A 110,775-nucleotide genomic window follows, 5' to 3' on the forward strand; every position below is an offset into this window, starting at 1 on the left:
TCCGCTTTCTCGGCGTCCGCGAAAATTGGTGTCAAATCTCCACCGAAAACGCCCACGATTTCGGTCGCTTGTTTTCCGGGGATGGCAGGTGCCGCCGCGCCTTCGCTATAAACTACGATCAGTTCCACCATCGGCAGCTCCCGGTCAACCGAGTTTGGCGCGAAGGACACATCCCTGCAGTCGTGGCTGGATCGCGGCGACGCGCAGTTGAACCTCGTCGATCTGGTCGGCATCAGCCAATCTCGCGAGCGTGCGCACGGGCCGAAGCTTGGCGTCGGCAGCCCTCATGTCCTCGATCGTCTTGGCGATCTCCGCTTGCAACCCACCCGCGTCATACTTGCCCATCGATTTGAGGCGCGCGGCAAGCACGCGCTCGATCGAGAGTAAAGCGCCGGATACCATCTCAAAATATTGCTCGTGCGCACTTACTACAACCGGTCCGTCAGTCACGCCCGCTATTCCAAGCGGTGCTGCGGCAGCAATACGGGTGGCGGGATCGACGATCAACGCGAGCGCACTTTCCAGCTTCGTCAGCTCGTCGACCGTCGCCCTGATCGCGGCTTCGGTCGTGGTGAGTTCGGCTATCAGCGCCGTGCGCGCCGGCGATGACGCGTCGACCGTTGATGCAAGTGCTTTGAGCTGGCCAACGGCCGTCGCGCGTTTTGCCTCAAGTGCCGCAAGCGTTAGCTTCATGCCTGTGATCTGCTGCTGTGTTTGGGTCACCGCCGCGCGCACTGACTCGGCATCGCCCTGACGGGTGTCGAAGAAGGCGACACCCACCGTCTCCGTCTTGACGCACAATACGGCATCAAGTGCTGCATCTAGAGCGGGAGCTTCTCCCGTGGAGCATAATAGCTATTTGCGCGACCTAGGACAGCTGCAGAGGCTACGGCGGCGATGCGCCCATCATCACGTAGGCCGAACGTCGGCCCGAGCGCCGCTGTTATCAGCGCAAGGAACGAAGGCACCTCAAAGATCTGGCGGCCATCTGCCGCTTCGGCAACACTGCACCGATAGGCGGTGGTGAAATTGTCGATCAGGTTGCGTGCGCCTCTGAAATCATGCGTAATCTCGTCGGTCGACGCAGCCTGGGGTGCACATACGGCCTGAGATTTATTGACTTTATAGTCTGTCTGCACCGTAGGTGGCGCGAAACTAAAGGTGGTGCAGCCGCTCAGCAGCAGCAGAGAAATGGTCGACGATGCGAAGGCACGTCGCGTCCCGAATTTCATGGTTTATCCCCCGGACAAAGCGGCTCAACCTAGGCGCTTGGAAAAATTATTGCAATTACGATAATGATCTGCGCCGCATTGGATTGATAGCCTCCACCACGAGAATGTGCTTAAGGCAAGCTCACGATGCACATTCGGACTAAATGGTATAACTCTCCTACCCTATTCCGGTTTTTTGTGCGCCGAATCTCGTCAGCTTAACGTTCGCGATGGACGGTCATTTTACATCCAAAGCGGACTATTTCAAACCACGCTTGCGTTACCCTGGAGTTGGGCGTGTCTTCCGGCTTGCCGAATCACCGTTCTTGTGGTTGATTCGATATCCGAATGTGTTGTTTCCGTTCGCTTAGCCCCGTGCCGCCTGGTCCGTGCCTGTAAACTTTTGTTTCAGGATGGTGCGTATGGTGAAGCTCGGAATTCGTCGATCCAACCTGTATGTGATCCTGCAGTTCGCAGCGTTGTCTGCGCTTGTAGCGGCCATGACAGCTCCAGCGGCGGCGCGGGCTCAAAGCGGAACAGTCCTCCTTCGGCCAGAATACGCGCCCGGGCACCAATGGCCGATCGTCGACTCGCGTTGGGGCTTTGTAGCTCGATTCAACGTCGCACTTGCTGACCGGCTCGACGCTTGTGGCAAGGAAGACGAGATGCGGAACGACGATGACGGGAGTTTTGACGGGGCCCAACGGCACGATCCGAACGACGGTGGCAAATACCACTACGGGCTCGGTGACAAGCGTCACCGACGCCTTGAACCGGCAAACCGTGTACCAGCCGGACAGCTTCGGTCGAGTGACGCAGGTCACCTATCCGGAGGGTAATTACGACATTTTCACCTACGATGGCCGCGGGAACGTCACGCAGAAGACATCGGTTGCCAAGCCGGGCAGCGGTCTCGCGAATATCGTGACATCCGCCGGATGTGACGCGACCTGTACGAACGCGGTCACCTGCAATCAGCCAAACTGGACGCGGGACGCGAAGAACAATGAGACGAATTTCGCCTACGACGCGACCCATGGAGGATTGCTGACGGTCACTGCGCCAGCGGCCAGCTCAGGAGCGATACGTCCACAGACGCGCTTCAGCTACACTTCATTGCAAGCATATTACAAGGATAGCACTGGTTCGATCGTGGCCTCAGGAACGCCGATCTACCTGCAGACAGGTAGCTCGACCTGCCAGACGCTCGCGAGTTGCACCAGCACCGCCGACGAGATCAGGACAGCGGTCGATTACGGCCCTCAAACGGCCGGCGTTGCCAACAACCTGCTCCCGGTCTCGAAAACAAAGAGCGCAGGTGACAACTCGCTGAGCGCCACGGTCGCATATTCCCATGATCCGGTTGGCAATCAGATAACCGTCGATGGCCCACTCCCGGAGCGGCCGATACGACGCGCATGCGCTATGACGCCGCGCGACGCGTTGTCGGCGTCGTCAGCCCCGATCCCGATGGTTCCGGCGGACTCCTTCCTAGAGCTCAGAGGACAACATATGACGGCGACGGCAAGGTCACGGTGACTGAAGTCGGTACGGTGACCGATCAATCCGACGGCGCCTGGACCGGCTTCTCCTCGTTGCAACAATCCGTCACCACCTATGATGCCAATGCTCGCGTCGTGCAGCAGGAAGCGAAGTCGGGCGGCACGACCTATTCGCTGACCCAGACGAGCTACGACACGCTTGGCCGCGTGGATTGCGTCGCGGAACGGATGGATCCGGCGCAATGGATCTCGCAGACTGCAGCGTGCGTACCACAAACGACGGCGGCCAATGGGCCGGACCGCATTACCAAAATAACCTATGATGCCGTGGATCAGGTCACCAAGGTACAGACCGCTTATGGCACTGCGGACCAGTCGTAAAGCTCAGGCAGTTTCCAAGTCAGTCGAGGGCGCGGGCCGCCGGGCAGTCGCGATCCAGGCCGACAGCGCCGATCCGGACGCCATAACCCGCGCGGTGGAGCAAGCAGTTGCGGCGCTCGGGGGCGTCGACATCCTGGTCAACAGCGCCGCGATCGCGCTGGCCGGACTGATCGCCGATATCGACCTGGACGACTATCAGAGGCTGATGGACGTCAACGTTCGCGCGCCAGTGCTTTTCGCAAAAGCTGTGATCCCTCATCTCTCCGAGGGAGGCCGCATCGTCTCCATCGGATCGGGTCTAGGGGAGAGGGTGCCGTTCCCGGGCGCGACCGCTTACGCGATGTCCAAAGCGGCACTAACCTCCCTCACCCGAGGCCTCTCTCGCGAGCTCGGGCCGAACGGAATCACCGTGAACCTCGTTCAGCCGGGATCGACCGATACGGACGCGAACCCTGCAGATGGTGAGGGTGCCGATTTTCAGAGAGCGCTCACTTCGCTGGGTCGATTTGGTGAGCCGCGCGAAGTCGCTGCCGCCGTGGTCTTCCTGGCTAGCCCGGCGGCGAGCCTGATCACCGGCGCCGTCCTCAATGTCGATGGAGGTGCGCTCGCCTGAGCGCCCGCCACCTCAGAAAGTGGGTCTGTCGGCTGCTCAACCTGCGGCCGACAGTACGGCGAAAAGGTTAGAACCGGGCGAGGCTGCCAGGATAAGAGGCAGGATCTGGAGCTGGCGGAGGACGCGCTTCGCCCGGATGCTACTCCACATGATCGTGTGTCCCGATCTGCCGGCTGCGCTTAATGGCGTGGACAGTTCGATGGCGGGCCGACCTGGCGGGCTTTCAAGGGAAAATTGGATTGATGGCTCTGTGCGAGATCCGCTGCCTTAGGAGGGGGTCGTGGCGGAAGCGGGTAGACGATGAAATCGGCGTGCCGATCGACCATCGGCGCCGAACCCATCTTTGCAACCGCGTGCTGGAGTTCCCCGATCGCCGAGGGCGGGAGCGGGAGCGGATGCTCCGAGGGATGCGTCGCTGCCTTCATCGGATAGTCCTGCCCGGGCGTGGCGGTCATCTCGATATGTGCCCCGAGCAGCGCGCGAGATCGGATGGGTGGCCGCGAAGGCGGCGAGCCGGTCGGCGCTCGCGCGGAACTCGCCGAACTTGTCGCGCGGTACGTAGAGCCTTCCCGGGTAGAGCATGTCGCCCGAGAACAGCAGTTGCGTGCGCGCATCATAGACCATGATGTGCGCCGGCTGGTGGCCGGGGTCGGGATGATGTCGAGAACGCGCCCGCCGAGATCGAAGCGGGCGATACCGTCCGGCCAGTTCGTGATGTGAAAGAAGGCTGCGACGTCTTCCGATGCGACGCCCACGACGTCGGTGTCGGGTCGATCACGAAACTCATTGTCACCCGCATGATGATCGCCATGGCCGTGCGAGTGCGCAACGACGAGGTGAAGCGGGTGGTCGCCGTGCTTCGCCCGCCATTCGTCAATTATCCGGTCGATGGTGGGGCGGATCTTGAGTCCCCCTGCGCCGGTGTCGATCAACAGAGCGCGATCCTTGCCGAACAGTAAATAGAGGAAGGGTGCCTCGAAGTTGGTTTCGACCGACTGGCGAATGACGAACGTGTCCGCATCGACCATCTGGACCTGCATCTCGGGTTCGTTCGCCGTCACGCCGTCGATCCAGTGCGCAAACCGGGGTACCTCGAGCGCGGGAGGCGCAGCGCCAGGCAGAAATGCCGCACCGATCAGAGCAATGGAACGACGCCTGGCGGCCAGGCGGCGGGCGGTGTGAAACGAGGCGAACAGGTCCATAGGCTTGGCATATGGGGTATTACCTATTTCGGCAAACGTAACATCATGCCAATCGCCGCAGTCTCAGCAGGGTAGCGGGCCAACAGGTCGATCGCGCCCTTGGCCGCGTGCATCTTGTGCGAGCGACACTGACGGAGCTCGCCGGTCGCTTCGCGCCGCCGGGATACGAACGCTTGCAAGACAGCGCCCGAATTGACAGGCAAGGCTGGCGACGCGTCGCAGGCTGGGCCGGACGCTGATGTCGCTTTGCTCCAGTACCGGGGGACCTCGATGGCTCGCACCGCCGCTCACTTCATCGCCGAAACCCTCGAAGCGGCCGGCGTCAAGCGCGTCTACGGCGTGGCGGGCGACTCGCTCAATGGCTTCACCGATGCGCTACGCGCGCGCGACCGGATTGCGTGGACGCATGTCCGCCACGAAGAAGCTGCGGCTTTCGCTGCCGGCGCCGAAGCGCAGCTGACCGGCGCGCTCGCAGTGTGCGCGGGAAGCTGCGGTCCGGGCAACCTGCACCTGATCAACGGACTGTTCGACGCCCAGCGCAGCGGAGCGCCGGTCCTTGCGATCGCCGCCCACATTCCCAGCAGCGAGATCGGCATCGATTATTTCCAGGCCACCCATCCCGAGAGCCTGTTTCGCGACTGCAGCCATTATGTCGAGCTGGTCTCGCATGCAGCGATGCTGCCGCAGGTGCTGGAGCGGGCCATGCGGGTGGCGATCGCGCGGCGGGGCGTGGCCGTGGTCGTCATCTCGGGCGATGTCGCGCTGGAGCCGCTCGACGCGAAGCCCCCGATCTGGATTGCGCCGGCAGCCGCACGCCTGATCCCGCCGGCGAGCGAAATCGCCACGCTCGCCACCCTGCTGAACGAGATCGAGGCGCGTGACCCTGCTTTGCGGCATCGGCTGTGCGGAGGCGCGCGACGAGGTGCTGGCGCTGGCCGAGGCCCTAAAGGCGCCCATCGTCCATGCCCTGCGCGGCAAGGAATCGATCGAGCATGACAATCCCTATGACGTCGGCATGACCGGCTTTATCGGCTTTTCCTCCGGCTATGCGGCGATGAAGGACTGCGACACGCTGGTGATCCTCGGCTCGGGCTTTCCCTACCGGCAATTCTATCCCGACAAGGCGAAGGTGGTGCAGATCGACATCAGCCCCGAGGCGCTGGGCAACCGCCACCGGATCGCGCTGGGTCTGCTGGGCGATGTCGGCGAGACCCTGCGGGCACTGTTGCCGCGGCTGACTTCCAGGACCGATCGACGCTTCCTCGATGCAGCCCTGGCGCATTACGCCAAAGCGCGCGAGGGCCTGGATCAACTGGCGGCGATCCCGGACAAGAGCAGCCAGATCCATCCCCAGCAGGTTACCCGCGTCGTCAGCGAGCTGGCGTCGCCGGACGCGATCTTCACCTGCGACGTCGGCACGCCCACGGTGTGGGCGGCCCGCTACCTGCGATTGGGCGGCCGGCGCCGGTTACTGGGCTCGTTCAACCACGGCTCGATGGCCAATGCGATGTTGCAGGCGATCGGCGCGCAAGCCGCTTTTCCCGAGCGGCAGGTCGTGTCGCTCTCGGGCGATGGCGGGTTTTCGATGATGATGGGCGACTTCATCAGCCTGTCGCAGCTGGGGCTGCCGGTGAAGGTCGTCGTGCTGAACAACGGCACGCTCGGTTTCGTCGAGATGGAGATGAAGGCCAGCGGCTTTCTCGACACTGCCGTCGATCTCGCCAATCCGAACTTCGCGGCCATGGCGCAGGCGATGGGCATCAAGGGCGTCCGGGTTGAGCGCGCGCAGGATTTGCAGGCGGGCATCTCGGAAGCGTTCGCTCATGACGGACCCGCGCTGATCGACGTGGTCAGCGCGCGTCAGGAACTGGTCATTCCACCCAGGACCACGTTGGACCAGGCCCACAAGTTCGGCCTTTTCGCGCTGAAAGCGGTACTCGACGGCCGCGCGGCCGAACTGATCGACCTGGCCAGGGTCAACCTTGGCCGCTGACGGGCAGTGCCTCGTACACCCCGGCCTGATAGGCGCCCCGTGCGCCGCCACCTTGCAGCAGGGCCACGCTCTGGAAGGCGGTCGCGCTGGGCTTGAGCCTTTCCCGCGGGGCGGCTGCCTTGCGCGCAGGGCTATTCACGTTCCGGAACCGGCACGTTGAAACCGTTGAGAGTGACCGACACCAGGGCATAGAGGCCGACCAGGTAAATGAGTTCGTTGGCGCCGTGCTGACCGAAGGTCCTGACCGCCAGGGCATATAGCGGCTCGGGCAGGACGCCGCCGCCGCTGAGCGCATAGGCGACGTCGAAGGCGACGCTCTCCTCCGGGGCCAGGTCGTTGGGCTTGAGGCCGGCGACCAGGGTGGCCAGGCGCTCGGCCGGCATACCCTCGCGTTCGGCCACCGCGATGTGGGCGTAGATCTCATAGGCGGCGTCATAACGGGCGCCCACCACCAGGATGGCGATCTGCCGGGCATTGTCCGGGAGCACGGCGTTGGCGGTCATCGCCAGGGTAAAATCCCAGATCGCCTTGCCGATGGCGGGCTCGTGCAGCCAGGGGTTCCAGGGGCCCATCAGGGCGCCGTCCTCACGCTCGACCTTGAAGGCGTTGAAGTGGCCGGCAATCCCTTGTCGCATATCCTCGTAGAGGGGCTTCTGTTCAGGAGTAAGGTCTGCGGGCGAGATCAGGGGAGGCGCATCTGGATTCCTTCGACAGACGAGGAGAGACCGAAGGCCGGGCAGGCGATTACCAATTACCGGCATTGGTGCAGTGCAGCATTCATATGGCCGGATCATGTCGGTCATTCGCGCAGCAAATCGAGTTGTAGGGCGCAAACGAGCCTCACCAGGGCTATTTGCGAATGAACGCCCGTCTTCGTCCGACCGATCTTGCTGCAGTCGCGGTTCAGCCGAACCAGCCTGCATCGCGCAGCTCGGGATAGGCCGAACGGCTGACCGGGGCGATCACGCCGCCGGGAAGCGTCAACTCGGCGCGCCCGTCCCTGCGGGCGATGTCGCGGATCGCGCCGCGCGCGACCCACCAGCTGCGATGCGTGCGGGCACCCTCCTGCCCCTCCAGCTCGGGGATCGCGTCGCCCATGCGCATCAGGACCAGCTCCGAGCCCGCTTCGGTGTGGATGCGCAGATAATGGTCTTCGGCCTGCAACGCGAAGATCGGCGCGTCGCGCAGATGGCGCGGCAGGCGATCGGCTAGGCGCGGTCGTCGTTGACTGGAATCGGGGACGGGCGGCGCGGCGGGCGCGACCGGCAGCGCAGGCCGGGCAGTGGCATAGTTGATCGCAGTGACCACGCCGGTGACCGCAAGCACCATGCCGAACATCGAGGCGATTCCGGCGATGTCCGGCGCGCGGGCGCCGAAAAAGGCGGCAGTGGTCCCGAGCACGACGAGCGTGAGCGGCGCGGCGATCAACAGGCTGATCGCCGCGCCTTCGATCCAGGGGCGATGCGCGAGCCCGCCCCAGCCGCGCATACCGGTGGTGGTGCCGATACCGATCATCGCGCCGGCTTCCATGATCACCAGCCAATAGCCAAGGCGCGGCAGCAGGCCGAGCGCATCGGTGCCGAACGCGCCGGCGAGCGTCATCACGAATGCGGCGACAGTGACGACGACAAAGCCGCGGCGATGGCTGGTCGGGACGGGGGCCGCCGCTCGCGCTTCGCGAATGGCATTTCCCGGCAGCTCACGCATCCACATCCCCCGCGCACGCAAATGGCAATGACGGAGCGACCTTAGCCGGATCATCTGGCGTCAGTCGAACCGAAACCTTCCGAAACGGAGATCACCATGATCAAGTCCTCTTCGCCGCCGCGTTGCTCGTCGCATCCCTACCCGCTTTGGCCGGACCGGAGCAGGCGATGCTGACGATCCGCTTCGACCATGTGACCACGCATCAGGGCATGGTGATGATCGCGATCTATGACGAAGCCGGGTGGAGCGGCGGCAGGCCGGTGCGCGTGGCGACTGCCAGCGCCGCGGGCGACGCGGTGGAGGCGAGCCTGACCGGACTGGCGCCGGGGCGTTACGGCATCAAGGTGTTCCAGGACGTGGACGGCGATGGCAAGATGAGCGCCAATCCCTTCGGCATTCCGATCGAGCCGTTCGGCTTCTCGCGCGACGCGATGGGCGCGGGCGGACCGCCAGCCTGGGCCGATGCCGCGTTCGAGATGAGAGCCGCCGGCTCCGTCCAGACGATCACGCTGCGCTGAAGGACGGGCACCATGACGATGCAGATGAGCCGCCGCCAGCTTCTGGGAGTCGGGATCACGACGGCAGCCGCGATGCTGTTGCCACCCGAACGCGCCTTCGCCGCGATGCTGCCAACCGACTGGACGCTGGGCGTGGCCGATGTCGAGGCGGATATCGCTCCGACGGCGATGCGGCGCGTGCATGGCCGCGCACCCGCGGACCTGAAGGGCGTGCTCTATCGCAATGGGCCGGCCAAGTTCCGACGGGCGGGCGGCAACGCCACGCACTGGTTCGACGGCGACGGACTGGTGCGGCGCTTCGGCATCGAGGGCGGCCAGGCGCGCATCGCCGCGCGCTTCGTCGATACCGACAAGAGGCGGCAGGAGGCCAAGGCCGGTTCGATGCTGCTGCCCGGCTTCGGCACGCCGGCGCGATCCGGCGCAGTGGTGACGGGTCCGGATTCGGCCAATGCCGCCAATACCAGCGTGATGCTGGCCGGCGGCGAGCTCTGGGCGCTGTGGGAAGCCGGATCGGCCTATCGACTCGATCCGGACACGCTCGCGACGATCGGCCCGAAGACCTTCCGGCCAGACCTGGCGCAGATGCCGTTCCTGGCGCATCCGCGCGTCGAGCCCGACGGGACGGTGTGGAATCTGGGGCTGGCGGGCAGCCGCGCGATGGTATGGAAGCTCAACCCCGACGGTGGCCTAGCCGCGGCGACCCCGCTCAAGCTGCCGCGCGCAAGCTATATCCATGATTTCACCGCGACCGCGCGGCACCTGGTGATCGTGCTCCAGCCCTGGACACAGGGCGGCGGTCCTCCACCCTATCTCAACCTGCTCCAATGGCAGCCCGAGACAGGGACGCAGATCCTCGTCGTCGACAAGGGCGACCTTTCAAGCACGCGGCTGTTCGAAGTGCCGGCGTTCAGCTTCTTCCACCTGGGCGACGCCTGGGAGGAGAGCGACGGGACGATCCGCTTCGACGGGTGCTTCTCGGCAAATCCGAGCTTCGCGGTGGACGAGGCGCGGGACCTGCTGATCGGCAAGGTCTCGCCGATGCCCGCACCGCATCTGACGATGGTGGCGCTGCACGCCGATGGCCGGGCGGAGCTGGTGCCCACGGGCATCAAGGCCGAGTTTCCGCAGAGCGACCGGCGGCGCTCGGGCGCGAAGCGGCGGTTCACGGCGTTTACGGGACTCTATGGTGCCGGCCGGCCGCTGGCGCGGGGCGTAGGGCTGTTCGACTGGCAATCGGGCACGGCGCGAACCTATGCGTTCGGCGATCGGCAGCTGGTAGAGGAATTCCTCTTCGTGCCGCGTGGCGACGCCGAGGATGCAGGCTGGCTGATCGGCACCACGGTCAATCTCGACGCGCGGGCGACCGAGCTGCACGTGCTGGATGCACGCAATATCGAGGCGGGACCGGTGGCGAGCTGGCGCGCCGATGTGGCGCTGCCGGTGGGCTTTCATGGGACCTTCCGGCGGATGTGATGCCCACTGCCCTCAAGTCGCGAAGTTTCCCCGCGGCGGTTTGCCGTACAGCATCCAGTTCGCGGCAAGCAAACCTCCCGGCGAAGCTGCGCGCGTGTGTCGCAGGACCATCCTGGCGACGGCGGTACCTTGTCGCGATTCGGCGGCGTGCACGGTTCGAGATATCAAGAGATGTTGCCAGCCAAGGACCTTGCCGAGATCTTGGGCAAGAGGCCCAGCGCGCCACGCCAGGCTCACGGCACATTCGCGTGATCTTATGACGGACAGGCTGCGCCAGAATCGGACCCCACTTACAAGGGATCGAAAGTCCGAAGGCGTCCGCCGATCGGATGACGACAGGAGCGTCCGCTTTATCCAGGAGGGGTGCGACTTTGTGACCGGCATATGGAGGATCGGATGGATTTGGGCGCGAAGGATATCGCCGCGGCTCAGGCAAGTCATATGCTGACCCATCCCGGCGATCTCGCAATGTGGTGCGGCTGGTGGTGGGCGGGATACGATAGCCTCGCGCGGGACCCCGCCGGCTACTGGACCGCAATCGCGGAGATTAACGGCAGAATGCTCGAATCCTGTCTGCAAACCTGGGGACGGAAAACCTAGCCGGGCGACGGCGGCTTCGATCTCATTGCCCTGTGCCGGCCCCGGATTCCAGGTCAGCGTTTGGAATGGCGCAAACCAGCCTCGCCAGGGCTACTTGCGAATGAACGCCGGTCTTGTCGAAGCAACGCGAGAGCTGCGTGCGAACGGTGTTGACCGACACGCCCAGCATCAATGCCACCGCCGGATTGGTCAGGCCCGACGCAATCAGCGCCGCGATCCTCGCCTCGGCCGGGGTCAAGCCATAGGCGTCGCGGAGCGCCTCGATGCGATCGTCCAACCGCTCGGCCGGGTCGATAATCTGGATCAGCAATCGATGTTCCTCGTCAGAGGTGTCCTGCCAGGGGTTCGGTGCGCGCCTTAAAGGCGTCAGGATGAGGAGTAGCGCCGGTAAGCCCGACGGCCGCTGGAGGCTGAGGGCACGCGACAGCTTCGCTGCCCGGTCATCCGCAACCGCCAGGGCTTCCGAAATCCTCCGGGAAAGGCGCGAGACTTCGCCGGGCATGGTGGCCCGAAGCGCCGTTCCTGCCCATCCTGTCAGACCGTCGCGGCTTTTCAGCAAGACGTCAGCCGAGATGTTCGTGGCGAGCACTCGGCCGGAGCGGTCGAGCACCACGGAAGCCATTGGGAGGGCGACGAGGACAAGCCGAAGCGATTGCGCCTCGTCGCGGTGGCGCAAGGCAGTCATCGCCAGCCGGAGACTTCGCCAGAACGAAGGGCCCGGCCTGACGGGCAATTGCTGCGGGTCGAACACAGGGGCAGACGGGCGGGTTGCTGCAGCATCCACCGGAGCTGCGTTCAGCCGCATATCCGGATTCCAGGCCGGCGGTTCCGGCGATCCGCGCGCACGGCCGATCCCAAAATGCCCGGGGTTTTCCTTCACGGCAGGGAGACACTGCCTTTCGGCGCCAAAGTACGGCTGACGGCCGCAGCAAGCCGGCGTCGTGCGCGTTGCGCACTTTCGAGCACGCCGAAGGAGAGAAAAGCGTGGATGGTCTCCTCGACCCTCTCGAGATGGGCGTCCACGCCCGCTGCCTTCAATCGCTCGTAATAGGCGATTCCCTCGTCGCGGAGCGGATCGTGGCCGGCGACCATGACGTGCGTGGGTGGGAGCTTTCGCAGATCCTCGGCATAAATCGGAGAGACGCGCGGATCGTCGGCGCGGTCTCCGGATCCGAGATACCAGTCGCGCGTCGCATCGATCGCCTCGCGAGCGAGCAAATAGTCGCCGCCGCCGAATGCGATACGCGACGGATAGCTCTCATGGGGCCGGCTGACGTCGATCACCGGATAGATCAGGAACTGTGCGGCGATCTGCGGAAAGCCGAGCTCCCCGGTCGCGTAATTGGTCACGCAGGCCGCGAGATTGCCTCCGGCGCTGTCTCCCATCACCGCCAGCCGGTCCGGATCGATGCCAAGGTCGGATCCCTGGGCCGCGATCCAGCGCGTCGCCGAGATCGCATCCTCAAGGCCGGCGGGAAAGGGATTCTCTGGCGCCAGTCGGTAATCGACGCTGATGAATTGCACGCCGCTGAGCGCCACGAGCGTCCGAACCAGTTCGTCATAGCAGTCCAGATCCCCGACCGACCAGCCGCCGCCATGGAAGAAGACAACGACCGGCAGCAGCGCGTCGCCTGCTTGGGCGGGGCGATAGCTGCGCGCGGATCGCCTGCCGGCAGCGCCCTCCACTTCGATCGAAGTGCAGGTTACCGCCGCGTCGTCCACTGGTCCGGCAAAGGCCGCGAACACCGTCGCCGAATACGCACGTGCCGCTTCCATGCCCGTGAAGCGCTGGTCGGCGAGCATTTCCTCGTTGATCGACTGCAGCCGGTCGAGAAGAGCGATGGTTTCCTGGTCGAGCATCGAGCGCTTCCTCAATAGCGGTAGGTCAGGCGCAGATCGTAGGTACGCGTCGCCGAGAAGAAATTGACCTGCACGCCGGGGAAGTCGGCGAGGTTGAAGCCCTGGGTGCGGACGGCATGGTCTGTGAGATTCTGGACGCTCGCCCGCAACTCCCATCGATTGTTCGCGCTCTTGACGCCGACAAAGGCGTTGAGCAGCGCGTAGTCACCTTGGGTCAAGGCGGGCGAGGCGGTTATCTCGGTCGCGGTGCGGCTGCGATAGACGCCATCGAGATGGACCACGCCATTGAGAGTATCGCTGATCGGCACCGTATAGGTTGCGCCGAGGCTGGCATTCCATTCGGGCGAATTGACCAGCGGCCGATCGCTGACGTCCGAGGCGACGGTGCCGATCAGGATGTTGAATTCGTCATATCGAGCATGAAGCCAGCCGACCGAAGCGTTCAGCGACACCCGCTTCGTCGGCTGCGCGGCAAGCTCGAGCTCGGCGCCGTAGCTGTGTGCCGCGGCGGCATTGGTGAACAGGCTGACGAACACCCCGCTGACCGGGTCGGCGCCGAACGATGTCACCTGGATGTCGGTGTAGTTGTTGTAGAAGAAGGCGGCGTTGGCGACGAGGCGGCCATCGAACCAGCTGGTCTTGGCGCCGCCTTCGTAGCTCCAGACATATTCGGGGCGGAACGGCTGGAAGCCGAAGTCGGTGGTCGCGCGCCCGTCGAACCCGCCGCTCTTGAAGCCGCGGGCGACCGACGCATAGAGCAGCGCGTGTTCCGCCGGCTTGTACGATAGCGATACCTTGGGGGTGAACGCGTCGAAGCTCGCGTCACCGCGCACTGGAACGCCGGGCACGCCGGCCCCATCAAGGAACGGCGGCGTGTCGCGAATGACCGAGACGGATGGATCGAAGAAATTCTCGAACTGGCGGCCCGACCGGCGCTTCTCCCGAGTGTAGCGCAAACCCGCGCTGACGCTGAGCCTGGGCGAGAGCGTGAGCGTCGCATCGCCATAGGCCGCGTAGGAATCGGTCGTCTGGAGGGTATCGGCGAGGCTCGAGGTCGCGAACCCGAAATCGGTGACGGGGAATCCGAAGATCGTCGCGGCGCCATTGTCGACGCCGGAGAATGAATCGTCCCGATCGTGGAAATAATAGAGACCGGCGGTAACCGCGAGCAACCGCTTGTCGTCATAAGTGAGGCGCAGTTCCTGGCTGAACTGATGCTCCTTCTGTTTCAGCAGGATGTCGAGGATCGGCAGCGGCGAACCGTCGGTGTCGAGGTTGAGGTTGAACTCCATCGAGCGGTAAGCGGTGATCGATTCGAGCGTCAGCGCGTCGCTCGCGTACCACCGCGCGGTCAGCGAAGTGCCGAACGCGGTCAGGTCGGACAGACCGTTGGCGTTGGTATCGACCCGATACTCGTCCAAGCTCGCCGGATAGGTGACCAGGACCGGCGTCGCGCCGGTGATGGCGGTCTGCAGAACGGGGCTGCGCGACGTATCGGGCCGGTCGATCTTGCCGTCGACGCTCAGCAGCAACTCGAACCGATCGGAGGGCTCGAACGCGAGCGCGCCGCGCCCGGCGAAGGAGCGGACGTCGCCATCGTCACGGCCATCGAAGCCGTTGTGGTTGTAGCCCTCGCGCCGGGTGAAGGTGAATGCGGCCTTGGCGCGCAGCGCATCGCCGGCGATCGGCCCGCCGATCCGACCCTGCAGATTGTAATAGCCGTAATTGCCGATTCCCGCTTCGGCATAAGCCTCGAAGTCCCTGGGCGGCGGTGTCGACACGAACTTGACCGCGCCACCGATCGTGTTGCGGCCATAGAGCGTACCCTGCGGGCCCCGCAGCACCTCGACCCGATCGACATCGAACAGGTCGAGAAAGGCCGCCTGGGTGCGCGCTATGAAGACGTCGTCGACATAGACACCGACCCCGGGATCCGCGAATGCGAGCGAGTCATTCTGCCCGACGCCGCGGATGAAGATCACCGCGTTCGAGGCATCGCCCTTGTCGAGATAAAGATTGGGGACCGAATATTGCAGTCCGGACAGGTCCCTGGCCTGGAGATCGGAGATGCGATCGGCTTTGAACGCGCTGACGGCGACGGGCACGTCCTGCAGCGCTTCCTCGCGCCGCCGCGCAGTGACCAGGATCTCATCAAGGCGCCCATCGTCCTCGCTCGCCTGGCCCGTGGCGGTATGGGCCACCGTGCCATCCTGCTGCGCGAATGCGGGAGATGCGATCAGCAGCGCCGGCGGGCAGCAGACGATGGCCAGAGCCCTGCGTGCAAATGTCGGCACCTGCCTGATTGCGCGCGCCACCGATTCTCCCCCTGTTCATCGTTCAGGCCAGTCGCGGAACAATAGAGTGGCGCTCCGGGAGGAGTCGACGACAGGACGAATCAATCTGGCAGGACAAATTCGCTCAAGCGATTGGCTCTTCCGGCCGGGGATCTTGTTCGATCGCGGCGATGAACGCGGTAGGTGTGACACCCTTCCACGCCTTGAACGCGCGCGAGAAGCTTCGGGAATCGGCAAATCCCAGTGCGTCGGCGACGTCGGCGACCGGCCTGCGCTCGGCAAGAAGCGCGCATGCCGTCTCGTCGAGCACGCGCGCACGAATCGCGCGGAACGAGAGATCGCTGTCGGCGAGTCGGCGGCGCAGCGTCGCGGTGCTGACGCCGAGCTTCTGCGCGACCTCGGACTGGGCCTGCGCTCCCCGGCAATGGCCGTGCCGACCCTTGCCGGAAACCCGTTGGGCCGTAGCGAGTGTTCGCGTGCCGCGATCATCGCCACGGCATTGTCGTAAATGTCGGCCGCGCGCACGGTGACGGCAGCGTCTCCGCGCACGGGGAAGGAGGCCATCGGCAGGGCATATTCAAGCACATAGGTAGGGCTGCCGTACCGGACCGGCACGGTCCAGAAGGCGAGCAGGCCATTGGAAGGCTGCCGCGCTCTTCGCCGGGTACGAACCGTGCGCAGCGAGTCCGAGATGTCGGTACCGGCGGCGAGTGAGAGAAGCGCGTGAAGGAAGATGAGGACTCCTTCCATGAGGGCGTGCACGACGTCGGAATCGGCGTCGAACACATAGGGGAAATCGCGATCGTCGATCACATAGGCGATCCGGTCGCGACGCCGCTCGACGCGATTATAGTGGCCGCCATGCATGAGGTTGTAGGCCCGGGCGGCATGGCGCATCGCCTCTTCCAGGCTCTCCGCCGTCACCAGCGTGTCCATGACGAAATCGGTTGCGCCTGCGGCCAACGGACGTTTCGAGAAACGACAGCTCTCGTCGCGCAGTTTGACCGACACCTGCTGGACCAGCTGGAAATATTCGTCGAGCGGCATGTCGCCGCGGACCGCGTCTTCTTTGCCGTCGTCGACGACGCAGCCGGCATCCACGGCGAGACGCCACAGGGGAGCGACTTCGGAGGCGCGAACGGCGAGACGCATGAGGCGATAATGCCAGAATAAGCGAGCGATGCGCTACACTGGAGTTTCGAGCGGAAAGGCAACCGAAAGTCCGTGAGCACAGCGCGATCTTCGTCGTGCTTTCGGCAGGCCTCCCGGCACTCGGAGCCGCGATCTTCGGCATCAGGATGCAAGGCGGCTTCGGGGGTAGTGCCGAGCGCTCGAATGCGACGGCCCGGGATCTCGCGCGCATCGTCGCGGCTCTGGAGCCTTCTGACCTTGGCCTCGCACGCCAGGCGGATCCGGTCGAGGGAGCGGCCGCGGCCATGCTGCAGGACCTGCGCGAATGGCGGCTCGCCTATCAGCAGCAGCGGCGGCTCGAACTTCCTGCCTGACGAAGCATATGGCAGGTAAAGGGCTGTCATACGATCGAGTGATGCGGCGGCCGGGAGGGATGCGATAGTCTCCACCCCTGCTTCGGGAGGCACTTCGGATGATCAGGCCCTTTGCGTTTCTTTTCGCCGCGGGACTTCCGCTTCTCTTTGGCGCGTGTTCGGTGGCAGCGGAGCACGGTGGCACGGCGGAAGCGGCGAACGATACCGGCCAGGCCGCTGCAGCTTCGTCCAAAGCCCGGGACGTGTCGCCGCAAGGCGCGGTGGCATGCGCGCCGGCCGAGGCCACACGTGTCGCGGTCGCCATGGATCACGCGGCAGCCTTGGGGGTCAGGATCGCGAGCACCGGTAGCACCGAAGGCTTTGCCGAGCTCTTTCGGGAGACGCAGGATCTGAACCGGACTCTTTCGCCTTCGTGCAACGCATTCCTGACGCGACTGGGCGAGGATCTGAAGGCGGAGCAGGCCGCGGGACGAGTGACGAGCGACCGCTATGCGCCTCTCAGGAACCAGCGCATTTATCATGACCCGGCGACCGATACCTATACGGCGCCGGGTGTCGCTTCCTGCACACCGACGAGCTGCTTCGTGAACTAGCGGATCCAGGGCAGCCGCGTGCTCGCCGAGCGGACCTGCATCGAACGCCGCATCGAGGACAGTCTTGTCAAACCGCGTCGTCCCGAATGCCAGGCCGGGCGGACGGACCGTGCAACCGGGAACACCGGGGCCGAGGCGAGAAGCTGATCTCGGGGCTCATCCAATCGAGTGACGCGCAGCGTCCGACGAGCCTCCATGATGCACTCGAATTTAAAGGATGAACCATGGTGTTGAGAGCAGTTTTCCTGGGTCTCGGGGCGTTGGCGACGGCGGCCCCCGCGGCCGCGCAGCAACCGTCGCAGGCCGAGATCGGCCAAATGGCCGTCGCGCTGCTGCGGTGTAACGGTACGCTTGGCAGCTTGCCCAAGATCGCCAATCGGCAAATGAACGAGCAGACGGCCGCCTACGCGGAGTTCGCCGGCGGCATCGGCGGCATGATCGCCGACGAGGCCAAGCTGACCAAGGATCAGCGCGCCAGGGCCGTGGCGGACGGTGCGGCGATGATCCGGCCGCCGCACAGCGAGACTGAAATTCAGGCGGCGATTAAGGACTGCCTGACGCTCGTCGAGGGTCTGCGCACACAGATGAACGACGCCCGGGCGAAAAAGAAATGAAACCCTCGGACGCGTCCGGACGATCGATCTCCCCGGCGGGGCGTGAGCACCTCAGGGCCATGGCCCTCGGCTGCGCCGTGAGCGTCGCCGTCATGGCCGGGCCCGCCGACGCCCAGACGTCGAAGTCGAAGGCCGCGACGGTGACGCCGGCCGGGCGCGCGGGGTCAGCGCCGCTGCGCGCGCGGTCGCCATGGGTCGCCGGCTGCAAGAAGGACCTCGTGATGGTGATCGCCGAACGGAGGCGCGCCGGGCATAGCTACAACCTCACCGACGCCGCCCTCAACGACCTTTGCGAGAAACTCTACACGCAGGCGGGAGCGGTCGGTGACGCCGACCGTCTGCAATTGCTTCGTATGGTGTTTGAAGAAAGCGACAAGGCCAATCCCACGCCGCAAGAGCGGGCCAGCGCCGCCCCGCTCGCCGATCGACGATTCAACGGATGGCTCCCGCAGTGCCGCACGGACACCAACAGGATCGTCGCCGAAAGGCGGAAGGCGGGCTACGGCTACACGATCGGCGCCGGAGGCGTGGATCAAATCTGTGGGCAGGTTTATGGCGACGGCGCCAGGCCGGTGACGGGCGCGGCGCTCGACGGGGCCATTCGCGCCGTCTTCACCAGGATGGAGCGGGAGGCCGATCGGAAGCTGGCCACCGCCGATCCGCTTCGAGATCCCCGCTATGTCGCCTGGGCGCCTGAGTGCCGCAGCGGCGCCAACGCCATTGTCGCCGAGCGCGTCGCCAAGGGTTACAACTATCGGGTGAGCGCCTCGGCCATCGACAGGCTCTGTCTCGGAATTTTCAGCGACGGCAAGCAGCCGGCGTCCGGCGGTGGCCTGGAACGCGCCATCCGCACGCGTTTCAAGCAGATGGAAAAGGCGGCCGACAGGCAGGTCAAGGCCGATGCGAGGAGCACCGACGCCGACGTCGCCGGCGGGGGCGGTTGCTGCTGCGCCGCCAACCGGATCGTTTCCGAGCCCGCCTGGGACATGGACGGCGGCTTCGGCGCCCGGCTGTTCGTCCCCGCCTGACGTGGCGGACGAGGATGCGCCCCGGCCGTTGAAGCTGCTTGGGGTGCACGCGGCGGAGATCGCCACCGACCGGCTGCTGATCGTGCGCGGCCGAACCCGCCTGACTTTCGAGGCGCCCGAGGCCGTGGCCGCCTGGGCGCAGCTGCAGGCCCTGACCGCGAAGGGCGGGGCCGCGCTCGAGGACATCGTCACCCGCCTCGATCGGCCGCAGGACGGGGCGGCGCTCGCGCTGGCCGAACTGCTGGTCAGCCGCGGCCTGCTGGTCCAGGCGGACGCGGCAGAACGGATCGAGGGCGTCGGGCTGGACGCCGCGGAGTCGGTGTTCTGGTGGGATCAGGGGCGGCACGCCCAGGCGGCGCGCGACGGCGTTTCGACCTTTCGGGCGACAGTGCTGGGCGTCAATGCGATCGGCGAAGCGCTGTGGGCGGGCTTGCGGCGGGCGGGCTTCTCGGCGGCGAGATGGATCGATCATCCGGCGCTGCGCAATCTGCAAGGCACCGCCGAGGCGGAGGATTTCGAAGCCTTTGCCGACGCCCCCGGCGACATTGATCTGCTGGTCGTCTGCTCCGACGCGGGCGCCGTCGAGGCGTTGCGCGGCTGGAACGCCTTCTGCATCTCCGAAGCGCTGCCGTTCCTGCCGGTGCTGTTCGACGACAACCATGGTCTGGTCGGGCCCTGGGTGCAGCCTGGCCGCAGCGCCTGTTTCGAGTGCCTGTGGCGGCGGTGGTCCTCGGTCGAGGGGCCGCCGCCGCCGACGGCCGAGCGCCAGAGCCAGGCCGGTCCCTATGCCGCCGGCCACCTGCCCGCCATGGCCGGCTTGCTCGGTCAGGCCGCCGCGATCGACGTCAACCGCGCAGCCGGCGGCCTCGCCCCGCGCACGCTCAATGGCGTACTGCATTACGACCTGCACGAGACCAGCCTCGCGCGCCGGCCGCTGCTCAAGGCGCCGTTCTGCCCGGTCTGCGGTCCGGGGCGGCTGGCCCCAACCCTGCGCCAGGACGGGGACGGCTTGCCGTGAGCGACGCCCTGACCGATCCTCGCCTCGGCATCGTGCCAGGCGTCCGAGACGAGGCGCTTGCCCCGAGCGAACCGCGCTTTGTCCACATCATCGCTCCGGCCTGCGACACCCGGGCCTTTTCGGCACCCGCCAACTTCCGGTTCTGCGGCGGCGCCTCGGTCAGCCGCGAGCGGGCGCGGGCCAAGGCGATCGGCGAGGCGGTCGAGCGCTACGCCTCGGCCCTCTATGATCCGCTCGCCCTGCCAGTGACGCCTGCGGCGGCGGCGTCGTTTCCCGTCGCGAATCCGGCCGACTTCGCCCTCTTCATTCCGGCGCAGCACGCCGAACCCGATTTCCCGTTCCGGCCTTTCGACGCCGGCACGCCGATTGCCTGGACGGCTGCCGTCGATCTGGCCACCGGCGAGCCGAGTTGGCTGCCCGCGGCCTCAATATGGGCCCCTATCACGCCCAGGTAGAGCGCGGCGAAGTCCAGGTGATCCAGTCGATTTCGACCGGTCTGGCCAGTCATCGCAGCCGCGAGGCAGCCCTGGTCAACGCCCTGTGCGAGGTGATCGAGCGCGACGCTTTCATGCTCGCCTGGCTCACCCAGTGCGCACCGCCGCGCCTCGACCCTCGGCGCCTGCCGCCATCGGTGGTCGACCTGATCAGGCGCTTCGAGGCGGCGGGTTACGAAGCGAGCCTGTTCGACCTGACCCAGGACAATCATGTGCCCTGCGTCATGGCCGTCATCGAAGGCCAGGCGCCGCGACCGGTGCTGACCTTCGCCGCAGCGTCCGAGCCGCGCACCGAGCGGGCGATGGTCAAGGCGCTGGAGGAGGCGGCCCACACCCAGCGCTATCAGGCCATCTTGCTGGAGGCGCGCGGGCCGGCGCCGGCGGACTTCGATCCTCACGCCGTCTACACCCAGGCCGACCATGTCTGGCTGGCCGCCTCGCCGGCCTGGCGCCGGGTCTGCGCGCCGTTTCTCGACGGCGCGCCACAGGCCGATCCGCCACTCGACCTGATCGCGGATGCCGGGTCAGCCGGCGACGGCGACCTAGCCGAGGCGTTGGGAGCGGCGATCCGCGCCACGGGCCATGTGACCTATGCCGCCGACCTCACCCCACCTGATCTCGCCTCCCTCGGCTATTACGTGTGTCGCGCCGTCGCCCCCGGCTACCAGCCCCTGACCATCGGCGGCCAGCTGCGCCCTCTGGGCGGCGTCCGCCTGGCGCGGGCGCTTGGAGGCGGCGAGGCTTATGCACCGCCGCATCCCTTCCCATGAGCGACGAGGAGGAGGATCCGAGCGCCTGGCGGCTGTTCCATGAGAACGCCAAGCTCGAGCGTTTCACACCGCGCCCGGACGACGCCACCGTGACCGCACGTATGTCGGCCGAGCGCCCGGGCTTGCGCTTCTCGGCCTGTCCGCAACTGGATCTGCCGCCCGCGACGGCGCTGCCGGCGGCGTTGCAGGCCGTGGTGGCGCGCCGCCGCACCGCACGCGCCTTCGGGTCCGAAGCGCTCGACCTGGCCGATCTTGCGGCGCTGTTGTCGGCGTCCGCGGCCGTGACCTTGCCGGCGCAGCGGCGCCCATTACGGGCGATTCCCTCGGCGGGGGCGCTGTTTCCGCTGGAGCTGTTCATCGCCCTGCCGGCATCGGAAACGGCACCGGCACGCCTGCTGCACTTTGATCCGATCGACAGCCGGCTGGCGGTGCTCAAAGCGGGCGACGCGGCCAAAGGCCTCGCCACCTGCTTCGTCGATCCGACCCTGATTACGCAGGCAAGGGCCGTGTTCCTGATCGCCGGCATATTCGAGCGGTCGACGTTCAAATATGGCGAGCGCGGCTATCGCTTCGTTCTCCTGGAGGCGGGCCATCTGGCCCAGGCCCTGATCATCGCCGCTGAAGCGCTGGGCCTTGCCGCAGCTCCGCTCGGGGGCTTCTTCGATCGCGATCTCGACGACTGGCTCGGTCTCGACGGTCTTCAGGCGGGCGCCGTCTACGCCGTCGCCGTCGGTCGCGGCTCAACCTGCGGCGGTTAGATAGACAATCTTACAGACCACGAAAGCCGATGCGATCACGCCGGCGACCGCCCTGTTCGGCGGATACGGAGGAATCGACGATCATCGCGTTCTGGCCGCCGGTCCGCGATCAACGGGATCGGCTTGCCGTCGGCGGACAGGCGCCCGGCAAGCAGCTTCCGGATCAGGCCGGCACTGCGACCGATTTGGGCCCATGGAGCCGGCTGGCGGAGGCCGCTTCAGCCGGCTTCGCCGGATTCGTGGCATCCCGATGGCGCGTGACGTCGCTGTTCCTTTTTGCGATTTCTCCCGCGGGCATCAGCCGCACGACCAGCTCGGGCTTCCTTCTCGACCCGTACATCGCCGCCGGCTCGCGGATCGCGCGCTCCAGCCCGCGCCCGTCGAGGTTGGGAACATAATATTGGCGGCTGTTGATGACGTCGCTCACGCGGGGAACTGCGCGCAGTCGCCCAGGAAGTCCGACCATATGGCGACGATCACGGCGACCCTCACATTGCATCATATCTTGTGCATTATCGCGGTTAGTGCGTCAGCTATGATGCATAGAAAGATTCCAGGAGACTTGTCGAATTATATGTTTGCACTATAAGTTGAGCACTAAATCTGCTAATGCACGAGTTATGGTGCGACCATGAGAAGCTCCCAGTCCCAAAATGCCCTGCCGCTTGCGGTACGAAAGGCGCTGCGCAAGCTCGGCGGCGACATCCAGGTTGCGCGCAAACGCCGGCGCCTGACGATGACGATCGTCGCAGAGCGCGCCTTTATCAGCCGCAACACGCTCACCCGCGTGGAGCGAGGAGATCCCGCGGTCGCCCTCGGCATCTATGCCACCGTCCTCTTCGTGCTCGGACTGGCAGAGCGCCTCGGCGACCTGGCCGACCCACTCAGCGACGCCGTCGGGCTGTCCCTCGAGGCCGAGCGGCTGCCCCAGCGCGCGCGTAGCAGGTCCTGAGGCTGCGATGGAACGCACACTCGACGTCCATATCGACTGGCAGGGGAAACCCTGCACGTCGGCCGCCTGTGGGCGCGCTCCAGGGGCAACAAGGAAACCTCCAGCTTCGAATATGCGGATAGCTGGCGGGGACATCCTCACGCCTTCGCGCTCGATCCGATGCTGCCGCTCACGGCAGGCACCTTTCATATCGAGGCCCTGTTCAACGCCTTCACCGATCCGGCGCCCGACCGCTGGGGCCGCAACCTTTGCTGCGCCGCGAGCGCAAGCGGGCCAAGGCGGAAAGCCGGCCCGCCAGGACGCTGCTGGATATCGACTATCTCACACTGGTCGAGGACAGGAACCGCCTGGGCGCTTTGCGCTTCTCCGAAGCCGGTGAGCATTTCCTCGCGGAATCCGGGCAGGCCATCCCGCCGATCATCAATCTCGGCAGGCTCCTCTCCGCCACGACCCGCATCCTCAACGACAAGGAGAGCGACGACGATCTTCGTCTCGTCCTGGCGCCCGGAGCGTCGCTCGGCGGCGCCCGCCCCAAGGCGGCGGTGATCGACGCGGGCGGGCATTTGACGATCGCAAAGTTCCCGAGCCCGACCGACGATTGGCCGGTGCCGCGCTGGGAGGCGACGGCGATGACCCTGGCGCGAGCCGCCGGCATCGACGTGCCCGATTTCGCGCTCCACAAGGTCCAGAACCGTCCCGTCTTCGTCATGCGCCGATTCGATCGGGACGATGCCGGCCGGCGCATTCCCTTCATCTCGGCGCTGACCGCGCTTGGGGCATCCGACGGCGACGTGCGCAGCTATCTGGAACTGCTCGACGTGCTCCGCACCGATGGCGCGGCGCCCGAGCGCGACGCAGCGCAGCTCTGGCGCCGTATGGTCTTCAACGTGCTGATCTCCAACACCGACGATCACCTGCGCAACCATGGATATCTGCGCGACGCAGGCGGATGGCTCTTGGCGCCGGCCTATGATCTCAACCCGATGCCGGTCGACGTGAAGCCGCGCCATCATGCGCTGACGCTGGACGAAGCGGATGATGCGAGCTCGATCGACACCGCCATGGCGGTCGCCGGGCAGTTCGGTCTGAAGCCGGGCGCGGCACGTACCATCGCCGCCGAAGTCGGGGTGGCGGTGCTCGCCTGGCGCGACGTGGCTGCCGACAATGGCCTCACCGGCGAGCAGGTCGAGCGGATGGCCAGCGCCTTCGAGCATGAGGATTTGGCGAAGGCGATCGCCTGACCCGGCGGATGGCGAGCGGCGCGCTCGTGACCCACACCCTCTCCTTGCGGTGCGACAGCTATCTTTCAACCAACGATCGGGGGCGGTGCCCGGCATCGATCCCGTTCGCGACCAGATCGACCGCGCAATTCTCCTGCCGCAGCGCGTGCGCGATGGCGGGCCCCAGATCGGGATCGTCCTCTACGAGCAGAATGCGCATGCCGGTCGGCTACCTCTTCCGCTTAAACCGAAACTGAACACACGGGTTCAGCGGGCTGTGGGTGATGCCTCAGTAGAGATTTCTCCATCGACACGCGAAGGAGAAGATGACGATCTTGAAGGACAGAATGTCGCAGTTTTCGCAGCGCAGTAAGTTGGGTATCGGATCCGCTCTGTTGCTGACGCTGGGCGCGGCCGGTGGCGCGGGCGCAGTTTCGTCGACCCGGCCGGCGATCGAGATGGCGCCGACTGTCGCTACGGCGGTCGCCAAGCTGCCAGTCAGCAGCGGCATCGTGACGGTGCGGGGCCGGGTTGTGGAAGTCTATGGAGACAGCTTTGTGCTTCAGGATCAGACTGGACGGACGATGATCGATGCGGGCCGAGGGGCCGATGCAAGCTCCGGCGTCGGTCAGGACGTCACCGTTCAGGGACGCTTCGAGAATGGCCAGCTCCACGCGTCTTATCTGGTTGGACCGGAGGGGCGGGTGAGTGCGACGGGCCTGGTCGGCGGACCGCCGCGTGGTTCGGGTGGTCCCGGTCGGCCGCACCCCGACGGTCCACCGCCGGCCGTCGGCAGACTGGATCGCGTGGGCGCCGCGGGTTAATTGCGACATTGCAGGTGCGCATGACGAGCAAAATGCGTCGCCTCCGCCCGACGTTCCTTTGCCTAAACCGCCTGCCGAATGAGCTGCCCCGGGCCACGGCAATGCTGTGGCCCGGTTCACAAATCGACGAGCGAGTAAGCCGGGACGCGCCAGTTCGACAAACGACAGGCCACAACTTTCGACGACTGGTTTTGAGGAAAGAGACGCAGGCCTGAATGTCACAAATTGGGCGCATAGCTGCCATTCAAGGTGAGGCTTGCGAAACGGTGATTATCTCGTGATTACTTTCCAGAAAAATCGCACATTTTCTTGATATTTTATGCGTTTAAATCAAGCGTTTAATCACTTTTGCTGTTGAGGTCTGGTATTTCCGCTATTTGCGGGTCTGACGCCTATAAATCCAGTTCCACCCAGACCGGCGCGTGATCGCTGGTCTTCTCCCAGCCGCGGACATGGGCGTCGACATCCGCGGCCCTCAATTTCCTCGCGGCCGGGGCATTGAGCAGCAGATGATCGATGCGCAGCCCGGCGTTGCGCGAATAGGCGTTCCGGAAATAGTCCCAAAAGGTGTAGATCGTCTCGTCGGGGTGCCGCGTGCGCAACGCATCGGTCCAGCCTTGATCGAGCAGCCGGAAAAAGGCTGCGCGAACCTCGTGGGCGAACAGCGCGTCATCGAGCCAGCGCTCGGGTTTGTATACGTCGCGGTCGGTGGGCATGACGTTGTAGTCGCCCGCGATCACCACCGGCGCCTCCATGTCGATCAGCGTCGCGGCATGCGCGATCAGCCGCTCGAACCATCTGAGCTTATAGTCGAATTTGGGTCCCGGCTGCGGATTGCCGTTGGGCAGATAGAGTCCGCCCACCAGCACGCCGCCGATCGCCGCCTCGATATAGCGGCTGTGGCTGTCGTCGGGATCGCCGGGCAGCCCGCGTCGCGTCTCGACCGGATCGCAGCCTCGCGCGAGGATCGCCACGCCGTTCCAGCTCTTCTGCCCATGCCAGATCGCGCCATAGCCGGCGTCGCGGATCGCGCTTTCCGGGAATTTCTCGTCAGGCGCCTTGAGTTCCTGGAGACACACGATGTCGGGGGCGGTCTCCGCCAGCCAGCGCAGCAGCACGGGTAGCCGACCGTTGACGCCGTTCACATTGTAGGTCGCTATCCGCACGCCGCGTCCTCCTCGCCTCGACAAAGGCACGCGGCGTGCAAAGGGTTCCCATTACCTCGGTTGACCCGTCCGGCACCCGCGCCTAGGGGCGGCAATGTGGGTCCGTAGCTCAGTTGGTAGAGCAAGCGACTTTTAATCGAGAGGTCCCGGGTTCGAATCCCGGCGGACCCACCACTCGAAAACCGCCACTAGCCCAAGCTGGCATTGTCATTATTGGGCAAGGAGTGTCATCGACGGGAGAGTTGCTCTCGCGAATCGCCTTGGTTCAAGGTCCGCATTTTGGCACCATTGCAGTAGGCAACCGCGCTTCTCCACCGCAGGCGTCTGCACTTGGCCGTTTGCGGAACGGCCGCTTTGGAGGCGAAGGGAGCGATAGCCGCCGTTCGGAGCGCTCGGTGTGGCCGCCACATGACCAAACCGCTAACGCCCTTTACGCGTCAGGGAGCACGCCGACACTCCGGCACCAACCTTCCAGACTGCGCGCGACGGCATCCTCAACCCGGGTGCCGCGCGTGAACGCCCACCAGATGAGCGCACCCTGCCAGATGCTGGCCATTTGCCATCCCAGCCGCTGCGCCTCGGCATGTTCATTGGCAAGGCGTCGCCCGAGCGCCGTCGCGAGCGATACCCCCAAGCCGCCCCCGCGCGCGCAGCACCGTGTTGCGGAGGTCCTCGCGCAACAGCATCAGCCCGTCGCCAACCGCATAGTCCGCCTCGTCTCCGGGGAGCAGTCGCAGCAGCAGTTCGATAGCTCCCTGCGGGGTCGGCGGCAGCTCCGCATCGAGCGTCGCCGTCGTCGCGGTCAGGCTATCCCATGCATGCGACAGCACCGCGGCGATCATCGCATCGCGCGTTCCAAACCGCTGGACGAGACTTGCGGGCGACAGCCCCGCCGCGTTCGATGCCTTCGAAAAGGTCAGCCCGGCCGGCCCATCGCCCCGCAACGCCGGCAGCAACAGGTCGAGCAGTGCGACGTCCGAAACGGTCTTGCTTCTTCCCATGTCAAATTTATAAATGATCGTTCGTTTATGTGCAAGGAGATGTTGGGTGGCGAGTATCCTGGGTTATATAGCGACCAGCCTCGATGGATATATTGCGACCGCGGATGATCGCCTTGACTGGCTGTTCGCGCATGAAGGGCTGGACCTCGGCGAGCACGACTATCGCGTCTTTCTTCAGCGTATCAGGACCGTGGTCATGGGGCGCGGTACCTACGACTTCCTCGAGAATGACGATGCGCCATGGGCGTATGGAGACCAGCGTGTCCTCGTGGTTACCTCGCAACCCATCGTCACCCCGAAGGGCCCGCTCGCAGTTCGAACCGACGTGGATGCGCTTGTCGAAGAACTCCGGGCACTGAGCGACGGTGACGTCTGGATCCTCGGTGGCGGGCAGTTGCAGATGGCTTTTATCGAGCGAGGCGCGCTGGACGAGATCGAGATCTACGTCATGCCGGACCTGATCGGCGGCGGACGCCCTTTATTCCCCGCAACCGGGGTCCGCGCGCACCCGCGGCTGCTGTCCGCCGAGGCTCTCGATCGCGGCTGTGTGCGCCTCCATTATGCCTTTGATCGAAACATCGCTCCTGCGCCTCTCTGAAGGCGATGCCAAAACCTTGGGCCGTGAGCGCGATCCGCCGCGCGTCTTGGCCAAAAGCTCTCGACACGATCGTCAAGGTCGGGCGGGCGGCTCTTCAGGCTCCTTCCCGGTGGCACCGAGCGCGCGCATCACGAACAGCGCTGCCAACGCAAAGGCGATCACGACCAGGCTGAATAACCCGCTCAGGATCAGCCGTCGGTTGATCAGCTCGCTGCGCGGCCAGATCAGGCTGGTCTGGCCAGCAAAATCCTGGATGAGAGTGCTACAGTCCATGCCGGGATTCTGAGCGACGTAGCGCGCCGCGTCGGGCAACAACGTAAAGCCGATCACCATCGGATCATCGCTGTCATAGCGGCAGGTCCAATGGTCGCCGAGATACGAATATGCGCCGAACAGGACGATTGCGAGAAGCAGGAAGCTGCCGCTCGCGATTGCATAGAACCGGCGGTTTTCCCTGCTTGGCCGGCCGCTGGAGAGCGCGAAGACGACGCCGATGATAATCGCCAGCGCAAACTCGACGAACCTGCCGATCGTTGGCGGCGGCTCGCCGACCGCGAGGCGTGGCGGCGACACCACGAAGATGACGATCAGCCCGACAAGCCAAGTCGCGGCCTGTGCCGGCCATGCCCAGATTTTCTTCAATTTGGAGCGGTCCCAGAAGGCACGACCAGATCGAGGTCGATTGCATCGCTCGAGGCGATGCCGATATCGGCACGCTGCCGCGAGACGACGACATTGTCGTAGAGCAGCAGGAACTCGTAGCGCCCAGGCGGCAAGGCGCGCGAAGTCGGGCTGCTGAGCTTGGCGAAGCGGAACATGGGATTGGCCGCCCCGGCCAGCGCGACCGGGTTTGCGCCTACCACCAATCCGCGCACTTCACCGCTGGCGCGTTTGGTGTGGACGGTCACCTGGACATAGCCGCGGAGCGCATTCGCCGCCCCCAATTGCCGCGCCTGCACCTTGAGCATCAAATCGGCGTTCACATCGCGGACGATTTCGAGCGATCTTGTGTCGGATGCAGTCCTGGCGGTGGCCAGCAAATCGGCCTGCGCGATGAGCGACTTCGCATAATCGCGCCGCTCGGCCTGCGGGATGCTGGCGACGCCGCCGTCGAGCTGCTCGATCCGCGCACGAAGCTCGGATAATTCGACGACCGGGATCTTCGATCCCGAAGTCGCATCGGCTGCGAGTGAATCCGCAGTGGTCTGGAGCGAGTCGATTGCGGTACCGACCGATTGCGCGCGCGCCGCCGGCGCAGTCAACAATGCTGCAGCGAGAAAGCCAGTCGCGAATCGCATCGTCTTGTATCTCCAGCGAGCGTACAATTGGGTGGGCGATATTTGCCCTGAACCACTATGCAGCAAGCTACACGAGCATAGAATGGGCGTCGATGCTGTTGTTCATCTTGGCTTTGGGGGAACGGCATGCGCATGTTTTTCGACCCGCCTCGCAAGCGCCTTCGCACTTCCCGTCTTATTGTTACCGGCGGAGTTGCCCTTGCGGCGCTTTGTGCTTCGCCACTTCGCGCCCAATCGAGCGACGCTCAGGCCGAACCCCCGCAGCTTCGCAACTATGCGTTCGCCGACGCGGAACTGCCGGCCGCACCACTTTTTCGATCGCCGATCTCATCCTTGCGATAGATGGCTTGCAAGGCACGGCGACGGTGAAGCGCGGCCAGCCCGAAGCGGTCTGCCCAAAAGCGGTGAGCGCGCGCAGCGAGCGCTTGCGGTGCGAACTGCTCGGCCGCGCCGGCGAGCTGCTGACGGCGGCCGGTTCCAGCGCGATCCCGGGCAAGCTCGACGCGCTCGACAGTTGGATCCTTGCCGGTCGCTACGACATGGGCGGGCGGTTCTACTCGCTTGCCGAAGAGTATGGCGGAAGGCACGTCGAGGATATCCGCAAGCAGCTGGGGCTCGGTTCGATCGATTTCGTGCAGGAGGCCTTCAAGGAGCTCGATCGAGCGCGGCTAAAGGCGCCGAACAGCAAGGTCAGCTTCGTCTCGGGCGGCGGTAGCTTCACCTTCGCGCAGGGCGCGATCACGATCGACACGCTCGGCATCAAGCGCCTGATCGTCGCCGATTTCCTGTTCGTCCGTAAAGGTTTCGTGCGGCTGTCGGATTGCCTCGCGCGCCGCTGGGTCGATGCGCGGGCGGAGGTGTTTTGCAACAATGTGCTCGAGCGCACACGCGTCCTTGAGGGGATGGACAAAGCGAGCTTCAAGCCGGCCAAGCCCGGCGTCGATCTGGTCATCGGTCCTGGAGGAACGGTCGGTGACCTGATCGCAAACTGGCGCGACTGGTACGGGCTCAGTTATGCCGAAGCCTATTTCGACGAGGCCTGGAGTTATCTCTTTGCGCTATCTCGCGAAGCGACGACCCGCAGCGGGGCAAGCAGGTGTTCGGGCGCCTGCGCCGGCGATCCCGCGGCCTATGTCGGCGGCGCACGCGAGGCGCTGTTGCGCCAGATGATGTTCGTGATCGCGCACGAGCTCTCGCATCAACTACTTGGTCATGCCGACAAGCCGACGCCGTCCGGCGGAAGCGAGGACCGCTGCGAGCTGGCGCTGTCGGTCGAGACGCAGGCCGATGTCTTCGGCGTGCTTCTGACGCGCCGCGTCGCGCCAGCGCTGGCGGGTGAAGATTACTGGACATGGGGACCATTTTTCGACGGCTATGTTGCATTATTCGAATCCGCCCGCTCACGCTGCGGCTATTTCTCCGGGCAGGCGCGGCACATCATGTTCGAGGTGTTCTACACCGATCAGACCTGGAACAACTGAACGATCGGAGCGCAGGTGCCCGCTCGGGTGCTTTAGGAGTCAGGCGATGGAAGCCAGAATTGACGGTGCGACGGTGAGGCCCCTAGTCAATAGGTCGGCGGCCATAAACGCCGGCTGCGCCTCCTGGGATCGACCTCAAAGAGGATCGGGGTCTCGCGGGGTCGGCGGGTGCGTCGATCGAGCGCCAAATCCTTCGGATGAGAGATGGCCCGTCAACAGCAATATCATGGTGGCTTCCATGGCCCGAGGGGCATGGATCGCGTGCGGGTCCAGCCGGTGCCATTCACCTGGCCCGAGCCGCATCGGTGCGCCGTGGAGCGCACCGGCGAGGACGTAGATTTCTTCGCCCCGATGATGGCGGTGCGGGCGAATCCTGGTGGCGGGATCGAAGGTAACGAGCGCAACTTCGTGATCTGAGACGCGCAGATCGCACCTCCGGACACCCGGAATGATTCCTGTCCGCCAGACGCGATTCCCGGGATTGACGATGGTCCGCGACGCAGGACCCGCATGCCTTTTTCGAAAGTGAAACAGCGTCGCGCCTGCCTCACCGGCGGTAAGGTCCGAGCCGCCGTCCATGGCGACATAGGCGCCTGTTGCCAGATCGCGGCCGTCCAGCCTCAAGCCACCCGTCAGCACGAACAGATCGTGCCGGCCCTCCTCGACGGTCATCCGTTCGTTCGCGGAGAGCCTGACCAGTCGGGTGAGATGCTCCGCGGGTCCCGCGGAAAGCATGCCATCGCCGAAAGGCAACGCATTCAGTCGATCCTCAAGCCCTTGCGGACTGAAGGCCCTCGAAGGGGTCGACCAGGGTGACGAATTCGACACGTGGTCCTCCTGGAATCGTACACATGAAGTGCTTCGCAAGTCCGTCGGCACGCGGCTCGGGCGCGAACTCGATATCCGCGCCCGCATCGGCCACTCGGCCATAGACCAGATCGAGCGCCTCTATGTCTCGCACCAGTAGCGCGACATGGTGAAGGCCGACATTGCGTCGCCTGTCGAAAGGTGCGCTCGCGGCTGGATTCTCGATCTGCCAGAGGGTCATCATGGTGCTGCCGTCCGTCACCATCGCAGCCGGATAGGACGGACGCTCGCCGACCAGCCGAAATCCCAGGGCGTTCTCAAAGAAGGCGCGCGCCGAATCCAGATCCGAAACGCTCAGCCCCACATGATGAACGCCTTGAGTCAGCGCTTGCTGCGTCATTCCGTGGCCCTTTGACTGGGAGTGAACAGATCTGTTCATATCAGGTAATGGACAGATCTGTTCAGGTCAAGCTATGCCGAGTGTTCAACCGGGAGCCCATACGATCATGGCACAGCCGCGCAGGGAGCATCTCGTCTCGACCGCTTCGGAGCTGTTCAACCGACTCGGATATCATCAGTGCGGCGTGGACGAGATCATGAGGCTGTCGGGCGTTTCGAAAACCACGCTTTACAAGCATTTTCCGTCCAAGGAGGATCTGATTTTGGAGGTGCTCCGACGGCGGAGCGGATTGTTCCTCGAACAAGTCCGTACCCGCATCGAGGTGCGGCGGAGACGTGATCCGTCGGCACCGCATCATGCGCTGATCGGGGAAATCTTCGACATCCTTGACGAATGGATCGGCGGCGGCAGTTTTTTCGGCTGCAATTTCGTCAAGGCGGCCACCGAATATGGCAATGCCAAGAATCCAATTCACGCACATGCAGTCGGTCATAAAAGCCGCGTGAAAGCGATCATAGTCGAGTTGCTTTGGGAAGTACCAGGGCCGGAACGGGACAGCGTCGCTGAGCAGATCATGATTGTCATCGACGGCGCTATCAGCACCGCCCAGGTGCGTGGTCGCGACGACGCAATCCACAACGCCAGGGTGATCGTTGCCGGGATCCTGGTGCGGTTCCGACTTACGTAACGTGTGCCACTCGGGCCATCGCACCCGCAGGTTTTGGGATAGCGCGCAGCCATCTCAAAAAACGCCCGACGCCAGCGGTCGAAAACCGGCAAACAGTGCCAACATTCGAGTTAGGCTCCTTTCCTGTTCATTTTTCAGGAGCGCGGAGAATCGATGACTGAGTGTGCCGCGGGCTGAGCGCCATTTGCTGCCACAGGCGGCTACGGTGGCTTTGAAGCAATCCGGTCAATCGACAGCGATTTGCACAAGAGATTTTTACACTGCAGCTGCGACCAGCTTTTCTGTCGAGATCAGATATTTCGATGACCAGCGATATGCTGCATCACTGCGGCATCTGCGCGATTCTCGCGACGAGCTGCGCCTGACTCTTGGTCTCCGTCTTATGAAAGATATGTTTGAGGTGAAATCGCACGGCGTTGATGCTCACGCCGTTGTTGGCGGCATAGTCCTGTGGGGTTTGCCCGTCGACCAGAGCGCCGACGACGCGTGCTTCCGTTGGCGTCAGTCCGAACCATTGCGCTAATCGGTCGATCTCCAGGACAGGTCCTTCACCGACCCCGCTTCCGATGGTGATGATCATCGCGGCGTCGGCGATCGCACCGCCAATCGTCGGAACGAGCTTTGGCTTGATCAGTACTCCCAGCACCGGCCGTTCGCGGCCTGAGCGGTCGATCGCCTGGAAGGCGAGGTCGTCCCGGATCCCCCAAGCCCCATGTTCGCGAGCTTCCGCTGGCCCGCTGCATCGACAAACGCCAGCTTTCCGCCCGTGGTAGTGATCAGGCCGGTCTCTACATAGTGTTCGACGCGGTCATTGACCGAAAGGATGTTGAGATCCTTGTCGAGGCTGATCAGAGCGTAGCGCGAACGGTTTGCTGCGGCGCGCGCCGCACTCGCCACCACCTCCACGCTGGCGATGCGCTGGCTGATCCTGACCGCCCGCTGGATATGCGGACCAAGAACCCGCAGGCCGCGCCGCAGCATCGTCAGGTTGCGATCACCCGGGCCGATCAGCAACAGGCCGAGCCGCGCGCCGTCGCTCCGATCGAGCATGAGGCAAAGCGTCCGGTCCACATTCATCGCTGCGAGAAAGTTCTTGTAGAGCCCGGTCTTGCGAAGCTCCTCGCGCGGCAGGATATCGTCCGTGTCGATCAATTGCCCGTTGCGCGCCGGCCACGTCCGCCGCGACCATGGATTGCTGTAGGCGAAGACCGCGCTGTAGGTCGATTCGACCCCCGGCCCGACATTGGTGGACGCGATGAACCTGGCGCTTGGCGGGTTGCGTCGCTCCAGCATCAGGAAGGCGGTCCGCCAATCAGGCGGGCATAGCGCAAGCCGGATCTGCTCGATCGTCGCGTTCCACCGGGACGGATCGAGCGCGCACTCGTAGATCTCGCCGATCAGATGATCGAGCGTCTCCCAAGCTAGCGGCAGATCGTCAGAATGAACGGATTGGCCGGGTCCGACGACACCAACCGCTAGGTGCAGGACGATTTTGCAGCCTCCTACCCAAACAGAGAGCGTGGGGCAGCCTAGTGCTGCGGCATTAGTCAATCAACGGCTGATGTGCGGTGCACAATGAACGGCGTCATCGAGCGCCGCCGCACGAAGCGCCGTGGATACGCAACACCGCGGCGGAGGAAGTCCGCCGTCCTGACCGACAAGGGTAGTTCGATGACCAATGTATCGCAGTCGCTTTCCCGTCGCCCCGGCCACGCAGGCCGTGCCACCGCCGCAGCCGTCGCCACCGCCGCGCTCGGCCTGCTCGCCGCGCCGGCGGCGGCCCAGGTGTCCGCCGTCACCAACGGAGGCCTCAATGTCGACGGCAAGAACTCCACCTGCGTCAACGTCGACGGCCAATTGTACGTCGTCAACGGCGACGATTGCGATCCCGGCGGGCCGCTGACCGGCGTGGACCCCGACCAGTATCATTTCCTCCGGGGCATCCGCTTCGGGTCGGGTACGACCGCGACCGAGTTGAGCAACGACGGCAGCGCCACTTTCGGCGGTGGCACCACGTTCAACGGCGGCGCGCAGTTCAACGGCCAAGTCGGCTTTACGGGCGTCACCCAGATGCAACAGCTCAATTCGTCGAGCATCAACAACAGCGGCCCGCTGACGACCAACAGCATCAATGCCGGATCGCTGAACGTGAACGGCCGGGGACGCTTCACCGGCGCATTGTCGTCGGACAGCTTCTCCAGCAACTCGGCGCAGCTCACGCATCTCCAGGTCGGCCTGGAATCGGTGTTCAACACCTCGGTGACGATCAGCGGGGGTTGGCGCTCACCGCCGGCACTGCGATCGACGCGGGCGGAAACCGCATCCAAAATGTCGGGGCGCCGGTCGCCGGAACCGACGCGGCGAACAAGGACTATGTCGATACCGCGCTGACCACGGTGCAGGGCAGCGTCACGACGCTGAGCAACACCGTCGCCAGCCATGAGACGCGGATCACCGTGGTCGAGGCGCAGAACATCCAGCAGGACAACCGGCTGACCGCGGTCGAAAACACCAACACGGTGCAGGACAACAGGCTGACTTCGGTGGAGAACGTCAATGTCGCGCAGGACGGCAGGCTGACCACCGTGGAGAATACCAATATCGTGCAGGACACACGGCTGGGCGCAGTAGAGACCGAGAACGTCACCCAGAACATCCGGCTGACCTCGATCGAGAACGTCAATGCCGGCCAGGATTCGCGGATGACTGCAATCGAGGCGGTCAACACGATCCAGGCGAACCAGATCAGCACGCTGCAGGATCAGGTCGGCGACCTTCGAACCTCGGTCACCGGGCTGCGCCGGAACATCCAGGAGGCAAATGGCGGCATCGCGGCGGCGGTGGCACTGGGGGCACCATGGTCGTCCCTGACAGCGATGTATCAATGTCGTTCAACCTGGCGACCTATCGCGGGCAACAGGGCTTTTCGGGCGCCATCGTCGGACGCGTGGCACCGAAGGTCTATATCAACGCAGGGGTCGGGGGATCCACCGTGCGCGGGTCGGCCGCCGGGCGCGTCGGCATCAGCTTCGGGTTGTAAGCGATGAAGACGCTCGGAAATCTGGCGATCGCAGTGGCCGTCGCCGGCAGCCTCTTTGCGGCCCTGATCTTCGCCGAGGCGAATTCGCCGGGTGTCGACTTGGGCGCGGTCAAATTCGTCCTGCCGATGGTCCTTGGCTCTGGATTATTCACAGGGCTGAACCGACGGGCGGGCAATCGCAAGATGCCGGTGGCGAACGATGTCCGGAAGACGGAACTGCTCGCCTTTCCGCCGCGCCCCGGGAGCGGCTGGATCGTCGTGATGCGCGAGAAGAGCGCCGCTACGGCGGCACTGGGCTACGATGTCTTGGTCGACGATGTCGGGATAACACAATTGATGCCGAAGCGTTTCACCATGATGACCTTGCCGGCGGGGATGCATCGCCTCTTTATCGATGTTCCGGGTGCCCGCAGCGATTTCGCGGTCGTGCCGCTCGATATCACGGTTACGCCGGGCGCGATTCTGATCTTCGCGATCCGGTCATCGATGGGCGTGATGCGGAGCTCGCTGCGGTTCGATCCCGTCGCCGACACGCCGGCGTTGCGCGCCACACTCGCCCGGATGCAGCTGGTGGAATCCCATGGATAACGACGATGCTTGAGATGCTGGGCGCGCTGATCCCACAGTCGATTGCCGCGGCGCTGCCGCTATTGGTCTTCGCGACGACCGGCATCGTCCTGCTGCTCTGCAGGAAGACGACCCGGTCGGCTCCGCTCGCGCCGTCAGAGACCGCAGCGGACGGGACGATGATCGTGCCCGTGCGCGGGCTCTATCTGCGCCGTGGGGGCTTCGCGGGGGATTTTCGCACAACAACGTCAATCCGCGCTTCGCCATCGCGGCGGACGGTATCCGCTATCGGGTGTTCCGCGAGAACCGGCTGTCTTTTTCGGACATCGACCATGTAGAGGTTCGCGAGCGCTTAGGGTTCGTCTACCTGCTGTTCGTGAATGCCGCCGGCCCTCGCTTGCTCAGCGTCAATGTTGGGGATCGCGTCACCGCGAAGCGGGTGCTGGATGCACTACCCCCGACCCTGGCGCTCGCTCTCGAGGCTGCGACGATCCGCGATGGCGCGGCAGCCGCCGGGACACGGGGCCTGCGCCTGTATCGCGGCCGGTTTGCCTAGGGTCAGGACTCATTGATGTGAGCGTCGCGATCTGATTCAGGCTCCGTGAGGAGACTGCTGGGGTTCGTCAATATCGCTTTCGAACGTCGGCTAAGCTCGCCCGTTCCGCCAGAAACTGCCAGTCCGGTTGCGGCCCATTTGCAGTCGTTCCGACATATAGGCGCCGATCTCAAAAGCAGACATCGATTTCGCGTGCGATTTTAATCGCCGGCGTTGTCCGGTCTCGCGTGATTATCCCGTCTAGCCACCTGCCCGATCACAATCGGCTGATTTCTTGATGAAGCAGCGGTGGGCACGGGACGGCGTGCCTGGCGCAATCGTCGCGTGTCCACCGCAAATGGGGATATTCGACATGCGTAATACAATGCTGCTCGCTGCTTCGGCGCCGTTTGCGATCGCCGCCGCGTCCATGCTGCCTTCGGCGGCTCAAGCCCAGAACGTGATCTGCAAGAACACGGCGAACGCCGACGCCGGAACCATCGCGCCCGGCAAGGACAACGATGTGGCGTGCGGTAACAATGCGTCGATAACCGGCGACGGTAGCGTAGCCATCGGCGCGGAGACGACCGCTGCAACGCGTTCGACGGCGGTGGGATGGCAGGCCAGTGCCGACGATGACTCCACAGCAATCGGTCGGGCGAGCACCGCGGCGGGCACCAATGCAATAGCCATCGGCAATGGTGCCAGCACGTCGGCGCAATACACGGCTGCCATCGGCACGTCCTCTCAGGCGTCCGGCTTCATCTCAGTCGCGGTTGGCGCATTCTCCAAAGCGAATGTCACAGGCGCAACAGCACTCGGCAGCTCGGCCGAGGTGCTGGCGTTCGGTGGCGTCGCGTTGGGATCATACTCCGTTGCCGACCGTGCCAACACCGTGTCCGTGGGCACTGCGTCATCGCAGCGCCAGATCGTCAATGTTGCTGCCGGCACGCAAAGTTCCGACGCCGTGAACAAGGGCCAACTCGATGCTGCGACAGCGGATGATCGCCTGTCCGCCTTTGCCGGGAACATCAACGGCGATCGCGGAGTATCGGCCATTGCTACCGGGCTGGAATCGATTGCGATCGGTGGCGACAGCAATGCCACCGGCGGAGGGCTTGCGCTCGGGCGGCGTGCCACGACCACCGGGAATTTCGGCACCGCGATCGGTCAAGACTCACGGTCGACGGCGGACAACGCCATTGCCCTGGGGGCGTCGTCGCTCGCCGACCGCGTCAACACCTTGTCGATTGGTCGCGTGGGTGCGGAGCGTCAGATCGTCAACGTCGCGGCCGGCACCGCCGCGACCGATGCGGTGAACAAGGCACAGCTCGACGCGGTCGCCGCTTCGGCAGGTGCAGTCAAATCGGGCACTGGCGCCAACAGTCTGCAGACCGCCAGCAGCACCGCCAATGGCACTGGCGCCGTAGCGCTGGGTCAGGGGCAGACTGCGACGGGAAACGGGGCCGTGGCGATCGGCGATCCGAACACGGCGACCGGCAACGGTGCCGTCGCGATTGGAGCGGATAACATCGCCAACGGCGATGGCGCCGTCGCGTTGGGGCTGACGTCTAACGCACAGGGGACGGCAGCCATTGCGCTGGGCCTGGAAGCGAAGGCCCAGACGACCGGATCGATCGCGGCCGGATTGCGCGCGGATGCGCAGGGTGATGAAGCGCTCGCTATCGGCGCCGATACGATCGCAGGTGAATTCGGCACCGCGCTTGGCCGCGGCGCCCGGGCAACCGGCGGCAGCTCCAACGCGACTGGCGGCCTGTCGCTCGCGTCAGGTAGTTTTTCCACCGCCAGCGGTACGCAATCGCAGGCAACGCAGGCTTACTCGACGGCTACGGGCGCGCTGGCTGTGGCGACCGGTGATCGCACGACCGCTACCGGCGGGCGATCGACGGCGAGCGGCGATATGAGCGCGTCATACGGTTATGATTCGGCGGCAACGGCGACGTTCTCGACCGCAATCGGCACGACCGCGCAGGCCACCGCGTCCGGCGCGACCAGCCTGGGCTATTCCGCCAACGCAGCCACGCGCAATTCGATTGCGATCGGCAACGGAGCATCGGCAACATTGGCCCCCGGCGCTGGTGGCGGCATCGCCCTGGGCAGCGGGGCTACAACGACGGGTGGTGGCTTGGCGATTGGTGGCACGACCAGTGCTGCCACGACCGCAACCGGAGCGTTCTCGACTGCAGTCGGTAATGGTGCAACGGCCACGGGCGGCGTGGCGGTCGGCCGCAACGCGACAGCCGCCGGCGGCAGTGCCTTCGGCAACAACGCAGTGGCCAATAGTCAGGCGGCAGCGGTTGGCGACAATGCACAAGCCACCGCTTTCCTTTCAACGGCGGTCGGTCAGGGAACGGTTGCAAACAACTTGAGCGCCACGGCGCTGGGTGGCCAATCGCGCGCGACGGGCGCGGCCGCCACCGCCGTCGGTTCAAGCAGTGTCGCAAGCGGCGACTCATCGGTAACGCTGGGTCAGTTCAGCGGGGCCAGCGCGACGCGCAGTACGGCACTTGGCGCCAATGCCCAGGCAATGGCAGCGCGATCGACTGCACTTGGAAGTGGTAGCGTCGCCGACGAGATCGATACCGTGTCGGTGGGCATTTCGGCGGCTGCGGCCGCGACGTTCAACACGACCGCATCGACCAAACGGATCGTCAACGTTGCCGATGGCGTCAATGCGAACGATGCGGTGACCAAGGGACAGCTGGATGCGGCCGTGTTCACCGCCGGCGGCAATGCCGCGCTCGCGCAAGCCACCGCCGATACGGCGCTGGCCAACGGCGCGTACTTCCGCGCCAACAGCACCGGCGCGTTGCCGCAGGCGACGGGTGCCGAAGCGATTGCGGTCGGCGGCGGCAGCGTTGCCAGTGGCGCACAATCGGTTGCGATCGGCTCGGCCGCGCGTGCGGTCGGCGGCAAGGCCGTGTCGATCGGCGCGGGGAATATTGCATCGGGTGATGGCGCCGTTGCGATCGGCGATCCCAATGTCGCGACCGGAACCGGTGCCATTGCACTGGGTGCGAACAACACCGCGACCGGCACCGGAGCCGTCGCGCTCGGTAACGGGAGCAGCGCAACCGGGGACGGATCGGTAGCGATCGGCAATGGCGCGGTGGCGAGCCGCGCGGGGCAAGTCGCGCTGGGGACGTCGACATCGACCTACACGGCCGCTGGTATCGCCTCGTCGGCGAGCCGGGTCGCCCAAGCCGGGGCACTCTCGCTGATCACCACTGATGCGTTGGGCAATCTGGCCACCTCCACGCTCGATGTCACCCGGCTCGCCGGACTCGACGGGCGTGCCACGGCACTCGAGAATCGCGCGACGTTGCTGGAGGGCCGAACCGGTGCTCTGGAGAGCCGCACCAGCGTGCTCGAGAACCAGACCCGGGTGCTCGGGCGACAGGCCCGCGCCGCCAATGGCGGTATCGCCGCAGCCATGGCGCTCGGCGGCACCGTGATGCCACCGGACATGACGGTGGCGGTATCGTTCAACCTCGCCACCTATCGCAGCGAGCAGGGCTTCTCGGGTGCCATCGTCGCCAGGGTGACCGATCACGTCTGGGTGAGCGGGGGATTTGCGGGCTCCACCGTCAAGGGCTCGACCGGCGGGCGCGCCGGCATGACCTTCGGCTGGTAAGGCGGGCGCTGGCTGGCCGGGGATCTCATCCCGGTCAGCCGCAACCCCGCGTGCAGACGCTGCCCAAGTCGATTAAATGAGACCAGGCGGGCGCCCGTGATCGGGTGCCCGCTTGCCATCGGCGCGCCTTGGCCGCATGAAATGCCCGTCTTGGGGTGGGCGCAGCGTAGCAATGGACAGGATCACCGGGCCGGACGGTAAATTGCCGGTCGCCGACGAACTGATCGAAGGCCTCTACGCCGAACTTCGCGCGATCGCGCGCCGCGAGCACTTCCGCGCCGGATCGCCCCAGACGCTGCAACCGACTGCGCTGATCAACGAAGCCTATATGAAGCTGCGCTCGCGCGAGGGCTGGGACAGCCAGTCGCAATTCCTCGGCTGCGCGGCCACCGCGATCCGCCACATATTGATCGACGCCGCGCGCGCCCGGCTTGCCTCGAAGCGCAATGCGCCGACCTACAGCTTTACCCAGCAGCTCGATTCGCTTGCCGCGGCTGTGCCCGAAGACGCCGATGTCATCCGCCTCGGCGATGCGCTGAAGCTGCTGTCCCAGGTCGACGCCAATCTTGCGCAGGTGGTCGATTGCCGGTTCTTTGCCGGGATGGACGAACGCGAGACCGCGGCCGTGCTCGGCGTCAGCGACCGTACCGTCCGGCGCTGGTGGGTCCAGGCACGCGCGTGGATTCACCACGAGATGGCGACGGCCTAACCGGTCAATCGCGCCCGCAACGCCGGCAATCCCTTGATATAGCTTGCGCCGGCAGGCCCAGCGCGCGGAACAGCTTCTCGGCCTGGTCCAGCGCCGCGAGCGCCTCGACGCGCTTCCTTGCTTGAGCAGGGCGATGGTGCGGGCGCGCAGGACGATCGGATAGAAGGGGTTGGGCGGCATCGCCTTCACGATCGGTTCGATCCGGTCGAGCGTGCGCATCGCCGCTGCCGGGTCACCGGCTTCGGCCTGCGCTTCGGCCAAGGTCGCGCCCACGACGATGGTGGGCGGCGCGGCCGGGCTCAGTTTCTCGATCGACATTGCCTCCGCTTCGGCCAGCGAGCGGCTCGCTTCGGCATATTTGCGGAGCGCGAGCTGCGCGCGGCCGAGCTGGAGCAAGTCGACCGCCAGCCCCGCCGAGCGCCCGAAGCGCGCGCGCCGCTTGGCGGCAACGTCGGCGAAAACGGGTTCCGCGGGTCCGGGCTGCTCCAGCTTCAACTGGCGCACGCCCTTCAGCTGGGCGATCGCCAGGCCCTGCATGCTGGCTTCCTGGCCGGTTCGCTTGAGCACCGTATCCGCACGCGCGAACACCGCAGGCATCGCGTCGAGCTGATTGGCCTCGAGCATATAGACCAGCAAGTTGTTGTAGATCGTCAGCAGGTCGCGGTGATTCTCGACATAGACCCGGTCGGCTCTAGGGAGCGTGTCGCCGAGCAGCTTGATCGCCTCCTCGACCTTGCCCGTTCGCCGCAGCAGCTGGGCCCGCGTCACATCCACGTCCAGCAATTCGCTGGCGAAGCGTTCGGGATCGCGCCGGAACACGGGTTCCGCCGCGTCGAGCAATGGTGCGATCTCGTCCGTCCGGCCCAGGCTCGCGGCGGCGGCGGCGGCACGTGTCTTGAGCTGCGCGGTGGCCACCTCGTCGCCCTTGCCGATGCCGCGCGCGAGCGCGCGGGTGACCAGCGAATCCTCGCCCGCCACATCCTCGATGTTCGAATAGAGGTCGAACAAAGTGTTGATCAGTGCCGCCGACCGCGTGCTGGTATCGACCGAACCGACCAGCCGCTCCGCAGTCTGGTCGAGCATCTGCTTGAGCGTGGTGTTCTCGCCGGCATCCGATTCCGCAGTGTCGCGGACCATCACCGTCAGCATCTGGTTGATCGCTTCGGAGCGGCGTGCCTCGGCGAGCGCGAGATCGCGTTCGATCGCGGTCTGGCGCGCCTGCCATGCGATCCCGGCGGCACCGACCAGCAGGGCCACCAGCGCCGCCGCGGTGGCGGCAGTCGCCCAGCGATAGCGCCGGACGAACCGGCCGATGGCGTAGCGCGTCGATCCGTCGCGTGCGCGGACGGGCTTGAGCGCTTGATGCCGGGCGACATCCTCGGCAAGTTCGGTCGCGCTCCGGTAGCGGTCGCCGGGCGCGCGCCGCATCGCCTTCAGGATGATGGCGTCGAGATCGCCGCGGATGCGCGCCGCGGGGACGGGCGCGTCGTCGCGCGCCGCCGCGCGGCTCGGCAGCGCCGGATCCTCATATAGCACACGCCGGATGATCGCCGGCACAGATGCGCCTTCGCGGTGCCAGGGGCCGACGCCGGTGACCAGTTCGTACAGCAATATGCCGAGCCCGTAGACGTCGGTGGTGACCGACGCCTCGTCGCCATCGAGTTGTTCGGGCGCGGCATGTTCGGGAGTCAGCATCGCCTGGGTCACGATCGGCACCGCGGCGGTATCGTCGAGCAATTTGGCGATGCCGAAATCGAGCAGGCGCGGCCTGCCACTGGCTTCGATCACGATGTTCGACGGTTTGATATCGCGGTGGATGACCAGATGGCCGTGTGCATAGGAGACCGCTTCGCAGACGTCGCGAAACAGAGTCAGGCGCGTGTCCAGATCAGCCTTGTGGGTGCGACACCATGCATCGATCGGCTCGCCATCCACATATTCCATCGCCATGAACGGGCGTCCGTCCTCGGCAATGCCGGCGTCGATCAGGCGGGCGATGCCGGGATGCTCCAGCCGCGCGAGCAAGCGGCGCTCGCGGGCGAACATGTCGCCCCGGTCGCTGGCTTCGGCGCGAAGCATCTTGAGCGCGACGCGCTGTTCGAAATCCTCTGTCGTGCGATGCGCCAGATAGACTTCGCCCATACCGCCGCGCCCGATCAGGCGATCGATGGTGAAGCCGCCCACGATCTGCCCTTCGGAGAGCGAGCGATAGCCTGTGGGGCCGCCGGGCAGGTCGATTGAGGGCGCCGCCATGTCGAGGATTCCGTCCGCGCGGGCAGCTGCGAGCAGAGCCTTGGTCTGGCTGACGATCGCCGGAGGCTGGGTTGAGCGCTTGAGCCGGCGTTCCTGCTCGTCGGGCGCCAAATCGACCAAATCCTCGAACAATGACTGGATTGTGGCCCAATCCTTCTCGCTTACTCCATGCATGCTGCACTCCCCCGGCGTCGGTGGAGGCTATGGGAGTGCAGGACGAAGCTCCAACGAAAACGTCACCGGGAAAAACTTTTGCCAGTGTGTCCGCTCTCGCGCGCTTTCGCCGTCTTGCCATCCACAGTTTCAGGTTGGGAGAGAGTCGATGATCGCGCTTCTCAAGGCCCGTATGGGCGCAACATTGCCGATGATCGGCGCAGGACTGTTGCCAGCCGCACCCGCGCTGGCGCAGGGCGCGGCGACCGACCTGTTCCTCGTCGAGGCCGACTCCGCTGGCGACACGCGGACGGGACTGTTCCAGATGACTCCCGATAGACGCGGCTTTCGCGGCATGGTGCGCAAGAACGATCCGTCGGCACGCGACGCCTATGCCGATTACTACACGGCAGAGAAGACCAGCAACAAAGCCGACAGCTGCTGACCCTCAGGATCGGAGACAATCTCATGCGCATCACGCTCGCCGCTGCGGGGCTCCTCGCCGCCACCGCCTGCTCGCCATCACCGGCAACGCCGCCCGCCAACGACACCGCGGCCACTGCGGGGCCGGCCGAGACCGCGGCCGCTGCAAGCGGAGACGCCGCCCCCAATATCGCCGCGCCGAAGCGGCAGGCTGGCCTCTGGACCTTCAGCCACGTCGCGGCCAATGGCGACGAACTATGGACCGATAAATTGTGTGTCGGGGAGAAATCCGAAGGCGGATATTCGGCATTTCGGCAAATCGGCAATGGCGGCGACTGCACCGCGCGCAACTTCACCAGGACGCCGGACGGCTACAGGTACGTCACGGTGTGCGGGGTGCCCGGCATGAAGCCGGTGACGACCAAGGGTACGCTGACCGGTGATGTCCGGACCGGTTATACGCTGGACGAAGTCCTCGACTTGAGCGTCGAGGGCGACGACCAGAAGATTGTCGCCAGACACACCGGCGATTGCCCTGCGGAGCTAACGGACGGGCAGATGAAGGACGGCAAGATGGGCATGATCTATTCGGTGCTTATGCGCTGATCGCCACCACCGGGTTGCAAGTCCGCTGAGTATTATTGGCGTGCCTCGAAGGGAAAGAGGGAAATCCATCGCCTTCATCAAGCACGTGTCGTGTGGCGGATTTGACGGATCACTTTGCGCCGTCCCGGTAACTACCGTCCACACACTTCTGCTTGCGCTCAATTATCGCCGTTCCAACCCGCGCCGGCGGGCTCGCCGAAGGATGGCTATCCACTGCCGGCCACGCGATAGCTGCCAGTCGACTACCGGCCGCCGTTTGCCACGAACGGCAGCTATGCGCCCAACCGTCGCCGTTCCGCTGCAACACTGGCGATTCCGCAAGCCGTCGTACGTTCACGTTCGGCAGCCGCCTCGCGAAAATGGCCAATTTCGCCAATCCGAAAAGATTGTACACGTTTGGCTGGAGAACTAGTGTCACGCTAGGGTGAAATACTTCCGGCCTGGATTGTCCGGGGCTGCAAAGGCGGTGCGATACTGATCAAGCGCGAAACAACCTGCGACAGGGATGCGCAGGTTGATTTGGGCGGCGAAGGCCAGCAGTTGCCGGATGCGCGCCTCGTCTACTGCATCGGGTGCGGCGAAGAAGTAGCGGTAGATGTAGCTTCGGATCTCCAGCCCGTTCAACAGAAGGTCGAGATTGTGGAGCTCGAACGGTTCGCTTGCGAAGCCGCCATAGATCACCGCGCGTGAGCCGAACCTCAGCGTGCGCATCAACTCGCCGAGTGTTGCGCCACCGACGCAGTCGATCAGTCCGTGGGTTCCACCATCGGTGAGTTCGAGCACGGCCTGTCCGAGATCATTCACCTCATCCAGCGCGAGCACTTCGGTGGCGCCGAGCGATTTCAGATCGAGCGAGTCCCGCCGTGAGCGGACGATCGACAGGATCTTGATCCCCACCGCTTCGGCAAATTGGCTGAGGATCGTTGAGACCGTCGCATGGCCACCGGTGACCGCTAGCCATTGGCTCTTGATGACGCCTGACTGTTCGATCAGGTCCCAGGCCGTGACGAGGTTCATGAACTCGGCGCCGAGTTCATGACGATAGCCGGTTGGCAGGGGATCGCCTTGGCCGCGGGAACCGCGGCATACTCTGCCCATGAGCCTCTGTGCGTCACCGCAACGAGGGTGCCTGCGCTCAGATCGACGCCTTCGCCCACGGCCTCGACAAGACCGACGCCGTAATTCCCGGCCGTTTCGCCGGGCAAGTGGGGGCGCACCGGCTCCGGATACAGGCCTTGGGTGAAAAGCGTGTCCCCAGGGATGATCGGTGAGAGCAGCAGGCGGACGAGCACCTCGCCGCTCGCCGGTCGCGGCTGCGCAACATCGCGCAAGCTGATGACCTCAGCCGGCGAGCCGAGTCGATCGAACATCAATGCCTTCATCTGTAGCCTCCTGCGTTGAGCAGGGAGCTAGCATCAGGGCCTCGGCTGGATAATAAGGGTAAAAATCAACTCAGTTTTGCGTTTTTGACTGGAGTGAAGTTTGGTGACAGCGGCGCCTCGATTGAGCCTCGACGAGATCGACACCTTCCTCGCCGTGGCCCGAGCGGGAAGCTTCGTCGGCGCGGCACGGGAGACGGGAGCGCCGGTAAGTACCGTGAGCCGTCGGGTAGCGGCCCTGGAACGACGCCTGGGCGTACAGTTGCTCAAGCGCAGTACAAGAGCTCTCGCGCTCACCTCGGATGGGGAAGCGTTCGCTGACCGGTGCGGCGCTGCGATGAGCGAGATTCAGGCCAGTGTAAGTGCTCTTCAGGACCGTGCGCCGGAATTGCGCGGGCCCTTGCGCGTCACAGCGCCTCAATATGCATGCAATGCCGAATTCGGCCCGTTGCTGCTCGACTTTGCCTCGCGCCACCCCTTGCTGGAACTGGATCTTCGGCTGACCAATGGGACGCCCGACCTGATCGACGACAACATCGACCTGGCCTTTCAGCTGACGCCGTTGCCGGACGGTCGGCACGTCGCCAAGCGGCTCTGGACGATCGCCTATGTGCTCTGCGCGAGCCCGGCCCTGATCAATCGGCTGGGGATCGGGCGGTTCGAGCATCCGCGAGAGCTGAAGTCGGTGCCTTGTGTCTGGACCCCTCCAATCAACACCTGGCGCTTCGAACATCCGACATCGGGCGAGCTGTCCATCTCGCCGCGTACCTCGGGGGCGAGAGTCGACGATCTCGGACTTGGCCTGCACGCGGTTCTGGCTGGGCTTGGCTTCGGCTATTTGCCGCGTGGCCTTGTGGAGGCGCATCTCGGAGCTGGCATTCGAGAAGTCACGGTCGAGGGCTGGCGACCGATGCCGCGCGAACTCTACGCACTTTATCCGCCATCCCGCCAACTCTCACCCAAAGTCCGCGCGCTCATCGACTTCGCCCTGGCCGCGCGTGCGGCGCATCCCTAGGTGCTGTATCGAGACTTAGCGGCAGGAACCGAATGTCCCGGCGCGCATCGGCGTCTCTCGTCGGCAGTCTCAATCCTTTGCGCTAATCCGAACCAGCGCTTCATTGAAAGGGCGGCTTTGCGCCCGGTAGCAATCGTCTGACGGACATTTGTGCAGCCCCGAAAGCTGTCACTCTCGCGCCGGACTACGATATTTGCCCACTTGGACGACGGGCGAGTCACTACGACGAGAATACCAACTCGGTACCAACATAAGGTCGAACTACCTTCTGCGGCATCACCCGCATCGCCTCCTGGATGAACACATCGCCGGTACAGTGCATCGGCACCACATAGGTGGGATCGATCGCCTGGGACTCGGCGACGGTTCGTCTTGCCTCCTCTTCGGTGCGCGGCCGCACGTCTTTGCGCGCGATATCGAATGCGCAGGATCAGTAGAGCCGCCACTCGGTATCCGGATCGGCATCCGCGGTTTGCATGAAATAGCCGATCGCGCGCGCGGCATCTTCCGGCGCTACGAAATGGTCCGCAGGCAACATTGTTTCGTCGCCACCCCACCAGATCGTGCCGGGCCCGGGGCCGGCAGGCGCGGGATTATGAGCATAGATGCGGCTGTGATCGCGATATTCGAGCTGCAGATAATAGCCTAGGCCGGGGTCCAGCGAGACATATAGATATTGGCGGATCGGCCCGGCGGCATATTCGACGCACGACATTCCGGTCACGCCGTTCCAATATTCCGGGTCGGCGGCGATCACGGCACGTAGCAGCTCCGCGCGATCCGGCTCGTCCGCCTCTCGTTTGCCGCCATGCGAGAACCGGATCACCGCCCGCGCCCCTTGTAGATCACTGGCTGCGGCGGCGGGGCGTTGAAGAAATAGACGCGCAATTCCTTGATTCCGAAATAGCCCGCCAGCCGATCGAGATGGTTCTGGCAGGATTCGCAGGTATCCCGGTCGACGAACAGTTCGACCACTTCGGGCATCGTACCGCGCCGCAGGCTCGCGGCATAGAGCGCGGCGAATTCGGCGTGGGTGAAATGCTGCTGCGTATTCTGGCTGGCGGTGGGGTCGGCAAAGCCCAGCGCATGCATGATCGCCCGCATCGCCTGGATATCCGCCGCGGTCATCGTGGTGCGCTCGGTCGGCATGCCCGAATTGGTGCCGTAGAAATGATCGTCGCCGACATGCGCGACTGCAACCGTGCCCGTCTTGTCGCCCCGCACATATTCGGGAAGGTCGTTCTCGTCGCGGAACTGGGTGATCCGCGCCATCTCGGTATCGAGCGGACCGCCGCTCAGCAGCGGCACCAGCGGCACGTCGCCGCCACCCATCAGATGGCGCGCGGGGAACACCATGCCCCCTCTAGCGGCGTCAGCACCCGCGCATCGGGCAGCCCGTCGTAGCGGATGACGGCGATCCCGCCATGGACTTCGATCAGGGTGCCGCGGCCGTTTATCGGATGGTCGACCCGCATGCCGGGGACCAGTACGTCGCCCGGCTTGAGCGGCGTGCGGCTGGGATCGAACGGATTGAAATGCGGGCCATACGGCACGTCCCCCGAAGCGACGCGATCGCCCGGCGCATAGCCGATCTCGTCGATCATGCCCTGTCCGATTCCGGCCACCGGGATCGCCGCAGCCTTCGAACGCGACTTGCCGCTCACCAGCCAGGGAAAGAGAGCGCCGAGTCGCTGGCGCGCGTCCGGATCGAGTCCGCCGCTGCGGAACTGCTGCTCGATGAACGATTCGAACCCGGCCGACGATTTGGTCCCCGCCCTCGCCGCATATAATGCGAATTGCGCCTCGATCAGCGCGCGCTCGCTGCGCCACATGTGGAGCACCAGCGGAGATTCGAGCAGATAGGAGTGGAGTCCCGGCAGATCGGCGGGGAGTCCCGCGGCGTGCAGCGCATTGATATTGTCGAGCGTCTGGCGGAATTGCGGGCCGATCACTTCGCGCAGATAATTGAGCCGCGTCGCGACATGCTCGAATTCGGAGCTGTTGCTGCGCGCGCGGATTTCGGCGCGGAGGCGCTGGACGATCTGCTGGCGTTCGGCGAGCGTCCCCGCCGTGAGATACTCGCGGATCAGCGCCTGGTGATCGGAAGGCATCGCATCGACCAGCGCGCGGACGACCGCCGCCTGCGCCTTGTTCGGAATCATGTCGACGACCATCTCGAGTGCCTGCGCCGCGCGTCCCTGCGGGCTTTGCGCGATCGGGCCCGGATCGACGATGTGGTGGATCTCGACGCCACCGGTCGGCACCGGCGTGAGGTCGGTCGGCGTGACCGTGTCGACGACCGAAGGCTTCGGAGTCGCGGGTGTTTCATCGTCCGCAGGCTTGAGGGTGGCCGGCGGCACCTCGTCCGCAGTGCGCACGGCCAGCCCACCCTCATCCGCGTCGGCACCGACGCCGCGGCGGAAGCCCATCTGGGCGTTGAACAGGTCGGCAATGCCCTGGTTGCGCACCGCCTGCTGATCGCCGCCGCCATAGCCGCTGGTCATCGGCCCGCCCAGTTCGCCCAGCACGAGATGCGGCGCGCCCAATTCGGGCCGGCCGGTCCGCGCAGCAAGATGCTCGAGGAACGCCTCGAAGACCCGCCCGCGATTGCCGAACGCGTCGAGCATGCCGAAGGGCAGCCCGCCACCCTCGGGCATCGCCAGCGGCATGCGTGCGCCTCGGAACGGCACGACATCGCCAAACAAATGCGTGTTCGCCATCACGAACCGCTCCCACAGGATGCGATGCGTACCGCCGGGGCGCACATCGACCGTCGGCCCGAAATCGCGGCCCCGCACCATGAATGGGAAGATCTCGCCACGCGGCACGCCGCCCTTGGTGGCATAGGTCTCGGCGGCGCGCACCCGCGTGGTGAGATAGAAGCCACGGCCAAAATCGTCCTCGCCGCCGCCGGCGATTCTGGCCCATCTGCACGCCGGCTTCGCGGATCGAACCGGCGCGGCCTTGCGGAGTGCCGTGGAGGAGCAGCATCAGCGGTTCGTCATGCGCGAGCGTGCCCATCGCGATCATATGCTCGCGCGTCGCGGCGACCACCGTGTCGACGAGCATCTGGCGCGCTTCGATCGACAGGCTGAGATCGTTCATCACCAGATGCAACCGCGCCATCGAATCCGGCTCGCCGACCAGCCCGAGATCGCGGACCATCCGTCGCGACTGGGTGTCCGCCGCATCGAGCCGCGCCCCGGCGTGCGCGATCTCGGGATCGGTCGACCCCGCCGCGCGCAAGCCGGCAAGATGCATGCGCTGCTGGTCGTTGAGCCCGAGCTGCTCGCCCAGCGCACGGATCACGGGGCGATCGGCGTCGGTGAGCGCAGTCTCGGTCGAACCGCGCTCCAGCGCGCGGCGGGGACCGGCGGGATCGAGTGCGTCGCGATCGGCGGTGCGAACCGCAGTGCCGCCGGCGGCGGCACGCGTATCGTCGCCGGTCAGCTTGACCATCGCTCGATGATAGTCGCCGAGCGTGGCGAAATGCTCGGTGACCCGCACTCCGGTCACCGGATCGGGGTAATTGACCCAGAGCGGCCCCTTGGGATGGCCGGGGTGACGCCGAAATCGGTGAAATTGGGCGTGCCGTTGTCGTCGAAATGGATCCGCGACGAACGCGCGCCGAAGCCCATGATCTGGGATTCGACGAGGACCACCTGCATGTCGCCACCGAGTGCGCTGGGCATGCGCCGCGACAGCCGCGTGCCGCTTTCGCCCGGCCGGTTGGGATGGAAATGCTCCTGGAGGATCCACGGCCGCTGCCCGCGGACCAGCCCGCCTTGCCCCACCATCCGGCCCTGCGCGCCGACCCCGGTCATCTCGCCGTCGGGCCGGATAGCGGTGACCGCTCGGGGTCCCCCTGGATCACGACATATTCGTTGGTGTCGGGGTTATGGTAGATCGCCGCCTCGCGCGTCGGGTCGGCGGCGAGCAGGCGGCGGAAATTGTCCTCGGCGCCGGCATAATTGGTGGGATCGGGATGCACGATCACCGTGCCTTCGGTGACGCGGCCGATCAGGTTCGGATCGGCGGTGCTCAAGTCGATCAGGACATGCGTGGCGACGAGCGGATTGTCGTTGGCCGCGACCGCACGGCGCGGTGCCTTGCCATCGTCGTCCATGGTGCGGACGGCGAGTTCCTCCTCGGGCGCGGCGCTGCGACGGCGAGCAGGCGCGCCTTGCTGTTCCTCGGGTGGTGCGCGGCTGGGCGGGTGCATGCCCGCCTCGTCTTCCGGCGGGGCACGGCTGGGGGTGAACCCCCGCTTCCTCCGGCGGCGCGCGCGACGGCGGGCGGCCTCCAGGCATTCCCTCGGGCGGCATGCCGGACTCGCGCCAGCGCTGCAGCCGCGCGCTCGAATCGGCGGCGTGTTCGAACGTGCCTTCGAGGAAGCTCTGGATTCCGCCCTGTGCCGCCGCGCCCCAGATCTCGTCGGCAGCCTGCGCACTGGTCCCTTCGTAGCGGCCCTGACGACGGTCATAATTGATTTCGGACCAGCGCGATGCGGCATTGCCGATCCCGCCGCCCAGCGTGCGGCCAAGCAGCCGGGTGCCGAAATTCTCGCTCCACGCCTGGCCGCGCATTCCCCCGAAGCGCGTGGCGACGTCCCCCACGCGGCCGCGCCGAAGCGCCTCGCTCGTGCCCGACAGCCGCCCGAGCCCGCCTGCCCCCAAGCTCACTGCGCGCGAAGTCAGCCCCGTGGCGAGGCTGCTCATCACCCCGCCGCCGAAGCCGCGCTCGGCACCGCGCCCGATATTGGAGAGCCATTCACCGCGATCCCAGGCGCGGTCGTCGAACGCAGCGGTGCCGGCGCCGCTGAACGCACCCGCCGCGCCGCCGATCACCACTTCCTCGGCCAAGGTCACGGTGCGGAAGCCCGCGGTCGAGATCAGCCTTGAGCCCAGCGCGCCGCGGAGCGCGCCCATCCCGCCGGCGCGCGCGATGTTGAGCCCCGAGGCGAGCCCCGCAGTTGCCGCCTGCACCACCGCCAATCCGAAATCGCGCCCGGCATCCTCATAGCCATAGCGCCCGCCCTTGATCGCCCAACTTGCCGCCATGCCGAGCACGCCGGCACCCAGAGTGGTCAGCACCGGGATCCAGAACGACGCCGCCGCGCCACCGGTCAATGCGGTCGAGAGCACCGCCGCGGCGACGACCAACGCCGTGGTGATGGCGTTGGCGATATTGTCGGTAGCGGTGCGATACGCCTGGGCGTTCGACTGGTTGGTCGCCATCAGCGCGCTGAACCCGACCACGCTGTCGCCCTCGACGGGCGCGAAATTGCCGCGCTCGTCGAAGCGCCCGGCACGTACCATTACGCCCTCGCGATTGCGGAAGCGCAGATTGCCGCGCGCATCGAAGTCGCTGACATGCGCGGCATCGCCTTCGCTGACCCCCATCACGCGCATCAGCCGATTGTGCGATGCCTCGAGCCGGCGATATTCCTCGCGGGCGAGCAGTTGCCCCGCCCAGCCGGCATTGTCGAGCTGGAGCCGCGACGTCATCCGGCTGACTTCGGCACGCTCGCGCGGATTGCGCGGCTGGCCCATCGCGAGGACCTGCATCTCGATCCGGTCGTCGCCCGACAATTCGGTGAAATAGTCGTCCGAATGCTCGAACAACCCGAGCCGCTCGTACAGGCCGGGGGTGTGGGTTCGATCATATTCGGCGACTGCAGCCTGGATCTGGTCGCGGCTCATCCGCCCGAAGGTGCTGCGCAGCAGGCCCTCGTCGGTACCCCAACGGTCAATGGCGTGCTCGAAGGCGAGCGCCGCCACAGTCGGGTCGGTGAGCCCGCGGGTGACTTGCGATTCGATCAGCCGCCCCTCGCGTTCGTCGCTCGCGCCGCGCCGCAGCCGTCCGCCCAGATCGGCGCGGATCTCGGTCAGGGTCCGCCCGGTGTCGCGCCCGCCATTGCGATAGCGGTCCCATACCCGGTACATCTCGGCCTCGCGCGCCTGGGCGCGTTCGAGCCGGCTCGGTTCGGCCGCGGGATCGCGCGGATGCGACATTCGCGAATTGGGATCGTCGGGATTGCCCATATCGTCGTTGAGCTCGGGATCGTCGAGCGCGCGTTCGACTCGCTCGCGATCCGCCCCGCCCGGCCGGCTGTCCTCGACCGCAAGCTGCATTGCGCGGGTATCGGCGGTGCCTGCGCCGGTGCGCGCCAACGTCGTCAGCAAGTCGACCTGCTCGGTACGCAGCGAGGCGGTGTAGAGATAGTCGCCGTCGCTATAGGTGCGCTCGCGGCTCGCCAGTTCGCGCAGCCATGCCTCGCCTCCCGCCGCGCCGTCGGCGCGCACCGCACCGTCATTGCCGAGCCGCGAGACGGTATTCGCCCATGCGGCCCGGCGCCGCGCCTCGCCTGCCTCGGGGCTCTCGAACTCGCCGGTGGCGGTGAGGTTGAAGTCGCGTGCGCCTTCCAGCCGGCTCGTCCCCGCCTGGTGCGCGAAGCGCTCCATCGCGTCGAAGGCATTGTCGCCGCCGCGCGTGGCATTCTCGTCGAGCGCAGTCGTCACCGCTGCCTCGGTCCGCACCGCGCGCGCCGCCGCGACGCGATCGGCGGCGTTGGTCTCGTCGGCGGTGCGCAGCAGCTGGAACATCCGCTGATCGGCGCCTTCCAGGTCGTTCTCGACCGAATCCATGATCTCGCCAGCGCCGGGCAATCCGCGCATCGCCGCCATGTCGGCGGGACTCAGCGACGTCATCGCCGCCTGGACCTGATCGGCGTTGTTGGTCCATTCGGTCGCCGCCTGGATCTCGGCCAGCGCCCCCGCCGCGCGATTGCCGAGCAGGTAATTAAAGACCGCGTCGCCGCTGTATATCCGCGAGTTCACGCCGGTCAGCAGATTGCCGAAGCTCATATACGTGGCGACGTCATCCCACAGATTGCCGGGGCGGACTTCGTTGTAATATTTGATCACGGCCTGGCCGCGGCGATAGGTGAGCCCGCGCACCAGATCGAGAGTCTGCTCTGGATTCTGTCCGAGCAGGGTCATCTGGGTCATCAGCCCGTCGCCGCGGCGGGAGACGTCGCCGACCACGCTCTCGGCGATCGAGCGAGTCAGGTCGAATATCTGCTGCTCGCTCTCCGGCGCGGCGGTGTAGTCGTCGGAAAGGTCGACGAATTCCTTCGGGCTCGATCCGGTCCCGGCGGGCGGCTGCGGGCTGGTCGAGACAGGCGGCGGAGTGCTGGCATTGGCTTCGCCAGTGCTGCCGGGGCCCGGCGTCCCCATATAGGCCGCGACTGCCTGCGCCTGCGCGTCGCGCAGCGCCGACCACAAGGCATTCTCCATCGTATCGAGCTCGGCCTTGGCCGGAATCGGGAAATTGTCGATCGACTGTGCCACCGGATCGGCCATCCGCCGCAGCGACTGGTCGAGCGCGAGGATCTGGGCGAACATCTGTGCGCCCGAGCCGCGCGCCGACTCGCGCAACTGGCCGTTGAGCTGTGCGATGCCCTTGTCCGCGCCCGCCGCGATCTGTGCCCCGCGCGTCGCGAATTGGCGGCGCATCCGCTCCGCCGCGCCGCCCGACTGGCCGAGCCGTGCGTCCACGGCTTCTCGCTGGAGCCGGCGGGTCCGCTCGCCCGATTCGATCACGAAGCGCGCGAAATTGTCAGGCGGCTGGGCGCGCTGCGCCGCGATCTGCTCGTGCAATGCAAGGATCGCCGCACCCTGCCCGCTGGCGAGGCTGGTGAAACCCTTCCACTGGCTGTCGCCGGCACGGGCCATGCTCAGGCGCTGCCCCTCGGCCGCGCGCGCCGTCTGGCTGACGATCTGCTCGCGGCTGCGGCGGTGGCGGTCGACCAGCCCGATCTCGACCGAATTACGGCTGCGGCGCACGCCGTCCGCCGAGTTACGCTCGGTCGAGTCGACTTGCTTGATCGCATTGTCGCGCACTCGCGCGATCTGCGCCGGCGCCTGACCGAGCCGGTCGACATAGCTCTGAAACGGCTGGAACGCCTGCGTCGCGGCACTCTGGAAATTGGTATGCGCGGTGTTGAGGTTGTCGGCGAACACTGCAGTGCCGTCGGTGAACGCAGTCGCGCGATTGCCGGCGCGCACCGGGATCGCGACGTCGATATCCTCATTCTCCGCCGCCTGCATCTGCGGCGCCTGATCCTCGTAATCGGCGGCGGTGTTGGGTGCATGGCCGAGCGAGGGATCGGCCTGCAGCCCGCTGAACGCGGCCGAGGCAGCCGCGCCCGCGACGTCGACTGCAGTGAGATAGTCGCCGAGCGTCACTTCGACGGCCTGTGCCGCTTCGCGCGCGGCGGTCATCCGCGCCTGGATCGCCCCCGCCGCGCCGCCACCGTCCCCATCGCCCGCCGCGCTGCGACGCGAATCATCGCGCGGGCATTGTCCGCCTGCAGCCCCAGCCGGAAGACGGCATCGGACTCGGCCTGGTCGAGATCCGATCGGGCATCTGCCAGTGTGTCGCGCAACTTATCCAGCGAATCGTCGAGCTGGCGCTGCGCATCCGCCTGGAGGTCGGCATAAAGCGAGCGGAGCCGCTCATGCTCGTTGCGGCCCGCTGCGACGACCTCGTCATAGCTGCGCGCCGCCGCCGCCGCGGCTTCCTCGAACGCGATCGGATAGCGCCGCACTGCCGGCGACATATCCTTGGTCCCGCCATCGGGCACCACCGAGAGGCCGTGCGGCATCGCCAGCGGCGACGGTGTGGCGGTGCGATCGAGCGGCTGGCGGCTGATCTGGACCTGGTCGTTGGCCGGTTGGGGTATCGGCAACGGCACGAACGGCGGCTCGGCCCGCGGCTCCTGTGCATGCCCTCCCGCGCGACGACCACCGGCTGCGGCCGCGCGCGCCCCTCCGCCGCCGCGCGCGGCAGCCGCGCGCCCAGGCCCAGTGGGCGCCGCCGCGGCATCGCCCGGCGCCGTTGCGGGTGCCGTCGCGCCGTCCGCCGCAGTGCTGTCGGCAGGCGCAGTCGCAGGATCGCTTGGGGTGCCGGCACCACCGGTAGTGCTAGTGGGCGGTGCCGGCCGGGCGGCCGGCGCGGTCGACCGCGTGCCCGTCGGCGGCATGACGATCGGCGTGGCCGCCACGCTCGACATCAGCGGCGCCGGCGGCGCGACGCTCGCCAGATCGTCGGCCGAACACACCATCGCGCTGTACGAAGTGAACGCGCTCGACGCGGGATCGACATAAGCCGGACTGCTCATCGGTCCGCCGCTCATCGCCGGGCTAGTGCTGCGCGCCGCCGCGGCCCGCGCGTCACGTGCCGCGCGCCGCTCCTCGGGGTCGAGCGCGCAGAAGGCATCGCGTCGAGCCGGTGCGGCACCCGCGGCGCGGGTGGCGGGCGTACCGCCCGCGCGGTGGCCGTGGCTACCATGGCAGCGGCGGCGCCGAGCGCCCGAGCTTGCCATATTCCTCCTCGGCGGCGCGCGCGAGATCGGCCGCTGCAAGCGGACGCCCGGCTCTGCGCGCGCGCGTCGCCGCGCCAAGCACGACGTTGCGAATATGTCCCCCGGCGAGATCGATCGTCACCGAAAGCAAGTCGAGTTCTTCGGCCGTTACGCCGTGCCGGTTGCCAAGATGCGTCTCCCACAATGCACGCCGCGCCGAAGCGCTCGGCAAAGGAATTCGAGAATCGCGTCGAGCCGCCGCACGAACGCCGGATCGAAGCGATCGCGGCTATTGGTGGCGAGCACCGCGACGCCGTCGAAATCCTCGATCCGCTGGAGCAGATAGTTGGTCTGGGCATTGGCGAAGCGATCATGCGAGTCGCCGACATCGGTGCGCGCGCCGAATAGCGAATCGGCCTCGTCGAAGAACAAGACGACATCGGCGTGTTGCGCAGCGTCGAGCACGCTCGACAGGTTCTTCTCGGTCTCGCCGATCCACTTGCTGGTCATCGCGGCAAGGTCGACTCGGTAGAGCGGCAGTCCGACGCGGCGCGCGATCCAATGCACCGCGAGCGTCTTGCCGGTGCCCGATTCACCAGTGAACAGCGCGCGTACGCCTGGCCGGTAGCGCGCGCGCAGCGAGTTGCCCAGGCCTTCGGACAATTGGTCGCGCAGCCGGATACGGTCGATCAGCAATTCGAGCGCTTCACCCAGCTCGGGCGGCACCACCAGGTCTTCGCGCGCGACTCGCGCAGAGGAGCGCCGCGCCAGCGAGTCGAGTTGGCTCGCCCCGGCATCGGCGGCGGCGACGAGGTCGGCCCAGCTCAGAGCGTCGCCACCGAGCAAGGCGATGCGTTCGGCGACCTCGGCAATCCGCCCGGCGCCCTGGCGGTAAGTGACCGCCGCCTGCTCGGCGAGCGTCGCCTCGACGCCACCCGCTTGCCACAAGGCGACGCGCTCGGTGCGATCGGGCAAGGGCAAGGCCCATTCGGTCAAGGGCAAGGGCGCCTCGATCACGCCTTCCATCCCGGCGAGCAGCAGCAACGGCCCATCCCAGGCCCCAAAATCCTCGACCCGACAGCGTTCACCCGGCCCGAGCGAACGCCGTAGCACCGGCAGGCTTGCCGAAGCGGCGAGCCAGCAGACATGCTGCGCGACATGCTGCTGCTCGCCCAGCACCACCGGCGCGAGCGCCAGCGTCTCGCCGATCAGCGCGGCGATCGCCTCGCTCTCGCGCAGGCTCGGCGATCGTAAGACGAGCAACGCCGGCTCGGCGCGCGCCGCGATCCGCGCGGCGCGCGCCTGTGCCTCGGCGACGAGCGCTTCGGGCAGCGCCGTGCGTCCGATCCGCAGCGGGTGGATGCCATCGGGTTCGAGCCGCCCACCGCCCAAGGCGGCGACCAGCGCCAGCGGCATGCCGATGCTACGCTCGGCGAGCGGCGCGGGTTCGTCGCCCAAGGCGAGCAGGCCGATCCGCGCGGCCGGGCCGCTAGCCAGCGTGACGCAATCGAGCCCGAACGCCGCGAAGATCGTGGCAAGGAACCCGGCGAGCGGGCGCGCATTGCCGACCGGGTTCTGCGCCTGCGCGATCAGTCGTGCGGTCCCGGCATCGGTCTCGACTGCGAGCACCAGCGCCGCCGCGAGCAATTCGCCGTCGCTCAGGCCGAAGCGATCGGCCAGGGCGCAAAGCTTCGCGTCATTCTCTGCGGGCGTGCCCCGGATCCCCGCCAGCAGCGAGGTTTCGGAAACCGCCGGGCCCTCCGCGCCCTTCGCGCCGCATACGCTGCGTAGCATGTGCAGCGCGAGCGCGCGCAGGCTGCGCATCTCCGGAGGCAATGGCGCGGTCATGTTTCGCCCCGCTTTGCGTAGCGATATCGAATACTGAGCCCGAGCCAGTCGGTCCAGCCGGGGTCGATGTCGAGCGCGTGACGGCGCAGCCGCAGATCGACAGACTCGGGATCGAAGCGGATCACCAGCCTCTCCTCCGCCTGCCGCAGCCAGCCCTGACGGCGGACGACTTCGTGGAGGCGGATGCGCGCCCAGCGCCAGAGATGGAAGTCGAGTGCAACTCGCCAGGGTCGCGCGAAATCGGGATCGCCGGGAGCGCAATCGACGAACGGAAGCAAAACCGGATCCTCGGGATCGACACCGAAGTGCAGACCGATCGCGCGGATCAGCCGCCGCCCGCCATCGGCTGCGGCGAGGTCGGGATGATCGGTCAGCCATTCGCGAAAGCCGAGCCGGATCAGCACGGGCACCACTAGCCACAAGCCGGCGAACGGGCTTTCGGCTTCGTCGAACAAGCGCGACAGCGAAGGCGGCGCGACAAACGGTTCGCCTTCCGATGCCCGCATCTGCACCGATTCTGCCGTGGGGGCTGTGCGCGTTGGAGCATCCGCCTCGCCTGCAGGTGACACCTGCGACTGCTGCTTCGTTGCCGCCCCTACAGCCTCCGCAGCATTCCGCCCCGGGGTCCGCCGCGCGATCGTCGCCGTAGGACCCCGGCCGTTCTCGAGCAGGAGGCCATAGCTGCGCACCGCCTCCGCGAGCTGCTGTGGCGCAAGCCGCAAGGCCGGGCTCCCACGCAACAGCAGTCGCTCGAGCAGCCGAGGCGCCACTGGCGCGCCCACACCGATTTTCAGGACCAGGCGCTCGATCGCTGCCACGATCCGCTCGGGCAGGGCTTCTCGAATAGCCAGAACCAGCGCAACAACGGTGCGGTGCGCCGGCAGGGGTTCGCCTGCAGCCGCAGCGGCTTCCGCTGGCAAATCCGCATCCGCGACGGCATCGGCCTCCGCAATCGGCAGTCGGACTGGCACCCCCGTCATTTGCTCGGCCGCAGCAAGCAGCAAGTCGATCCCGCCTTCGGCGACGACCGCCTCGACCAGCGCGACGGGCTCGATCGGCCCGCGCCCAGCCACTGCCTCCCCCAGCGCCGCTGCCAGCCATTCACGCGCCGGCTCGCCTTGCCAGTCGGGTACTGCCAGTCGCCAGAACCACGCCACTGGCTGGCGCCCGGCAATCAGATCGCGCAGCAACAGCCGCCACGCCTCGCCACGACTGGCGAACCACACGCAATTGCCATCCCCCGCATTGCTCTCGCCGCCATGCCGTCGTCCTTGCGTCGCGACGTCCCAGGCCTGGCGGAACTGCGCGCTACGCCGGTCGGGCCGCTGTTCGGGCCGCGTCCGCCCCAGCGCCACGCGGCGGATCAGCACCAGCCGCTCGTCGTCGGGCCACGAGGTGCGGATCCCGTCCTCGATCGCGAACCGGGCCAAGGCCGCGTGATCGGGTGGTCCGCGGAGCCTCAGCCGTGCGATCGCGACCCCCATCGCCTCAGCCGGTCACGAGATGGAAACGCAAATCGTTGGTCAGCGAAACCAAGCCGCCCAGGTTCTGCGTCATCACTGCCATCGCATGCCCGTCGACGATATCGTCGATCACAGCGCGCGAGACGATGCGGTCGTTGCGGTCCCGGATCACCGCGATCATGCCTTTGCGGATACGCGTGATGTCGAGCGCCAGCTGGAAGCGCGTCCCGAGCACCGCCGGCGCAGGCGCGACCAGCCGGGCCGGGATGATCGCGTCGACGGGGGCGTGCGCACTCATCAGCAATGCGATTCGCACCAGCTCGTTGATCGCGTTGACCGCTTCCTGCAGCGAGCGGTCGATCCGCGCGAACAACCAGTCGACAAAACCCTGCAGCGTCCGCCGGTCGGCCAGGGGCACTTCGGGCCATCCGGGCAGCCCGGCAAGCGAAGAGAGCGGCGCGGGCCGGTCGAATTCGGACAGAATCTCGGCCCAGCCCAGCCGGATCACCGGCGCGACTTCGGCAAAAGCCGCGTGCAGGCAGGCGGCGACCTGTCCGATCGCTTCCATCTCGCTCGTCGCCATGCGCGTCAGCGTCGGCTGGCGATGCCGCCCGTCGATCAAATCGCCGAGGCTCGCCGTCTGCTGGATCTGAACATGTGTCTGCGCAAGCGAGAGAGCAGTGATCCGGCTATAGTCGATCTGCGTGATCAGCGTTCGGCGATCCTGCACCACGCGCTGCTGCGCGATGAATGCCTGTTGCACACCGAACATGATCCGCGTGGTCGGGACGAAGGTCCGCGCGAAGATCGGCAGCATCGCGCGATAACGCATCGCCTCGATGGCAGCGCGCGCCGCTTCCAGCCGGTCGATCCGCGCCACTTCGGTGGCGATCGGCGGGAACCATTTGACCGGCGCGTCGCGCAGCAGCTCGACATAATCGTCGAGCTCCTCGGGCACGTCGGGATGTTCGCGACGGCAGGCGATGACCGGATCGGGGGCCAGCCCCGACGCCATCTCCAGCACCGGCGCGGAGTCGCGGTAATCGGCTTCGCGCACCCGGCGCCACGCGATCACCGAGACATGCGTCTCGAGCACTGCGCTCCGCCGCGCGTTGACCGTGGCGACGCGCGCCAGTTCCTCGGCATAAAGCTGCTGCGCAACCGCGACGTCGTGGCGCGCTTCCTCGACTTCGACGTCGATGCTGCGTAGCCATGCGGCAGCCTGGTTGGCTTGCGCCAGAACGACGCCGCGAAGCGCCTCGATGCTGTCGCGCAGATCCTCGAACAGCGCGATCCGCCCTTCGACCATCCGCATGATTCCGATACTGTTGTCGATCGCCTTGACCGCCGCGGTAAAGTAGGACGATTCGTCCTTTTTCTCCGGCAGCGTGTCCATATCGACGACCTGCGAGATGCCGTTGCCGTTCCTGGGCGGATTCAGCACATCGTCCAGCGTGACGAAGACCGGATTATCGTCTTTGCTCGCCGCCGTCCGAAAGCCCGGCATCGGCAGGTCGCCGAGCGCGATGCCGCGCGGGCGCGAATTGGCGGCAGTCGCGATGAGCGAGGCCAGTGTCCCGATCACCGCCGCCTTGCTCGCGATCGCATAATCGAGCGCCATCGCCGAAGCCGACGGCTTGATCCGCTCGGCGACGCTGAGCGTGCGCTCGACCAGCCCCGCCACCGGCCGCGAGGCGCGGATGTCGGCGGGTTCGTAGCGATTGCTGATCAGCGCGATATTGGCAAGGCCGATGCTCGTCGGCGGGGCGATGGTCGTGGGCGCGCGGAACATCGGAGTATTGATCGGTAGCATCGAAAGCGGTGTCGAAAACGCCGTCGCCGAGGGAGAAGCCAAGGCCGACGAGGCGAGCAGGCCGGCCGCGGCACCGGTCAAGGTCCGCTCGCGCGTCTCGGCTGTCGCCTTGGCCGCTGCCGGCGTCGGCAGGGGCGATGCGATGTTGAGCGTCATGAACTGCGGCGCAAACGACGCCGCAAACAATTGGCTGTTCGCTACGGCGGGTTTCGCAGCGGCAAGCGATTCGGTCTCCGAGCCGGGCCCCGAGGGCGTCGGCGTGGCCGGCGCGAACGCCTTGATGCGATCGAGAAAATTGGCGATGCCCACACTCGTCGCGCGCGCTTTCGTCGCGAGCCGAGAGATCGGCCAAGGTCGGAGACGTCACCAGCCGCGAGGCGGAATCCGCACCCAGCATATATTGGCGGACGCGGTAGATGTCCGAACGGGCCCGGATAAAGCCGAGATCGATCGCATCATTGGTCGCGTCGAGCCGCGCGCGGATTTGGCCGAGAAACGCGTCGAGCCCCAATTCCTCGAGCTGGGCGAAATCCTGTTTCAGGAAGTCTTGCTTCCACTGATCCCGGAACGGATCGAGCGCCGCGACTTCGCGGACGCCATTGGCTTCGATCGTCCCGAAATCCCCGACAACGATATCCTCGCGTCCAGGCACTGCCTTCCATGGCCAGCCCGCGCTCGGATTGGTCTGGCCGGCCGTTCCAGAAAACAATGCTGCGCCAGCGGGCGCGTCGTCGGCGATGAAGGTCGCGAGATTGCCGCTGGCGTCGGTCGTGCCGAACGGTCCCCATTCGACCTGCCCACCGCGCTGACCGAACTCGACGCCATTGACGGCGAAGCTCTCGAGCCCGCCGCCGCTCGCGTCCCAGGCTTGCGACGCCGGGATCTCGAGCCGCGTCCAGCGGCCGACCGGCGGCAGCGCACCGCCTTTGAACAACTCGCCCAAAAACCCCTCGGCTGCGCCCCAGAACACACCTTTGCTGAAATTGGCCAGAAAGCCCGGGCTCGTCGCCTCGCCGAGCCGAAGCGACAAGCCGGTGAGATTGGCTGCCGAGTGTATCCGCACCCACACCCACACGATGTCGCTCTTGGCGACCGGCAGCGACGCCGCCCCGCCCGACATGGTGTGCAGGCGAACGGTGGCGCCGGTCTCGTCGAAGCGCCGCGTGCGCGTGCATTCGACCGGCGGCTGATCGCCTGGGTCGGGGCTGTCCTCGCCTATCGGCAAGTCGGCTGCGGGCCAACGCACCGGCTGGCCCGAAATCGCCTCGTTGAGCCGGTCGAGCCTGCGGCGGCCGATCTCGCGCGTCGCCAGCCAGCGCGCGCGATCGGTGGCGAACGCCGCCATGGTGGTGGCGAAGCGCGGGTCGGCGACTTCGATCTCGAGCAGACGCGGTTCATAGACCGTGTCGGGCACCGGCACGAGCAATTCGACTCGATCGGGCGCGCTGCGATTATAGCTGGCGAGCGCCGCTGCCTCGCGGATCGCCAGATCGAGATTGCTCTGCGGCACCGGAATCGCTGAAAGCGCGAAGCTGCCCGGGAAGAAGGTCTGGCGCCGGAGCACGGGATCGAACAAATCGCGCGGGAGCAGCCCGACCGGGGGCAGTCGCACGAACGTGTCGCGCAGCAGCACTTCGTCGAACGACGGCTGCTCGACCAATTGGCCGACGAACTGGTCGATCCGCGCCTGCCACAGCCGCGGATCGCCGGTCATCGGCACCAGAGGCGTGCGATTGCCCGGCGTGCCGCCAGTGCGCACCACGCTGAACCGGTCGACGAATGCCAGCGACCAGTCCGGATTGAAGCCGATCGTGGCGAGCGGCACGCCCCATGCGTCCCAAGGATGCATGTCGTCCTCGCCGAACAATTTCTCATTGTCGAACGTGGCATAGGCCAGGCGATTGCGCTGCGCCTTGTCGTAGCCGGGCAGCGCATAATCGGGGCTGCCGTCGGTCGCAGTGACTTCGCCCGGCCACAAGAACAAGGCGAGCTGCGCGCCATCGATGCGCTGCAAGTCGACATAGGCATCGTCGCGCGCATCGGGCGGGCAGGCATCCATCGGCCGGCCGAGGATCGTCGCGGTCACCGGCCGTGCGACGAGCACCGCGACATGCGGCAATAGCGCACTGCGCGCACTCGCGGCGAGCCCGCCCAGGTTGCGGCCGATGCGACGCGGTAGCACCGGCCGCAGCCGATCGCCCCCACCGGCGGCGAGACGGTCAGTATATCGGGATCCTCATCGTCCTCGATCGCATCGGCATGGTCGACGCGCAGGATCACCGGCAGATCGGCGAGCTTGACGCGGCGGGCGCTGCCGATGCTGATGTCCTCCCCGAAACCGCGAGCGCGATCCCGGGCGAGACGATTAATTGCGCGACTTCGGGCACCGCCCCGATCGCCCCCGGCTCGGCGGTGACCTCGAGCCCCGAGACGCTGCCGGGTGCGAGCGACAGGCCGTAAAGGCGCTGCATGCCCGAGCGCATGTCCTGCTCGGCAGTGAGCGCCTTGTCCGAGACCGCGCGCCCGGCAAAGGGATGCATGCGCCGGCGCCAGACATTGGGCAGATCGGGACGGAGCGGCGGATCGCAGCCGATGACATGTTCGTCGGCGAACGATCGATCGATGCGCTGGGTGACTTCCATGTGCCGTCCTCCGCTCAGCTCGTCGTCACGCCGGACGTGAGCGCGCGGTCGATCGCGCTCACGTCCTTGGCATCTACCGCCCGGCCGATCGCCGTCGCGAGATCGGGTAACAAGTTCGCCGCCAGCGTCCGGAACGCGCTGTCGAGAAGCAGCGCGCGCTGGCTCTCGCCGAGCCACAATGCCTGCGCCGGGTTCGGCCAGGTTTCGCTGATCTGGGTCTGGAGCCGTGCGAGCCCCTCGCCCAATCGCGGATCGCTATAGTCCTGCGCAACGTCCATCACTTCGCCGTCGCCCAGCACGATGTCGTTGCCGCCGGCGACTAGCGCGGTGAGATTGCCCGTCGCCGCGGCCAGCGCCAGCCGGTTTAGCCCGCTGCGCGCGATTGCCAGATCCGCGCTCGCCGGCTGCGCGATGCCGGCGATGGCGGGGTTGATCGTCGCGGCACGCACCGCCAGCACGTCGGCCGCAGGGACCAATGAGGGCGTGACTTCATTAACGTCGGCGGATTTCTCTGTTCTGGTCAGGCTGGGTGCCGGCGCCGCACCCATTGCCTTGGTCAGCGTCGGCGCGCCGGTGAGTACGCTCGCATTGAGTAAGGTCGGCCGCAGCAGCACGGGCGGTTGGACGATGATCGGCGGGGTCTCGCCGGGGGCGGGCTTGGGAGACGGGTCGCCGGTCGGAGTCGGGGCAGGCGTCGATGTCGGCGCCGGATCGGTCTTGGGCAGATCCGCCTTGGTCGGGATCGCCTTGATCACAGCCTCGAGGTCCGCGATCACCGAGGCAGTGAGGATGTCGGAACCCGACACCGCCCGCCCGCCGAGCAGCGCCATCACGCGGGCAGTGCCCAGCGCAGTCGCCCGCGCATTGATCGAAGCGAAGCGCTTCTCGAGCCTGAGCCGCTTGAGTGTCTGCGACACCAGACCCGCGACGATCACGTCGTCGCCGCTGATCGAAACGCCGTTGAGCGCAGCGCCGTCATAAGCGATCGCGCGGCGCCGCGTGTACCACAGCAAGGGGGACGGCCGTTGACGGTCGGCAACGCGGCGATCGCTTCCTGCCATGCGGCGTGCCACGCCTGCATGGTCAGCGCCTCCGCCTGCGCCCGCGCCTCGGCATCGGCATCGCGCACTGCGGCCTCGGCGCGCTTGACTCGCTTGGCAATCAGGCTCGAAAGCATGTCGAACGCCGGCTTGGAAGCCGCAGCCGCCGGATCGGCCAGCGCCGGAGTCCGCGTCTTGGGCAGCGCATTGTCGAAGCGCTGGAACCGCGCCCGAGTCACCGGCACCATCACCAATACGCCAGTTGCGTCGATCTCCTCGGCGGTCGCCTCCAGATCGATCGGCGGCAGCGACAGCGATTCCTCGACCAATGCACCGATCTCGTCGACCGGCACGAAGGCGATGTCGACATCCACCGTCGGCGGGAAATAGAATTGGCGGAAGCCGAAATTGTCAGGCTGGATCGCCGCGGCGGGCAATTGCCCCGCGGGTGGCAGCGCCGCGAAGGCTTGCGCCGCCGGGAAAACCGGCGGCATCGAGCGCGCGCGCAGCTCATCGAGCACGTCGCCCAGATGCGTGCGATGCTGGAGCACATGCGCCTCGGCGATCGCGCGCGGGCGGCCGCCCAGCGCGACCTGTACCCCCGAATCCGCGCCGGTCTCGCGCCGCACCATCGCCATGTCGATCCAGCGGATCGTGCCGCGATCGAGCCCGATCAGCGCGAGCGGCAGCGCGTCCTGCGAGACGCCCGCGGGCTTGCCGAGGAAGATCTGCTTGGCCACCGCGCGGCGCGCGGCGCTTAGCGTCGCGGCACCGCTATGATCGGGATAAGGGATCAAAGTGATCGCCGTCGCCTCGATGATGTCGCCATCCTCGACCGAGCGCTGTCCGGTGATGCTGCGCGGATAGGCGGCGATCGGATTGGCAGTGAACTCGACGGCGCGCAGTGCGAGCACGAACATCCCGCTGCGCCGTCCGAGCGGCACGCGCGGCTCGGCGGAAAGCCCCAGTGCGGCATCGAGCTGGCGCGTCACCGGCATGTCGAGGATCGGCACGTCCTGGCGCTTGCCGAGCATGACGACGTCGCCCGATGGAGTGAGCCCGACCCCCGCCTGGATGCGTACCGATTGGCCGCGCACGCTGGAGGCGACCGCGACCTGCAACCCGCTGATCACCCCGGCGCCGCTGGCGCGCGCCATGTCGGCCTGGCGTTGGCGAACATAATCCTGGTCGCGGGTGAGATCGGCGCCGGTCAGGAAGCGGCCGTCGAAATAGCGCGGCCGCCGCCGCAGCCCGTCGAGGATCAGCGGCCCGCCGGAGAGATCGTCTTCCAGCGAATCGCGCGACACGGTGCCGCTGCCGGCGAGGCGCGCGGCTTCGGCACTGTCCGCCACTTCGATGATCGCGCGGCCGCTTGCCTTGGCGAGTTCGGTCATGATCAGTTCCTCTCAAGGTTCGACGAGCGCCCCGGCGGCGGGGCGCGGCCGCTCCATTTGCCGGGCAGGAAGATGAAGGGGCGGACACGGTTGTCGACCGAAGGCCGCGCGGCATCGATCGCCGGGCGGACGCTCGACGGCGCGTCGGCCGCGAGCTGCACCGGGATCGCCACACGGGCGAGCAAAACCGCCGAGAGATCGGTACCGGCGACCTGCTCGGCGAGCGGGTCGAGCTCCTCGTCGCCGGCGCCGGTCAGCCCGGTATCCCAGGAGCCGAGCACTGCGTTGAGCTTGTCATCGCGGCTCGCGGCGGCATCGGGCCAGTGATTGGTCGGGCTGGGGATCGGATCGGTTTCGGCGCGCAGCACCAGCACGAGCTGAGGCTCCTCGGCGAGCCGGGCCGGGACCAAGGCGTCGAGCGCATCGAACGGACCCGAGGCGACGCTCGGCGTCATTCCGCGTGCGCAGTCCTTGGCCGAAAGAAATACGTCCGCGACGACGGCGACAGGGAAACCGATATTGGGCGCGCGGTGCACCGCGGTGCGCAGCTTGCCCGTCTCCTGCGCCGCGAACCAGTGGGCGAGACGGATGCAATAAGGTTCGCCCAATTCGATCAGCCGACCATAGCGGTCGAGCGCGACCCCAGGCTCGATACGCAGTTCCAGATCATTATCGCCGGCTTCGGGCGCACGCACGCGCAGCCCGGCGATCGTGCCGAAACCGGCGATATGGCGCAGCGCCATTGCCAGCCGACCGCGATGATAGGTCTGCTCGTCCTGAAAATCCTCCGCCTGGAGCAGCACCCCGGTCGCGTAGTTGACGCGTTCGGGTCTCAGCGGAGCTGCCAGGGGATCGGTGGCGAGGAGCGTGCTCATCGGGCGAATCCTATTTCGGTCTGATGTTGCGGAGGTTGGGGTTGCGCAGCACCGCCGGGTTGAGCGTCTCGGTGGCGCGCAGGCCGACGGGGTCGGGCGCTCGAGTCGGCGGCGTGGTGGTATCAGGTGCCGGCTTGGAGACGCTCACCACCAGATCGACCGGTGCACTGGCATTGCCGCTGTCGTCGATCACGACGAGCTGGAACACATGCCGCCCGGGATCGAACGCATTCTCCACCACAACCGAGGGTTGCGACGTGAAGAAGGTCTTGCCGGGCGCGAGCGTGACCATCGCGGTTACGCCGGATCCATCGTGAAGCGATATTCCGTGATCTTGCCGGTGGCGTCCATGGAACGCGCGGCCGACAGGATGAAGCTGGCGCCCGGCGCCACGATCGGCGTGGCGATGATGTTCCCGCTCTTGTCGACCAGGTCGAGCACCGCGGTCGGCCGGTCGGTATCCTGCACGATGATGTCGATCGACACCTTGTCGGACTCGTTGCCGCTATCGTCGACCACGGTGAGGATGAAAGTGTGCTTGCCTACTGCGAGCGGGCTCGCCGCGGTCACGTCGATGCTGACCACCGGAGCCTTCTGAACCACCGGTACATTGGGTTTGAACGTCGCCATTGTCGTTGCTCCTCAATCGTCCCACATCCAGATGTGGCGGGTAATGTTGCTGCCGGGCGCGCCCTTCGATCCGATTGCGCTCAGCACGAAGCCCTGCCCGGCACTGACCACGCTCGGTCCGCTGATCCGCGCAGTCGGACGGATCGACACCGGCCCATCGGCGCGTTGGTCGAGCCCGCCCGAACCCGCGACGAAATCGCCCTCGCCGACAATCGAGCGGCCCAGCCGCACCACTTCGAAGGGCTCGGGCTCGTCGAGCCACGAATCGATACCAACCAGGGACGCCGCGCCGACGATCAGTGGGCGGCGTGCCTGATGCATGCTCGCCTCGACATGCGCCGGAACCGCTGCTTCGATCACATCCTTCAACCGCGCCATTTCGTTCCGGTCCTTCACGCCGCGGACCAGGACGAGCACGCGGTGCGCGAGCCGTGCGTAGAATTGTTGCACTGCCTGGGTATCGCCGCTCCGCGCGCGATCGATCTCGGGCCGGAACAAAGAGAGCAGTTCCTGCCGCGCGACATCGCCGAGGATCAGTGTGTCGCCGACAAAGCTGTTGCCCGATTGAGTCAGGCCGAGCGTCAACGGATCCTCTTCCTCGTTAAGGTCGGAACCGAGGATGGTCGCAAAGGTGCGGCGCAGGCGAAAGCCCTCGACCACCACGATGCTGCCGCGCGTCACCGCGCCCCCGCGAGCATTGTGCACGAACCGCCCTGCGCCATGCCGAGCGCCAGCGCGCGCGTCGCCATGTCGCCGACGGTGGCGACAGCGAGTGCGCCCGGCGCAGGGGCACGATCACCTGGTTCGATCCGCGCGCCCTGATAGAGGCGTCCGCCCGTGCCCAACTCCAACGCGGCGAGCAGCCCGCCCAACGTGCCGTTGAGCGCCGCGGTATAGGGCGCCGCGAGCAAGGCCTGGCGCGAGCGCTCGGCGCTGTCGGCGGGATCGATCGCAACGCCGATCCACTCGCCGATCCACGGCAACGCACTCGCGGGCGCTGCGGCGGGATCGGTCAGCAGCCACGATCCGGCGATGCGCCCTTCGGCTTCGGTGAGCACGCCTTCGTAAAGATGCAGCATCCGCTCGAGAAAGTCGTTGGGGGTTGCCGGTCCCGCTGCCACTGCATCTGGACCACTGAGCGGCTCGCGATAAAAGGCCGGCAGATACTGGTCCCGCCATGACAAGCGGTTGGCATAGACGCGCAGCGCGGCGAGCTCGGGCGTCGCCTGACTGTCGCCTTCGAGTGTGACGTGCAGCCACAGATAGCGGCCGGTGACGCGGCGCACCTTGCGGCCGGTCTGTTGCAGCAGCACGGTCCACAGTCCGGCGCGATTGGGCCAGGGAGCGCAGCCCAGCGCGCTTTCGGCGAAGGGCACTTCGCTCGACTGCGACACCCAGCTCGCATTGGGAATGCCATCGACGCGCGCACGGGCGATGCGATGCGGCGCCCAGCTCGGCGCCTGCGCCTCGCCCGGAAGCTTGGGCGGCGTGCGGCCTTCGGTCGCCAGTGCGTTGATCGTGATCACGCCGCCATCGGGCACCGCCGCATCGGCATAGAATCGATGCCACACGCATCCCGGCCGTCCGGCATCGATGGGCCCGATCATCACCGATCCACTGCGCGCAAATTTGGTACCCGAGAGCGCGCGGAGCGGGCGCTCGACGGTCGCCACTCCCGCCTCTGGATCGGCTAGATAATGCGGCACGGGAGCGATGCTGTTGGCGAACTTCGCTTCGCCAGGATTGATCAGCGGATGAATCTGACCGCTCGGTGCCGTGACGACATCGGGCGTCGGCGCGCCCTCGACCGGATAGAGGAACGCCTGGCGCGCCGGTTTGCTGTTGTCGCCGGCCAGCACCGCGACACGATCCTCGCCCGCCCATGCCAGCGAATAAGGGAAGCGCAACCCCTCCAGCCTGAAGCGCCGCACAAACGCATTGCCTTCGAGGGTGAGGATGCTGGCGTCCGCGCCCGGCTCCCACGCCAGCAAGGCGAGCTTGCCCCCGCGGAAGCCGCCATCGCCACCACTTCATATTCGCTCGCCAGCGGCGCGACGCGTGCACGAATGAGCCGCGGTGGATTGCGATTGGGCTCGACCGGGTCGAATTGCGCCGGATCCGCATCGCGCAAGCCGGCGAACTGGAGCGGATAGCCGCGCGCCCGTCCCAGCCGGCGATGCAGCTTGTCGAACACCCAGGCGCCGCCGCCGGGCATCGGCGCGATCAGGTCCGCGCGGAAATCGTCGCGAAAGATTCGCGCCGGGCGCCAGCGGTCGCGCAGGTCGCGCCAGGTGAGCGCGCCGTCGCGGGCGATGTAGAGAATATCGTCGTCGCCTAGCGCCAGGTCGCTCGCGCCGATCATGCTCGGCGGCTCGTCATAAGGCGGGTCGAGATCGGGCGGGAACAGCTGCATCGCTCCCGGCGCGAAGCCCGAGCTCTGCACGGTCCTTGTGGCTCCGTCCCACCATGCAAAGCCGCCGAGCTGGTCGGTGACCGGCGAGGGCGCCGAAGCCTGCATGCGCGACCAGGTCTCGACTTCGGTCAGCGCCGGCGCGGGCTGCTTCTCCGAGAGGACGACGTGGCCGAGCGCATCCTTGAAATGGAGCCGGTCCGCGATGAAGGGCGGTTTTGCGGAAGGCGCCAGACCGAAGTCGGCGCGTCCGGAAAGCTCCCACATCGGCAGGCCGTTGACGTCCATCAGCACAGCTCCGGCACGACGGGGATGGCGAGGCCGCCGGCGCCGTTGCCCGCGCCCTCGGCGCCCGGCGGCAGGCTGGTCGACGATGTGCTGCCGATGCCCACCGAGAGCATGGCCAGCTCGGGCAATTGCCATGCCGAAAGCGTGATCAGCCCGCGACCGGTGCGGTCCTCGGCCACCGGCAGCCAGTTGCGCCCGCGCGTCGAGCGCTGGAACAGCCGCACCGGCGCAACGCTGCGCACGCCTGGAACCCGCGCGATCGCGGTTTCGATCAGCCGGTCGTCGAGCGCGCGGCCCAGCGGCCAGCCCTGGCCGTCAGGGCCGCCGGGCGCGAGCGGCCAAAGATGGCGGCGGATCACTTCGGAAACCATGTCGAGCACCGCGTCGCGCTGGCTCGAGTCGACCAGCTCGACTGCGGCGGTGACGCCCACCGGCACATATTCCGGGGCGATGACGTAGAGCTCGGTGGCAAGCGGCCGGCGCGAGATCGAGCCACGAATAGACGCTTTCGAGCATCGTCCGGTCGGCGCGGGGGCACGGTTTCGCGGTGCCCGCCCGCTGCGGTATCACCATCACCGAAACCACTCCCGGTATCTCCCCGGCGCTGCTGCGGCTTGAACCGCTCGAGCACTTCGACGCGCGCCAACGGCACCCCCGGGGTGCGCAACGCGAGTTCCTTGATGTCGCTCTTGGTCACCGCACGGCCACCGTGCCGAATCATCGCCGGGATCCGCGCCTCGGCTTCCTCGATCCGCTCGGCATCGATCCCGCCGGTCATCGGCAGCGGCTGGTTGAGCTTGAGCTTGGGCGCGCCCGCCGGAGCCGCCAGCCCCTTGAGCGCTCCTGGCGGGACATTGCCTTGCGTGCCGCCGCCAGCGCGCATCATCGCCACCTGGATCGCACGACCGGGTGCAGGCGCCGCACCGCGCACCCCGCTGCCGAAGCGGATCACCCCCGCCTCGCTGTCGAGGCTGTAGACGCGCTCACCGCGTCCCGCCGCCTCGACATCGGGGATCTGGCGCCACGCGCGCATCCCCTCTTCTTCCTCGACTTCGATGATCAGGCTCGCGGGATCGATCGAGCTGGTGCCGAGCGGGTAGCTCTGCCCCGAGCTGCCGGTGCCGCGGCCGATCTGCTGACGGCCGAGCGTCTGCATCTGCTCGACCATGCCCGCATTCGCGCCCGCCCAGGAGAGCTTGAACGAGGTCAGGCGCGCTTCTGGCAGCGGACGGAGGCGTAGCCAGGCGACGATGCGGCCCGCCGTCGCCGGATCGTCGATCCGCGGGGGACGATTGCCGACGCCGGCGTTGATGTCGGCCAGCACGTCGTTGGTCGGCACGGCGAAATCGTCGGCTCCGGGCAGCAGCACCCGCGTGGTGCCCGGGCGGACCAGTCCGCCGGTGCCGTCGGCGAGGATTTCGAGCGGGACATATTGATCGCCACCGCCCTGCCCTGTGCAGATCTCCCAGACACAGGGAATGGGCGCGCGCGCCGAGATCGCCTCGAGCGTGCCGGGCATGGTGATCGCCGGCGCCAGCCCGAGGGTCAGCGCGACACGACGATTGTCGTCGCCCCCACCCAGCGTCTTGGTCACCTTCTGGACCAAGGCGGCGTCGGGAGTCGCGGCGAGCAACGCCATCCACAGGCAGCCATCGATGCTGTCATGGACGAAATCGCGCCCGGCGGGCTCGGCCGCGCCGTCGACGAACACAGGGGTGGTGATATAGGCAGTCGGGGTGCCCGGCGCGGCGTAGAGCTGGCGCAGATCGGCAACGAGATCGGCGAGCCCGGCGCTCTCGCGCGCATCGGGCCGGCGCTTGAGATAGCAGCGCCCCGTCACCGGCTGGAGGCTGAGTTCGGCGAGCAGCTCGAAATTCACCGGTTTGGCTATCGCCGAACGCATCGGCAGTACGACCCCGGTGCTCGCCAGCGGATCGTCGATGATCACTTCGACCAACCCGCCCGCAGGCTCGGCGGCGCGCATCTGCTGGCCGAGCAGGCGCAGGAAAGCGAGCCGCTGGCGCTCGGGAATCAGATTGGCGCGATAGAGGATGGTATCCCCCAGCCAGGCGAACAGATCGACCAAGGTCCGCCCCGGATCGCCTTCGCGCGCGTCGGTCCATTCGGGGGTGTGTGCCGGGATACGGCGAACCAGATCGGCGACGAGATCGTCGAAGCTGCGATCGTCCAGGGCGGGAGGACGGATGGGCATCAGGCACTCCCCACGGGAACGCGCGCCGCGATCTGCCCGGACGAGCCGGTCGCGCGGATGCGATACGCGATGGTGACGATCAGATCGCGCGGATCGTCGGCAGCGGTCACCGAGACTCGATCGAGCAGGATACGCGGCTCCCAGGCGCCGACCGCGGCGGCGATCTGCGCCTGGGCGCGCGCGCGCACTTCGGTGGTGTTTGCCTGATGAATCAGCCCCTCGAGCCCCGCCCCGAATTCCGGCCGCATCAATTGTTCGCCCGGCGCGGTGCGCAGCACGCATTCGATGCGCTGACGGATCGACGCTTCGAGATCGGGCCAACCGAGCCGCCCGTCACCATCGGGCACCGGCATCAGCGGCCAGCCGAGGGCTGGGCGGATGTCGGCCCCGCGCGACGAAGTGAGGATCGGCCCGCTCATATGTCGCTCTCCTCGGGCGGCGCCGGCATCGGGATCGGCAGGCAGATCTTGATGAACATCATCCAGCGCAGGAACAGATCGAACAGCCCGAGGAAGATGTTGAGCACGATGAACGCGCACAAAGTGATGATCGGGATCGAGAAGCTGCAGATGAAGCCGAGCGACGGACCGCCGGTCTTGCCGTCGCCGTCGGCGAGCTTCTTCAAGTCGCCGTTGAGCATATTCGCGATCGCCGGCGGCATCTCGAACGAGACGTTGGGCTTGACCCTTTTGAGCTGCGACATGTCGGGCAGCTTGATCTTGATGCCCGGCCCGTCGCCATCCCACCAGGGCAGCACGCGGAAGCGCTCGCTGGCCGCGCTCCACACCAGTTTCTCCGCACAGCCTTCATGCCCGCGCACGCGGACAAACCCGCGCACCACGAACTGGTCGGTTCCGACCTCGAACTTGCCCGGGGAGCCGGCGAGATCGGCGTGCCGCCGCGACAGGCAATTGAGCGCTGCCTGAGTCAGCCGATTGCCGAGATCGGCATCGATCCGCGGCCATTCGAGCGGCATCTTGAGCGCGTCGTTCGCATTGGGCTCGCGATCGATCAGGATTTTCGCCGCCCTGGTGGCGAAGGTCGCGGCATCGGTGCTGCTGGTGACCCGGCTTCCGCTCTTGGTCAGCGGAAGGGGAATCGTTTTCAGCAGCGCCATCAGCGCGCGTGCCTCGGCGCTGGTACCGAACGCGTCGAGCTCGACACTCAATTGCTGGAGGAAGACGCCCAGCGCGTTGATCTGTCCCTGGTCGGCAGGCCGCGCGGTGCCGTCGGGGCGATTGCCTGCCGGCTCGAGAGCGTTCCATTTACGGCGCAGCGCCTGGCTTACGCGCGGCAAACTCGTCGGCGCGCGCGGCTGAGAAATTCGGAGAGATGCCCGACCAGATCGATGCGCGCCTGCCCCGACATGCCGGCATAATTGATCGGCGTCGGCGGCGCCGAGCTGCGCGTGCTATCGCCGACCGGGATCACTCCGAACAGGATGGTGCGGCCGAGCTTCGCGCAGATATCGGGCGGGACGAGGTGCAACGGCAGCACGTCTTCGTGGAATTGCGGCTTGCCCGGCGCGCGGCGGCCAACGAGCGCGCGGCGCGATTGGCCGCGTGGAACGCCTGATCACCGCGTACCCCGGGATCGGCATCGGGATTGGGGATCAGGGTCCAGCCGGCGATCGAACGTGGCGCCTTCATCCAGCCGTCCCAGCGGCTGCCATGGACGCGGCGGATCACCATGCCCTTGTCGGCGAGCTTCTTCGGGTCGATCCGCGGCGAGCCCGGCTGGCGGCAGAACACTTCGAACAGCACGATCTGCGCCTTGCGGTGCGTCGGCAGACCGAGTTCGAGCACGTGATCGCTCTGGCCGCGGCGCACACCGTGCATCGCCGCCAGCGTGGTCCGCCAATCGTCGGCGGAGAGCTGATCAAACAAGGCTTCGACGAAATTATCGATCGGCGCGGTGGCGATCAGCGTCGCCGCGCCGCCTCCGCCGAGCGGCCGGACCACGGTGTCGTGCGCCTGTTGCGGCGGCAGCTGGCGCGCTAGACGGCGCGCGACCGCGGGGTGTGGGCGCGTCGGCGCAGGGAGGAGCGCAGTCGTCACCATACATTCCCCGCGCCCGGCGTGTAGCTTGCCGACACCACCGAGCTGGCGATCAGCGTGTTGCACTGCACCGTGCCCGAAAAGGTCGCCATGCTGGTGTTGACGCTCACCGAACTGGCAGTGACCGTGACGGTCGACGCCTGGACCTCACATTGCGACGATGTCTGGATCGACACGCCCGACGTGCTCATCTCGAACGTGTTGCCGGCGACTTCGAGCTTGATCGAACCACCGGCCTGATCGGTCAGCGTCGCCTTGGCGCCGGCGGGCGTCTCGATCTCGACCATTTCCTGGCCGGAGGATTCCTCGACGATCGCGATGCGCGTGCCGTTCTTGCCGCAGATCGCCCAGCGATCGACGGCATTGCCCGGCAAAGTCTCCGGGATCTCGGTCGCGCCATTCCACAAGGTGCCGATCACGATCGGATTGGTGGTGTCGCCGGCGAGGAACTGGACGATCACTTCGCAGCCCACGTCGGGAATGAAGAAGGCACCGTAATTGTCCCCGGCGAAGGGCACCGCGACGCGCGCCCAGATCGGCGCCTCGCCTTCGGGATCGGCCGACAGCAACTGGACCTGCACCCGCGATTTGGACTGCGGGTCCTGCACCGAGACGACCTTGGCGATATGCGCCCCCGACAGCCACTGCGCCGGCGCGGGAAAGAGCCCGACGGGGTTCATGCCGGGTCTCCCAGATAGGCGCATTCGGCCTCGAAATCGGTACGGTAGCCGTCGCCGCGATCATAATGGTGGACTGCGCGGGTGACGGCATATTGGTTGGCGAAGCGCGGGTTGAGCCCGGCGAGTTCGACCCAGCTGCCGACGCGCAACTGGCCATTGCCCTGCGCGGTGCCGAAGGCGCGGACGAAGGCGCGGGCGCGGCGCTCGCATTCGGTCTGCGCGATCGCCTGCGCATCGCCGCTGGTCATCGGCCCGAATCGGCCGAGATGGAGGCTGACGCGCGAGAATTTGGCCGAGAGCGTGTCCGCGCCGCTTTTGCCCGCACCGGGGCCGTAGCCCCCGCCGGCTTGGTCTCGTTGACCGCATCGCCGCTCTTCGGATCGAAGCTGGCGATGCGAATTTCGCTGACTTGCTCGGAAATGTCGGCAGTGACCCGGCAGGCGAGCAAGGTCGAACCCGCCTGCAGCGGCACGAGCGTGCGGCGGTCCTTGCCCTTGCGCCCAACCTGCAGCTTGGCGGCGACGATCTGCATGTCGCAATCGAAGCGATCGAGGATGCGACGCAGGAAAGCGAGATCGGTCTCGTCGGTCTGCAGCCAGTCGCGTGCAACGGTGTCGACGCCATCGCGCACCTCAGGGGTGAGACTGTAATCGCCGGCGACTGCCTTGACGACGTCGCCCAGCGCCTGCTGCTCGAACAGCCTGGTCTTGCGCTTGCGGCGCAGCGGGAACAGCCGGTCCTCGGCGAGCACCGTCAACAAGGGCGGCGCATTTTCGCGAATCTCGGCCTCGAGCCCGGTGATCTGGCCATCGAAGATTTCCGCGGCGCCGCGTTCGGCCGGCCCGGCGAACAAGCGGATTCCGGCGCCGAGATCGAGCGGCGAGCCGCTGCCCGAGGCAAAGGTCACCGTGCCGTCGGCCGCTCCGGCCGCGTCGATCACCACCAGCTCGAGACTGGTCATCCCGCCTGGCCCCTCAACCACGCGGAACCGCTCCAGGTTCGGCGCGATCGACGGATAGTCCATCCCGCCGATTTCCAGCGTCGGTACGAAGCTCAGCAGGCTCTGGGGATCGTCGAGCGCCATGTCAGTCCGCCCACAGGCGCTCGATGCGGTGCTGCCGACGCCGCATCGCATGTTCGAGCCGATCCATATCGACATCGCGCGGCCCGGCCGCAGCGCCGCCGCTCGCGGACGCGGGTCCGGGCGCGGCGGCTGCAGCCACTTCGCTCGTCATCTCTTCCACGATCACGCCCATCTCGAACCCTTCAGAAGAATGTCACGCTGCGGCTGGAGTAGCTTTCGGCGACCACCGGCCCGCCGCCGACCAGCCGCCCGGTCACGTCGAAGCTCGAGCTCGACGTCACCATCGGCGGCGGCGGCGGGAGCAGACGCTCGGGCTGGTAACTCGAGCCCCAGCTCGTCGTCTTCGACATGCCGAGCCCGGCAAAGGCGCCCTCGTCCGCGCGCATGCCCGCCGAGGACCCGCCGAAGCTGGTCGTCGAGCTGCCGCTCGAACGCGTGGTGCCGTCGAAGCCGGTGAAGCTGCTATTGGTGTCGGTCCGGGTGACCCCATCGAAGCCGGTCACACTGGTGGTGGTCGAGCTGAACAAGCCCCCACCACCCTCGCTCGTGCCGCCAAGCCCGCCGCTCATCGACACGCCTGCGCCGCCCATGCTCGAACCCATGCCGAACGACGCGCCCGCGCCGAAACCGGCCGAGGCACCGGCCCCTGCCGAGAAGCCCGCCCCCGGAGAAGCCGGCGCCCGCCGACGCGCCTGCCGAAAAGCCAGCCCCCGCCGAGAAGCCCGCGCCGCCGCCCATCCCCGCCGCCATGCCGACTCCGACGCTCCCGCCAATCCCGGCCGAAGCGCTGAGCCCCGCCGAAGCACCCATGCCGAAGCCGATCGACGCACCCGCGCTGACTCCGCCCGACATCGAGAAGCCGGCGGCGGCGGACAGATTGACGCTGGCTCCGGCCATCGCGGTGGCCCCGCCGCCGGCGCGCATATTCTCGACCCCGTTGAACGCCGCCAGCGCACGGCCGGCTTTGGGATCGCCGGCGCGCGTGGCGGCCGCAGTCAGGCTGGCGAATTTGGGCTCGGCGGGAAGCACGATCACGTCGGGCGGGGTAAAGGCCGGATCGGAGGCGCTGAAATAGCTCGCCGTCTTGCTCTTATAGTCGAAGAAGGCCTTGCCATCGCCCTTGATGCTGAGCTGGATCGTCGCGCGTAGCGGCACACCGTCCGACGACCAATAATCGAGTGTCTCAGTCAGCGACTCGATGACGCCGGTGTAGGACGCGGTGCCCCAATGGAACGTGATCTTGGGCAGGCTGAGATTGGCCTCGTCCCCGTTTCCGCCGCTGTTCGCCGGCTTGGGCTTGCCCTTGCCGGTAGTGGCAGGGACCGCCGTGGCGAAGCCGCGCAGTTCCTTCACCTTGTCGCGCACGTCGATGCCATCTTCGGTGGTGTCGAAGATCAGTTCGACGTCGAGCTTGGCGGTGGTGGCGCGGGCATGCTGCTCGGGCGGATCCTCGCCGAACTGGTTGGTCAGCGTGACGCGTAGTGACGCGGGATTGAACTGCACGTTGATGTGCGTGTCGGATCCGGGCCCCGTGAAATAAGCGGCGTTGGCTGCCGGCGTGTCACTCATGCGAGGACTCCCGACATTTCCAGGCCTTCATGCACGAGGTGCAATTCCTCGACCGCGACATCGGTGCCCTTGGCATTGAGGTCGCCGACGCGGAACTTGACCGGCATCGCATTGCGCAGCCGCCAGCCAAAAGCGATCGCCGGCTCGGGCAATTTCTTCGAGTCCATCACTCGCTGAGTCTCGTCACCGGCGCGGACCAGCCCGATCAGGACGTGCCCACGATTGGCCTTGACCGGCCTCCCGTCGATCGGGACGCTGCCGCCGCGCGCCTCGGCATCGGCACCAGTGAACACCGACCACCAGCGCCACAGCAATTGGGTGCGGATAATGCCGCGCTTGAGCACCACCGTCCCGAAGGTCACCGGACCGGCGCGCATCGTCGTGCCGTAGTTATGGCCGCCGACCTTGATGACCTTGTGCTCCATCACTGCCTCGATTCCCGAGACTTCGGAGAAGCTGCCGACGAGCCCGGCATTGGTCGTGCCCCACGGCGCGAAGCTCGATCCCTCGACCGGGTCCACGGCGAGGTGGAACGCGAAATTGCCATAGGGGACTCGGTTTTCCTCGGCGAGATCCTTGCTCCAGCTCAAGGGCATCAGGCCGCCTCCCGCTTCGCTTCGGACGCCGCTTCAATCAATTGCAGGACCACGGTGACCCGCTCGATCGGCTGCGCCGGCAGGAAGCTCAGCGTCGCGATGACGCGGCCATTGTCGATATCGCCCTGGGTCATCGTGCTGGCGTCGCAGCTGACGGTGAAGGCCTCGTCGCGGCTGCGCCCGGCAAAGGCGCCGAGCGCGCGTAATGAATCGCACAGCGCCTCGAGCGCGGCGCGCATCCGCCCCCACAGGATCGGGCCCGACGGCTCGAACACCAGATCGTCGCCGAGCGTGCGCGACGCACGCAGCAGGATACCCATCAGCCGCGAGGTACCGCCGGGTCGCCACGCGCGCTGGGGTGCCATCGAACTGTCGCTGAGCAATTCAATTCGCCCGCGGCGCACCGCGAACAGTGACAGCCGGTCGCCGAGCCAGTCGGCCTTGCCGGGAATGCCGCGGGCGAGGTCGCTCGCGCCGATTTCAGGAACGAGCGCAGTCACGCTGCGCAACAGCTCGCCGGCGGCGCTGCGAAACGCGCCGCGCTGGATCGCGGAGCGCGCGATCACTGCCGCCAGCGCGCCTTCGGGGCTTTCCAGGCCTTCGGGCAGGTCGACCGAATCGGGTGTCGCGATCCACGGATAAGCGAGTTGCAGCCGCGCATTGCCGACCGCGCCGTCGTCGAGCAGCCGCAGCTGGGGGCCGGCGAGATCGGGCCTGTCGAGCGAGGCGAGCGGCCAGCATTCCTCGCCATCGCTGAACCCGCCTTCCGCGACAAAAGGCAAAGGCATTGCCGATACCAAGGTCAAGTCGCGGCGGTGGGCGGGCCCCTTGGCCGGCCGAGCAAGTCGAGCGCGAAGCGGATCGCCCGCGACCAGGTCGCATAGCCTTCCGCGTCGAGCCGCGGGGCGAGCAGAGCGGGCCGCGCGACGCGTGCTTCGGGGCGAGCTCGGGCGCGGCGGGGGCGCAGGGTTTGAAGATCTCGGGCGGCCCCGGCGGCTCCTGTGGTAGCGGCGCCTGATGCGGCGCACCGGCGCATAGATCGATCAGGTCGGGCAGCAGCAGCAGCGCCGCATCCTCGACGGCATAAGCGACTGCCGCGCCGGTCCAGGTTGCGGGGTCGGCGGGGTCGCTGGGGGAGCCTAGCCCGCTCAGTCCGGCGAGGAGCGGCTGGCGCAATGCGGCGTCCGCGGGCTTGGTGGTCTTCCAGGCTAGCAGCAGCCTCTTGGCCTTGGTGAACGCCTCGGGTCCGGCGGCGGCATCGTCGAGCGCGATCGGATCGCCGGTGCGCACGACATAGGCCTTGGCGCCGCCTTCAGCAAAGAAGCGCTTGACGGCGAGGCCGAGCGGGCACGGAACCATCTGGTCCGAACCAGGTCCCATCGGGCGCTGGTCCCAGGCATAAAGCGCATCGAACTCGGACCAGCTCTCGACCGGCACCGGCAGCCCCAGCAGGCTGTCCATCCGCGCCGCCGCCGCCTTGAATACCCCGGTCGGCGTCCAGCCATCGGCCTTCAGCGCCTCGCGCACCCCCGCCGGCAGCGCTGCCGCCCGCCGCGCGACGCAACCGACGAAAACGGCGACATCGGCGCGCGACGACAGCCCCGGCGCCTGCGGCCGGCTCGTGGTGAAGGTGATACCGGGCAACGGCATAAGGATGCTTCCCCTCGCTCGCTGTTATTCGGTGACGAATTCCAGGTCCTCGACCGCGACCACCAGTTCCTCCATCGCGACGTCGCTGCCTCCCTTGGCGGCGAGCGTCGGCCCGGTGAACTTCATCGGCCGCGCGTTGATCAGCTTCCACCGCAGCACGGCGTTGCGCTGCTCGTCCTGCAAGGTGATCATCACGGTGCGCTTGTGCGTGGGATCGACGCGGGTGATGCGGATCCAGTCCCAGAAATTGACCTGGCCCATGATGCCGCGCTTGAGCGTAACGTCGCCAGCCTTGTGCATCCCCGGAATCTTGCGGACCCGGTTCTCCTTGTCGTTGCCCTGGCGGTACTCCATCAGGGTGATCTCGGTGCCGATCCCCGACACGTCGGAGAAGCCGCCGAGCGCGGTATTGGCGGCTTCGTTGCCGTCGAATTCGACGATGAAATTATAAGCGCCGAACGGTGTTTCGCGTGGCATCGGGTTCACTCCTTATCCGCGGGCATCGGCCGTTTTCTGGCCGATGCGGAAGATGACGAATTCGGCGGGCTTGATAGCGGCGACGCCGACCAGACAGATCAGGCGGCCGTTATCCAGGTCGTTCTGCGTCATCGTCGTGCGATCGCAGCGGACGAAGAACGCTTCCTTGGGGCTGGTGCCGAGCAGCGCCCCCGAGACCCATTCATTGTACAGAAAGTCCGAGACCGTGGTGCGCACATTGGCCCACAGAGCCTCGCCGTTCGACTCGAACACGGCCCATTGAGAGCCACGGTCGATCGACGCCTCCAGATACAGGAAGTATCTGCGGATATTGACGTATTTCCACTCGGGGTCGGAGCTGGTGGTGCGTGCGCCCCACACCCGGATGCCACGTCCGGACAATGCCCGGATGCAGTTGATGCCAAGCGGATTGAGCACTTCCTGCTCGCCGAAGCGGACGTCGCGCTGCAGCGCCAGCGCGCCGGTCACCGTCTCGTTGGCGGGCGCTTTCCACACGCCGCGCTGGACGTCGTTGCGGGCATAGATGCCGCACACCGCGCCCGAAGGCGGCACGTCGATCAGCGAAGGCTGGCTGGGATCGGTCGCCGCGAGCGGATTGGCGATCGTGATCCACGGATAATAAAGCGCGGCATATTTGCTGTCGATCAGGCTCTTGAGCGACTTGACGCTCGGATCGGCGGTGACTTCGAGCCCCGGCGGGGTATCGAGCACCGCGATGCGATAGGCGCGGCGCGCCTCGGCGTGGCCGATCAGGCTTTGATTGACCGCGGCAGGAAGCGGCGCCGCGAAGCTCGACGCGCCAGGCGCCGCGACGATCGAGACATCCTCGAGCGCGAGCAGCGAGATCGAGCGCCGTCGCGTAATCGGCAGCGCTCGGACCGCCCGTTCCATCGCTGCCGCCGGTGAGCGGGACCACGCGCACGCCGTCGGTAGCGCCGTTCATCAGCGCCGCACGGGCTTCGGCCGCGCTTGCCCCGGTGCCGACATCGAGCGTGATCGGATTGGTCAGCGCGTCGCTTGCCGAAGCCGGCTTTGCGCCGAGCACGGCATTGAGGAAGCGCGGATGCTTGGGATGCACGCCGAGCCCGCCCGCTTCATAGACCGGGCCGGTCGGATCCTCGACCAGGACGCTATAGCTCAGGATCGAGCAGGCATCGTCGGTCGCCGCGATCACGTCCGTCGTGCCGACCACGAACACGTCGGTGCCGACAAGGACCAAGGTGCCGGCGGGCTGCTTGAGCGCGAGCTTATTGGTCGTCGGCAGTGCGCTTTCGACGATGGTCACGCGGAAATTGGCGTCGCTGCCGGCAATCTTGGCACCGGCGGCGGTGCGCGCCGAAAGCGTCAGCTTCTTGGCGGCGGCGGGCGTGCCCGAATTGAGCACGATCGCCGCGCCGGCCGCCGCCGCCGCGCCGAGGATGCGCGCGACATAGAGCCGCCCGCCGCCATTGTTGAAGAATGCCTGCGCGGCGAGCGCGAGGTAATTGCGCGCCGCATTGCCGGCGATGGTGAGGTCGTCGACTCCGCCATAATAGCGTTCATAGTCGGCGAAACTGGTCAGCAGCGGCGGCGTCGGATCGCTCGGTGCGAGGCTGACCGGGCCGCGCGCGGTCATGCCGACGAACGCGCAGGTGCTGGTCCCCACGCCTTCGATCGATTTGGCGCGGAAGCTCGTCTCTTCGACGAACACCGCTGGTGCAAGATATTCGGGCATTAGCGTGCCTCCTTCCGAGTGCGGTTCGGGCGAGATCATGGCGCCGTCCAGGTCAGCGCGAGGGAAAACTGGCGGCCTGCCGCAATGCGGAGGGCCGTGCCGCTCGGGAAATTCGCCGGCAGCGCCGCGGCAAGCGCATCGGGATCGGGATGGCCAGCGGTCCGCATCGCCGCGTCGCGCGCCGCTGCGGGCATCTCGGCCGGAGTGTGGAACAAGGCGACTGCCGGATCGGCGTCGACGATCACGCGCGCGGCGATATCGCGGTCGACCGTGGCTCCGGCGCCGGCGAAGCTCAGCGGCAGCACCGGGAACAAGAGGACCGCCTCGCCGCGAGCATCGGTGAGCGCACGCGCCGCGAACAGGCCGTTGTCGGTCTGTGCGCGGACCAGGGCGTGCTCGACTGCGCGCCCGTCGTCCGAGCGCTTGACCGAGACGCGCAACAGCACGGCGCTGCCGGTCGGTTGTGCAGCGGCGGCAGGCAGCAATTCGATCGCCACAGGCTGGAACAGCGAACCCGCTTGGTTCAAATGCGCTGGATCGGCATCGCGCGGCAGCTGCAACTTGTATCGTCGCGGCAGATAGGCGCGGTTTACCGGGGTACAATCGAGCTGGATCGGCGCGGCGGCGTGCGCCGGCGCGCTATCGAAGGTGGCGGCATAGGTCTCGAAGCCCTTGGCCGCGGTCAGCGCGTAGCGGCCGCCGCCCTTGGGCACGATCTGCACGCCGTCGCCGTGCACCTGCACCGGTCCGTCGACGGCGTGGCCATAGCCATCGACGAAGGCGAGCAAGGCGAGCCCGCGCCGGTCGAGCAGATCGGGGGCAAGCATCATCGTCACAGCGCCGGCTCCGCGATCGGATCGCCATCGGCGAACGAGAAGCGGCTCGCCGCGACCGGCGGCGCATCGACCGTCGGCCGGTAACCGATCCGGATAACGCGCGCCTTGTAGAGCGCCGACAGATGATGCTTGAGTTTGAGCGCCTCCCACAAACGGAACAGCCGCTCGGGATCCGAATCGTCCGGCACGATCTGCACGCTCTCGCCGCGCGACCAGGTCGCGCCGCCGAGCAATTGGCCCTGATCGAGAATCGGGTAGCGATCGAGTTCGAGCATCGCCCAGCTGAGCAACGCCTGCTCCTCGAGCGTCGTCGTCGACCAGCAGGCGAGTACATAGGAGAGTTCGAGCGAAATCCCTGCGCCTTGCGAGGATCGCCCATCGGGCCGCGCCCGATCACGCTGTCCGAGCGGCCGACATGATAGCAAGTGAGCGACAGTCCCCCGGTCGGCGGCGAGGCGCCAGTCAGTTTCGACAGCGGGACGTGCGCGATTTCCGCCGCCGCCGGCACCGGATCGAGTCGCCCCTCGGCCTGAAGCAACGAGCGCCGTGCGCGCAGCACTGCCACGATCGACTCGCCCACCAGATTGACGGCGCCGAGCTCAGCCATGCGCGCCGCCCTCGATCGTGCCAAATTGCTGCTGATAGCGATCGATCGCGCCGCCGATTTCGCGCTGCATCGTCAACAGATAGTCGGGGCTGCTGACCAGCCGGACCTGGTGGGTCGGCACCTGGCTCCCCGGCTGGATCTGGCTCAGATCGATGCGCACGTCGGACAGGCTGACGGCAAGCTGCAGGTGATTGACGTAGAGGCGGGCAAAGGGCGCTGTTGCCGCGAGCGCGCGGCGTGCCTCCTCATCCTTGCCCTCGCTCATCCCCAGTCTCCTGCGCTCGCTGCGCGGAGACTGTGTCGCAACGGCCGTGCCAATCGGGGAATATGTGCAGGTTCAGCGGGTTAGTGCGGCGGGCCAATGGCGCCGGCGGCAGGATGTGACGGCGCACCGTCACTTGCCGTGACAGATGTTACACCGGCGAAAGCACCGGCACATCGTCCAGACGGGCGCGCTCGAGCCGGCGATACAGCGTCATCCGCGAACAATTGAGCATGCGCGCCGCCTCGGCCTTCTTGCCATTGGCGCGCGCGAGTGCGCGCAGTAGCGTCTCGCGTTCGGTGCCCGGCGGAAAGCTGTCGCCCGGCGGCACCGGGCCGATGCCGATCGTCGGCGGAAGATCGTCGACATCGAGCCGCCCGGGATCCATCGCGACGACGACGGCGTGCTCGAGCGCATTGCGCATCTCGCGGACATTGCCCGGCCAGCCATGACCTTCGAACGCGGCGAGCAGGCTCTTGCTCAAGGCGGGCACCGCAACGCCGATCTCGGGACAGATGCGCTCGAGCAATGCGCGCGCGATCGGGATGATGTCTTCGCGCCGGTCGCGCAGCGGTGGGATCAGCAGCTGGATCACCGCCAGGCGATAATAGAGGTCGGCGCGGAAATTGCCTTTCTCGACTTCGCTGGCGAGATCGCGATTGGTCGCCGCGACGACGCGGACGTCGACCTGCACGGCCTTGGTCGATCCGAGCGGAAAGACTTCGCCCGATTCGAGCGAGCGCAGGATCTTGGCCTGCGCGGCGGCGCTGAGCTCGCCCACTTCGTCGAGGAACAACGTGCCCTTGTCGGCGAGCCGGAACTTGCCCGGATGCGCGTGATTGGCCGAGGAAAACGCGCCTTTTTCATAGCCGAACAATTCGCCCTCGATCAACGTCTCGGGGATCGCCGCGCAATTGACCGCGACAAGCGGCGCCTTGGCGCGATTGCTGCTGCGGTGGAGCATCAGCGCGACGACCTCCTTACCGGTGCCGGTCTCGCCCTGGATCAAAGTGGTGCTGCTCGGGCCCCGCAAGCGGCGGATCATGCCGCGGATATGCTCGATCGCGCGGCTTTGGCCCACAAGGTCGTGCGGCTCAGGCGCGGCGACGCACGCACCCTTTCCCACGGCGAGCGGTTCGCGAAGATCTTCCATGCCGTTCCCCAAGAACTCTGCCAGGTGCGACAACGGAGAATCGCGCGGGACTCGAATGGTCCGCGTCAGGCCCGTTACGGCGACCCTAGGTGCGAAAGTACGACTTGGCTTGGATGGACTCGACAACGAGCGGCCATCGGCAGGGAAAGTACCTCAATGGCAGGCATGATACAACGCGGCGGTCTGGAGGGGTCGTGACTGCAGATGGAATTCTATCATCATTATTAAAATATTCGTCGATTCGCCAATTAGAATATAATAACAAACCGCGCATACTCTGAGTATGATCTGACCAGATAGTTTCGACCATGTCGCTTTTTCTATTGATTAAAATGGCGAGTTCACCTGGACTTACGGCGCATTTCACACAATTTTGTTCGTTGATTTCGACGCCGACGACATGAGCGGCGGCGAGGGGCAGGATTGGCTCATCGGCGGGGACGGCGCAGATACCGTATCGGGCGACGCCGGCCATGACACGCTCAGGGGCGGCGAGGGTGACGATCTGCTCCGCGGCGGTGCGGGCGACGACACGATCATAGGCGGCGCGGGCGTAGATACGGTGACCTATGCCGATGCCCAGTCGGGCGTGGAGATCGACCTGTCGCTTCTCGAGGAGCAGCTGACGCGCAGCGCGGGCGTAGACACGCTGCTCTCGATCGAGAATCTGATCGGATCGAACTTCGCCGATGTGCTCGCGAGCGACGTGGGAGCGAACCGGCTGACCGGCGGCGGCGGCAACGATCGCTTCGTCTTCAACGGCCTGGGCGCGCGCGACACGATTGACGATTTCAACAGGGGCGACCTGATCGACCTCAGCGCCATCGATGCGAACGGTGCGCTCGCGGGGAGGGTGTTTTCGCTTTCATTGGCGCCGCGGCGTTCGGGGGCCTGTGGTTCGCAGGGAGTGATTTCCTGCTCTGAAGACCCTGAGAGACTGTCTTCGTCGTCCAGCGGCTTTGGCTGATGCTGCGCAACAGCAGGGTAGACAGACATGGACTGAAAGCGCGCGACGCGATTGAGTGAATGAGCGGCATCCCCGCGCTCTGGCGGCCCAACATGAAGAGAACGCAAGTCATCGTCCGTCGCAATATTTTTACATGTAGTCGTCCGGATATTGAGCTCGATAGTTCACTTGATCGGATGCAGTTCAGAGCGCAAAACTGCCCTCGTGCCGGCCTCCCTTCTCCCTACCTCCCTCCCGCAACTCGCATCCCTGTCCGCATACGGCTCCTCTTTGGGCGATCCATCGGGATCAGGAGCGATCGTCGCCGCGGTACAATGGCTGGAAAGCACGCTGCTCGGCACGATTGCTACAACCGTGGCCGTGATCGCTGTCGCCGGCATCGGCTTCATGGCGCTCAGCGGCCGGATCGACATCCGTCGCGCGCTCACCGTAATACTCGGTTGCTTTATCCTGTTCGGTGCCTCGAGCATCGTGGCTGGGCTTCAAAGCCTGGCTCACAACGAATCCACCGTTGCAGGGCCACCGACGATTATCGCAGCTGACGGGCCTCCGCTGAATACCCTACCGCAACGGCCAGCTGGTTACGATCCTTATGCCGGAGCGGCCGTGCCGACTCACTAACGCCGCAGCGAATGAACCCGAGCGCGAGAAAAAAGCGTAACCTCATACGGCCCAGGCCGTGCCGGCGGACATAATTTCAGGCGTATGTCGGTTTTGTGAAATCCGTTCGTCTTCCCTGTGAAAGCCGCGGCGATGGACCGTCGGCTGAACAGGGGGTCACATGACGCGATTTGGCAGTGTAATCGGCGCTTGCGCAGCAATCTTCGTCCCTGCAGTCGCCTGGGCACAAACGGCGACGTCGGAGCAGGCCGCCCCGGCAGAGGCGCCGCCCGCGGACGAAGGCGGCGAGATCATCGTCACCGGATCGCGGATCGACCGCAATTTCGATACGCCGACCCCCACGCTCACAGTGACCGCGGAAGACCTGTCAGTTGGCGCGCGTCCGAACGTCGCGGCTGCGCTCAACGACTTGCCGCAGTTCCGCGCGACCACCTCGGCACAGACCACCGGCACCAACACCGGCGCGGGCAACGCGCCGGTCGACCTGCGCGGTCTCGGTATCAACCGCACGCTGGTACTGGTCGACGGGCGCCGCATCGTCAGCGACAACGATCTCAACACCATCCCCAACGTGATGATCCGCAGCGCCCAGGTGGTGACCGGCGGTGCGTCGGCCGCCTGGGGCTCGGGTGCAGTCGCGGGCGTCGTCAACATCGGGATCGACGAGAAGTTCAGCGGCCTGCAGCTCGGCGCGGAGGCAGGCGTCTCGACCTATGGCGACGCGGCGGCGCATCGCTTCGAGGGCAAGGCCGGGTTCGGCTTCGCCGAGGGCCGCGGCCACTTCGTGATCGGCGGCGAGTATTTCAACAGCGACGGCATCGTGCCGAAGACCGCGCGCAAGGATATCGGCCGCTGGGCCTCGTTCGCCGGCGCGATGACGCCGGACGTGGGCTTCTCCACTTCGGCCTATGGAGGCCTGATCACCTCGGGCGTGCTCAAAGGCAAGGCGTTCAATCCCGACGGCTCGCTGCGTGACTTCGATTATGGCCGCGTGGCCGGCGGCTACATGACCGGCGGCGAGGGCCCGTCGAACGACGATCTGAGCCCGCTCATGACGCCCCAGCGCCGCTACAGCGCGCTCGGCCGACTGACCTATGACATCACGCCGTCGATCAAGGTCACCGCCGAGCTGCGCCACTCGCGCATGTACAACAACTATATCTGGTTCGGCGATCACGTGCAGGGCACGGCCACGTCCGGGATCCTGATCCAGTCGAGCAATGCCTTTCTGCCAGCCGCGGTGCGCACTGCGCTGGCCAATGCCGGCCAGACCAGCTTCTATATGGGCCGCTTCAACAGCGACCTTTCCTATCCGACCATCGATTTCGAACGGAAGGTGACGCAGGGCACGCTGGCGCTGGACGGCAATATCGGGTCGAGATCTGCGCTGGAGCGCCTATTACAGCCATGGCGAGTATCAGAATAACATCGACACGCCCGGCTTCCTGCTGACGCAGCAATTTGCCAATGCAGTCGATTCGGTGATTGGGCCGGGTGGAACACCGATCTGCCGGATCGCGCTGACCAATCCGGGCACCAACTGCGTGCCGGTCAACCTGTTCGGCCAGGGCGCGCCGTCGCAGCAAGCGATCGACTATGTGACCGGCACGCCGAGCCAGCGCGCGACCACCAAGCTCGATGTCGGCGGCGTCAGCCTGCGCGGCGAGCCGTTCGCACTTCCCGCCGGCGCGGTGTCGTTCGCAGTCGGCATCGAGGCGCGCAAGGAGAGCATCGGCCAGACCGTCAGTGCGCTGGACACCGCCAAGGCATTCCGCACCTTCAGCTTCTCGGCCATGTCAGGCAGCTTCGACGTGAAGGAAGCATTCGGCGAGGTGCTGGTGCCGCTGATCCACAACACGCCGCTGCTGCGCAAGCTGGAGTTCAATGGTGCGGCGCGCGTCAGCGACTACAGCACGACCGGCTCGATCTGGTCGTGGAAGCTCGGCGTCACGAACGAGTTCTTCCCCGGCTTCCGCGGCCGGGCGACGCGCTCGCGCGACATCCGCTCGGCCAATCTCAGCGAACTCTACACCCAGACCACGACCGGCTATAACACCATCTACGATCCGGTGACGAAGCAGAACGTCTATGTGCTGAGCAACGGCGGCGGCAATCCGGACCTGGAGCCGGAAAAGGCCGACACCTGGACTTTCGGCTTTACCTATTCACCGCCCGCGGTTTCGGGCCTCAACATGTCGGTCGACTATTTCGACATCGACGTGGACGACGTCATCACCACCGTCGCCGCGCAGGACCTGGTTACGCGCTGCTACAACGGCAACACCGCACTCTGCGCGCGGGTCGAGCGCGATGCGAGCGGGACGATCGTCCGCACCGTCTCCACTTTCGTGAACCTGGCCAACTACAAGACGAACGGCATCGATGCCGAGATCTCTTATGCCCTGCCGCTGAACCGCCTGTTCGGCTCATCGGACGGCAGGATGAAGTTCCGCGTGCTCGGCACCTGGGTCAACAGCCTCACCACCGACGACGGCGTGGTGAAGCTCGAATATGTCCGCTCGCAGGGCTATTCGTTCGGCCTCGGCGTGCCGGCGTGGCGCGTGAACGGCTCGATCGGCTATGAGGACCAGACGTTCTCGGGCCTGGCCCGCGCCCGCTACGTCTCACCCGGCGAGTATAACAGCCAGGTGCCGCTCACCAACAACCATATCGGCGCCTACACCTATTTCGATCTGCAGGCGCAGATGAAGGTGCCGGTATCGGATACGCGGCAGATGGAGCTGTACGCCAACGTCTCCAACCTGTTCGACAAGGCGCCGCCGCCGGGGTCGCTCTACTCGCCTTATTATGACGTGCTGGGGCGCTATTTCACGTTCGGTGCCCGCGTCCGCTTCTGATCGCCGTAACCGGCGAGCCCGCCCGGCGCATCCTGTCGGGCGGGCTCACCCATTGGAGAGTGCCTGATGTCCCTTCGTCCTGCCCTTGCCGCGGCGCTCGCGCTGCTCCCCGCCACTGCGATCGCGCAGGTCGCGAAGCCCGCCGCGATCGTGGCCGACGGCATTCCCGCCATTCCCGACGCGCTGGCCGCCGACACCCAGCCCTATCTCCAGGCGCGCAAGGCGGTCTTCCTCGGCTGGAGCCCGGCCGATCGCTCGATGCTGATCAAGACGCGCTTCGCCAACACCGACCAGGTGCACAAGGTGCGCGCGCCGAACGCCGACCGCGTGCAGTTGAGCTTCGAGGACGAACCGATCCTGACCGCCGCCGCCTCGCCCGGCGCAGGCGATGTGACGGTGGCGCAGAAGGATGTCGGCGGCGGCGAATTCTACCAGCTCTACCGGCTGGCCGAGGGGCGGCTGCATCTGCTCACCGACGGCAAGAGCCGCAACTGGTTCGGCGCGTGGAGTCCCGACGGCAAGCTGCTCGGCTATTCGTCCACCCGGCGCAACGGCGCCGATGCCGACCTTTATGTGATCGACCCGCGCGACCCCAAGTCCGATCGGCTGGTCGCGACGGTGAAGGGCGGCGGCTGGAACATCGCCGACTTCTCCGCGGACGGCGCGAAGGCAATCGTCGTCAACCGCATGTCGATCAACCGCGCCGACGTCTATGAGCTCGACCTCGAGACCGGCAAGATGCGCGCGATCAACGACCTCAAGCGCGAAGTCTCCTATATCGGCCCGCGCTATGCGGCGGACGGCGGCATCTGGGTGCTGTCGGACGTGGATTCCGATTTCGTGCGGCTGGGACGGCTCGATCCGGGGACCGGCAAGTTCACGCCCGTCTCGAAGGAGCCCAAATGGGATGTGACCGACTATGCGGTCGCGCCCGACGGCAGCTTCCTCGCCTATGCCACCAACGAGGCGGGTGTCAGCCGGCTCCACGTGCTCGACGCCGCGACCGGCTCAACCCGCGACGTGACCGGCCTGCCGGCCGGCGTGATCCCCTATTCGATCGCTCCGGCGATCCAGATCGCGCCCTGGGGAACGATCGGCCTCAGCATGTCCTCGGCGCGTGTGGCGGGGGATGCCTTCGCCGTCGATCCGAAGACGCTCGCGGTGACGCGCTGGACGGAGAGCGAGACGGGCGGCCTCGATCCCGCGAAGAACGTCGAGCCGCAGCTCGTCGAGGTGAAGAGCTTCGACGGCGAGACCGTGACGGGCTTCCTCTACCGGCCGGATCCCGCGCGCTTTCCCGGCAAACGCCCGCTGATCGTCAACATCCACGGCGGTCCGGAGGGCAAACCCGCCCCGACTTCCTCGGACCGGACAATTATTACCTCAACGCGCTCGGTATCGCGCTGTTCTTCCCCAACGTCCGCGGCTCGAGTGGCTTCGGCAAGCGCTTCGTCAACCTCGACAACGGGCCGTTCAAGCGCGAGGATTCGGTGAAGGACATCGGCGCCTTCCTCGATGCGCTGGTCAAGGACCCGACGCTCGATCCCGCCCGTTTCGCGGTCACCGGCGTCTCTTATGGCGGCTATATGTGCTACGCCACCGCCACGCATTATTCGCCGCGGCTCAAGGGTGCGAACTGCTATGTGGCGATCTCGAACTTCGTCACCTTCCTCGAGAATACCCAGTCCTATCGCCGCGACCTGCGCCGCGTCGAATATGGCGATGAGCGCGATCCGAAGCAGCGCGCCAAGCTGATCGAGATCTCTCCGCTCACCAGCGTCGACAAGATCAACCTGCCGTTGCTGATCGCGACCGGCGGCAACGATCCGCGCGTGCCGGCAAGCGAGGCCGATCAGATCATCAAGGCGGTGCGCGGCAAGGGCGGCACCGTCTGGCACCTGCTCGCGCAGAACGATGGTCACGTCTTCCGCAAGAAGGAGAATGAGGACTATTATTTCTGGGCGAGCGTGCTGTTCTGGAAGCAGATGCTGCTCGGTGGCGGCCGGTGATGGTCTTCCTGTCGAGTTTCGCCAGTTGATCCTGTAGGGAACGGCCAGGGAGCGCGATGAGCCAGTTGAACGAGATGTTGCGGCATGTCCGATCCGTCCTGCGGCGGCGTGGCGTCGCGGATCAGGATGCCGAGGATCTGGTGCATGAAGCCTTTCTGAAGGTGGAGCGCTATGAGCAGCGGCATGCGGTGCGCTCGCAGGAAGCACTTCTGGTCAGGACCGCCGTGAATCTCTCGATCGACGGGGAGCGCCGCGAGCGTCGAGCCCTTTCTCGACCGGAAACATATTCACCATTGCCGATGCGACGCCGGACCCGGAACAGGTGCTGCAATCCCAGGCACGCCTGAAACATGCCGCCGCCGGGCTGGCGCGCTTGCCCGAACGTACGCGCCGCATCCTGCTCCGCCGCCGACTGGATGGGGCCAATTACGCGACGATTGCCGAAGAAGAAGGGATGTCGATCCCCGCCGTGGAGAAGCAGGTCGCCCGAGCGACCCTGGAGATGATGAACTGGATGGAGCAATGGTGATACGGTCGAAGGAGGAGCGAACGCGGGTGAACGCCGAGGCGTCGGCGTGGCTCGCCAGGCTGCATGGCCCGCGCGGCGGCGAAGCGGAAGGGCCGCTCCAGGATTGGCTCAAGGGCGACCCCGCGCACCAGGAGGCGTTCGAGCGTGCCACCGAGCTGTGGGAGCTCCTGCCAGGTGCCGCCGAACTAGATGAGGAGCCGCGGATCCCGACGACGTCGCGGCGCTTCCTGCCGCTGGCACTCGCCGCGTCGGTGGCGGTGCTCGCCGGGGCCGGCGCGATGACGCTCTATCTCGACCAGGCACCGACCTTCGACACCGGCACCGGCGAGCAGCGCACGGCGACCCTGGACGACGGCAGCCGGATCGCGCTCAACACCGACAGCCACCTCACGGTGAAATTCGACCGCGACGAACGGCAGGTCTCGCTCGATCGCGGCGAGGCGATGTTCGACGTGGCGCACGACGCCGGGCGGCCGTTCGTCGTCAGAGCCGGCGAGGAACGGATCAAGGCGCTCGGCACCAGCTTCGTCGTGCGGCGCGATGGAGATCGCGTTCGCGTCACGCTGCTGACCGGCAAGGTCGAGGTCACGCGCCTGGGCGAACGTCCGCGCTTGCTTGCCGTGCTTGCTCCGGGCGAGCGCCTGTCGGCGTCTCCGCAGGCAGTTCCGGTGCTCGACCGGCCCGTGCTCGACGCAGTCACCGCCTGGCGCCGCGGCGAGCTCCTGTTCCGCAATACGCCGCTGTCCGAGGCCGTTGCCGAAGTGAACCGCTACGGCAAGGAGCGCGTGGTGGTGAACGATGCGCGGCTGGCCGGGCTTCCCATCTCGGGCGTGTTCGCGACCGACGATCCGGCGGAATTCGCGGCCGCCGTGGCGCAACTCCACGATCTTCGGGTACAACGCGAAGGCGATACGGTGCTTTTGACGCCTTGATCACATTTCCGTGCCATCCGCAGCGTATCGCGATCCGTCGTCATCCTCCGGCGAGGCGATCCAGCGGGACATGATACGAGGCGGCACGTTGCTATCGCTGTCCGTGTTCGCGTGCATGGCGCCGACCGCCGCCGAAGCGCAGACCGCCGCCAGGTTCCGGTTCTCGCTGCCCCGCCAGGAGCTGTCCCGGTCGCTCGAAGCCGTGGCGACCATCACGCGCACCAATGTCATCTTCGTGCCGAGCGCCGCCAGGGGCCGCGTCGCCCCGGCACTCAGCGGCACCTATAGCGCCGCGGAGGCGCTGCGCCGTCTGCTGAAGGGATCGGGGCTGGGCTTCACCGTCACCGCCGGCGGTTCCTACATCATCTCGAGGCGCGCGATCGAACAGAGCGCGCATCGTGTCGCGGTCGTGCCGAAGCCGCCGCCGGTAAAGACCGAAGAGGCCGCGGACGTCGCGGACATCGTGGTCACCGGTTCGCGCATCGACACGCCCGGCTTCGAGGCGCCAACCCCGACGTCGCACGTGACCAGACAGGAACTCGACATCGGGGCGCGTTCGAATGTCGCGGCCGCATTGAACGATCTGCCGCAATTCCGGGCAACCATCTCGCCGCAGACGAGCGGAACGAATACCAGCGCGGGAATGGCGCCGGTCGACCTGCGTGGTCTCGGGATCAATCGCACGCTCGTGCTGCTCGACGGTCGGCGCTTCTCGAGCGACAACGACCTCAACACAATACCCACCATATTGATCAAGTCCGTCGACATCGTGACCGGCGGCGCGTCCGCGGCCTGGGGCTCCGGCGCGGTTGCCGGCGTGGTCAATATCGTGCTCGACGAAGAGCTCGGCGGAATCAAGCTCGGTGCCCAGGCGGGAATTTCCTCGCGAGGCGATGCGGCCGAGCACCGTTTCGAAGCGGCTGTCGGCACGGCATTCGCCGGGGGCCGCGGTCATGTGACGTTCGGTGCCGAATATCTCGACAATGACGGCGTCATTCCAAAGACCTCCCGCCCTGCAGTGGGGCGTTGGGCCAGCGTCGCCGCGGGAAACGGCAATTTCATGCTCATGCCCGACGTCGGGTTCGCCAACGCGGCGCCCGGCGGACTGATCCTGAGCGGCGTGTTGGCCGGCCAGGTCTTCAACCCGGACGGATCGCTCCGCGACTTTCGGTACGGCACGGTCGTGGGCGCGGACATGATCGGCGGCGAAGGCCCCTCGAACGACAACATCAGCGCGCTCGTCACGCCGCAGCGACGCTACAGCGCCCTCGGCCGCGCCAGCTTCATGGCGAGCGACGCCGTGAAGCTCACCGCGGAGCTGCGCCACTCGCGCATGTGGAACGACTATATCTGGTTCGGCGACCATAATCGGGGCAACATCTCCATCTCGCGGGACAATGCCTTCCTGTCGCCGGCCGTGAGCGCGCAGTTGCTTGCGGCGGGGAAGCCGGTTTTACGATGGGCCGGTTCAATTCCGACTTCCCCTTCCCCGCATCGATTTCGAGCGGGTGACGACGCAGGGCACGATCGCGCTCGACGCGACGATCGGGCCGCGCTGGCGCTTGAGCGGCTATTACAGCCATGGCGAGTATCGCAACGATATCGACACGCCCGGTTTCGTGATCGGCGCGAATTTCAACCAGGCGGTGGATGCGGTGCGCGACCCGGCGACCGGGCAGCCGGTCTGCCGCGTCAAGCGCACCGATCCTTCGAGCGCCTGCGTGCCCATCAATCTGTTCGGCGAAGGCTCTCCCTCGGCGGAAGCGCTAGCCTATGTCACCGGGACGCCGCGTCAGCGCGCTACGACGATCTTGGATGTCGGCGGGATGAGCCTGCGCGGCGAGCCGGTCACGCTCGCGGCAGGGCCGGTCTCCATCGCTGTGGGCATCGAGGCGCGCCGCGAGGCTATCCGGCAGACGGTAAGCGAACGCGATCTCGCCCGGGCCTTCCGATCGTTCAACTTCGCGCCGATTGTCGGGGGTTTCACCGTCAAGGAGGCCTTTGGCGAAATCCTCGTCCCACTGGCGCGCGACCGGCCGCTGCTGCGCAAGCTGGAGCTGAATGCGGCGGTTCGCCTGTCCGACTATGACACCACCGGCGCGATCTGGTCATGGAAGCTGGGCGCGACCAACGAATTCTTTCCAGGCTTCCGTGCGCGGTTCACCCGCTCGCGGGACATCCGGTCAGCCAATCTCGCGGAACTCTACACGCAGCTCACCGTGGGCTACAACACTCTCACTGACCCCGTGAAGAACGCAAGCGTCTATGTACTCAACCACAGCGGCGGCAACCCCGATCTCCGGCCGGAAACCGCGACCACCCTCACCGCCGGCTTTCTCTATGCGCCCCCGGCGATCCCCGGCCTTCGCCTGTCGGCCGATTATTACCGGATCCGCATCGATGATGTGATCACCATCGTCTCGGCCCAGGATCTGGTCATTCGCTGCTTCAACGGCAACCAGGCCCTGTGCGGAAACGTCGAGCGGGACGGCAACGGCAATATCACCCGCACCCTCACCTCCTATCTGAACCTGTCGGAATACAGGACCGACGGGATCGACGCCGAGCTTTCGCAGACTCTCCCCTGCGCGGGGTCGCCGGCCTGTCCGGCAATCTCGCGCTTCGGCTGCGGGCCAACTGGGTCGACAGCCTGAAGACCAATGACGGTGTCACGACGATCGAATATGTCCGCTCTCAGGGCAACTCGTTCAGCCTCGGCGTACCCAAATGGCGGATCAACAGCAGCATCGGCTACGACAGCGAGAATTTCGGCACACAGCTCCGCGCACGGTATATTTCCGCGGGCAATTACAATTCCACGATCCGGCTGCTCAACAACCATATCCCGACATATACCTACATCGACCTCCTCGCGCGGGCACGCATCGCGACCGGCCCTCGGACCAGGATGGAGATCTATGGCAATGTGACCAATCTCCTCGACAAGCAGGCGCCCAACGGATCGCTTTATTCGCCCTTCTACGATGTGATCGGCCGCTATTTTTCCATGGGCGCAAGGCTTGCCTTCTAGCGACCTGATCGCCGGATCAAGTGACGCCATCCTGTTTCATCTGCGGCCGCCGCCGCTCGCATTCGATCAATACATTGAGAAAGGCATTCACGCGTGCGCGGCGAAAGCGGGTGGCGGGTGTGACGGCATAGATGCCCCCGCTCTCGAGGCTCCAAGCGGGCAGAATTCGCACCAGGCGCCCGCTGACCAGATCGGCCTGCACCGCGTAATCGGGCAGGATCGACATGCCCGCACCGGAGCGCACGGCCTCCAGCGCACCCAGCGTAGCGTCGATGACGAGCGTCGGGGAAAATCGCACGGACCGTTGCTGTCCATCACTGTCGGTGAAGGACCAGCCGAGCGGATCGCGCAGGACGCTGTTGGCGACGAACGGCAAGTCGGCGAGTTGGTCCGGCTGAGTCCTTCCTGCCAGGCGCGCAGCCAGATCGGGCGTTCCGACCAGGAGCTGCTGGAACCCGCCGATGCGTCGCGCCAGCAAATTGCTGTCGGTCAGCCAGCCGACCCGGATCGCCAGTTCGATATCCTTCTCGACCGGATCGAGGGTCCTGTCGCTGATCACGACGTCTGCGGTGCAATCGGGGAAGCGCCGGTGGAATTCCGCGATCGCGGGAACGACGACGGCCACGCCGTAATCGAAGGGCGCCGTCAGCCGCAGCATGCCCGTGGGCGCGCGATCGTCGGCCTCCAGGCCATCAAAGGCCTCCTGGGCCTGTGACAGGATGCGCGCGCAATGCGCGTAAAGGCGCGCCCCTCCTCGGTCGGGCGTACGCTGCGCGTGGTGCGCACCAGAAGCGTCGTCTCGAATGCTTCCTCGAGCCTGGCGACCTGCTGGCTGACCACGGCCTTGGTGATGCCCAGCCGCTCGGCCGCGGCGGTGAACGAACCGGCTTCGACGACCTCCGCGAAATAGGCCATGCGCTTGAGGTTGTTGATGCCGCGATTGACGCCGTCGGTTTGATTGTATGCCCTGGGCATACGGAATGTCTATTTTCCCGACCTGTGAATTGCAATCGAAGAGGCGCATCTAGACGGCTGATCTGGAGCCATCCTGATGACCCATCGCTTCATCTACCTATTCGATCCGCTCTGCGGCTGGTGCTACGGCGCTTCAGCCGGCGTGGATACCCTCGCCTCCCGCCCCGGCGTCTCGGTCGAGCTGCTGCCGACCGGTCTGTTTTCCGGTGCCGGCGCGCGCGCTCTGGACGCGGGTATGACCAGCCACATCTGGGCGGCCGATCAGCGTATTGCCGAGCTGACGGGGGCCGCATTCACCGAGCGCTATCGCGACCAAATCCTCGCTGGCACCAGCCTGCTCGACAGCGGGCCCGCGACACTTGCCCTCACAGCGGTATCCCTCTCGGCGCCCGCTCGCGAATACGAGGCGCTGAACGCCATCCAGAAGGCGCGATATGTCGAGGGGCGCGATATTACCAACCCCGTCATTCTGGCCGAAGTGCTTGCCAGCCTGGATCTGGCCGGCGCGGCGGCGATGATCGCCGAACCTCAGGCAACTCTTCTGAATGCCAATCAGGAACGCGTGACTCGCGCGCGGGCCCTGATGCAACGCTTTGGGTTGAACGGCGTCCCGGCCCTCGTCCGTGACGACGGCCAGGATCTGGCTTTGGCCGATGCCGGCGCTCTCTATCGCAATCCACTTTCCCTTCTCGAGAAGGCTGGCGTCGCTTGACGCCCAGACCCGCTGGTTCGCGACTGTTCCTCATGCCCAACCGGAGACAGATGATGACGATGATCGCAGGCGGCGCGGCCGCAACCCTCGCCGGCCAGAGCGATGCCCTGGCAGTCGGCGCCAGACTGGAATGGAAGGCTTTCCCGGCCGGCGAGAACGGCTTCTTCCGCGCACCGGTGCTGGTTTGGGGGCCCAAGGAGGCGGTGCTGATCGACGGCGGTTTCACGCTTCCCGACGGCCGGGCGCTGGTCGAGGCGATCAAGGCCACGGGCCGCACGCTGACCACAATCTATGTCAGCCAGAGCGACCCGGATTATTATTTCAGCCTGGGGCCGATCAAGACCGCGTTCCCCGACGCGAAGGTATTGGCCGCGTCCGACACGATCACGGCGATCCAGGCCAGCGTCGAGAAGAAGCTGGCCACCTGGGGTCCGCAACTGGGCGACAATGGTCCCGGGACCCTGGCCGATATCGTCATGCCGACCGCCTTCGACGGCGATCATCTGACCGTCGACGGGCAGGCGATCCAGATTGTCCCGGCGCAGGGCCTGGCCAACCGCCGCTATCTCTGGGCACCATCGCTGTCGGCGATCTTCGGCGGCGTGCTGGTATTTTCCGGCGTCCATGTCTGGACCGCCGACACTGCGGGTGCAGAGGCGCGCGCGGCCTGGATCCGGCAATTGGATGCAATGCTGGCCCGCAAGCCGGTCGTGGTCGTGCCCGGACACATGACGCCCGCCGCGCCGACCGGCACGGCAGCATTGATCTACACCCGAGACTATCTGCTGGCCCTCGAGGAAGAGCTGGCCAGAGCCGGGGACAGCGCCGCCCTGATCGCAGCGATGACCGCCCGCTATCCGGACGCCGGCATGGGCGTGGCCCTGCAGATCGGCGCCAAGGTGGCCACCGGCGAAATGAAGTGGGGCTGAGCGGCGGGAGCGACGGCGCACCGGAATGTCATTCCCGGCATCGAAGAGCATCGACGATCACCGCCAGAGCGGGTGATTGCTGCCGACGGCTCGGAAAATAGATATGGTAGCCGGGAAAAGGCGGACACCAATCCTCCAGCACGCGCTGAAGCTTTCCAGCTTCGATCTGCGGCCCGACATAATCCTCCGGCAGATACGCGATTCCTGACCCGCCAAGCGCTGCCGCCTTTGCAAGCGCGATGTCGTTGACCACCACTTGCCCCTCGACACGGACATTGAGGGCCCGGCTGCCCTTTTCGAACTCCCAGGCGTAGAGCCCGCCAAGGGTGGGAAAACGCAGGTTGATGCAGCAATGATCCGCAAGATCGTGCGGCGTTTGCGGGATCGACCGTGTGGCGAAATAAGCCGGCGACGCGACCGCCGCCATGCGCATGTCGGGTCCGATCCGGACGGCGATCATGTCCTGGGCCACCGTCTCGCCCATCCGCACGCCGGCGTCGAACCGCTCCTCCACGATGTCGACAAAGCCCAGATTGACGCTGATCTCGACCTGGATATCCGGATAGTCGGGCAGAAGCTTTTCCAGCGCGGGCCAGAGGATCGTCTCCGCCGCATGGTCGCCCGTCGTGATCCGGATCGTGCCCGCGGGCGTGTCGCGAAGCTCGCTGAGGCGCGCGACTTCGCTCTGGATCTCGTCGAAATGCGGGCCGATCATCCGCAACAGCCGCTCACCCGCTTCGGTCGGCGCGACGCTGCGGGTCGTGCGCGTGAGGAGCCGCACGCCGACGCGTTCCTCGAGCCCGCGGATCGCGTGGCTGAGCGCCGATGGCGAGACTCCGAGCTTGGCCGCCGCACGCGTGAAGCTGCGTTCCCGGGCGATGGCCAGAAGAGCGACAAGATCGGCCATCGTCTCGCGCGCCATTATTGAATCTCTTTCAACAGTTCATGCGGTCTTTAGCGCCTAATCGAGCAACCGGGCAGGGCCTACGTTGTTGAGGCGTGCCGGCTATCGCCTCACTCGGGGCGAGGCGGCCACAGTCCAACGGAGCAGAGGAGCGCACATATGAAGCAACTCTTCGCATTGACCGCAGGAGTAACCGCCATGACTGCATCGCCCGCCGAGGCCCAGCAGCCGAATGTCGAGGGCCGCCGCTTCTCGCCCGAGCAGGTCCGTTCCGTCGCGCCTGCACTGGAGAAATACACACAGGAGCGCCTCTACGGCACGATCTGGAATCGTCCCGGCCTCAATCGCCGCGACCGCAGCCTGGTCACCGTTGCCGCGCTGATTGCACGCGGCCAGGCGCCGGCGCTCGGTTATTATGGCGACCAGGCGCTCGAGAACGGCGTCACGCCCCGCGAAATCTCCGAGACCATCGTGCACCTCGCTTATTATTCGGGTTGGGGCGATGCGATGGCCGTGGTCGGCCCGATGGGCGAGGTATTCGCAAGGCGCCGGATCGGGCGTGACCAGCTTCCACAGGAGACGCCGCAGCCTCTGCCGCTGGACGAGGCGGCCGAAACACAGCGCGCCAGGACGGTCGGCGATCAGTTCGGCTCCGTGGCGCCGGGACTGGTCGAATACACCACCGATTATCTGTTCCGCGACCTATGGCTGCGCCCCGACCTCGCCCCGCGCGATCGCAGCCTCGTGACCGTCGCCGCGCTGATCGCCTCGGGCAAGACCGGGCAGATCCCCTTCCACCTCAACCGCGCGATGGACAACGGCCTCACTCGGGAGCAGGCGGCCGAGGTCATCACCCATCTCGCTTTCTACGCCGGCTGGCCCAATGCGATGTCGGCGTTGCCGGTCGCGAAAGAGGTGTTCGCCAAGCGCGCCGAGGCCGAAGGAGCGAAGTGATCCGGGCGATGCGGAAGCATGTTTCCGGCAAAGGCCTCGCAGTCGCAGCGTTCGGGCTCGGCGCCGTGCTGGCGATTGGCGCCACGCTGCTGGCGCTCCCCGGCGAAGGCGACGCTGCGCCGATTTCGGAGCATCCGATGATCCGCATCGCGGAGCTGGACATCGATCCCGCGCAACTCGGTGCCTATAAAGCCATCCTGGCCGAGGAGCAGGAGGCTTCGGTGCGGCTGGAACCCGGCGTGCTGATGCTCCACTCGGTGCAATTGGTCGAGGATCCGACACAGATCCGGCTGCTCGAAGTCTATGCCAGCCGGGCCGTCTATGAGGCGCACATCAAGTCTCCCCACTTCCTCAAGTACAAGACCGCGACCGAGAAAATGGTGCGGTCGCTCAGGCTGGTCGACACCACGCCGATCCTGCTTTGCGCGAAAGCGAACGGCAAAGCGGGCGGACCGGCAACCTGTATGTAAAGGCGCGGCCGGACCGACCTTGGGGCATTTCGAACCGGCCCTGCAGCGAAGGCGCGAACTGCGATCTCGGCACCTGCATCATGGTGACAGAAATTGGCACCATGGGCTCGTAAGCGTCCGGCGAACGCCCCAAATGAGGTAGGCATCGTCATGAAACGCATCCAATATTACGCCTATGGCGGTCCCGAGGTCATGCAGCTGGAAGAGTTCGCACCCGAAGCGCCCGGCACGGGAGAAGTAGCGGTCGCGGTCCGCTTTGCCGCGATCAATCCGATCGACTGGAAGCTGCGCGGCGGCGGCATGAAGATCGTGACGGGGCGGTCCTTCCCCCGCGCGATGGGCGTGGACCTTGCGGGGATCGTCACTGCGATCGGCCCCAGTGTGACGCGCTTCGCAGTCGGCGACGCAGTGTTCGGGATGGCGCGATTCAAGCAGGCCGGAGCCCTGGGCGAATCGGCGATCGCCAACGAGTCCGCGCTTGCGAAGAAGCCGGACGACCTGTCCTTCGAAGACGCCGCGTCCCTGGTCACGCCGGGCGTAACCGCATGGAACGGTCTGGTCGACAAGGCGAAGCTGAAGGCCGGGCAGAGCGTGTTCGTCAACGGCTGCGGCGGCGCGGTCGGCGAGGCGGCGGTGCAGATCGCGCGCATGCTCGGCGCTCAAGTGTCGGGCAGTTGCAGCGCGGAGGCAATGGAGCGCGCCCGCGGGTTCGGGCTGCGTGCGGTGTACGATTACCGGGTCACCGATCCGGCGATGATCCCCAACAAGTTCGATGTGGTGTTCGACGCCGCCGCTACGCTCTCGACCGCGACCGGGATCGGCATGCTGCGCAAGGGCGGCATTTTCACCACCGTCGACCCGACGCCGGCGCGGTTCGTCCGCGCCGTCTTCGATCGGCGGCTGAAGCCGATCGTCGGCACGCCGCGCGCCGACCTGCTGGATACGCTGGCGCAGGCCGCCCAGGACACGGGCTTCCGCCTGCCCATCGCCGAGGTCGTGCCGCTGGCGCAGGCGATCTCGCTGATCGCCGCGATGGAGGGCGGGCGAAAGTTGCGCGGCAAAGCCATGGTGGCGATCGGATAGGATGTCGCGCAGCCACCGCCTGTTCGATCTGCTGCAGATCCTGCGCCGGCATCGCGGTACGGTGTCGGGCGCGGTGCTGGCGCGCGAGGCGGATGTCTCGTTGCGCACCATCCGCCGCGACATTGCCACCCTGCAGGCGATGGGAGCGGACATCGATGCGGAGGCGGGCGTCGGCTATATCCTGCGGCCCGGCTTCCTGCTGCCGCCGCTGTCGTTCACGCAGGAAGAGCTGCACGCCCTCGTCGTCGGCGCGCAATGGGTCAGCCGCCAGACCGACCCCGCGCTGGCGCACGCGGTCCGCAACGCACTCGCCAAGATCGACGGCGTGCTGCCACCCGAGATGCGCGAGGCGCTCGACGACAGCAGCTTCTATGTCGGCGGCACGAAGACGCTGTCCGCCGGCCTCGATCTGGCGCAATGCCGCCGGGCGCTGCGCGAACAACGCAAGATGCGGATCGCCTATCATGAAGAGGACGGCAGCACCTCGGAGCGGATCATCTGGCCGGTCATGCTCGGGTTCGTCGAAGCCGATCGCAGTATCGCCGGCTGGTGCGAGACCCGGGGCGATTACCATTTGTTCCATAGCGATCGCATCATGCATGCCGAGGTGCTGCCAGAACGCTATGCCCGCGACCGCCGGAAACTGGTCAAGGAATGGCGTGCGAGTGCGCAGCATCCCTGCGTTCGATCGAGTTGCGAATGAGCGTCCGTGACTCCAGTAGCGGATCGTTCGTGAGGAACGTCGTCACCAGCTCGACGAAGTCTTTTGCCTGCTCCACGTTCAGCATGTGAACGCCCGGCAGGAGGGCGAGCCGGGCACCTGGAATCGTCTCCGCAATCTGCTCGCTGTGGCTGGCCAGGGTCACGGTGTCGTCGATCCCGCCGATCACCAGCGTGGGAACGGTCACGAGCGCATTCGTGCGCCGCAGATCCGAGTCCCGCACGACGGCGAAGCAGCCCGCCAGTCCTTCCGGCGAAGTCGCCATCACCATCGCCCGAAACCGTTCGACGATCTCCGGCTGGTGCGTGCGCATGTGCTGCGGGAACCAGTTGGCCATGAACATGTCCGCCAATGCCGACATGTCGCGTGCGCCCAGCACCGTGTTGATGAGCGCGTCCCATTGCGGCGCCGGACCGAGATAGGGAGACGTGTTCGAGAGAATGAGGCGGTCCAGTCGCTCGGGTGCGCGCACGCCCAGCCATTGTCCGACGAAGCCTCCGAGCGACAGGCCGCAGAAATGGAACCGCCCGATGCCGAGCGCATCCGTCAGTTCCAGCACGTCGCGCCCGAGGCGATCCAGCGACCAGGCGCCGGCGGGCGCGTCGGAAAGGCCGTGTCCCCGGGTATCGTACCGCAGCACCTGGAACGTCCGCGCGAGATCGGCGATCTGGCCGTCCCACATAAGATGAGTCGTGGCGATCGAATTCGAGAGAACCAGCACCGGGCGCCCGGCCTCTCCGTCCAGCCGATAGGCGATTGTGCACCCGTCGCCGGTGATGAACGTGCGCGTTCCGGTCATGGCCTTACCTCCAATTGCCTGCAGCGGAGGGTTTACCGGTGGCCTTTGTCGGGTAGAATTACTAAGATCATAACATGACTGTAGATATTTCGGACAGGCCTGCGCAGTTCAAGCTGCACGAGTTGCGGTGCTTCGATGCCGTGGTCCGGTTGGGCAGCTTCCAGGCGGCCGCCGAAGCGCTCGGCCGCACGCATCCGTCGGTATTCGCCGCGGTCAGCAAGCTCGAAGAGCGGCTCGGCCTGGTCCTGCTGGACCGCAGCGGATATCGCGTGACGCTCACCGAAGCCGGACGCATGTTCCACGCGCGCGCCGCCGTCTCGCTGCGGGAAATTGATAAACTCGGCGCCTATGCGCGGCAATTGGCCGGAGGCGAGGAACCGGTGATCCGCGTGGTGCTCGGCGATCTCTGCCCCCGATCCCTCGTTCTGCCGATATTGTCGTCTTTCTTCGCCGCCCGGGACCGCACCCGCTTGCACCTCGATTACGAAGCGGTCGGCGGACCCGCCGAACGCCTGCGCGAAGGAACCGCCGATCTCGCCTTTCATCGATCCGATGACTCGGACGCGGGGCTGGAGCAGATCGTGCTCGGCGAGGTCCAGCTCGTTCCGGTGGCCGCGCCGGGCTTCCTGCCTTTCGAACTCGAATCCGTTACGCCGGAGCAATTGCGGCCATTCACGCAATGCGTCATCCGCGACACCGCGCGGGATAGCGCAGAGGAGCATTTCCTCATCCATGGCGCGCATCGATGCTCGGTGGCCGATCACGCAATGAAGAAGGAGCTGATCCTGCACCGCATGGGATGGGGGCACCTTCCAGGCTTCATGATCGAGGAAGAGCTACGGACCGGCGCATTGCAGAGCCTGCAGGGCCGCCATTTGCCGGGTCGGGTGGAGCGTCTGGCCGCCCTCAGGCGACGCGATCGGCTGCATGGCCCGGTCGCGGAGGCGCTGTGGCAGCATCTGACAGGTTGCGCCGCGTGATCTGCCCTCGAACGACGGGACGAAGCTCAATGCCCTTTGATCGTCGCGGAATTTGAGTACGCGACCGGTGCCGCGCGCATTGCGGAGCCGCCGGTCGCCTTGGCACTGCCGCCGAATATCGCCGTATCGAGGATTCCCGCGCGCTTGGCGACGATCGTCGGCACGAGCGCCTGGCCCGCGACGTTGACTGCGGTCCGCCCCATGTCGAGGATGGGGTCGATCGCGAGGAGCAATCCCGCCCCTCGAGCGGCAGGCCGAGCGTCGACAGCGTCAGGGTCAGCATCACGGTTGCGCCGGTCAGCCCCGCCGTCGCCGCCGAGCCGACCACCGAGACGAAAGCGATCAGCCCATAATCCGCCAGGTGCAGCGGCACGCCGTAGAATTGGGCAACGAAGATTGCCGAGATGGCCGGGTAGATCGCCGCGCAGCCGTCCATCTTGGTGGTCGCCCCGAGCGGCACCGCGAACGCGGCATAGGCTCGCGGTACGCCCAGCCGCTCTTCCGTGATCTGCTCGGTCACCGGCAACGTGCCTACCGAGGAGCGCGACACGAAGCCGAGCTGGATCGCCGGCCACGCTGCGGAGAAGAAGCGTCGCGCGCTCAGGCCGTTCGCCGCCAGCAAGAGCGGGTAGACCGCGAACAGGACAATCCCGAGCCCGAGATAGATCGCAGTGGCAAACGCGCCGAGCGCCGAGAGCGCATCCCAGCCATAGCGGACGACCGCATCTCCGATCAGCGCCGCACTGCCGACCGGCGTCAAAGCGATCACCCAGCGCAACAGCCGGCGGAAGATCGCGAGCGCAGAGGCGTTGAAGGCGAGGAACGCCGCCCCAGGCGCTCCGACGCGCACCGCGGCGGCACCGATCGCGATCGCCGTCACGATGATCTGGAGCACGTTGAAGCTGAGCCCCGTCGTCGCCTTGCCGTCGGTGATCGCAGTCGAGGCGGAGAGGCCCAGAAAGTTCGCGGGAACGACGCCCTTGAGGAAGTCGATCCACGATCCGCTGCTCGAAGGCGCGCGGGCCGCTGACGGATCCACGCCGGCGTGCAGGCCCGGCTGAATGACAAGGCCGAGCGCGATGCCGATCCCTACCGCGATCAGCGCAGTGAGCGCGAACCACAACAAGGTGCGTGAGACCAGCCGTGCGGCATTCTCGAGATCGCGGAGCGCTGCGATCGAGGCGATGATCGCGGTAAACACCAGCGGCGGCACCAGCGTCTTGAGCAACTGCACGAAAAGCTGCCCGACGGTATGAAGCGCCTCGCCAAGCGTCGCGGCAGCACCCGCGTCGCCGGCGGAGGCACGCACCCACAATCCCAGAAGCAGACCCGCGACCAGCCCGAGGGTCACCTGAGCACCGAAGCTCAGATTCGGACGGCGGGCCTGTGGCTCGGCGGCGCGGCCCGAGCTCACGGCAATGCTCTCCCGGGAGTCCCGCCCGGCACGCGACACAGGTTCATGGTCCCGACATAGTATCTAAATCCTACTATTATGATAGGAGTTAACTACTCGGCTCTAAAGTTTTTGTGTCTTCGAGCACGGAGCAAACCGTCAGAGGATCGATGCGACCGCGCAACACGCCCGTTTGCGCGCCCCGGCCGAACTGTAAGGAGCATTCAGATGCGCAATTCCCGGCTGGCGCGATCGTTCGGCGTTGCGGTCACGCTTGTGCTGATACCGCCCATCGCCTCCGCGCAAGTGCGGCCGGACCCGGCTGCCAGCGAAGTGCACGCCGAAGCGCTGGTGCTCGACGGGCACGCCGACGTCCTCCTGCCGTCGACCCCTGCGCGCTATGCATTGCCGGGAGGCGGATCGCGCGCCGATCTGCCGCATCTGACAGCGGGCGGCATCGATGCAGTGGTGTTTTCCGTCGCCGTCGGGCCGGGCGGGCGCGACCCGGCCGCAGTGGCGGTGGCGCGCGCGGAGGCCGATGCCAAGCTCGCCAAAATCAAGGCCTTCGCCGCGACCAACGCCGATCGCGTGGCGCTTGCCTATTCGCCAGCCGATGTCGAGCGGCTGCACGGCCAGGGCAAGATCGCCGTGATCATCGGCTTCCAGAATGCCCGGTCGATCGGCAAGGACCTTTCCCAGCTCGATGCCTTCTTCGGCCAGGGCGCGCGCGTGTTTGCGCTGACCCACGCCGGCCATAATGATTTCGCCGATTCCTCCCGGCCCGGCGAAGGGCCTGCCGCCGAACATGGCGGACTGTCGGATCTCGGACGGCAGGCGATCGCGCGGCTCAACGATCTGGGCGCGCTGATCGACGTCTCGCAGCTGTCGAGCGATGCGCTCGCGCAAGTGCTCAAGCTTACGCGTGCCCCAGTCGCCGCGACGCATTCGGACGCCCGAGCCCTGATCGACAACAGCCGGAACCTCACCGACGCCGAGCTCGATGCCATCAAGGCGAATGGAGGCATCGTCCAGCTGACGCCCTTCTCCGCTTATGTGCACCACACGACGCCCGCCGAGCGTGAACGGATCGGCGCGATCCGGGTTCGTCACGGGCTGCCTGCTGCGTTTGTCGGCTATACGGATGGCGTTTCGGCCTTGCCCGAGAGCAAGCGCGATGCCGTGACCGACGCGCTGGCCGCGGGTCAGCCTCGCGGCACCCTGTCCGAATTCGTCGATCATCTCGATTATGTCGCCAAACGCATCGGCTGGCAGCATGTCGGGATCGGCACCGATTTCGATCACGGCGCCGGCGTGACCGGGTTCGACAGCGAAGCCGAAGCGCCGAACGTCACGGCCGAATTGCTCCGGCGGGGCTATAGCAAGGAGCAGGTCGCCGCGATCTGGGGCGGCAATTTCCTGCGCGTCTGGCGCGAAGCGCAAGCGGCGGCGCGGCCATAGCGGCCCGCCGGCATCCAAACGCCTTTCCGACAATCTGCAAAACATGCGCTCCGAGCGCAGGGAGATGCCCATGGCCGACGAAGTTCCCGCAATCGATTTCCCCGCGACCTGAGCGTGGTCGTCGATGGCTTGAAGCAAGCCCGGCTCGACTGGCGCGCTGCCCATGCGCGGCATGCCGAGCGCGGCATCCAGTTTCCGTCGCGCCGCGCGTTGACGCGCATCCTGCGCGAACTCGGCGCCGCCCTGTTCCCGCTCCGGCTCGGTCCGCCCGAGCTGAATACGGGCAACGAGAATGCCTGGGTCGGGGCAACGCTCGAATCGACGCTTTCGCAGCTCGGCGCCCAGATCGGCCTCGAGCTGCGCATCGCCCGGCCGGAGATCTCCAGCGCCGAGGAAGGCCGCGGCGCCGAGCATATCCTGGGCGCCTTCGCAGCAAGCCTGCCCGGCATCCGCCGCGCGCTGGATGGCGATGTCGAGGCGGGGTATGCCAATGATCCCGCCGCCCGCAGCGTCGACGAGGTGCTGCTTTCCTATCCGTCGCTGGCCGCGATCATCCATCATCGGATCGCCCACCGGCTCCATAGTCTCGGCGCGCCGCTCGTCGCGCGCATCGTCGCCGAGATCGCCCATGCGGAAACCGGCATCGATATCCATCCCGCCGCGCGGATCGGCGCCAGCTTCTTCATCGACCATGGCACGGGAATCGTGATCGGCGAGACCGCAATCCTGGGGGACCGCGTTCGGCTCTACCAAGGCGTGACTCTCGGCGGCGAGCCGGTCGCGAACGGCGCGGCGCACGCCGGTGCCGAGAATGTCCGCCGGCATCCGTCGATCGGCGACGATGTCGTCATCTTCGCGGGCGCCGTGCTGCTCGGGCCGATCACGGTCGGCGCACGCACGCAGGTCGGCGGCAATGTGTGGCTCCGAACCGACGTTCCACCCGACAGCGTGGTCGAACTCGCGGAACCCGCTATACGGAGCAGACCGTGGAGCTTTGCCCGAACAGGAGTGCCCGATGTCTGACGAGACCCTGATCCTGCGCAAGTGGACCGGCGTGATCCGCAGCGACGACGAAGAAGTCTATGTCGATTATATCGCGGGCACCGGCCTCAGCGACTATGGCGCGACGCCGGGAAATCGCGGCGTACAGATGCTGCTGCGCGCGCTCGGAGACGGGCGCAGCGAAGTGACGACGTTGAGCTGGTGGGACTCGCTCGATGCGATCCGCGGGTTCGCCGGAGACGATATCGAGACCGCCCGCTACTATCCCGAGGACGATCAATATCTCCTCGAGCGTCCCGTGCATGTCGAGCATCACCGCGTCGTGCGGCGCAGCGCCTGAGGCCCTGACCGACCCGCCCATGAAACGGGCCCGCAACCCAACGTCGCGGGCCCACTCCGTTCAGAACTTCAAACGGCCGCCCAGCGAGAACACGAATGCGTGCGCGCCCTGCAGCTCGCCCGAGGTGAGGATCGGGTCTGCGCCGCTGTGCCCGGATAGGCCGCGGTCACCCGGTCGATCGTCGCATCCTTGAAGTCGACATAATTGGCGCCGGCATCGAGCGTGAAGCCCGGGGTCAGCTGATAGGAGCCGCCGACGGCGTAGTTCCAGCGATCCGAATCGGGCACGCGCGCATCGCGCTCGCCGTCGCGGGTCGGGCTCTGGGCGTGCTGGACACCGGCGCGCAGCGTCAGCTTCGACGATGCGGCATAGTCGAAGCCCGTCGCGAGGCTCCAGCTGTCGCGGTAATTTTCGGGGATCGCGGTGTTGAGCGGCGCGCCCAGGCGGATCGCGTCGAACTTGCCCCAGCCATAATGGACGACCTGGCCGTTGAGCGTGAAGCGGTCGCTCAACCGGAAGCGCGCGCCGACGATCACTTGCGACGGCGTGTAGAATTCCGCCTCGACATCCGAGAGCGACATATTCGATGCGGCGAGCGGGCCGAGCAATCCGCTGACTTCGAGATCGCCGGTGAGCGTGTGCTTGATCGCCGACTTGTAGGCGACACCGATCGTGGCGACGTCATTGTGCATCTGGAAGCCTGCGCTCCATCCGAAATCCCAGCCATTGCCCTTCAGCTCCTGCCGCCCGTCGGGAAGCGTCGCGAGGACATTGGGAAGCGCGTTGCCCAGGCTGGCATCGGTATATTCGACGTTGAGCGCCGCACCGACGCGCAGCCAGTCGGTTACCGCCACGGCGACCGAGGGCTGGATGTCGACGGTGCGCAGCTCGGTCTTGAGCGCGCTGTAGCGCGCCCAGCTCGTCTCCGGATAATCGGTGGTGAAGCTATAGGGCGAAGTCACCGCGAGGCCGACCGCGACGCGATCGCCGAGCGGGATCGCGATCGCACCCGATGGCAGGACGCCGTTGTTGATCGGATTGCGCGTCGCTGCATCGCCGCCCACCGGCGCAAAGGCCTGGCCCGGGCGGCGGATCAGCGTGCCGGTATCGGCCACTTCGCCGCGCGGCAGGATCAGCGAGCCGCTGATCGTCGCCTCGCCTTCGGTCATCCCCGCGATCGAAGCGGGGTTCCACCACAATGAGGCCGCGCCGGTATCGGCAGCCTCGCCCGAAAAGGCGCGGCCCGCGGCGCGTGCCGCCTGTTCCTGGAGGTAGAAGGCCTGGGCATTGGCCGAAGCGGCGAAACCGATCGAGCCCGCCAACGCGGTTGCGGCGGCGAGCGAAAGCTTGAGAGTCGACATGATACGCATCCTTGTACGCGGATAGGGAAAGCAAATAGGCGGCGCCTCGGCGCACGCGGGTCCAGGTCTGGGTCTTGCAGAAGGGCTTGAACACGCAGCCGCGGACCTTGAGCTGGTCGGCGCCCGACGGCGTCACGTCCGAGCCATAGGTCTTG

The 110,775-nt window shown here is 66.4% G+C and carries 121 protein-coding genes, 1 tRNA gene and 10 pseudogenes (2 of these 132 only partly in view); 58 read left to right on the plus strand and 74 right to left on the minus strand.

The genetic code is table 11. The features are described 5' to 3' along the window. The 3 genes in view from PIB19_RS12345 to PIB19_RS12355 are tightly spaced (at most 41 nt apart) and all read right to left on the minus strand, a layout consistent with a single transcriptional unit that may run on beyond the window. Nucleotides 1–131 carry the beginning of a S8 family serine peptidase gene (locus PIB19_RS12345; RefSeq protein WP_271237597.1) on the minus strand. It extends 1,225 nt beyond the left edge of the window, so only the first 131 of its 1,356 coding nucleotides appear in the window; the start codon lies at nt 129–131; its stop codon lies off the left edge, out of view. A gap of 13 nt (nt 132–144) precedes the next feature. Continuing rightward, nucleotides 145–780 (minus strand): hypothetical protein, encoded by a 636-nt coding sequence (locus PIB19_RS12350; protein WP_271237598.1) that lies wholly within the window; start codon nt 778–780, stop codon nt 145–147. A 41-nt stretch (nt 781–821) separates the two neighbouring features. Beyond that, on the minus strand, nt 822–1,232 hold the full coding sequence (locus tag PIB19_RS12355; protein WP_271237599.1) for a hypothetical protein: 411 nt from the start codon (nt 1,230–1,232) through the stop codon (nt 822–824). Between the two features lie 657 nt (nt 1,233–1,889). Between PIB19_RS12355 and PIB19_RS12360 the strand changes: the two genes are divergently transcribed. Genes PIB19_RS12360 through PIB19_RS12370 form a run of 3 tightly spaced genes read left to right on the plus strand, consistent with a single transcriptional unit; the run spans nt 1,890 to nt 3,707 of the window. Then, nucleotides 1,890–2,750, plus strand: a complete 861-nt coding sequence (locus tag PIB19_RS12360; protein ID WP_271237600.1) for an RHS repeat domain-containing protein — start codon at nt 1,890–1,892, stop codon at nt 2,748–2,750. Further along, complete coding sequence (locus PIB19_RS12365) at nt 2,747–3,094, plus strand: hypothetical protein (protein ID WP_271237601.1); 348 nt, start codon at nt 2,747–2,749, stop codon at nt 3,092–3,094. Before PIB19_RS12360 ends, PIB19_RS12365 begins: the two co-directional genes overlap by 4 nt. Further along, the gene (locus PIB19_RS12370) at nt 3,072–3,707 is read left to right on the plus strand and encodes an SDR family NAD(P)-dependent oxidoreductase (RefSeq protein WP_271237602.1); all 636 of its coding nucleotides are present in this window, start codon (nt 3,072–3,074) and stop codon (nt 3,705–3,707) included. The genes PIB19_RS12365 and PIB19_RS12370 overlap by 23 nt, the downstream gene beginning before the upstream one ends. Nucleotides 3,708–3,974: 267 nt before the next feature. Here PIB19_RS12370 and PIB19_RS23665 read toward each other — a convergent pair whose 3' ends face one another. Together PIB19_RS23665 and PIB19_RS23670 are read right to left on the minus strand one after the other, a co-directional pair. Continuing rightward, the gene (locus PIB19_RS23665; RefSeq protein ID WP_443018746.1) at nt 3,975–4,331 is read right to left on the minus strand and encodes a hypothetical protein; all 357 of its coding nucleotides are present in this window, start codon (nt 4,329–4,331) and stop codon (nt 3,975–3,977) included. A gap of 131 nt (nt 4,332–4,462) precedes the next feature. Then, nucleotides 4,463–4,909 (minus strand): annotated as a pseudogene (locus PIB19_RS23670) (MBL fold metallo-hydrolase); the annotation flags it as partial. Nucleotides 4,910–5,179: 270 nt separating this feature from the next. Between PIB19_RS23670 and PIB19_RS12380 the strand changes: the two are divergent. Together PIB19_RS12380 and PIB19_RS12385 are read left to right on the plus strand one after the other, a co-directional pair. Further along, nucleotides 5,180–5,905 carry a thiamine pyrophosphate-binding protein gene (locus tag PIB19_RS12380; protein WP_271237603.1) on the plus strand — a complete coding sequence of 242 codons (726 nt, stop codon included), beginning with the start codon at nt 5,180–5,182 and terminating at the stop codon, nt 5,903–5,905. After that, nucleotides 5,832–6,902, plus strand: coding sequence for a thiamine pyrophosphate-dependent enzyme (locus PIB19_RS12385; protein WP_271237604.1), 1,071 nt, complete (start codon nt 5,832–5,834; stop codon nt 6,900–6,902). The genes PIB19_RS12380 and PIB19_RS12385 overlap by 74 nt, the downstream gene beginning before the upstream one ends. 131 nt (nt 6,903–7,033) lie before the next feature. On the opposite strand, the gene PIB19_RS12390 is transcribed toward PIB19_RS12385, so the two are convergent. Continuing rightward, nucleotides 7,034–7,705 carry a carboxymuconolactone decarboxylase family protein gene (locus PIB19_RS12390; RefSeq protein ID WP_271237605.1) on the minus strand — a complete coding sequence of 224 codons (672 nt, stop codon included), beginning with the start codon at nt 7,703–7,705 and terminating at the stop codon, nt 7,034–7,036. Between the two features lie 100 nt (nt 7,706–7,805). After that, nucleotides 7,806–8,609 (minus strand): LytTR family DNA-binding domain-containing protein, encoded by an 804-nt coding sequence (locus PIB19_RS12395; RefSeq protein ID WP_271237606.1) that lies wholly within the window; start codon nt 8,607–8,609, stop codon nt 7,806–7,808. A 167-nt stretch (nt 8,610–8,776) separates the two neighbouring features. Between PIB19_RS12395 and PIB19_RS12400 the strand changes: the two genes are divergently transcribed. From PIB19_RS12400 to PIB19_RS12410, 3 genes are all read left to right on the plus strand, one after another. Continuing rightward, nucleotides 8,777–9,127 (plus strand): DUF2141 domain-containing protein, encoded by a 351-nt coding sequence (locus PIB19_RS12400; protein WP_271237607.1) that lies wholly within the window; start codon nt 8,777–8,779, stop codon nt 9,125–9,127. A 12-nt stretch (nt 9,128–9,139) separates the two neighbouring features. Further along, complete coding sequence (locus PIB19_RS12405; protein ID WP_271237608.1) at nt 9,140–10,600, plus strand: carotenoid oxygenase family protein; 1,461 nt, start codon at nt 9,140–9,142, stop codon at nt 10,598–10,600. Nucleotides 10,601–10,996: 396 nt separating this feature from the next. Next, nucleotides 10,997–11,200, plus strand: a complete 204-nt coding sequence (locus PIB19_RS12410) for a hypothetical protein (protein ID WP_271237609.1) — start codon at nt 10,997–10,999, stop codon at nt 11,198–11,200. Between the two features lie 22 nt (nt 11,201–11,222). On the opposite strand, the gene PIB19_RS12415 is transcribed toward PIB19_RS12410, so the two are convergent. The 5 genes and pseudogenes from PIB19_RS12415 to PIB19_RS23680 form a co-directional block, all read right to left on the minus strand. Continuing rightward, nucleotides 11,223–12,080, minus strand: coding sequence for a helix-turn-helix transcriptional regulator (locus PIB19_RS12415; protein WP_271237610.1), 858 nt, complete (start codon nt 12,078–12,080; stop codon nt 11,223–11,225). Next, on the minus strand, nt 12,077–13,060 hold the full coding sequence (locus PIB19_RS12420) for an alpha/beta hydrolase (RefSeq protein WP_271237611.1): 984 nt from the start codon (nt 13,058–13,060) through the stop codon (nt 12,077–12,079). Before PIB19_RS12420 ends, PIB19_RS12415 begins: the two co-directional genes overlap by 4 nt. 11 nt (nt 13,061–13,071) lie before the next feature. Then, the gene (locus tag PIB19_RS12425; RefSeq protein ID WP_271237612.1) at nt 13,072–15,375 is read right to left on the minus strand and encodes a TonB-dependent receptor; all 2,304 of its coding nucleotides are present in this window, start codon (nt 15,373–15,375) and stop codon (nt 13,072–13,074) included. Nucleotides 15,376–15,478: 103 nt separating this feature from the next. Then, the gene (locus tag PIB19_RS23675) at nt 15,479–15,931 is read right to left on the minus strand and encodes a helix-turn-helix domain-containing protein (RefSeq protein ID WP_443018747.1); all 453 of its coding nucleotides are present in this window, start codon (nt 15,929–15,931) and stop codon (nt 15,479–15,481) included. A 56-nt stretch (nt 15,932–15,987) separates the two neighbouring features. Further along, nucleotides 15,988–16,506 (minus strand): annotated as a pseudogene (locus PIB19_RS23680) (hypothetical protein); the annotation flags it as partial. Between the two features lie 146 nt (nt 16,507–16,652). Between PIB19_RS23680 and PIB19_RS12435 the strand changes: the two are divergent. The 7 genes and pseudogenes from PIB19_RS12435 to PIB19_RS12465 all read left to right on the plus strand — a co-directional run bounded on the left by PIB19_RS12435 (nt 16,653) and on the right by PIB19_RS12465 (nt 22,134). Next, nucleotides 16,653–16,859: a hypothetical protein gene (locus PIB19_RS12435; protein ID WP_271237614.1), complete on the plus strand. Its 207-nt coding sequence runs from the start codon at nt 16,653–16,655 to the stop codon at nt 16,857–16,859. 161 nt (nt 16,860–17,020) lie between these two features. Beyond that, nucleotides 17,021–17,452 carry a hypothetical protein gene (locus PIB19_RS12440; protein ID WP_271237615.1) on the plus strand — a complete coding sequence of 144 codons (432 nt, stop codon included), beginning with the start codon at nt 17,021–17,023 and terminating at the stop codon, nt 17,450–17,452. Nucleotides 17,453–17,676: 224 nt separating this feature from the next. Beyond that, nucleotides 17,677–18,066 carry a hypothetical protein gene (locus PIB19_RS12445; RefSeq protein ID WP_271237616.1) on the plus strand — a complete coding sequence of 130 codons (390 nt, stop codon included), beginning with the start codon at nt 17,677–17,679 and terminating at the stop codon, nt 18,064–18,066. A gap of 77 nt (nt 18,067–18,143) precedes the next feature. Next, nucleotides 18,144–19,094: a hypothetical protein gene (locus PIB19_RS12450; RefSeq protein ID WP_271237617.1), complete on the plus strand. Its 951-nt coding sequence runs from the start codon at nt 18,144–18,146 to the stop codon at nt 19,092–19,094. 1 nt (nt 19,095) lies between these two features. Continuing rightward, on the plus strand, nt 19,096–20,112 hold the full coding sequence (locus PIB19_RS12455; protein WP_271237618.1) for a TOMM precursor leader peptide-binding protein: 1,017 nt from the start codon (nt 19,096–19,098) through the stop codon (nt 20,110–20,112). 32 nt (nt 20,113–20,144) lie between these two features. After that, nucleotides 20,145–21,376 (plus strand): annotated as a pseudogene (locus tag PIB19_RS12460) (YcaO-like family protein). Next, on the plus strand, nt 21,373–22,134 hold the full coding sequence (locus tag PIB19_RS12465) for a SagB/ThcOx family dehydrogenase (protein ID WP_271237619.1): 762 nt from the start codon (nt 21,373–21,375) through the stop codon (nt 22,132–22,134). Before PIB19_RS12460 ends, PIB19_RS12465 begins: the two are co-directional and overlap by 4 nt. A 163-nt stretch (nt 22,135–22,297) precedes the next feature. Here the strand turns inward: PIB19_RS12465 and PIB19_RS12470 are convergent, their stop codons facing one another. Then, nucleotides 22,298–22,561, minus strand: a complete 264-nt coding sequence (locus tag PIB19_RS12470) for a hypothetical protein (RefSeq protein ID WP_271237620.1) — start codon at nt 22,559–22,561, stop codon at nt 22,298–22,300. A gap of 204 nt (nt 22,562–22,765) precedes the next feature. On the opposite strand from PIB19_RS12470, the gene PIB19_RS12475 reads away from it, so the two are divergent. From PIB19_RS12475 to PIB19_RS12490, 5 genes and pseudogenes are all read left to right on the plus strand, one after another. Beyond that, nucleotides 22,766–23,086: a hypothetical protein gene (locus PIB19_RS12475; protein WP_271237621.1), complete on the plus strand. Its 321-nt coding sequence runs from the start codon at nt 22,766–22,768 to the stop codon at nt 23,084–23,086. A 66-nt stretch (nt 23,087–23,152) separates the two neighbouring features. After that, nucleotides 23,153–23,290, plus strand: a pseudogene (locus PIB19_RS23685) (hypothetical protein); the annotation flags it as partial. Between the two features lie 44 nt (nt 23,291–23,334). Next, the gene (locus tag PIB19_RS12480; protein ID WP_271237622.1) at nt 23,335–24,327 is read left to right on the plus strand and encodes a type II toxin-antitoxin system HipA family toxin; all 993 of its coding nucleotides are present in this window, start codon (nt 23,335–23,337) and stop codon (nt 24,325–24,327) included. Nucleotides 24,328–24,412: 85 nt separating this feature from the next. Then, complete coding sequence (locus PIB19_RS23690) at nt 24,413–24,679, plus strand: hypothetical protein (protein WP_443018609.1); 267 nt, start codon at nt 24,413–24,415, stop codon at nt 24,677–24,679. Nucleotide 24,680: 1 nt separating this feature from the next. Further along, nucleotides 24,681–25,130, plus strand: coding sequence for a hypothetical protein (locus PIB19_RS12490; RefSeq protein WP_271237623.1), 450 nt, complete (start codon nt 24,681–24,683; stop codon nt 25,128–25,130). 392 nt (nt 25,131–25,522) lie between these two features. Here PIB19_RS12490 and xth read toward each other — a convergent pair whose 3' ends face one another. Beyond that, nucleotides 25,523–26,296: an exodeoxyribonuclease III gene (gene xth, locus PIB19_RS12495; protein WP_271237624.1), complete on the minus strand. Its 774-nt coding sequence runs from the start codon at nt 26,294–26,296 to the stop codon at nt 25,523–25,525. 98 nt (nt 26,297–26,394) lie between these two features. Here xth and PIB19_RS12500 point away from each other — a divergent pair. Next, nucleotides 26,395–26,470: transfer RNA gene (locus tag PIB19_RS12500), tRNA-Lys, on the plus strand. A 413-nt stretch (nt 26,471–26,883) separates the two neighbouring features. Here PIB19_RS12500 and PIB19_RS12505 read toward each other — a convergent pair. Next, entirely contained in the window at nt 26,884–27,297 is a 414-nt protein-coding gene (locus PIB19_RS12505) for a hypothetical protein (RefSeq protein ID WP_271237625.1), read from the minus strand. Between the two features lie 46 nt (nt 27,298–27,343). On the opposite strand from PIB19_RS12505, the gene PIB19_RS12510 reads away from it, so the two are divergent. Further along, nucleotides 27,344–27,895 (plus strand): dihydrofolate reductase family protein, encoded by a 552-nt coding sequence (locus PIB19_RS12510; RefSeq protein ID WP_271237626.1) that lies wholly within the window; start codon nt 27,344–27,346, stop codon nt 27,893–27,895. A gap of 72 nt (nt 27,896–27,967) precedes the next feature. On the opposite strand, the gene PIB19_RS12515 is transcribed toward PIB19_RS12510, so the two are convergent. Together PIB19_RS12515 and PIB19_RS12520 are read right to left on the minus strand one after the other, a co-directional pair. After that, the gene (locus PIB19_RS12515) at nt 27,968–28,537 is read right to left on the minus strand and encodes a hypothetical protein (RefSeq protein WP_271237627.1); all 570 of its coding nucleotides are present in this window, start codon (nt 28,535–28,537) and stop codon (nt 27,968–27,970) included. Beyond that, nucleotides 28,534–29,193 carry a hypothetical protein gene (locus tag PIB19_RS12520; RefSeq protein WP_271237628.1) on the minus strand — a complete coding sequence of 220 codons (660 nt, stop codon included), beginning with the start codon at nt 29,191–29,193 and terminating at the stop codon, nt 28,534–28,536. Before PIB19_RS12520 ends, PIB19_RS12515 begins: the two co-directional genes overlap by 4 nt. On the opposite strand from PIB19_RS12520, the gene PIB19_RS12525 reads away from it, so the two are divergent. Continuing rightward, nucleotides 29,160–30,674 (plus strand): ImmA/IrrE family metallo-endopeptidase, encoded by a 1,515-nt coding sequence (locus PIB19_RS12525; RefSeq protein WP_271237629.1) that lies wholly within the window; start codon nt 29,160–29,162, stop codon nt 30,672–30,674. The two genes, PIB19_RS12520 and PIB19_RS12525, sit on opposite strands and share 34 nt — an antisense overlap. Before the next feature lie 135 nt (nt 30,675–30,809). On the opposite strand, the gene PIB19_RS12530 is transcribed toward PIB19_RS12525, so the two are convergent. Continuing rightward, complete coding sequence (locus tag PIB19_RS12530) at nt 30,810–31,346, minus strand: cupin domain-containing protein (protein WP_271237630.1); 537 nt, start codon at nt 31,344–31,346, stop codon at nt 30,810–30,812. A gap of 97 nt (nt 31,347–31,443) precedes the next feature. Then, the gene (locus PIB19_RS12535) at nt 31,444–31,920 is read right to left on the minus strand and encodes a VOC family protein (RefSeq protein ID WP_271237631.1); all 477 of its coding nucleotides are present in this window, start codon (nt 31,918–31,920) and stop codon (nt 31,444–31,446) included. A 67-nt stretch (nt 31,921–31,987) separates the two neighbouring features. Between PIB19_RS12535 and PIB19_RS12540 the strand changes: the two genes are divergently transcribed. Then, nucleotides 31,988–32,569, plus strand: coding sequence for a TetR/AcrR family transcriptional regulator (locus PIB19_RS12540; RefSeq protein ID WP_271237632.1), 582 nt, complete (start codon nt 31,988–31,990; stop codon nt 32,567–32,569). 322 nt (nt 32,570–32,891) lie between these two features. Here the strand turns inward: PIB19_RS12540 and PIB19_RS12545 are convergent, their stop codons facing one another. Together PIB19_RS12545 and PIB19_RS12550 are read right to left on the minus strand one after the other, a co-directional pair. Continuing rightward, nucleotides 32,892–33,215, minus strand: a complete 324-nt coding sequence (locus PIB19_RS12545; RefSeq protein WP_271237633.1) for a helix-turn-helix transcriptional regulator — start codon at nt 33,213–33,215, stop codon at nt 32,892–32,894. Continuing rightward, nucleotides 33,200–34,120: a hypothetical protein gene (locus PIB19_RS12550; RefSeq protein ID WP_271237634.1), complete on the minus strand. Its 921-nt coding sequence runs from the start codon at nt 34,118–34,120 to the stop codon at nt 33,200–33,202. The genes PIB19_RS12545 and PIB19_RS12550 overlap by 16 nt, the downstream gene beginning before the upstream one ends. A 120-nt stretch (nt 34,121–34,240) precedes the next feature. Between PIB19_RS12550 and PIB19_RS12555 the strand changes: the two genes are divergently transcribed. The 6 genes from PIB19_RS12555 to PIB19_RS12580 all read left to right on the plus strand — a co-directional run bounded on the left by PIB19_RS12555 (nt 34,241) and on the right by PIB19_RS12580 (nt 41,075). Beyond that, nucleotides 34,241–34,960 (plus strand): hypothetical protein, encoded by a 720-nt coding sequence (locus PIB19_RS12555; protein WP_271237635.1) that lies wholly within the window; start codon nt 34,241–34,243, stop codon nt 34,958–34,960. Further along, entirely contained in the window at nt 34,846–35,616 is a 771-nt protein-coding gene (locus tag PIB19_RS12560) for a hypothetical protein (protein WP_271237636.1), read from the plus strand. Before PIB19_RS12555 ends, PIB19_RS12560 begins: the two co-directional genes overlap by 115 nt. A 26-nt stretch (nt 35,617–35,642) precedes the next feature. After that, a complete protein-coding gene (locus tag PIB19_RS12565) occupies nt 35,643–36,197 on the plus strand; it encodes a hypothetical protein (protein WP_271237637.1) in 555 nt (184 codons plus the stop codon). A 271-nt stretch (nt 36,198–36,468) separates the two neighbouring features. Continuing rightward, complete coding sequence (locus PIB19_RS12570; RefSeq protein WP_271237638.1) at nt 36,469–36,732, plus strand: hypothetical protein; 264 nt, start codon at nt 36,469–36,471, stop codon at nt 36,730–36,732. Nucleotides 36,733–37,096: 364 nt separating this feature from the next. After that, nucleotides 37,097–40,366 (plus strand): YadA-like family protein, encoded by a 3,270-nt coding sequence (locus PIB19_RS12575; RefSeq protein ID WP_271237639.1) that lies wholly within the window; start codon nt 37,097–37,099, stop codon nt 40,364–40,366. A 172-nt stretch (nt 40,367–40,538) separates the two neighbouring features. Next, nucleotides 40,539–41,075, plus strand: a complete 537-nt coding sequence (locus tag PIB19_RS12580) for an ECF-type sigma factor (protein WP_271240977.1) — start codon at nt 40,539–40,541, stop codon at nt 41,073–41,075. A 1,599-nt stretch (nt 41,076–42,674) separates the two neighbouring features. On the opposite strand, the pseudogene PIB19_RS23075 reads toward PIB19_RS12580, so the two are convergent. Beyond that, nucleotides 42,675–43,502 (minus strand): annotated as a pseudogene (locus PIB19_RS23075) (serine/threonine protein kinase); the annotation flags it as partial. A 148-nt stretch (nt 43,503–43,650) separates the two neighbouring features. On the opposite strand from PIB19_RS23075, the gene PIB19_RS12590 reads away from it, so the two are divergent. Both PIB19_RS12590 and PIB19_RS12595 read left to right on the plus strand, forming a co-directional pair. Next, the gene (locus PIB19_RS12590; RefSeq protein WP_271237640.1) at nt 43,651–43,926 is read left to right on the plus strand and encodes a hypothetical protein; all 276 of its coding nucleotides are present in this window, start codon (nt 43,651–43,653) and stop codon (nt 43,924–43,926) included. A gap of 23 nt (nt 43,927–43,949) precedes the next feature. Then, nucleotides 43,950–44,510, plus strand: a complete 561-nt coding sequence (locus tag PIB19_RS12595; protein WP_271237641.1) for a DUF3617 domain-containing protein — start codon at nt 43,950–43,952, stop codon at nt 44,508–44,510. 414 nt (nt 44,511–44,924) lie between these two features. Here the strand turns inward: PIB19_RS12595 and PIB19_RS12600 are convergent, their stop codons facing one another. Next, entirely contained in the window at nt 44,925–45,527 is a 603-nt protein-coding gene (locus tag PIB19_RS12600; RefSeq protein ID WP_271237642.1) for a zinc-binding dehydrogenase, read from the minus strand. Then, a complete protein-coding gene (locus tag PIB19_RS12605) occupies nt 45,524–45,892 on the minus strand; it encodes an alcohol dehydrogenase catalytic domain-containing protein (RefSeq protein ID WP_271237643.1) in 369 nt (122 codons plus the stop codon). The genes PIB19_RS12600 and PIB19_RS12605 overlap by 4 nt, the downstream gene beginning before the upstream one ends. Nucleotides 45,893–46,013: 121 nt before the next feature. Here PIB19_RS12605 and PIB19_RS12610 point away from each other — a divergent pair, with 121 nt between their 5' ends. Continuing rightward, nucleotides 46,014–46,904, plus strand: a complete 891-nt coding sequence (locus tag PIB19_RS12610) for a LysR family transcriptional regulator (protein WP_271237644.1) — start codon at nt 46,014–46,016, stop codon at nt 46,902–46,904. Between the two features lie 220 nt (nt 46,905–47,124). Here the strand turns inward: PIB19_RS12610 and PIB19_RS12615 are convergent, their stop codons facing one another. The 4 genes from PIB19_RS12615 to PIB19_RS12630 are packed head-to-tail and all read right to left on the minus strand — an operon-like array spanning nt 47,125 to nt 49,768. After that, nucleotides 47,125–47,304, minus strand: a complete 180-nt coding sequence (locus PIB19_RS12615; protein WP_271237645.1) for a hypothetical protein — start codon at nt 47,302–47,304, stop codon at nt 47,125–47,127. Between the two features lie 30 nt (nt 47,305–47,334). Beyond that, nucleotides 47,335–47,730 carry an Imm1 family immunity protein gene (locus tag PIB19_RS12620; RefSeq protein WP_271237646.1) on the minus strand — a complete coding sequence of 132 codons (396 nt, stop codon included), beginning with the start codon at nt 47,728–47,730 and terminating at the stop codon, nt 47,335–47,337. After that, a complete protein-coding gene (locus tag PIB19_RS12625; protein ID WP_271237647.1) occupies nt 47,727–48,257 on the minus strand; it encodes a hypothetical protein in 531 nt (176 codons plus the stop codon). The genes PIB19_RS12620 and PIB19_RS12625 overlap by 4 nt, the downstream gene beginning before the upstream one ends. Next, nucleotides 48,236–49,768 (minus strand): hypothetical protein, encoded by a 1,533-nt coding sequence (locus tag PIB19_RS12630; protein WP_271237648.1) that lies wholly within the window; start codon nt 49,766–49,768, stop codon nt 48,236–48,238. The genes PIB19_RS12625 and PIB19_RS12630 overlap by 22 nt, the downstream gene beginning before the upstream one ends. Nucleotides 49,769–49,917: 149 nt before the next feature. Between PIB19_RS12630 and PIB19_RS12635 the strand changes: the two genes are divergently transcribed. Continuing rightward, a complete protein-coding gene (locus PIB19_RS12635; protein ID WP_271237649.1) occupies nt 49,918–50,373 on the plus strand; it encodes a hypothetical protein in 456 nt (151 codons plus the stop codon). 43 nt (nt 50,374–50,416) lie between these two features. Here the strand turns inward: PIB19_RS12635 and PIB19_RS12640 are convergent, their stop codons facing one another. The 33 genes from PIB19_RS12640 to PIB19_RS12800 all read right to left on the minus strand — a co-directional run bounded on the left by PIB19_RS12640 (nt 50,417) and on the right by PIB19_RS12800 (nt 81,911). Continuing rightward, entirely contained in the window at nt 50,417–50,728 is a 312-nt protein-coding gene (locus PIB19_RS12640; RefSeq protein WP_271237650.1) for a hypothetical protein, read from the minus strand. A 72-nt stretch (nt 50,729–50,800) separates the two neighbouring features. Further along, nucleotides 50,801–55,189, minus strand: a complete 4,389-nt coding sequence (locus tag PIB19_RS12645; protein ID WP_271237651.1) for a hypothetical protein — start codon at nt 55,187–55,189, stop codon at nt 50,801–50,803. Beyond that, nucleotides 55,186–56,292 (minus strand): hypothetical protein, encoded by a 1,107-nt coding sequence (locus PIB19_RS12650; RefSeq protein WP_271237652.1) that lies wholly within the window; start codon nt 56,290–56,292, stop codon nt 55,186–55,188. Before PIB19_RS12650 ends, PIB19_RS12645 begins: the two co-directional genes overlap by 4 nt. Next, entirely contained in the window at nt 56,252–56,413 is a 162-nt protein-coding gene (locus PIB19_RS12655; RefSeq protein ID WP_271237653.1) for a hypothetical protein, read from the minus strand. The genes PIB19_RS12650 and PIB19_RS12655 overlap by 41 nt, the downstream gene beginning before the upstream one ends. Before the next feature lie 26 nt (nt 56,414–56,439). Beyond that, nucleotides 56,440–58,119: an ATP-binding protein gene (locus PIB19_RS12660; RefSeq protein ID WP_271237654.1), complete on the minus strand. Its 1,680-nt coding sequence runs from the start codon at nt 58,117–58,119 to the stop codon at nt 56,440–56,442. Next, complete coding sequence (locus tag PIB19_RS12665; protein ID WP_271237655.1) at nt 58,116–59,309, minus strand: hypothetical protein; 1,194 nt, start codon at nt 59,307–59,309, stop codon at nt 58,116–58,118. Before PIB19_RS12665 ends, PIB19_RS12660 begins: the two co-directional genes overlap by 4 nt. Nucleotides 59,310–61,051: 1,742 nt before the next feature. Further along, nucleotides 61,052–63,499: a hypothetical protein gene (locus PIB19_RS12670; protein WP_271237656.1), complete on the minus strand. Its 2,448-nt coding sequence runs from the start codon at nt 63,497–63,499 to the stop codon at nt 61,052–61,054. After that, complete coding sequence (locus tag PIB19_RS12675; RefSeq protein ID WP_271237657.1) at nt 63,478–63,675, minus strand: hypothetical protein; 198 nt, start codon at nt 63,673–63,675, stop codon at nt 63,478–63,480. The genes PIB19_RS12670 and PIB19_RS12675 overlap by 22 nt, the downstream gene beginning before the upstream one ends. Then, the gene (locus tag PIB19_RS12680) at nt 63,672–64,037 is read right to left on the minus strand and encodes a hypothetical protein (protein WP_271237658.1); all 366 of its coding nucleotides are present in this window, start codon (nt 64,035–64,037) and stop codon (nt 63,672–63,674) included. The genes PIB19_RS12675 and PIB19_RS12680 overlap by 4 nt, the downstream gene beginning before the upstream one ends. A gap of 14 nt (nt 64,038–64,051) precedes the next feature. Then, nucleotides 64,052–65,050: a hypothetical protein gene (locus PIB19_RS12685; protein ID WP_271237659.1), complete on the minus strand. Its 999-nt coding sequence runs from the start codon at nt 65,048–65,050 to the stop codon at nt 64,052–64,054. After that, a complete protein-coding gene (locus PIB19_RS12690) occupies nt 64,969–66,471 on the minus strand; it encodes a hypothetical protein (protein ID WP_271237660.1) in 1,503 nt (500 codons plus the stop codon). Before PIB19_RS12690 ends, PIB19_RS12685 begins: the two co-directional genes overlap by 82 nt. A 2-nt stretch (nt 66,472–66,473) precedes the next feature. Next, nucleotides 66,474–67,346, minus strand: a complete 873-nt coding sequence (locus PIB19_RS12695; protein ID WP_271237661.1) for a hypothetical protein — start codon at nt 67,344–67,346, stop codon at nt 66,474–66,476. Between the two features lie 10 nt (nt 67,347–67,356). Continuing rightward, entirely contained in the window at nt 67,357–67,638 is a 282-nt protein-coding gene (locus PIB19_RS12700) for a hypothetical protein (RefSeq protein WP_271237662.1), read from the minus strand. 5 nt (nt 67,639–67,643) lie between these two features. After that, a complete protein-coding gene (locus PIB19_RS12705; RefSeq protein WP_271237663.1) occupies nt 67,644–67,976 on the minus strand; it encodes a hypothetical protein in 333 nt (110 codons plus the stop codon). Between the two features lie 12 nt (nt 67,977–67,988). Then, nucleotides 67,989–68,657 carry a hypothetical protein gene (locus tag PIB19_RS12710; RefSeq protein WP_271237664.1) on the minus strand — a complete coding sequence of 223 codons (669 nt, stop codon included), beginning with the start codon at nt 68,655–68,657 and terminating at the stop codon, nt 67,989–67,991. Beyond that, nucleotides 68,654–69,583 carry a phage tail protein gene (locus PIB19_RS23080; RefSeq protein ID WP_336297330.1) on the minus strand — a complete coding sequence of 310 codons (930 nt, stop codon included), beginning with the start codon at nt 69,581–69,583 and terminating at the stop codon, nt 68,654–68,656. Before PIB19_RS23080 ends, PIB19_RS12710 begins: the two co-directional genes overlap by 4 nt. Before the next feature lie 140 nt (nt 69,584–69,723). Further along, entirely contained in the window at nt 69,724–70,674 is a 951-nt protein-coding gene (locus PIB19_RS12720) for a hypothetical protein (RefSeq protein ID WP_271237665.1), read from the minus strand. Beyond that, on the minus strand, nt 70,674–71,105 hold the full coding sequence (locus tag PIB19_RS12725) for a hypothetical protein (protein ID WP_271237666.1): 432 nt from the start codon (nt 71,103–71,105) through the stop codon (nt 70,674–70,676). The genes PIB19_RS12720 and PIB19_RS12725 overlap by 1 nt, the downstream gene beginning before the upstream one ends. Beyond that, on the minus strand, nt 71,030–72,886 hold the full coding sequence (locus PIB19_RS12730; RefSeq protein ID WP_271237667.1) for a putative baseplate assembly protein: 1,857 nt from the start codon (nt 72,884–72,886) through the stop codon (nt 71,030–71,032). Before PIB19_RS12730 ends, PIB19_RS12725 begins: the two co-directional genes overlap by 76 nt. Next, nucleotides 72,886–73,305: a GPW/gp25 family protein gene (locus PIB19_RS12735; RefSeq protein WP_271237668.1), complete on the minus strand. Its 420-nt coding sequence runs from the start codon at nt 73,303–73,305 to the stop codon at nt 72,886–72,888. Before PIB19_RS12735 ends, PIB19_RS12730 begins: the two co-directional genes overlap by 1 nt. Beyond that, nucleotides 73,302–74,183, minus strand: a complete 882-nt coding sequence (locus PIB19_RS12740; protein WP_271237669.1) for a hypothetical protein — start codon at nt 74,181–74,183, stop codon at nt 73,302–73,304. Before PIB19_RS12740 ends, PIB19_RS12735 begins: the two co-directional genes overlap by 4 nt. Then, nucleotides 74,171–74,317, minus strand: a complete 147-nt coding sequence (locus PIB19_RS12745) for a hypothetical protein (protein ID WP_271237670.1) — start codon at nt 74,315–74,317, stop codon at nt 74,171–74,173. Before PIB19_RS12745 ends, PIB19_RS12740 begins: the two co-directional genes overlap by 13 nt. After that, nucleotides 74,314–74,943 (minus strand): hypothetical protein, encoded by a 630-nt coding sequence (locus tag PIB19_RS12750; RefSeq protein ID WP_271237671.1) that lies wholly within the window; start codon nt 74,941–74,943, stop codon nt 74,314–74,316. The genes PIB19_RS12745 and PIB19_RS12750 overlap by 4 nt, the downstream gene beginning before the upstream one ends. Continuing rightward, nucleotides 74,940–75,623, minus strand: coding sequence for a phage baseplate assembly protein V (locus tag PIB19_RS12755; RefSeq protein ID WP_271237672.1), 684 nt, complete (start codon nt 75,621–75,623; stop codon nt 74,940–74,942). Before PIB19_RS12755 ends, PIB19_RS12750 begins: the two co-directional genes overlap by 4 nt. Then, complete coding sequence (locus PIB19_RS12760) at nt 75,620–75,871, minus strand: hypothetical protein (RefSeq protein ID WP_271237673.1); 252 nt, start codon at nt 75,869–75,871, stop codon at nt 75,620–75,622. Before PIB19_RS12760 ends, PIB19_RS12755 begins: the two co-directional genes overlap by 4 nt. After that, a complete protein-coding gene (locus PIB19_RS12765; RefSeq protein ID WP_271237674.1) occupies nt 75,868–76,707 on the minus strand; it encodes a phage late control D family protein in 840 nt (279 codons plus the stop codon). Before PIB19_RS12765 ends, PIB19_RS12760 begins: the two co-directional genes overlap by 4 nt. A 1-nt stretch (nt 76,708) precedes the next feature. Beyond that, nucleotides 76,709–76,879: a hypothetical protein gene (locus PIB19_RS12770; protein ID WP_271237675.1), complete on the minus strand. Its 171-nt coding sequence runs from the start codon at nt 76,877–76,879 to the stop codon at nt 76,709–76,711. Between the two features lie 10 nt (nt 76,880–76,889). Beyond that, nucleotides 76,890–77,234, minus strand: coding sequence for a hypothetical protein (locus PIB19_RS12775; RefSeq protein ID WP_271237676.1), 345 nt, complete (start codon nt 77,232–77,234; stop codon nt 76,890–76,892). Continuing rightward, nucleotides 77,170–78,276, minus strand: a complete 1,107-nt coding sequence (locus PIB19_RS12780) for a CIS tube protein (protein ID WP_271237677.1) — start codon at nt 78,274–78,276, stop codon at nt 77,170–77,172. Before PIB19_RS12780 ends, PIB19_RS12775 begins: the two co-directional genes overlap by 65 nt. Continuing rightward, a complete protein-coding gene (locus PIB19_RS12785) occupies nt 78,273–78,872 on the minus strand; it encodes a phage tail protein (protein WP_271237678.1) in 600 nt (199 codons plus the stop codon). Before PIB19_RS12785 ends, PIB19_RS12780 begins: the two co-directional genes overlap by 4 nt. Continuing rightward, on the minus strand, nt 78,872–79,678 hold the full coding sequence (locus PIB19_RS12790; RefSeq protein ID WP_271237679.1) for a hypothetical protein: 807 nt from the start codon (nt 79,676–79,678) through the stop codon (nt 78,872–78,874). The genes PIB19_RS12785 and PIB19_RS12790 overlap by 1 nt, the downstream gene beginning before the upstream one ends. Before the next feature lie 868 nt (nt 79,679–80,546). Next, entirely contained in the window at nt 80,547–80,999 is a 453-nt protein-coding gene (locus PIB19_RS12795; protein WP_135964188.1) for a phage tail protein, read from the minus strand. Nucleotides 81,000–81,011: 12 nt separating this feature from the next. Next, the gene (locus PIB19_RS12800; protein WP_271237680.1) at nt 81,012–81,911 is read right to left on the minus strand and encodes a phage tail sheath family protein; all 900 of its coding nucleotides are present in this window, start codon (nt 81,909–81,911) and stop codon (nt 81,012–81,014) included. Nucleotides 81,912–82,083: 172 nt separating this feature from the next. Here PIB19_RS12800 and PIB19_RS12805 point away from each other — a divergent pair, with 172 nt between their 5' ends. Then, nucleotides 82,084–82,737 carry a hypothetical protein gene (locus PIB19_RS12805; RefSeq protein ID WP_271237681.1) on the plus strand — a complete coding sequence of 218 codons (654 nt, stop codon included), beginning with the start codon at nt 82,084–82,086 and terminating at the stop codon, nt 82,735–82,737. Nucleotides 82,738–82,769: 32 nt separating this feature from the next. Here the strand turns inward: PIB19_RS12805 and PIB19_RS12810 are convergent, their stop codons facing one another. The 4 genes from PIB19_RS12810 to PIB19_RS12825 form a co-directional block, all read right to left on the minus strand. Further along, a complete protein-coding gene (locus PIB19_RS12810) occupies nt 82,770–83,570 on the minus strand; it encodes a hypothetical protein (protein WP_271237682.1) in 801 nt (266 codons plus the stop codon). Further along, nucleotides 83,567–83,995, minus strand: a complete 429-nt coding sequence (locus PIB19_RS12815; RefSeq protein ID WP_271237683.1) for a Pvc16 family protein — start codon at nt 83,993–83,995, stop codon at nt 83,567–83,569. Before PIB19_RS12815 ends, PIB19_RS12810 begins: the two co-directional genes overlap by 4 nt. A gap of 174 nt (nt 83,996–84,169) precedes the next feature. After that, complete coding sequence (locus tag PIB19_RS12820; protein WP_271237684.1) at nt 84,170–84,442, minus strand: DUF3467 domain-containing protein; 273 nt, start codon at nt 84,440–84,442, stop codon at nt 84,170–84,172. 148 nt (nt 84,443–84,590) lie between these two features. Then, nucleotides 84,591–85,592, minus strand: coding sequence for a sigma-54 interaction domain-containing protein (locus PIB19_RS12825; RefSeq protein WP_271237685.1), 1,002 nt, complete (start codon nt 85,590–85,592; stop codon nt 84,591–84,593). Between the two features lie 400 nt (nt 85,593–85,992). On the opposite strand from PIB19_RS12825, the gene PIB19_RS12830 reads away from it, so the two are divergent. From PIB19_RS12830 to PIB19_RS12870, 9 genes are all read left to right on the plus strand, one after another. Continuing rightward, nucleotides 85,993–86,559 carry a calcium-binding protein gene (locus PIB19_RS12830; RefSeq protein ID WP_271237686.1) on the plus strand — a complete coding sequence of 189 codons (567 nt, stop codon included), beginning with the start codon at nt 85,993–85,995 and terminating at the stop codon, nt 86,557–86,559. 270 nt (nt 86,560–86,829) lie between these two features. Next, nucleotides 86,830–87,180, plus strand: a complete 351-nt coding sequence (locus tag PIB19_RS23085) for a TrbC/VirB2 family protein (protein ID WP_336297142.1) — start codon at nt 86,830–86,832, stop codon at nt 87,178–87,180. Between the two features lie 160 nt (nt 87,181–87,340). Next, nucleotides 87,341–88,606, plus strand: a complete 1,266-nt coding sequence (locus PIB19_RS12840; RefSeq protein ID WP_271237687.1) for a TonB-dependent receptor plug domain-containing protein — start codon at nt 87,341–87,343, stop codon at nt 88,604–88,606. Between the two features lies 1 nt (nt 88,607). After that, complete coding sequence (locus tag PIB19_RS12845; protein ID WP_336297331.1) at nt 88,608–90,038, plus strand: TonB-dependent receptor domain-containing protein; 1,431 nt, start codon at nt 88,608–88,610, stop codon at nt 90,036–90,038. Between the two features lie 66 nt (nt 90,039–90,104). Beyond that, nucleotides 90,105–91,532, plus strand: a complete 1,428-nt coding sequence (locus tag PIB19_RS12850; RefSeq protein ID WP_271237689.1) for a S9 family peptidase — start codon at nt 90,105–90,107, stop codon at nt 91,530–91,532. Beyond that, nucleotides 91,442–92,047, plus strand: coding sequence for an alpha/beta hydrolase family protein (locus PIB19_RS12855; RefSeq protein ID WP_271240979.1), 606 nt, complete (start codon nt 91,442–91,444; stop codon nt 92,045–92,047). The genes PIB19_RS12850 and PIB19_RS12855 overlap by 91 nt, the downstream gene beginning before the upstream one ends. Nucleotides 92,048–92,103: 56 nt before the next feature. Further along, complete coding sequence (locus PIB19_RS12860; protein ID WP_271237690.1) at nt 92,104–92,394, plus strand: sigma factor; 291 nt, start codon at nt 92,104–92,106, stop codon at nt 92,392–92,394. A gap of 26 nt (nt 92,395–92,420) precedes the next feature. Then, nucleotides 92,421–92,576 carry a sigma factor-like helix-turn-helix DNA-binding protein gene (locus PIB19_RS12865; RefSeq protein WP_271237691.1) on the plus strand — a complete coding sequence of 52 codons (156 nt, stop codon included), beginning with the start codon at nt 92,421–92,423 and terminating at the stop codon, nt 92,574–92,576. Continuing rightward, on the plus strand, nt 92,573–93,508 hold the full coding sequence (locus PIB19_RS12870) for a FecR family protein (protein WP_271237692.1): 936 nt from the start codon (nt 92,573–92,575) through the stop codon (nt 93,506–93,508). The genes PIB19_RS12865 and PIB19_RS12870 overlap by 4 nt, the downstream gene beginning before the upstream one ends. Here the strand turns inward: PIB19_RS12870 and PIB19_RS12875 are convergent, their stop codons facing one another. Continuing rightward, nucleotides 93,509–93,790 carry a hypothetical protein gene (locus PIB19_RS12875; protein WP_271237693.1) on the minus strand — a complete coding sequence of 94 codons (282 nt, stop codon included), beginning with the start codon at nt 93,788–93,790 and terminating at the stop codon, nt 93,509–93,511. On the opposite strand from PIB19_RS12875, the pseudogene PIB19_RS23695 reads away from it, so the two are divergent. Next, nucleotides 93,744–94,268: pseudogene (locus PIB19_RS23695) on the plus strand (TonB-dependent receptor plug domain-containing protein); the annotation flags it as partial. The gene PIB19_RS12875 and the pseudogene PIB19_RS23695 overlap by 47 nt on opposite strands. A 191-nt stretch (nt 94,269–94,459) precedes the next feature. Here the strand turns inward: PIB19_RS23695 and PIB19_RS12885 are convergent. Then, nucleotides 94,460–94,753 carry a hypothetical protein gene (locus PIB19_RS12885; RefSeq protein ID WP_271237694.1) on the minus strand — a complete coding sequence of 98 codons (294 nt, stop codon included), beginning with the start codon at nt 94,751–94,753 and terminating at the stop codon, nt 94,460–94,462. A gap of 374 nt (nt 94,754–95,127) precedes the next feature. Here PIB19_RS12885 and PIB19_RS12890 point away from each other — a divergent pair, with 374 nt between their 5' ends. Both PIB19_RS12890 and PIB19_RS12895 read left to right on the plus strand, forming a co-directional pair. Then, complete coding sequence (locus PIB19_RS12890) at nt 95,128–96,162, plus strand: TonB-dependent receptor domain-containing protein (protein WP_271237695.1); 1,035 nt, start codon at nt 95,128–95,130, stop codon at nt 96,160–96,162. A 254-nt stretch (nt 96,163–96,416) separates the two neighbouring features. Further along, nucleotides 96,417–96,539 (plus strand): hypothetical protein, encoded by a 123-nt coding sequence (locus tag PIB19_RS12895; RefSeq protein ID WP_271237696.1) that lies wholly within the window; start codon nt 96,417–96,419, stop codon nt 96,537–96,539. A gap of 16 nt (nt 96,540–96,555) precedes the next feature. Here PIB19_RS12895 and PIB19_RS12900 read toward each other — a convergent pair whose 3' ends face one another. Continuing rightward, on the minus strand, nt 96,556–97,197 hold the full coding sequence (locus PIB19_RS12900; protein ID WP_271237697.1) for a substrate binding domain-containing protein: 642 nt from the start codon (nt 97,195–97,197) through the stop codon (nt 96,556–96,558). After that, nucleotides 97,185–97,514, minus strand: coding sequence for a LysR family transcriptional regulator (locus PIB19_RS12905; RefSeq protein WP_271237698.1), 330 nt, complete (start codon nt 97,512–97,514; stop codon nt 97,185–97,187). Before PIB19_RS12905 ends, PIB19_RS12900 begins: the two co-directional genes overlap by 13 nt. Before the next feature lie 76 nt (nt 97,515–97,590). On the opposite strand from PIB19_RS12905, the gene PIB19_RS12910 reads away from it, so the two are divergent. After that, nucleotides 97,591–98,226 carry a DsbA family protein gene (locus PIB19_RS12910; RefSeq protein WP_271237699.1) on the plus strand — a complete coding sequence of 212 codons (636 nt, stop codon included), beginning with the start codon at nt 97,591–97,593 and terminating at the stop codon, nt 98,224–98,226. A 53-nt stretch (nt 98,227–98,279) separates the two neighbouring features. Then, nucleotides 98,280–99,155 (plus strand): MBL fold metallo-hydrolase, encoded by an 876-nt coding sequence (locus tag PIB19_RS12915; protein ID WP_271237700.1) that lies wholly within the window; start codon nt 98,280–98,282, stop codon nt 99,153–99,155. A 28-nt stretch (nt 99,156–99,183) separates the two neighbouring features. Here PIB19_RS12915 and PIB19_RS12920 read toward each other — a convergent pair whose 3' ends face one another. Further along, nucleotides 99,184–100,077, minus strand: coding sequence for a LysR family transcriptional regulator (locus tag PIB19_RS12920; RefSeq protein ID WP_271237701.1), 894 nt, complete (start codon nt 100,075–100,077; stop codon nt 99,184–99,186). Nucleotides 100,078–100,257: 180 nt separating this feature from the next. On the opposite strand from PIB19_RS12920, the gene PIB19_RS12925 reads away from it, so the two are divergent. The 4 genes from PIB19_RS12925 to PIB19_RS12940 all read left to right on the plus strand — a co-directional run bounded on the left by PIB19_RS12925 (nt 100,258) and on the right by PIB19_RS12940 (nt 103,269). Beyond that, nucleotides 100,258–101,013 (plus strand): carboxymuconolactone decarboxylase family protein, encoded by a 756-nt coding sequence (locus tag PIB19_RS12925; protein WP_271237702.1) that lies wholly within the window; start codon nt 100,258–100,260, stop codon nt 101,011–101,013. An 8-nt stretch (nt 101,014–101,021) separates the two neighbouring features. Further along, on the plus strand, nt 101,022–101,483 hold the full coding sequence (locus PIB19_RS12930; RefSeq protein ID WP_271237703.1) for a putative quinol monooxygenase: 462 nt from the start codon (nt 101,022–101,024) through the stop codon (nt 101,481–101,483). 150 nt (nt 101,484–101,633) lie between these two features. After that, the gene (locus PIB19_RS12935; protein ID WP_271237704.1) at nt 101,634–102,566 is read left to right on the plus strand and encodes an NAD(P)-dependent alcohol dehydrogenase; all 933 of its coding nucleotides are present in this window, start codon (nt 101,634–101,636) and stop codon (nt 102,564–102,566) included. Between the two features lies 1 nt (nt 102,567). After that, the gene (locus PIB19_RS12940) at nt 102,568–103,269 is read left to right on the plus strand and encodes a helix-turn-helix transcriptional regulator (protein ID WP_271237705.1); all 702 of its coding nucleotides are present in this window, start codon (nt 102,568–102,570) and stop codon (nt 103,267–103,269) included. Here PIB19_RS12940 and PIB19_RS12945 read toward each other — a convergent pair. Further along, nucleotides 103,214–104,086, minus strand: a complete 873-nt coding sequence (locus PIB19_RS12945) for an alpha/beta fold hydrolase (protein ID WP_271237706.1) — start codon at nt 104,084–104,086, stop codon at nt 103,214–103,216. The genes PIB19_RS12940 and PIB19_RS12945 overlap by 56 nt on opposite strands. A 74-nt stretch (nt 104,087–104,160) precedes the next feature. On the opposite strand from PIB19_RS12945, the pseudogene PIB19_RS23700 reads away from it, so the two are divergent. Next, nucleotides 104,161–104,319: pseudogene (locus tag PIB19_RS23700) on the plus strand (helix-turn-helix domain-containing protein); the annotation flags it as partial. A 36-nt stretch (nt 104,320–104,355) separates the two neighbouring features. Beyond that, entirely contained in the window at nt 104,356–105,066 is a 711-nt protein-coding gene (locus PIB19_RS12950) for a LysR family transcriptional regulator (protein ID WP_271237707.1), read from the plus strand. 26 nt (nt 105,067–105,092) lie between these two features. On the opposite strand, the pseudogene PIB19_RS12955 reads toward PIB19_RS12950, so the two are convergent. Further along, nucleotides 105,093–106,435 (minus strand): annotated as a pseudogene (locus PIB19_RS12955) (dicarboxylate/amino acid:cation symporter). Between the two features lie 252 nt (nt 106,436–106,687). Here PIB19_RS12955 and PIB19_RS12960 point away from each other — a divergent pair. From PIB19_RS12960 to PIB19_RS12970, 3 genes are all read left to right on the plus strand, one after another. Further along, nucleotides 106,688–107,917 carry a dipeptidase gene (locus tag PIB19_RS12960; protein ID WP_271237708.1) on the plus strand — a complete coding sequence of 410 codons (1,230 nt, stop codon included), beginning with the start codon at nt 106,688–106,690 and terminating at the stop codon, nt 107,915–107,917. A gap of 114 nt (nt 107,918–108,031) precedes the next feature. Further along, on the plus strand, nt 108,032–108,940 hold the full coding sequence (gene epsC, locus PIB19_RS12965; protein ID WP_271237709.1) for a serine O-acetyltransferase EpsC: 909 nt from the start codon (nt 108,032–108,034) through the stop codon (nt 108,938–108,940). Next, nucleotides 108,933–109,259, plus strand: coding sequence for a hypothetical protein (locus PIB19_RS12970; RefSeq protein WP_271237710.1), 327 nt, complete (start codon nt 108,933–108,935; stop codon nt 109,257–109,259). Before epsC ends, PIB19_RS12970 begins: the two co-directional genes overlap by 8 nt. Nucleotides 109,260–109,319: 60 nt before the next feature. Here PIB19_RS12970 and PIB19_RS12975 read toward each other — a convergent pair. Together PIB19_RS12975 and PIB19_RS12980 are read right to left on the minus strand one after the other, a co-directional pair. Further along, nucleotides 109,320–110,620, minus strand: a pseudogene (locus PIB19_RS12975) (OmpP1/FadL family transporter). Between the two features lie 49 nt (nt 110,621–110,669). Next, a pseudogene (locus tag PIB19_RS12980) lies at nt 110,670–110,775 on the minus strand (DUF2147 domain-containing protein); its annotated part runs 305 nt beyond the window's last position; the annotation flags it as partial.

The sequence above is a fragment of the Sphingomonas sp. 7/4-4 genome (assembly GCF_027941955.1).
Lineage (GTDB): Bacteria > Pseudomonadota > Alphaproteobacteria > Sphingomonadales > Sphingomonadaceae > Sphingomonas.

What these genes read in the sequence shown, in the direction of transcription:
- PIB19_RS12355 (WP_271237599.1), bottom strand. Translation starts at nt 1,232, where the DNA reads ATGAAATTCGGGACGCGACGTGCCTTCGCATCGTCGACCATTTCTCTG.
- PIB19_RS12360 (WP_271237600.1), top strand. Translation starts at nt 1,890, where the DNA reads ATGACGGGAGTTTTGACGGGGCCCAACGGCACGATCCGAACGACGGTG.
- PIB19_RS12370 (WP_271237602.1), top strand. Translation starts at nt 3,072, where the DNA reads ATGGCACTGCGGACCAGTCGTAAAGCTCAGGCAGTTTCCAAGTCAGTC.
- PIB19_RS23665 (WP_443018746.1), bottom strand. Translation starts at nt 4,331, where the DNA reads ATGGTCTATGATGCGCGCACGCAACTGCTGTTCTCGGGCGACATGCTC.
- PIB19_RS12380 (WP_271237603.1), top strand. Translation starts at nt 5,180, where the DNA reads ATGGCTCGCACCGCCGCTCACTTCATCGCCGAAACCCTCGAAGCGGCC.
- PIB19_RS12390 (WP_271237605.1), bottom strand. Translation starts at nt 7,705, where the DNA reads ATGACCGACATGATCCGGCCATATGAATGCTGCACTGCACCAATGCCG.
- PIB19_RS12395 (WP_271237606.1), bottom strand. Translation starts at nt 8,609, where the DNA reads ATGCGTGAGCTGCCGGGAAATGCCATTCGCGAAGCGCGAGCGGCGGCC.
- PIB19_RS12400 (WP_271237607.1), top strand. Translation starts at nt 8,777, where the DNA reads ATGCTGACGATCCGCTTCGACCATGTGACCACGCATCAGGGCATGGTG.
- PIB19_RS12405 (WP_271237608.1), top strand. Translation starts at nt 9,140, where the DNA reads ATGACGATGCAGATGAGCCGCCGCCAGCTTCTGGGAGTCGGGATCACG.
- PIB19_RS12410 (WP_271237609.1), top strand. Translation starts at nt 10,997, where the DNA reads ATGGATTTGGGCGCGAAGGATATCGCCGCGGCTCAGGCAAGTCATATG.
- PIB19_RS12420 (WP_271237611.1), bottom strand. Translation starts at nt 13,060, where the DNA reads ATGCTCGACCAGGAAACCATCGCTCTTCTCGACCGGCTGCAGTCGATC.
- PIB19_RS12435 (WP_271237614.1), top strand. Translation starts at nt 16,653, where the DNA reads ATGCAAGGCGGCTTCGGGGGTAGTGCCGAGCGCTCGAATGCGACGGCC.
- PIB19_RS12445 (WP_271237616.1), top strand. Translation starts at nt 17,677, where the DNA reads ATGGTGTTGAGAGCAGTTTTCCTGGGTCTCGGGGCGTTGGCGACGGCG.
- PIB19_RS12465 (WP_271237619.1), top strand. Translation starts at nt 21,373, where the DNA reads ATGAGCGACGAGGAGGAGGATCCGAGCGCCTGGCGGCTGTTCCATGAG.
- PIB19_RS12475 (WP_271237621.1), top strand. Translation starts at nt 22,766, where the DNA reads ATGAGAAGCTCCCAGTCCCAAAATGCCCTGCCGCTTGCGGTACGAAAG.
- PIB19_RS12505 (WP_271237625.1), bottom strand. Translation starts at nt 27,297, where the DNA reads ATGGGAAGAAGCAAGACCGTTTCGGACGTCGCACTGCTCGACCTGTTG.
- PIB19_RS12525 (WP_271237629.1), top strand. Translation starts at nt 29,160, where the DNA reads ATGCTGCAGCGAGAAAGCCAGTCGCGAATCGCATCGTCTTGTATCTCC.
- PIB19_RS12520 (WP_271237628.1), bottom strand. Translation starts at nt 29,193, where the DNA reads ATGCGATTCGCGACTGGCTTTCTCGCTGCAGCATTGTTGACTGCGCCG.
- PIB19_RS12530 (WP_271237630.1), bottom strand. Translation starts at nt 31,346, where the DNA reads ATGACCGTCGAGGAGGGCCGGCACGATCTGTTCGTGCTGACGGGTGGC.
- PIB19_RS12535 (WP_271237631.1), bottom strand. Translation starts at nt 31,920, where the DNA reads ATGAACAGATCTGTTCACTCCCAGTCAAAGGGCCACGGAATGACGCAG.
- PIB19_RS12540 (WP_271237632.1), top strand. Translation starts at nt 31,988, where the DNA reads ATGGCACAGCCGCGCAGGGAGCATCTCGTCTCGACCGCTTCGGAGCTG.
- PIB19_RS12555 (WP_271237635.1), top strand. Translation starts at nt 34,241, where the DNA reads ATGACCAATGTATCGCAGTCGCTTTCCCGTCGCCCCGGCCACGCAGGC.
- PIB19_RS12575 (WP_271237639.1), top strand. Translation starts at nt 37,097, where the DNA reads ATGCTGCTCGCTGCTTCGGCGCCGTTTGCGATCGCCGCCGCGTCCATG.
- PIB19_RS12580 (WP_271240977.1), top strand. Translation starts at nt 40,539, where the DNA reads ATGGACAGGATCACCGGGCCGGACGGTAAATTGCCGGTCGCCGACGAA.
- PIB19_RS12590 (WP_271237640.1), top strand. Translation starts at nt 43,651, where the DNA reads ATGATCGCGCTTCTCAAGGCCCGTATGGGCGCAACATTGCCGATGATC.
- PIB19_RS12595 (WP_271237641.1), top strand. Translation starts at nt 43,950, where the DNA reads ATGCGCATCACGCTCGCCGCTGCGGGGCTCCTCGCCGCCACCGCCTGC.
- PIB19_RS12600 (WP_271237642.1), bottom strand. Translation starts at nt 45,527, where the DNA reads ATGAACCTCGTCACGGCCTGGGACCTGATCGAACAGTCAGGCGTCATC.
- PIB19_RS12605 (WP_271237643.1), bottom strand. Translation starts at nt 45,892, where the DNA reads ATGAAGGCATTGATGTTCGATCGACTCGGCTCGCCGGCTGAGGTCATC.
- PIB19_RS12640 (WP_271237650.1), bottom strand. Translation starts at nt 50,728, where the DNA reads ATGACCGGGGTCGGCGCGCAGGGCCGGATGGTGGGGCAAGGCGGGCTG.
- PIB19_RS12645 (WP_271237651.1), bottom strand. Translation starts at nt 55,189, where the DNA reads ATGACCGCCGCGCGCGAAGCGGCACAGGCCGTCGAAGTGACGCTCGGC.
- PIB19_RS12650 (WP_271237652.1), bottom strand. Translation starts at nt 56,292, where the DNA reads ATGGCAAGCTCGGGCGCTCGGCGCCGCCGCTGCCATGGTAGCCACGGC.
- PIB19_RS12660 (WP_271237654.1), bottom strand. Translation starts at nt 58,119, where the DNA reads ATGACCGCGCCATTGCCTCCGGAGATGCGCAGCCTGCGCGCGCTCGCG.
- PIB19_RS12680 (WP_271237658.1), bottom strand. Translation starts at nt 64,037, where the DNA reads ATGGAAGTCACCCAGCGCATCGATCGATCGTTCGCCGACGAACATGTC.
- PIB19_RS12690 (WP_271237660.1), bottom strand. Translation starts at nt 66,471, where the DNA reads ATGACCGAACTCGCCAAGGCAAGCGGCCGCGCGATCATCGAAGTGGCG.
- PIB19_RS12695 (WP_271237661.1), bottom strand. Translation starts at nt 67,346, where the DNA reads ATGAGCACGCTCCTCGCCACCGATCCCCTGGCAGCTCCGCTGAGACCC.
- PIB19_RS12700 (WP_271237662.1), bottom strand. Translation starts at nt 67,638, where the DNA reads ATGGTCACGCTCGCGCCCGGCAAGACCTTCTTCACGTCGCAACCCTCG.
- PIB19_RS12705 (WP_271237663.1), bottom strand. Translation starts at nt 67,976, where the DNA reads ATGGCGACGTTCAAACCCAATGTACCGGTGGTTCAGAAGGCTCCGGTG.
- PIB19_RS23080 (WP_336297330.1), bottom strand. Translation starts at nt 69,583, where the DNA reads ATGATCGGGCCCATCGATGCCGGACGGCCGGGATGCGTGTGGCATCGA.
- PIB19_RS12720 (WP_271237665.1), bottom strand. Translation starts at nt 70,674, where the DNA reads ATGGACGTCAACGGCCTGCCGATGTGGGAGCTTTCCGGACGCGCCGAC.
- PIB19_RS12730 (WP_271237667.1), bottom strand. Translation starts at nt 72,886, where the DNA reads ATGCCCATCCGTCCTCCCGCCCTGGACGATCGCAGCTTCGACGATCTC.
- PIB19_RS12735 (WP_271237668.1), bottom strand. Translation starts at nt 73,305, where the DNA reads ATGAGCGGGCCGATCCTCACTTCGTCGCGCGGGGCCGACATCCGCCCA.
- PIB19_RS12755 (WP_271237672.1), bottom strand. Translation starts at nt 75,623, where the DNA reads ATGAACCCCGTCGGGCTCTTTCCCGCGCCGGCGCAGTGGCTGTCGGGG.
- PIB19_RS12760 (WP_271237673.1), bottom strand. Translation starts at nt 75,871, where the DNA reads ATGACCAGCGGCGATGCGCAGGCGATCGCGCAGACCGAATGCGAGCGC.
- PIB19_RS12765 (WP_271237674.1), bottom strand. Translation starts at nt 76,707, where the DNA reads ATGGCGCTCGACGATCCCCAGAGCCTGCTGAGCTTCGTACCGACGCTG.
- PIB19_RS12770 (WP_271237675.1), bottom strand. Translation starts at nt 76,879, where the DNA reads ATGGGCGTGATCGTGGAAGAGATGACGAGCGAAGTGGCTGCAGCCGCC.
- PIB19_RS12780 (WP_271237677.1), bottom strand. Translation starts at nt 78,276, where the DNA reads ATGAGTGACACGCCGGCAGCCAACGCCGCTTATTTCACGGGGCCCGGA.
- PIB19_RS12785 (WP_271237678.1), bottom strand. Translation starts at nt 78,872, where the DNA reads ATGCCCTTGAGCTGGAGCAAGGATCTCGCCGAGGAAAACCGAGTCCCC.
- PIB19_RS12795 (WP_135964188.1), bottom strand. Translation starts at nt 80,999, where the DNA reads ATGCCACGCGAAACACCGTTCGGCGCTTATAATTTCATCGTCGAATTC.
- PIB19_RS12800 (WP_271237680.1), bottom strand. Translation starts at nt 81,911, where the DNA reads ATGGAACGGGCGGTCCGAGCGCTGCCGATTACGCGACGGCGCTCGATC.
- PIB19_RS12805 (WP_271237681.1), top strand. Translation starts at nt 82,084, where the DNA reads ATGCTTGGGATGCACGCCGAGCCCGCCCGCTTCATAGACCGGGCCGGT.
- PIB19_RS12820 (WP_271237684.1), bottom strand. Translation starts at nt 84,442, where the DNA reads ATGAGCGAGGGCAAGGATGAGGAGGCACGCCGCGCGCTCGCGGCAACA.
- PIB19_RS12825 (WP_271237685.1), bottom strand. Translation starts at nt 85,592, where the DNA reads ATGGAAGATCTTCGCGAACCGCTCGCCGTGGGAAAGGGTGCGTGCGTC.
- PIB19_RS12830 (WP_271237686.1), top strand. Translation starts at nt 85,993, where the DNA reads ATGAGCGGCGGCGAGGGGCAGGATTGGCTCATCGGCGGGGACGGCGCA.
- PIB19_RS12840 (WP_271237687.1), top strand. Translation starts at nt 87,341, where the DNA reads ATGACGCGATTTGGCAGTGTAATCGGCGCTTGCGCAGCAATCTTCGTC.
- PIB19_RS12850 (WP_271237689.1), top strand. Translation starts at nt 90,105, where the DNA reads ATGTCCCTTCGTCCTGCCCTTGCCGCGGCGCTCGCGCTGCTCCCCGCC.
- PIB19_RS12860 (WP_271237690.1), top strand. Translation starts at nt 92,104, where the DNA reads ATGAGCCAGTTGAACGAGATGTTGCGGCATGTCCGATCCGTCCTGCGG.
- PIB19_RS12895 (WP_271237696.1), top strand. Translation starts at nt 96,417, where the DNA reads ATGGAGATCTATGGCAATGTGACCAATCTCCTCGACAAGCAGGCGCCC.
- PIB19_RS12900 (WP_271237697.1), bottom strand. Translation starts at nt 97,197, where the DNA reads ATGCTGCGGCTGACGGCGCCCTTCGATTACGGCGTGGCCGTCGTCGTT.
- PIB19_RS12905 (WP_271237698.1), bottom strand. Translation starts at nt 97,514, where the DNA reads ATGCCCAGGGCATACAATCAAACCGACGGCGTCAATCGCGGCATCAAC.
- PIB19_RS12910 (WP_271237699.1), top strand. Translation starts at nt 97,591, where the DNA reads ATGACCCATCGCTTCATCTACCTATTCGATCCGCTCTGCGGCTGGTGC.
- PIB19_RS12915 (WP_271237700.1), top strand. Translation starts at nt 98,280, where the DNA reads ATGACGATGATCGCAGGCGGCGCGGCCGCAACCCTCGCCGGCCAGAGC.
- PIB19_RS12920 (WP_271237701.1), bottom strand. Translation starts at nt 100,077, where the DNA reads ATGGCGCGCGAGACGATGGCCGATCTTGTCGCTCTTCTGGCCATCGCC.
- PIB19_RS12925 (WP_271237702.1), top strand. Translation starts at nt 100,258, where the DNA reads ATGACTGCATCGCCCGCCGAGGCCCAGCAGCCGAATGTCGAGGGCCGC.
- PIB19_RS12930 (WP_271237703.1), top strand. Translation starts at nt 101,022, where the DNA reads ATGCGGAAGCATGTTTCCGGCAAAGGCCTCGCAGTCGCAGCGTTCGGG.
- PIB19_RS12935 (WP_271237704.1), top strand. Translation starts at nt 101,634, where the DNA reads ATGAAACGCATCCAATATTACGCCTATGGCGGTCCCGAGGTCATGCAG.
- PIB19_RS12940 (WP_271237705.1), top strand. Translation starts at nt 102,568, where the DNA reads ATGTCGCGCAGCCACCGCCTGTTCGATCTGCTGCAGATCCTGCGCCGG.
- PIB19_RS12945 (WP_271237706.1), bottom strand. Translation starts at nt 104,086, where the DNA reads ATGACCGGAACGCGCACGTTCATCACCGGCGACGGGTGCACAATCGCC.
- PIB19_RS12960 (WP_271237708.1), top strand. Translation starts at nt 106,688, where the DNA reads ATGCGCAATTCCCGGCTGGCGCGATCGTTCGGCGTTGCGGTCACGCTT.
- PIB19_RS12970 (WP_271237710.1), top strand. Translation starts at nt 108,933, where the DNA reads ATGTCTGACGAGACCCTGATCCTGCGCAAGTGGACCGGCGTGATCCGC.